General features: G+C 27.9%; 80 protein-coding genes, 9 tRNA genes and 1 pseudogene (2 of these 90 cut by a window edge). 37 read left to right on the top strand and 53 right to left on the bottom strand.

Annotated elements, in window-relative coordinates:
- Both GOY14_RS00650 and aspS read right to left on the bottom strand, forming a co-directional pair.
- A protein-coding gene (locus GOY14_RS00650; RefSeq protein WP_175809322.1) for an MFS transporter crosses the window boundary here: on the bottom strand, nt 1-905 show its 5' portion. Its footprint begins 352 nt before the window's first position; only the first 905 of its 1,257 coding nucleotides appear in the window; it begins with the start codon at nt 903-905; the stop codon falls past the left edge of the window.
- Nucleotides 906-930: 25 nt separating this feature from the next.
- Entirely contained in the window at nt 931-2,736 is a 1,806-nt protein-coding gene (aspS, locus tag GOY14_RS00645; RefSeq protein WP_175809320.1) for an aspartate--tRNA ligase, read from the bottom strand.
- A 332-nt stretch (nt 2,737-3,068) separates the two neighbouring features.
- On the opposite strand from aspS, the gene GOY14_RS00640 reads away from it, so the two are divergent.
- The 3 genes from GOY14_RS00640 (at nt 3,069) to GOY14_RS00630 (ending at nt 6,779) form a co-directional block, all read left to right on the top strand.
- A complete protein-coding gene (locus GOY14_RS00640; protein ID WP_255419695.1) occupies nt 3,069-3,398 on the top strand; it encodes a hypothetical protein in 330 nt (109 codons plus the stop codon).
- A gap of 4 nt (nt 3,399-3,402) precedes the next feature.
- A complete protein-coding gene (gene ccmA / locus GOY14_RS00635) occupies nt 3,403-4,014 on the top strand; it encodes a heme ABC exporter ATP-binding protein CcmA (protein ID WP_175809850.1) in 612 nt (203 codons plus the stop codon).
- A gap of 1,238 nt (nt 4,015-5,252) precedes the next feature.
- Nucleotides 5,253-6,779 (top strand): acyl-CoA carboxylase subunit beta, encoded by a 1,527-nt coding sequence (locus tag GOY14_RS00630; protein WP_175809317.1) that lies wholly within the window; start codon nt 5,253-5,255, stop codon nt 6,777-6,779.
- A gap of 50 nt (nt 6,780-6,829) precedes the next feature.
- On the opposite strand, the gene GOY14_RS00625 is transcribed toward GOY14_RS00630, so the two are convergent.
- Nucleotides 6,830-6,902 (bottom strand) — tRNA-Thr (locus GOY14_RS00625).
- Between the two features lie 14 nt (nt 6,903-6,916).
- Between GOY14_RS00625 and GOY14_RS03315 the strand changes: the two genes are divergently transcribed.
- From GOY14_RS03315 to pdxH, 3 genes are all read left to right on the top strand, one after another.
- Nucleotides 6,917-7,051 (top strand): hypothetical protein, encoded by a 135-nt coding sequence (locus GOY14_RS03315; protein WP_255419694.1) that lies wholly within the window; start codon nt 6,917-6,919, stop codon nt 7,049-7,051.
- Between the two features lie 92 nt (nt 7,052-7,143).
- A complete protein-coding gene (gene mutM / locus GOY14_RS00620) occupies nt 7,144-7,959 on the top strand; it encodes a bifunctional DNA-formamidopyrimidine glycosylase/DNA-(apurinic or apyrimidinic site) lyase (RefSeq protein WP_175809315.1) in 816 nt (271 codons plus the stop codon).
- A 23-nt stretch (nt 7,960-7,982) separates the two neighbouring features.
- Nucleotides 7,983-8,567 (top strand): pyridoxamine 5'-phosphate oxidase, encoded by a 585-nt coding sequence (gene pdxH / locus GOY14_RS00615; RefSeq protein WP_175809849.1) that lies wholly within the window; start codon nt 7,983-7,985, stop codon nt 8,565-8,567.
- A gap of 711 nt (nt 8,568-9,278) precedes the next feature.
- Here pdxH and GOY14_RS00610 read toward each other — a convergent pair.
- Nucleotides 9,279-9,352 (bottom strand) — tRNA-Met (locus tag GOY14_RS00610).
- A 2,141-nt stretch (nt 9,353-11,493) separates the two neighbouring features.
- Here GOY14_RS00610 and GOY14_RS00605 point away from each other — a divergent pair.
- A tRNA-Pro gene (locus tag GOY14_RS00605) sits at nt 11,494-11,567 on the top strand.
- A gap of 196 nt (nt 11,568-11,763) precedes the next feature.
- Nucleotides 11,764-12,741: a quinone oxidoreductase family protein gene (locus tag GOY14_RS00600; protein WP_175809313.1), complete on the top strand. Its 978-nt coding sequence runs from the start codon at nt 11,764-11,766 to the stop codon at nt 12,739-12,741.
- A 16-nt stretch (nt 12,742-12,757) separates the two neighbouring features.
- Here the strand turns inward: GOY14_RS00600 and GOY14_RS00595 are convergent, their stop codons facing one another.
- The 4 genes from GOY14_RS00595 to GOY14_RS00580 form a co-directional block, all read right to left on the bottom strand.
- Nucleotides 12,758-14,671 (bottom strand): ATP-dependent helicase, encoded by a 1,914-nt coding sequence (locus tag GOY14_RS00595; protein WP_175809311.1) that lies wholly within the window; start codon nt 14,669-14,671, stop codon nt 12,758-12,760.
- A 414-nt stretch (nt 14,672-15,085) separates the two neighbouring features.
- Nucleotides 15,086-15,159: transfer RNA gene (locus GOY14_RS00590), tRNA-Ile, on the bottom strand.
- Between the two features lie 40 nt (nt 15,160-15,199).
- Nucleotides 15,200-15,520 (bottom strand): thioredoxin, encoded by a 321-nt coding sequence (gene trxA / locus GOY14_RS00585; RefSeq protein ID WP_175809310.1) that lies wholly within the window; start codon nt 15,518-15,520, stop codon nt 15,200-15,202.
- A gap of 105 nt (nt 15,521-15,625) precedes the next feature.
- A complete protein-coding gene (locus GOY14_RS00580) occupies nt 15,626-16,246 on the bottom strand; it encodes a ribonuclease D (protein ID WP_175809308.1) in 621 nt (206 codons plus the stop codon).
- Between the two features lie 145 nt (nt 16,247-16,391).
- Between GOY14_RS00580 and GOY14_RS00575 the strand changes: the two genes are divergently transcribed.
- Nucleotides 16,392-16,464: transfer RNA gene (locus tag GOY14_RS00575), tRNA-Gly, on the top strand.
- Nucleotides 16,465-16,874: 410 nt separating this feature from the next.
- On the opposite strand, the gene GOY14_RS00570 is transcribed toward GOY14_RS00575, so the two are convergent.
- Nucleotides 16,875-17,213 (bottom strand): outer membrane protein assembly factor BamE, encoded by a 339-nt coding sequence (locus GOY14_RS00570; RefSeq protein WP_175809306.1) that lies wholly within the window; start codon nt 17,211-17,213, stop codon nt 16,875-16,877.
- 131 nt (nt 17,214-17,344) lie between these two features.
- Between GOY14_RS00570 and GOY14_RS00565 the strand changes: the two genes are divergently transcribed.
- Entirely contained in the window at nt 17,345-18,334 is a 990-nt protein-coding gene (locus tag GOY14_RS00565) for a ribonucleotide-diphosphate reductase subunit beta (RefSeq protein WP_175809848.1), read from the top strand.
- Nucleotides 18,335-19,024: 690 nt separating this feature from the next.
- Here GOY14_RS00565 and secA read toward each other — a convergent pair.
- The 3 genes from secA to tsaB all read right to left on the bottom strand — a co-directional run bounded on the left by secA (nt 19,025) and on the right by tsaB (nt 26,523).
- A complete protein-coding gene (gene secA, locus GOY14_RS00560; RefSeq protein WP_410543577.1) occupies nt 19,025-21,619 on the bottom strand; it encodes a preprotein translocase subunit SecA in 2,595 nt (864 codons plus the stop codon).
- 2,282 nt (nt 21,620-23,901) lie between these two features.
- Nucleotides 23,902-25,068, bottom strand: coding sequence for a 2-oxoglutarate dehydrogenase complex dihydrolipoyllysine-residue succinyltransferase (gene odhB, locus GOY14_RS00555; protein ID WP_175809302.1), 1,167 nt, complete (start codon nt 25,066-25,068; stop codon nt 23,902-23,904).
- Nucleotides 25,069-25,920: 852 nt separating this feature from the next.
- On the bottom strand, nt 25,921-26,523 hold the full coding sequence (tsaB, locus tag GOY14_RS00550; RefSeq protein ID WP_175809847.1) for a tRNA (adenosine(37)-N6)-threonylcarbamoyltransferase complex dimerization subunit type 1 TsaB: 603 nt from the start codon (nt 26,521-26,523) through the stop codon (nt 25,921-25,923).
- Nucleotides 26,524-28,086: 1,563 nt separating this feature from the next.
- Here tsaB and GOY14_RS00545 point away from each other — a divergent pair.
- The 7 genes from GOY14_RS00545 (at nt 28,087) to GOY14_RS00515 (ending at nt 36,019) form a co-directional block, all read left to right on the top strand.
- On the top strand, nt 28,087-28,689 hold the full coding sequence (locus tag GOY14_RS00545; RefSeq protein WP_175809300.1) for a superoxide dismutase: 603 nt from the start codon (nt 28,087-28,089) through the stop codon (nt 28,687-28,689).
- Complete coding sequence (locus GOY14_RS00540; RefSeq protein ID WP_175809298.1) at nt 28,690-29,964, top strand: M16 family metallopeptidase; 1,275 nt, start codon at nt 28,690-28,692, stop codon at nt 29,962-29,964.
- 236 nt (nt 29,965-30,200) lie between these two features.
- Nucleotides 30,201-30,674 (top strand): cytochrome b, encoded by a 474-nt coding sequence (locus tag GOY14_RS00535; RefSeq protein ID WP_175809296.1) that lies wholly within the window; start codon nt 30,201-30,203, stop codon nt 30,672-30,674.
- A 5-nt stretch (nt 30,675-30,679) separates the two neighbouring features.
- Nucleotides 30,680-31,666 carry an NAD(P)H-dependent flavin oxidoreductase gene (locus GOY14_RS00530; protein ID WP_175809294.1) on the top strand — a complete coding sequence of 329 codons (987 nt, stop codon included), beginning with the start codon at nt 30,680-30,682 and terminating at the stop codon, nt 31,664-31,666.
- Nucleotides 31,667-32,772: 1,106 nt separating this feature from the next.
- On the top strand, nt 32,773-33,144 hold the full coding sequence (locus GOY14_RS00525; RefSeq protein WP_175809292.1) for a hypothetical protein: 372 nt from the start codon (nt 32,773-32,775) through the stop codon (nt 33,142-33,144).
- 51 nt (nt 33,145-33,195) lie between these two features.
- A complete protein-coding gene (locus GOY14_RS00520) occupies nt 33,196-35,556 on the top strand; it encodes a VirB4 family type IV secretion/conjugal transfer ATPase (RefSeq protein ID WP_175809290.1) in 2,361 nt (786 codons plus the stop codon).
- Between the two features lie 190 nt (nt 35,557-35,746).
- Entirely contained in the window at nt 35,747-36,019 is a 273-nt protein-coding gene (locus GOY14_RS00515) for a hypothetical protein (protein ID WP_175809289.1), read from the top strand.
- A gap of 420 nt (nt 36,020-36,439) precedes the next feature.
- Here GOY14_RS00515 and GOY14_RS00510 read toward each other — a convergent pair whose 3' ends face one another.
- Nucleotides 36,440-36,697, bottom strand: a complete 258-nt coding sequence (locus GOY14_RS00510) for a hypothetical protein (protein ID WP_175809287.1) — start codon at nt 36,695-36,697, stop codon at nt 36,440-36,442.
- Between the two features lie 69 nt (nt 36,698-36,766).
- On the opposite strand from GOY14_RS00510, the gene GOY14_RS00505 reads away from it, so the two are divergent.
- On the top strand, nt 36,767-36,919 hold the full coding sequence (locus GOY14_RS00505; RefSeq protein WP_175809285.1) for a hypothetical protein: 153 nt from the start codon (nt 36,767-36,769) through the stop codon (nt 36,917-36,919).
- Between the two features lie 1,079 nt (nt 36,920-37,998).
- Complete coding sequence (locus tag GOY14_RS00500) at nt 37,999-39,252, top strand: pyruvate dehydrogenase complex dihydrolipoamide acetyltransferase (protein WP_175809283.1); 1,254 nt, start codon at nt 37,999-38,001, stop codon at nt 39,250-39,252.
- Nucleotides 39,253-40,425: 1,173 nt separating this feature from the next.
- On the opposite strand, the gene GOY14_RS03310 is transcribed toward GOY14_RS00500, so the two are convergent.
- From GOY14_RS03310 to ftsY, 7 genes are all read right to left on the bottom strand, one after another.
- Entirely contained in the window at nt 40,426-40,671 is a 246-nt protein-coding gene (locus GOY14_RS03310; RefSeq protein ID WP_255419693.1) for a hypothetical protein, read from the bottom strand.
- A gap of 34 nt (nt 40,672-40,705) precedes the next feature.
- Entirely contained in the window at nt 40,706-40,858 is a 153-nt protein-coding gene (locus GOY14_RS03305) for a hypothetical protein (protein WP_255419692.1), read from the bottom strand.
- A 1,474-nt stretch (nt 40,859-42,332) separates the two neighbouring features.
- On the bottom strand, nt 42,333-43,334 hold the full coding sequence (gene trpS, locus GOY14_RS00490; protein ID WP_410543576.1) for a tryptophan--tRNA ligase: 1,002 nt from the start codon (nt 43,332-43,334) through the stop codon (nt 42,333-42,335).
- A 7-nt stretch (nt 43,335-43,341) separates the two neighbouring features.
- A complete protein-coding gene (locus GOY14_RS00485) occupies nt 43,342-43,908 on the bottom strand; it encodes a nucleotide exchange factor GrpE (protein ID WP_175809281.1) in 567 nt (188 codons plus the stop codon).
- Nucleotides 43,909-43,958: 50 nt separating this feature from the next.
- The gene (locus GOY14_RS00480) at nt 43,959-44,948 is read right to left on the bottom strand and encodes a polyprenyl synthetase family protein (RefSeq protein ID WP_175809279.1); all 990 of its coding nucleotides are present in this window, start codon (nt 44,946-44,948) and stop codon (nt 43,959-43,961) included.
- Complete coding sequence (rpsP, locus tag GOY14_RS00475; RefSeq protein WP_175809277.1) at nt 44,949-45,290, bottom strand: 30S ribosomal protein S16; 342 nt, start codon at nt 45,288-45,290, stop codon at nt 44,949-44,951.
- A gap of 796 nt (nt 45,291-46,086) precedes the next feature.
- Entirely contained in the window at nt 46,087-46,998 is a 912-nt protein-coding gene (gene ftsY, locus GOY14_RS00470; protein WP_175809275.1) for a signal recognition particle-docking protein FtsY, read from the bottom strand.
- A 176-nt stretch (nt 46,999-47,174) separates the two neighbouring features.
- Between ftsY and iscU the strand changes: the two genes are divergently transcribed.
- From iscU to hscA, 4 genes are read left to right on the top strand one after another with little or no spacing between them, the layout of a single operon-like run.
- Entirely contained in the window at nt 47,175-47,567 is a 393-nt protein-coding gene (gene iscU, locus GOY14_RS00465) for a Fe-S cluster assembly scaffold IscU (RefSeq protein WP_175809274.1), read from the top strand.
- A 6-nt stretch (nt 47,568-47,573) separates the two neighbouring features.
- Complete coding sequence (locus GOY14_RS00460) at nt 47,574-47,981, top strand: HesB/IscA family protein (protein ID WP_175809272.1); 408 nt, start codon at nt 47,574-47,576, stop codon at nt 47,979-47,981.
- Complete coding sequence (locus GOY14_RS00455) at nt 47,974-48,432, top strand: iron-sulfur cluster co-chaperone HscB C-terminal domain-containing protein (RefSeq protein WP_175809845.1); 459 nt, start codon at nt 47,974-47,976, stop codon at nt 48,430-48,432. The genes GOY14_RS00460 and GOY14_RS00455 overlap by 8 nt, the downstream gene beginning before the upstream one ends.
- Nucleotides 48,410-50,167 carry a Fe-S protein assembly chaperone HscA gene (gene hscA, locus GOY14_RS00450; RefSeq protein ID WP_175809270.1) on the top strand — a complete coding sequence of 586 codons (1,758 nt, stop codon included), beginning with the start codon at nt 48,410-48,412 and terminating at the stop codon, nt 50,165-50,167. Before GOY14_RS00455 ends, hscA begins: the two co-directional genes overlap by 23 nt.
- 18 nt (nt 50,168-50,185) lie before the next feature.
- Here hscA and lepB read toward each other — a convergent pair whose 3' ends face one another.
- On the bottom strand, nt 50,186-50,977 hold the full coding sequence (gene lepB / locus GOY14_RS00445) for a signal peptidase I (RefSeq protein WP_175809268.1): 792 nt from the start codon (nt 50,975-50,977) through the stop codon (nt 50,186-50,188).
- 1,960 nt (nt 50,978-52,937) lie between these two features.
- On the opposite strand from lepB, the gene ispH reads away from it, so the two are divergent.
- Nucleotides 52,938-53,867 carry a 4-hydroxy-3-methylbut-2-enyl diphosphate reductase gene (gene ispH, locus GOY14_RS00440; RefSeq protein ID WP_175809266.1) on the top strand — a complete coding sequence of 310 codons (930 nt, stop codon included), beginning with the start codon at nt 52,938-52,940 and terminating at the stop codon, nt 53,865-53,867.
- A gap of 1,862 nt (nt 53,868-55,729) precedes the next feature.
- The gene (gene topA, locus GOY14_RS00435; RefSeq protein ID WP_175809264.1) at nt 55,730-58,180 is read left to right on the top strand and encodes a type I DNA topoisomerase; all 2,451 of its coding nucleotides are present in this window, start codon (nt 55,730-55,732) and stop codon (nt 58,178-58,180) included.
- Between the two features lie 1,044 nt (nt 58,181-59,224).
- Here the strand turns inward: topA and trhO are convergent.
- Together trhO and apaG are read right to left on the bottom strand one after the other, a co-directional pair.
- Nucleotides 59,225-60,040, bottom strand: coding sequence for an oxygen-dependent tRNA uridine(34) hydroxylase TrhO (trhO, locus tag GOY14_RS00430; protein WP_175809263.1), 816 nt, complete (start codon nt 60,038-60,040; stop codon nt 59,225-59,227).
- 1,611 nt (nt 60,041-61,651) lie between these two features.
- Complete coding sequence (gene apaG / locus GOY14_RS00425) at nt 61,652-62,056, bottom strand: Co2+/Mg2+ efflux protein ApaG (protein WP_175809261.1); 405 nt, start codon at nt 62,054-62,056, stop codon at nt 61,652-61,654.
- A 112-nt stretch (nt 62,057-62,168) separates the two neighbouring features.
- Here apaG and GOY14_RS00420 point away from each other — a divergent pair, with 112 nt between their 5' ends.
- Nucleotides 62,169-63,218 carry a 5-(carboxyamino)imidazole ribonucleotide synthase gene (locus GOY14_RS00420; RefSeq protein ID WP_175809260.1) on the top strand — a complete coding sequence of 350 codons (1,050 nt, stop codon included), beginning with the start codon at nt 62,169-62,171 and terminating at the stop codon, nt 63,216-63,218.
- Here GOY14_RS00420 and GOY14_RS00415 read toward each other — a convergent pair whose 3' ends face one another.
- Complete coding sequence (locus GOY14_RS00415) at nt 63,219-64,247, bottom strand: aspartate-semialdehyde dehydrogenase (RefSeq protein ID WP_175809258.1); 1,029 nt, start codon at nt 64,245-64,247, stop codon at nt 63,219-63,221.
- A gap of 148 nt (nt 64,248-64,395) precedes the next feature.
- On the opposite strand from GOY14_RS00415, the gene GOY14_RS00410 reads away from it, so the two are divergent.
- The gene (locus tag GOY14_RS00410; RefSeq protein ID WP_175809256.1) at nt 64,396-64,677 is read left to right on the top strand and encodes a hypothetical protein; all 282 of its coding nucleotides are present in this window, start codon (nt 64,396-64,398) and stop codon (nt 64,675-64,677) included.
- Between the two features lie 176 nt (nt 64,678-64,853).
- Here the strand turns inward: GOY14_RS00410 and GOY14_RS00405 are convergent, their stop codons facing one another.
- The 3 genes from GOY14_RS00405 to GOY14_RS00395 form a co-directional block, all read right to left on the bottom strand.
- Nucleotides 64,854-66,131, bottom strand: coding sequence for an APC family permease (locus GOY14_RS00405; protein ID WP_175809254.1), 1,278 nt, complete (start codon nt 66,129-66,131; stop codon nt 64,854-64,856).
- A 589-nt stretch (nt 66,132-66,720) separates the two neighbouring features.
- Nucleotides 66,721-68,439, bottom strand: a complete 1,719-nt coding sequence (locus GOY14_RS00400; protein ID WP_175809252.1) for a monovalent cation:proton antiporter-2 (CPA2) family protein — start codon at nt 68,437-68,439, stop codon at nt 66,721-66,723.
- A 12-nt stretch (nt 68,440-68,451) separates the two neighbouring features.
- A complete protein-coding gene (locus tag GOY14_RS00395; protein ID WP_175809250.1) occupies nt 68,452-69,018 on the bottom strand; it encodes a thioredoxin family protein in 567 nt (188 codons plus the stop codon).
- A gap of 113 nt (nt 69,019-69,131) precedes the next feature.
- On the opposite strand from GOY14_RS00395, the gene tmk reads away from it, so the two are divergent.
- On the top strand, nt 69,132-69,734 hold the full coding sequence (gene tmk, locus GOY14_RS00390) for a dTMP kinase (protein WP_175809249.1): 603 nt from the start codon (nt 69,132-69,134) through the stop codon (nt 69,732-69,734).
- 45 nt (nt 69,735-69,779) lie between these two features.
- Here the strand turns inward: tmk and GOY14_RS00385 are convergent.
- Both GOY14_RS00385 and mnmE read right to left on the bottom strand, forming a co-directional pair.
- Nucleotides 69,780-69,869, bottom strand: a tRNA-Ser gene (locus tag GOY14_RS00385).
- A 46-nt stretch (nt 69,870-69,915) separates the two neighbouring features.
- Nucleotides 69,916-71,283, bottom strand: a complete 1,368-nt coding sequence (gene mnmE, locus GOY14_RS00380) for a tRNA uridine-5-carboxymethylaminomethyl(34) synthesis GTPase MnmE (protein ID WP_175809247.1) — start codon at nt 71,281-71,283, stop codon at nt 69,916-69,918.
- Between the two features lie 221 nt (nt 71,284-71,504).
- On the opposite strand from mnmE, the gene GOY14_RS00375 reads away from it, so the two are divergent.
- Nucleotides 71,505-72,650 carry a SurA N-terminal domain-containing protein gene (locus tag GOY14_RS00375; protein ID WP_175809245.1) on the top strand — a complete coding sequence of 382 codons (1,146 nt, stop codon included), beginning with the start codon at nt 71,505-71,507 and terminating at the stop codon, nt 72,648-72,650.
- Between the two features lie 61 nt (nt 72,651-72,711).
- Here the strand turns inward: GOY14_RS00375 and petA are convergent, their stop codons facing one another.
- Nucleotides 72,712-73,314 (bottom strand): ubiquinol-cytochrome c reductase iron-sulfur subunit, encoded by a 603-nt coding sequence (petA, locus tag GOY14_RS00370; RefSeq protein WP_175809244.1) that lies wholly within the window; start codon nt 73,312-73,314, stop codon nt 72,712-72,714.
- Between the two features lie 101 nt (nt 73,315-73,415).
- Nucleotides 73,416-76,121, bottom strand: a complete 2,706-nt coding sequence (gene gyrA, locus GOY14_RS00365) for a DNA gyrase subunit A (protein WP_175809242.1) — start codon at nt 76,119-76,121, stop codon at nt 73,416-73,418.
- A gap of 153 nt (nt 76,122-76,274) precedes the next feature.
- On the opposite strand from gyrA, the gene GOY14_RS00360 reads away from it, so the two are divergent.
- Nucleotides 76,275-76,346: transfer RNA gene (locus GOY14_RS00360), tRNA-Val, on the top strand.
- A gap of 975 nt (nt 76,347-77,321) precedes the next feature.
- Here GOY14_RS00360 and thyX read toward each other — a convergent pair.
- The 18 genes from thyX to GOY14_RS00270 all read right to left on the bottom strand — a co-directional run bounded on the left by thyX (nt 77,322) and on the right by GOY14_RS00270 (nt 103,569).
- The gene (gene thyX / locus GOY14_RS00355) at nt 77,322-78,182 is read right to left on the bottom strand and encodes an FAD-dependent thymidylate synthase (RefSeq protein WP_175809240.1); all 861 of its coding nucleotides are present in this window, start codon (nt 78,180-78,182) and stop codon (nt 77,322-77,324) included.
- 13 nt (nt 78,183-78,195) lie between these two features.
- Nucleotides 78,196-79,476 carry a UDP-N-acetylglucosamine 1-carboxyvinyltransferase gene (gene murA, locus GOY14_RS00350; protein WP_175809238.1) on the bottom strand — a complete coding sequence of 427 codons (1,281 nt, stop codon included), beginning with the start codon at nt 79,474-79,476 and terminating at the stop codon, nt 78,196-78,198.
- Nucleotides 79,477-79,531: 55 nt separating this feature from the next.
- Nucleotides 79,532-79,909, bottom strand: coding sequence for a holo-[acyl-carrier-protein] synthase (locus GOY14_RS00345; protein ID WP_175809236.1), 378 nt, complete (start codon nt 79,907-79,909; stop codon nt 79,532-79,534).
- 2 nt (nt 79,910-79,911) lie between these two features.
- A complete protein-coding gene (gene proS, locus GOY14_RS00340; protein ID WP_175809234.1) occupies nt 79,912-81,186 on the bottom strand; it encodes a proline--tRNA ligase in 1,275 nt (424 codons plus the stop codon).
- Nucleotides 81,187-81,282: 96 nt separating this feature from the next.
- Entirely contained in the window at nt 81,283-82,473 is a 1,191-nt protein-coding gene (locus tag GOY14_RS00335; protein WP_175809232.1) for a hypothetical protein, read from the bottom strand.
- Between the two features lie 102 nt (nt 82,474-82,575).
- Nucleotides 82,576-84,159 carry a penicillin-binding transpeptidase domain-containing protein gene (locus GOY14_RS00330; RefSeq protein WP_175809231.1) on the bottom strand — a complete coding sequence of 528 codons (1,584 nt, stop codon included), beginning with the start codon at nt 84,157-84,159 and terminating at the stop codon, nt 82,576-82,578.
- Nucleotides 84,160-85,021: 862 nt separating this feature from the next.
- Nucleotides 85,022-85,945, bottom strand: coding sequence for a bifunctional methylenetetrahydrofolate dehydrogenase/methenyltetrahydrofolate cyclohydrolase FolD (folD, locus tag GOY14_RS00325; RefSeq protein WP_175809229.1), 924 nt, complete (start codon nt 85,943-85,945; stop codon nt 85,022-85,024).
- A gap of 3 nt (nt 85,946-85,948) precedes the next feature.
- On the bottom strand, nt 85,949-86,575 hold the full coding sequence (locus GOY14_RS00320; protein WP_175809227.1) for a UbiX family flavin prenyltransferase: 627 nt from the start codon (nt 86,573-86,575) through the stop codon (nt 85,949-85,951).
- Between the two features lie 1,622 nt (nt 86,576-88,197).
- On the bottom strand, nt 88,198-89,382 hold the full coding sequence (locus GOY14_RS00315) for an aspartate aminotransferase family protein (RefSeq protein ID WP_175809225.1): 1,185 nt from the start codon (nt 89,380-89,382) through the stop codon (nt 88,198-88,200).
- 900 nt (nt 89,383-90,282) lie between these two features.
- Nucleotides 90,283-90,630 carry a hypothetical protein gene (locus GOY14_RS00310; RefSeq protein ID WP_175809224.1) on the bottom strand — a complete coding sequence of 116 codons (348 nt, stop codon included), beginning with the start codon at nt 90,628-90,630 and terminating at the stop codon, nt 90,283-90,285.
- 113 nt (nt 90,631-90,743) lie between these two features.
- Nucleotides 90,744-91,436 carry an isoprenoid biosynthesis glyoxalase ElbB gene (elbB, locus tag GOY14_RS00305; protein WP_175809222.1) on the bottom strand — a complete coding sequence of 231 codons (693 nt, stop codon included), beginning with the start codon at nt 91,434-91,436 and terminating at the stop codon, nt 90,744-90,746.
- A 1,080-nt stretch (nt 91,437-92,516) separates the two neighbouring features.
- The gene (ffh, locus tag GOY14_RS00300; RefSeq protein WP_175809220.1) at nt 92,517-93,860 is read right to left on the bottom strand and encodes a signal recognition particle protein; all 1,344 of its coding nucleotides are present in this window, start codon (nt 93,858-93,860) and stop codon (nt 92,517-92,519) included.
- On the bottom strand, nt 93,845-95,395 hold the full coding sequence (locus tag GOY14_RS00295) for a proton-conducting transporter transmembrane domain-containing protein (RefSeq protein ID WP_175809218.1): 1,551 nt from the start codon (nt 95,393-95,395) through the stop codon (nt 93,845-93,847). The genes ffh and GOY14_RS00295 overlap by 16 nt, the downstream gene beginning before the upstream one ends.
- Nucleotides 95,396-96,111: 716 nt before the next feature.
- Entirely contained in the window at nt 96,112-99,024 is a 2,913-nt protein-coding gene (locus GOY14_RS00290; protein WP_175809844.1) for an FAD-dependent oxidoreductase, read from the bottom strand.
- A gap of 43 nt (nt 99,025-99,067) precedes the next feature.
- Nucleotides 99,068-99,511, bottom strand: coding sequence for a 3-hydroxyacyl-ACP dehydratase FabZ (gene fabZ / locus GOY14_RS00285; protein WP_175809217.1), 444 nt, complete (start codon nt 99,509-99,511; stop codon nt 99,068-99,070).
- A gap of 20 nt (nt 99,512-99,531) precedes the next feature.
- Nucleotides 99,532-100,092, bottom strand: coding sequence for an OmpH/Skp family outer membrane protein (locus tag GOY14_RS00280; protein ID WP_175809215.1), 561 nt, complete (start codon nt 100,090-100,092; stop codon nt 99,532-99,534).
- A complete protein-coding gene (gene bamA / locus GOY14_RS00275) occupies nt 100,093-102,438 on the bottom strand; it encodes an outer membrane protein assembly factor BamA (RefSeq protein ID WP_175809213.1) in 2,346 nt (781 codons plus the stop codon).
- A gap of 6 nt (nt 102,439-102,444) precedes the next feature.
- The gene (locus GOY14_RS00270) at nt 102,445-103,569 is read right to left on the bottom strand and encodes a M50 family metallopeptidase (protein WP_175809212.1); all 1,125 of its coding nucleotides are present in this window, start codon (nt 103,567-103,569) and stop codon (nt 102,445-102,447) included.
- 97 nt (nt 103,570-103,666) lie between these two features.
- Between GOY14_RS00270 and GOY14_RS00265 the strand changes: the two genes are divergently transcribed.
- Nucleotides 103,667-103,945, top strand: coding sequence for a succinate dehydrogenase assembly factor 2 (locus tag GOY14_RS00265; RefSeq protein ID WP_175809210.1), 279 nt, complete (start codon nt 103,667-103,669; stop codon nt 103,943-103,945).
- Nucleotides 103,946-104,404: 459 nt separating this feature from the next.
- Here the strand turns inward: GOY14_RS00265 and GOY14_RS00260 are convergent, their stop codons facing one another.
- Nucleotides 104,405-106,057: a 30S ribosomal protein S1 gene (locus GOY14_RS00260; protein ID WP_175809208.1), complete on the bottom strand. Its 1,653-nt coding sequence runs from the start codon at nt 106,055-106,057 to the stop codon at nt 104,405-104,407.
- Between the two features lie 178 nt (nt 106,058-106,235).
- Nucleotides 106,236-106,307, bottom strand: a tRNA-Ala gene (locus GOY14_RS00255).
- A gap of 164 nt (nt 106,308-106,471) precedes the next feature.
- On the opposite strand from GOY14_RS00255, the gene GOY14_RS00250 reads away from it, so the two are divergent.
- Together GOY14_RS00250 and truA are read left to right on the top strand one after the other, a co-directional pair.
- A tRNA-Lys gene (locus tag GOY14_RS00250) sits at nt 106,472-106,544 on the top strand.
- Between the two features lie 2,019 nt (nt 106,545-108,563).
- On the top strand, nt 108,564-109,301 hold the full coding sequence (gene truA, locus GOY14_RS00245) for a tRNA pseudouridine(38-40) synthase TruA (RefSeq protein WP_175809206.1): 738 nt from the start codon (nt 108,564-108,566) through the stop codon (nt 109,299-109,301).
- A gap of 3 nt (nt 109,302-109,304) precedes the next feature.
- Here the strand turns inward: truA and dnaN are convergent, their stop codons facing one another.
- The gene (gene dnaN, locus GOY14_RS00240) at nt 109,305-110,465 is read right to left on the bottom strand and encodes a DNA polymerase III subunit beta (protein ID WP_175809204.1); all 1,161 of its coding nucleotides are present in this window, start codon (nt 110,463-110,465) and stop codon (nt 109,305-109,307) included.
- A gap of 335 nt (nt 110,466-110,800) precedes the next feature.
- Between dnaN and GOY14_RS00235 the strand changes: the two genes are divergently transcribed.
- Genes GOY14_RS00235 through GOY14_RS00220 form a run of 4 tightly spaced genes read left to right on the top strand, consistent with a single transcriptional unit; the run spans nt 110,801 to nt 114,846 of the window.
- Nucleotides 110,801-111,076: a YggT family protein gene (locus GOY14_RS00235; RefSeq protein ID WP_175809202.1), complete on the top strand. Its 276-nt coding sequence runs from the start codon at nt 110,801-110,803 to the stop codon at nt 111,074-111,076.
- 4 nt (nt 111,077-111,080) lie between these two features.
- Nucleotides 111,081-113,210 (top strand): FtsK/SpoIIIE family DNA translocase, encoded by a 2,130-nt coding sequence (locus tag GOY14_RS00230; protein WP_175809200.1) that lies wholly within the window; start codon nt 111,081-111,083, stop codon nt 113,208-113,210.
- Nucleotides 113,211-113,269: 59 nt separating this feature from the next.
- Nucleotides 113,270-114,250 (top strand): phospho-N-acetylmuramoyl-pentapeptide-transferase, encoded by a 981-nt coding sequence (gene mraY, locus GOY14_RS00225; RefSeq protein WP_175809198.1) that lies wholly within the window; start codon nt 113,270-113,272, stop codon nt 114,248-114,250.
- A gap of 5 nt (nt 114,251-114,255) precedes the next feature.
- Nucleotides 114,256-114,846, top strand: coding sequence for a ribonuclease HII (locus tag GOY14_RS00220; RefSeq protein WP_175809196.1), 591 nt, complete (start codon nt 114,256-114,258; stop codon nt 114,844-114,846).
- Nucleotides 114,847-114,862: 16 nt separating this feature from the next.
- Here GOY14_RS00220 and GOY14_RS00215 read toward each other — a convergent pair.
- Nucleotides 114,863-115,343 (bottom strand): annotated as a pseudogene (locus GOY14_RS00215) (conjugal transfer protein TraJ) (it continues 187 nt past the right edge of the window).

The raw sequence follows: 115,343 nt of genomic DNA, 5'->3' as shown, positions 1-115,343 counted from the left end.
AATGTAGGAATCATAACATTCTTTCTTCCAATTTTATCAGATAATGCTGCAAGTAATACTGCAGATATTCCAAATGTAATTTCAACCATAATCCTTACTACATTTTTAATATCTATACCTGATAAAATCAGCCCTTTTACAGATATATTATAAAACATAATTGCTGAATAAACAATTGCATTCTGAGCAATACCAAGTCCAATTGCTATGATAAATACTCTTTTATATTTCTGGATCATTTCTAAAAATGGCGAACTAAACAAGCTTTGACTATGCATTTTATATGCTAAGCTTTCCTCCATTATATATCTTATCAAAAAGCCTATTACACCCATAACAGAACAAAAATAGAAAAGTAACCTCCAACCCCAAATTTCGTAATTTTCACCTGTAAATTTTTTGCAAATAGCTATCATTATAAAACATGTAATAGAACCAAGAGCGCCACTAAAAACTTTTATACTACCTAAAAAACCTAGATTTTTTTTATCACTTGAATGCTCTATCAAAAAAGCTGAATTAATGCTTGTTTCTCCACCTGTTGCCATTCCTTGTATTATTCTACAAACCAGAAGCAATATAGGAGAAAATACCCCTATTTCTTTGGCACTAGGTATCACTGCAATTGCAGTAGATGATATCGAAGCTAATATTACAGAAGCCAGCAAAATTTTTCTCCTGCCATATTTATCTCCTATATAGCCAAAGACAAATGCCCCAAGAGGCCTAAATCCAAACCCAATCGCAAAACTGCCAAGAAATTTGATTCTTTTTACATATTCACTTCCTGATAAAAAAAGAACATCACTTATTGTATGTGTTAAAGCTCCAAATAAGGTTAACTCATACCATATGATCATATTGCAAATTATACCTGATAGTATTGCTTTTTGAATATTATTCATGTTTTCTTAGTTTAATCTAGGTACTTCAATCAATAACTCGCAAAAATAATTCACGTAAATGTTTGCTTTGTATCTTAGAGGGAGCACTCATTAAAACATCCTCACCTTGTTGATTCATAGGAAAGCATATTACTTCACGAATACTTGGTTCATCAGCAAGTAACATAACCATCCTATCAATTCCTGGTGCTACCCCACCATGAGGTGGTACTCCAAATCTAAATGCACGCACAAGTGCACTAAACTTTATATCAACTTCTTCCTTACTATAGCCTAAAATAGCAAAAGCTTTATACATAATATCTAATTTGTTATTACGAATCGCTCCGCTTGATAATTCTATTCCATTACAAACAAGATCATATTGGTAAGCAAGAATATATAGTGGATTTTTCTCCTCCAAATCTTTTAAGCCACCATGTGGCATAGAAAATGGATTATGAAAAAAATCAATTTTTTTATTTTTAATGTCATACCCAAAATATGGAAAGTCAATAACCCAGCAGAACTCAAATACATTTTTATCTATAAGACCTAATTCTGATCCTAAAAGGGTGCGTACTTTCCCTGCAATTATTGCTGCTTCATCTTCTTTATCAGAAGCAAAGAAGATACTATCTCCAGGTTTTATATTTGTTATTTCTCTTATATAATTTAGCTTATCACTATCAAAAAATTTGGCAATTGATCCTTTTACGGCGCCATTTTTATTAAAAGTTATATATCCTAGACCTTTAGCACCGAATTCTTTTTTAGCATGCTCTATTATTTTTTTATCAAAAAAACTACGTGACTCTTCTGCCGTTTTAGGAGCAGGAATGGCTCTAACTACCATACCTTGCTCAATATTATTTTTAAAAATATTAAATCTTGAATTACGAAAAATTTCTGTAACATCGCTGATTAACAATGGGTTACGTAGATCTGGTTTATCAGAACCATATTTTAGCATTGCCTCTTTATATGTAATGCGTGGAAAGTTCTTGTTAACTGACTTATGAGAAAATTTGGTAAATACTTTGTATAAGACATTTTCGATCACTTGAAATATTTCTTCCTGAGTTACAAAAGACATTTCAAGATCTAGTTGATAAAATTCCCCAGGAGAACGATCTGACCTTGCATCTTCATCACGGAAACATGGTGCAATTTGAAAATATTTATCAAATCCTGATACCATAAGCAATTGCTTAAAAATCTGTGGAGCTTGCGGTAATGCATAAAACTTACCTGGATTTAATCTGCTAGGAACTAAATAATCACGTGCTCCTTCAGGAGATGAAGCAGTAAGTATAGGAGTTTGAATTTCTAAAAAACCTTGCTCTATCATGAGCTTACGAAGTTCTGTAATCACTTGTGAACGCAAGATTATGTTGTTACGAACTTTTTCTCGCCTTAAATCAAGAAACCGATATTTAAACCTCATATTTTCTGGATACTCTTGTTTTCCAGAAATACTTGCCAATATACCTTTTTCTTCTTTCGCTATTTTTTTATTACAGTGAAACTGAACTTCTGACTCAACACATAAGCTACTAACTATAACCTCTATTTCCCCTGTAGAAATAGAGCTGTTTACTGCACCTTCAATTCTAGCCTTGACTATTCCTGTAACAGTAATTACACTTTCTGATTTTAAATTTAAAATTTCATTAAAAAAATCTTTGTCATTATTAAATATTAGTTGGGTAATTCCATAAAAATCTCTTAAATCAACAAAGATAAGATTACCATGGTTACGTTTATGATGTAACCATCCAGAAAGAATAACCTCTTTTTCTACATCCTCCTTCCTTAGTTCATTGCACGTATGAGTTTTATAGCAATTCATATCTTTTAAAGCAATATTTTAAAAAGTATAGGAATAAACCATGTTACATACAAGTCTATTTACTTAAGTGTCATAATAATTTTTGAAATGAAAAACAACTTCATCTAATATGATTTCTATATTTTTTTCTCATATTATTTTTATATGACTCTTCTATACAAAAAATTGTAGGGTTTATACAGTTAAGGTATAATTATTGAAAACCCTTTAATAATTTAGTATAAAAAATGTCGTTCAAAAAATTTTTAACATATAGTATAATATTACTGTTTACTACAATTTTATTATTTCTTTTTTCTAGAAAAATATATAGAAATAAGGTTAGAAAAATCTTGTTCCCTAAGAAAGTTTTCAAAGAAGAACTTGAAAAAAATAAAAAATATAATGAGCTATATCAAAAAAATAAGCTAAAGGAATTAATAAGACGTCAAGAAATACTACATAAAAAGCAAAAAGATGTACAAGTTTACAAAGAGGCTTCAAAAATAATTGATATAGTAAAACCAGTAGGCAAATGGACAAAAATGATTATAATTGGTAGTGATCTAATACAGCATTTTACACAATTGATAAACAAAAATGGCAAGCAAAAAGGATTTTGGGAACTTTTCATAAAAACCCAGGTTTTAACTCGTGGAAAACACAAAGGAAAAGGTAGATAACCCTATGCTTGAATGTAAATATTTATCTTGTGCTCGCAATAATAAAATTTTATTTAAAAATCTTAGTTTTAAAGCTAAGCCAAAATTAAAAATCTTGATTATTGGCCCAAATGGTAGTGGTAAAACTAGCTTGATAAGAAGTTTATCTGGACTCTTACCGCCCCTATCAGGAAAGATAAAATATTGTGGAAAAGATATATATGATGATCCACAATCTTACATACCATCCATGGTCTATGTAGGACATAAAAACTCTTGTAAGGATAACTTAACTGTTGCTCAAAACATAGAATTTTGGGCAGCGATACGAAATACTAAGGAATTAATTATGGCAGCTATTCATTGTTTACAGTTACAACCTGTACTTAATATTAGATATGATAAGCTTTCTGTAGGTTGGAAAAAAAGAGTTGCCCTTGCTCGTCTTTTGACCGCTAACGCAAATATTTGGCTAATAGACGAGCCATTTTGTAATCTTGATGATACAGCATGTGAATTAGTACTGAGTATAATTTCAGCACGTTCAGAGCAAAATGGTATAATAATTATTACAGGACATAATGTCACAAAACAATTACATGATTTTGTAACAATCAATATATGTAACTATAAATAATTAATCTTGATAAGAAAATACAAAGACTTGAATATTTTATAAAAAGAATTAATGTTTAGGGATTAAAAATATCTACAACTTTATTTTATGCAATTGAAAAAATTAATTAAATCATTTTAAGCACCATTAATATAAACACTTTTTAATAAAATAAGCTCTTTACAGATTTATTTTAAGTTATGTATCCACTAGTATATACTAATTCAGTCAAATCTTATCCTTCACTCTCTACTACTAACTTTCACTCAGAAATATAACCAAAAGTATAAAAATTAGAATACATACTAATAACTTAACAAATGTAATAATTAACTATTAGTACATTTAATTTTATCGATTTTATTACTTTTCTTTTAAAGAAGATATACTTTTATTAGTATTTAACCATAGGAACATTTTTATAATTAATTGCTATAAAAACAGCAAATGCAAAATCTATATTTTTAATTTAAACTAAACAATTAATGTCAAATTACATCTAATAAATTAAAGACATATTATCCTATTCAATTTAATTGACTATTAACAAACATTATATATAAGCAAATTATATTTTTTCTATTAAATTAGAATTTAGTATCCTTACTCTACATCATCAAATCTATATTGTATGTTCTGAATTTTAGTATTCATATAATCATTATTTTTCTGTTTTCATAAAGCTTAATATCTTCTTAGAACAAACTATATTTGTTTCAACATAACACTTTTTATTAGTAGTAAGGCTAAACTAAATAAGATTAATGTTCCTTATTAAAACCTCATCAATAATCCAACTTTAAAAGTATGAGTTTTCAAACTTAACTCTTGTAATCACAATACTACTCAACACCACTAGCATCAATTTTAAAATTGACTAGATTAATACTAATTTTCAATTTTTCTTTTTATTAATAATTAAATTTTTTTATTACATTTTTACTCAATATTTCCTTTTTTCTTAGATCTTTTTAAGTACGTACACTTTAAGTAGTGAGCTCTAAAATAAAAAAAATTAAAGCTATATACTTTCTAGGTATCATAGATAAACAAACACTCACAAAAAAAACAAACAAAAACTGCAAAAATATGTGCACTCTAAACCTTCACTTATCATAAGTACAGCTTAGTATGCAAAATCATATTTATTTTTTAGGAGGTTATTTATATCAGCAAAAACCCATTTATACCAAGAACAATTTTTTTTTGTGCTTTAAAAAAGTAATATATACTTTATTACAAAAATTACTTTTATTAAAATGCAAGACTTTAAAATATTAAAAAACCTAAAAGCAAAAACACTGGAGGCTGAAAAAGGAGGAGGTTTTGATAGGATTAAAAAACAACATGCAAAAGGAAAATTAACTGCTAGAGAACGACTAAGTATATTGCTTGATGAAAATTCATTTGAGGAGTACGATAAATTTGTGAAACATCATGCAATTGATTTTGGCATGCAGAATGTCAATTTTTTAGGTGATGGTGTGATAGTTGGCCATGGCACTATTTATGGCAGGAAGGCTTTTGTCTACTCTCAAGATTTTACTGTCTTTGGCGGATCGTTAGGTGCATCTCATGCAAAAAAAATATGCAAAGTTATAGATATGGCAGTTAGCGCGAAAGTTCCTGTCATTGGGCTAAATGACTCTGGAGGAGCTAGAATTCAAGAAGGAGTGAATTCTCTTGCTGGCTATGGAGAAATTTTTCAAAGAAATGTAAATGCATCAGGAGTTATACCACAAATATCTTTAATCATGGGTCCATGTGCTGGCGGTGCAGTTTATTCTCCAGCATTAACTGATTTCACTTTCATGGTAAAAAATAGTTCATACATGTTTATTACTGGACCAGATATAGTAAAAAAAGTTACATATGAAGATATAAGTCATGAAAATCTTGGGGGAGCAAGAATTCATACAAGTAAAACAGGAGTGGCGGATTTTGCATTTAACAATGATATTGAAATGTTGCTAAAAATACGTGAATTTTTTACTTTTTTACCGGCAAATAATCAAGAGCCTCCCAAAGTGATGTCAACTTATAATGATGTTGATGACATTGATGAATCTTTAAATACTCTAATTCCTTGCAACTCTAATATTCCTTATGATATGTATGAGCTTATTGAGAAAGTATGTGATGAAAGGAAATTCTTTGAATTAAAGCCTGATTTCGCTCGTAACATTATAATTGGCTTTGGCAGAATCAAAGGTAGTACTGTTGGCATTGTTGCAAACCAGCCTATACACCTTGCAGGATGCTTAGATATTAATTCCTCAAGAAAAGCCGCAAGGTTTATAAGATTTTGTGATGCATTTAATATCCCTATTATCACACTCGTTGATGTTCCAGGATTTTTGCCAGGTATAAACCAAGAATATAACAATATAATACAGCATGGAGCAAAACTACTTTATGCCTATGCCGAAGCAACTGTACCAAAGATTAGTTTAGTCACTAGAAAAGCATACGGTGGCGCATACATTGTCATGAATTCTAAACATCTTAGAGGTGATATAAATTATGCTTGGCCAACTGCTGAAATAGCTGTAATGGGCCCTGAAAGTGCAGTTGAAATCATATTTCGACATGCAAAAGATCAACAATCCTTAATTAAGGAATATAAAAAAAAATTTGCTAATCCGTTTTTTGCTGCATTATATGGTTACATTGATAATATAATAATACCAAGCAAAACACGGCATTATCTTTATAAAGCATTAGAGCTACTCAAAAACAAAAAAGTAGAAGGAGTATGGAAAAAGCATGATAATTTACCTCTATAACCTTTTTCTTGATCCCTTTATAAATCACTATACTACCAAATATAGTCATGTGCCGTTACCAAGACTCGAACTTGGGACCTCGTCATTACCAATGGCGTGCTCTGCCACCTGAGCTATAACGGCAAGATTTATATATTATGAATAATATAAGAAAGAAAAAGAAAAAAGAAGAAGAAAAAAAAAGGTTAGCGAAAGCTTTAAAGCAAAATATCCTAAAAAGAAAAAAACAGAGATATATTAAACAAAATAAATCACCTTCAAGATTTATTTAATGAAAATTCTTATAAAGAAGTTCATAATAAATGTATTGAGAATTTTTTTAATGATAAAATTTTACTAAGAACTTAACTTTTAAGGAGGACTTTTGCCAGAACTACCAGAAATAGAGGTAATATCTAATTTTTTACTTAGTAAAATAAAAAATAAGCAGATAAGTAGTGTTATAGTCAATAATTGGAATATGCGTGTACCAGTAACAAAAAACATTGATGATGTACTAAAAAATAAATGCATATGTAATATCAAACGTAAAGGTAAATATATGATTTGGTGTACAAATAACGATGTAGCTGTGATTGTACACCTTGGTATGAGTGGAAAGCTTATATATACTAAAAATGATCAAGGGCAAAATAAACATGATCATGTAAGATTTTTATTTTCTGATAAAACTTCATTAATCTTTAATGATCCAAGAAGATTTGGATTAGTCATTATTTTAAACAAAGAACAAGAAACTAATTTTTTTAAAAATTTTGGAATAGAGCCGCTTACAAATGAATTTAATGGAGACTATTTACATAAGTTGTTGAAGAATAAAAAAGCAAGTATTAAATCAGTATTAATGAATAATAAACTGATAGTTGGTATAGGCAATATATATGCTTCTGAAAGCTTATTTAGAGCGCGTATATCTCCACTCAGAGAAGCATATAATTTGAAGTATGAAGAATGTAAAAAACTTTCTAATGAAATAAAAAATACTTTGAATGATGCAATTATTACAGGCGGCTCGACGTTAAAAAATTATGTACAACCATCAGGCTATATTGGATATTTTCAAAATAGTTTTTATGTATATGGTAAAGTTCAAAAGCCTTGCAAGATTTGTAGTAATATCATAACACTTACACGACAAAATGGTCGTAGCACTTATTTTTGTAAGATATGTCAGAACTAAGTCCTATTCTTAGATATGAATTTTTGTCTGAAAAAGATCCACTTAATTTATTTTCAAAGTGGTATAAAATAGTACTTAATTCTTCATGTAAAGAGCCAACTGCAATGACACTGGCAACTTGTAACAAGAGCTGTATTCCATCTGCAAGAGTAGTACTACTAAAAGAATATGGTGAGAAAGGCTTTGTATTTTTTACTAATGTAAATAGCAGAAAAGGAAAAGAATTGATCGAAAATCCTAAAGCTGCATTAGTATTTCATTGGATAGAATTTTCTAGACAAGTCAGAATTGAAGGAGATGTTAAGCTTTTAGATAATGAAAAAGCTAGCAAATACTTTTCTTCTCGAGAACGTAATAGTCAAATTAGTACATGGTGTTCCAAACAATCGAGTATTCTAGAAGATTGGCAGAATTTTAAGCAAGCCATTGAACTAAAAGAAAAAGAATTTAATAATGTACAAGTTTCCTGTCCTAGTTTTTGGGTAGGATTTTATGTAATCCCTAAAATAATTGAGTTTTGGCAAGAAGGTGAATATAGGAGACATATTAGATTTAGATATACTCTTATTGCAAAAAATAACTGGAAAAGAGAGCAATTATATCCTTAATAAAGTAATTTATTAAATATATAAATTTACTATAACGTAATAAGATAATATCTGGAAATCAAGCAAAGCTACTTTACCATGCTTCTTGCTGGAAATACAATGAGTATTATATGTTAAGATAGGCGCTATACTAAATAATAAAAATACCGGTTTAAGTTACCTTAATGCTTTTATCTTTAAAAAAAACTCAAATTATGGTAGTATGATATATTATTTATTTTTTTATTATAAGTTATGATATCTTTGTAGAAAATTTATAGCAGTGCTATGACTTAATCATTATGCCATAAAAACTATTATTCAGTAGAAATATATTTTTAAGGAAAATATAGCCAATTGGTCAATATAGCAAAATTTGCTCTCTAGCACAATGATATTCAAGGTATAATTAAATATATATAAAAAAGTTTTCTTATATATAAAAAGAATTTTTCTTTTCTCAATACTATTATATATAATGTACTAATAATATTACATATAGATAGTATAGTAACAATTTCACTTATAATTAGAAATAAAACTAATAATTTAGGCTGACACTATAACCTTCTGCTATTAGCATATAATAAAGATAAATATTAATTTTTTTATTCCTTCTATACAACTTTTCATCAATTAATGATAATAGCTTTTCTGCAAAATTTTAATTTTTCATTGTTATCAAAATAAAATTAATTAAATGAGTTAGATAGTTTTTGAACCTAGATAAGGTTGCGGAGGTAGGATTTGAACCTACGACCTTCAGGTTATGAGCCTGACGAGCTACCGAACTGCTCCACCCCGCGTCATCACCATTTATCCATTTAGTTATTATATATCCAATAATAAAAAATAAAAGAATAAAATCACCACACAGTATACTTTTATATCATTGACTTTTTTAAAAGTATAATCCAAGTTATACACTCAACAATTTTTCTAATAAAAAAACATAATTCGATATGAATTTCTATTTTCAAGTTGTTAAGCTTAACAAAATTTTTTTCTTTAAACCTTAAATATAGCCGTATTATTATAATATTTTCCTTCTATTACAACTTACATTAATTTCCCTTAGAAAAAGCAAATCTATTCTTTTAAGTTATTTCACTCAAGCCTCAATAAGTAGATCAAACAATTTTAAGTAGATACTTAAATTTTTGTAATAAATATGTAGATATCAATAATAAGGGCTTATATAGATAATTTTCCTTTGCTATTGACACAGCATTCATTAATTAATACCTTGTCACCAAAGTAAAATAATAAACATCGTCGCATACTGATAATAATTAGTCAGTATTAATAGTTTAGCATTATACATACACTATACTTTAATAGTTACTTAATTGTGCTATCTATAAACTTAACTACATTAATAATTATTCTAAGTAAAATAATTTATATTATATACTTTTTAAGTATCAAATAAATTTGATATTACTTGTAAAACATTTAATTAATAGTCTATGTATATAATAACTACGCTTTTAAATATTTAGTTATTTTTATTTGTATTCTTTAATATTACCACTTCTTATAGTTAAGTTATTATCATAGTTTTACTTGTGAAAAAGAATTAATATTTTCTTTAGTTTTTATCATAGTTCTAGATATTTTTAGCTAATATAAGGTTGAAGTATCCTAATTGATAATAAAAAATTACTTTTGAAAAAAGTTAATTTATATTATATCCCTATATAAAGAGCAAAATTTTATCCTAAAGCATAAGTAAACTAAAAATACCGAAGGGAAGTACACGTCTTTAATTATATTATAAACATAATACCCAAATAAAGGTTATTATTATAAAATATTACTATAGTATAAAAAAAAGTAAATGAATGCTACTAACTCATAAAGTAAAAGGACTGGTATACTTGAATAAACCCTTCTTCATGTTAAAAAGCCGATTTAATATTTATTGTTGATATAAAAACAGTAAAATATCAAAAAACTTATAAAATTAACTTTTAAGGAGATTTATCAGAATTAAAGAAATCACTTTGATATTAAAAGATGGGGTACATATTATTAATAACTTTTCTAAGATAAATACTAAAGTAAATTATATAGAGTTCATAGAAAAACACTTCACTTTCTAATATTCTCACCTAAATTACTTAATATATCCATTACATACTATTATAATAACAAAAACTCTTAAAAAATAAAATAACTAGTACAAAAAGATAACCTATACTTATATAGCAAACCAACATCATACTATTAATATAAATATTTCTCAAGAAAGCACTTGGATTAATTTTTCATTTTTTAATTTCTCTTTTTAGAAAACCATTTCCTATATCTTTTGACAAGCTAATTTCTTCAGTTACATCATTTAATTAATATAAATAAACACTCATAATAAACTCACAAATAATAGCCACAGTTCATAAATCTGACTAACTTCATGATTACAAAATACAAACTTTAATAAATAATACTTTTATCATTATATTAAATGGCAAAACTAATATCTATACTCATATTATTATGAGACAATACTTTAAAAATTAAAACTTACTATCATCTTAAATATACTTAAACTTTCTTAAGCTTATCTTTTATTATATGAAAAAACTTTACTCAGTTTTCTATTTCTAGAATGATAAAAATTCAAAAATACAAAAGCTATATTCTCCCCACCGAAAAAAAACTTGCCAATCTACATAAAATAAAAGAAGCTGATGAAAAGCAGTGAGTATATCATAACATAATTTCTCTCAACTGAAACAATATTTTTATCTCTATAAGAGAACTACCTCTAAATAATTTTTCAGATTTTAAAATGCTACAACACCTATTATGTAGGTAAATAAACATCTGTAAAATAAAGATCAAAAAAAATAAGATTACATACACATTTACAAAATAAATTATTTTTAGTAGATAAATGAACCTTGTATTTTATCCAATTATTGATATTCTTGTAAATATGAAGCGGGGCGTGGCGCAGTCTGGTAGCGCATTTGGTTTGGGACCAAAGGGTCGGGAGTTCAAATCTCTCTGCCCCGATTTTTTATATCAATCTTAATGTATTTAAAATTTTGTTAAAGCTCACTTTAACTGATATATACCCTTTTACATATTTATATCACATTTTAATTTATTTACCAACTATTAACATATATTTTGTAGTGCATACTCTTTAATAACTCTATAAAATAGACTCATAAGTAAGACAATTAAGCTTCTTTTACTAATATTTATTATGGTTAAAACTGTACAAATTAAAAGAACCGGAGAAATAAAAGTATTAGAATTTATTGATAAAAGTATAGGTGAGCCAAAAGCTGAAGAAGCTTTAGTACGTCATACAGCCATTGGTTTAAACCGTTATGATCTAGAACAGAGAATAGGTATTCGCAAAATTAAAAACTTACCGTTAGTACTTGGAGTGGAAGCAGTAGGAGTTATTGAAAAACTAGGTAAGAAAATAATTAACGGCTTACAAATTGGAGACAAAGTTGGATACTGTACAGCCCCACCAGGGGCATACTGTGAGAAACGTATCATACACCAAAAATACTTAATAAAAATCCCAGAAGAAATGCCAGATGAAATTGTAGCTGCAATACTATTTAAAGGCATGACAGCCCACTATTTAGTCAATCAATCTTATAAAATAAGACCTGGTGCTATTATACTTGTACATGGAGCTAGTGGAGGACTAGGGCAAATAGTATGTCAATGGGCAAATAATAAAAAAGGAATAGTAATAGGTTCTGTAAGCTCTAATGAAAAAATCAAGATAGCTTTACAAAATGGCTGCACATATGCAATAAATTATCATGACAAAGATTTTATTTCTAAAATTATGGAGATCACACAAAATAAAGGAGTTGGTGCAGTATATGATCCTATAGGCTACGCTACAAGCAAGCTTTCTTTTAAGTCTTTAGGAAAATTTGGCATATATATTTCTTATGGACAAATATCAGGGCATGCCCCAATTAGTTTCTCTTTACTTAGCTCACGCTCATTATTCGCTACAGGAACATCAATATATCATTATAAGAATGATAGGTTTACACTAGTGCTTACTGCAATGGAAATTTTTGAAATGATTAAAAAAAAACTTTTAACTGTAAATATTAATAAAAAGTATAAATTTGATGAAATAATAGAAGCTCATCTTGATATGGAAAATAGAAAAATAAGTGGATTAAACATTATAAAAATTTCTTAAGAAAATTCTACTTATTTTAACAATAGACAATACTACTTACCTTAACATTCTCTCTCGGTAACTCTTTGATGAATCGTGAAGCACACATTAATTGCCACTGGTTATTTATTTCCCTTTTACTTACACATGAAATAATTAACATCTCTTTTGCTCTAGTTATTCCAACATATGCAAGCCTTCTTTCTTCCTCTAAAGCCTTACCACTTTTATCCTCAAAAGATTTTTGATGTGGAAACAATCCCTCTTCCCAACCAGGTAAAAACACACATGGAAATTCAAGTCCCTTAGCTGCATGAAGGGTCATAACATATACAGTATTATTATTATCACCCATATTATCCACCTCCATAACTAAGCCTATATGCTCCAAGAAAGTTGTAACATCATCGAAACTTTTTAAAGATGAAATAAGCTCTTTAACATTTTCTATTCGTGTTAAACCTCTCATTTTTTCAATTTTAAGCATTTCCATATATCCTGATTGATCGATTAATACTTCAATAAATTTATATAAAGGTTTTATATTCACCATTTTTTTCCAAACTTTAATTTTATTCAAAAAATCATTTAATGAGAGTTTAATTTTTTCAGTTACTTGATTACCTTCAACTAATACTTTTGCTGCTTCAAAAAAAGAAATCTTACTATCTCGAGCAATCGTATATATCTTTTTTAAAGTTATAACTCCTATGCTCCGTTTTGGCCGATTTATAATTCTTTCAAAAGCCAAGTCGTCGTTGTGATTTATAATTAGTCTTAAATATGCAAGTATATCTCTAATTTCTTGACGTTCATAAAATCTTACACCACTTATTATTTTATAAGGAATTAAATATTTAATAAAATATTCCTCCAGAACTCTAGTTTGAAAAGTAGCCCTTACCAATACTGCAATGTCATTAAATCTATATTTATTGAGTTTTAATATCTGCTCACTTATAAACTTTGCTTCAGCCTGACTATCTCGTAATTTGACTAAATTTACTTTTTCTCCTCCAAAGTTTGTTGTCCATAACTTTTTTTCTAAACGAGTTTTATTATGATTGATAATATATGATGCAGTTGCAAGTATGTGAGACGTCGATCTATAGTTATATTCTAGTTTAAAAGTTTTTGTATTTTTAAAATCGTTAGAAAACTTTGAAATATTTTCAACTTCTGCACCACGCCAACTATATATTGATTGATCATCATCTCCTACACAACAAATATTTAAATGCCCTTCTGCTAAATATTTTAACCAAAGATATTGTATTGTATTTGTATCTTGATATTCATCCACCATAATATACTTAAACTTTTTTTGATAGTAGAATAAAATTTCAATCTTTTGATTAAAAAGCTGCATGTTATACAACAGCAAATCACCAAAATCAACAAAATTAAAATACCTTAACCTTTCTTGATATTGATGATAAATTTGAAGCGTAGTCATATATAAAGGTCCGAATGATTGAATATCTCTTACTTCAGACGGCAATAAGCACTTTTCTTTCCACTGTTGGATTATATTCATAACAGCATTATGCTTCTCCAATAAGTAGCCAGAATTCATTTCACTAATAATATCTTTTATTACCCGTAATTGCTCATCTACATCAATAATTATAAAATCTGAATTTAATCCTATGGTTTCAGCATGACGACGCAAAATTCTTGCTGCAATTGCATGAAAGGTACCAAGCCACGGCATGTTTACACCCGTAAGTTTAAACACTCTCGATACCATTTCATTTGCAGCTTTATTAGTAAACGTGACCGCTAATATTCCATCAGAACTAGCATAACCATTTCTAATTATATATGCTATTCTTGAAATAATAGTTCTAGTTTTCCCCGTTCCAGCTCCAGCCAATACTAAGATTGGTCCATTTACGTTAGTTACAGCCAACTGTTGCTCTGAATTTAATAACAAAAAATACTCATCCATTGTAGTTTCATAGACTATAACTTCATAAAACTAAACCTATGACCAAATATTAGAAAATTTCATTAAATAAAGTAATAAAAAATATATCATTCAATAGCATCAGATAAAATATCTAAACCAAGTTTTTTGTTCTATACCATGAAATATATAGAATCACAGTAGTTAATTAAACTAAAATTTCTGCTTATTAATGGATAAAATAGACATTAAATAACTTAAATACACGATTAACTCTTATTATTTCTATTTTTTTAATTTAAACACCACCTTCTAAACTCTAATCTTAAAAAAAACTAAATCACTAAAATAAATCAACTTATTACCTCACTATATTAAACTTTTCACCTTAAATTTCCTTAAAATAGAGAAATTATTTAGAATACTACCAACAACACTACTGTATACACATTTTAGTGGGATTGGTAGGACTCGAACCTACGACCAATTCGTTATGAGCGAACTGCTCTAACCAATTGAGCTACAATCCCTTTAATGAGTACTATAATACACACAAAAATAAACTTGTCATCAGCTTATTTTACTACTAACCCAACTTGATAAATCATTTATTGCACCAACCTTACGTGCAATTTCTTTACCATCTTGAAATATGATCAAAGTAGGTATAGACTGAACCCCATATTCACCTGGAACATCAACTCCTTCATCTACATTAAATTTACAAATTTTAATTTTACCTTCTTTATCTTGAGCCAATTGATCAATACGTGGCATTAAACTTTTACATGGCCTACACCACTCTGCCCAAAAATCTACTAACACAAATCCTTTATAGTTCCTAACTTCAGATTTAAAATTCTGATCATCCACTGATATAATATCACTCATAAAGTACCTAATTAACCTGTATAATATAACATTCCATCACAACTAATCAACTAATTATTACTAAAAAACTGAAAATTGTTATAAAGCCTGAATAACAAAATCCTTTTACATTTGATAATTAAAAATATCCATATCCCCCCATCCCATCAAATCTAATTGAACACGAGTAGGAAGGAATTCAAAACACTTTTGCGCTAATTCTTTCCTATTTTCACGTTCTAACATCAAATCTAGCTTTTCTTTTATTTTATGAAGATAAAAAATATCAGATGCAGCATATTTTTTTTGTTTGTCTGTCAAATTTTCACTTCCCCAATCAGAAGATTGGGGCTGCTTATTTAACTTAATATCAAGTAACTCTGAACACAATTCTTTTAAACTATGATTATCTGTATAAGTACGAACTAAACGTGAAGCTATTTTTGTACAATAGCATGGCAACGCCCAGATTCCTAAATAATGACGTATTATACTAACATCAAACCGTGCAAAGTGAAATATTTTAGTTATACTTTCATCACCCAATATTCTTTTTAAATTTGGAGCTGCGTAACAATTCTTAAATCGAATTAAGTGAGCACTTCCATCGTTAAAAGAAAGCTGTACAAGGCATAATCTATCTCTACTATGAAATAGTCCCATTGCTTCTGTATCAACAGCTATAAATTTAACGTTATCTGGTATCAAGCTAGCAGGTAAATCATTTTCGTATACAAATATCTTCATAAAGCTTTTAAAATATTAAAGACTAATAATAATTGAAAGTAAATTTTAAGTACATAAATATATATAGATACAGCTGACTAAATTTCAAATATATTAAAATTTACAAATTGTTGTGTATACTTATAATTTGAGAATGATCAGCAACGCGGAAGTAGTTCAGTTGGTAGAACACAACCTTGCCAAGGTTGAAGTCGAGGGTTCGAGTCCCTTCTCCCGCTCTTCCTTCGCCTTCACAAACTCATCAAATAAAGACTCCATTTCTTTACTTTATCCATAATATGGAGCCATTTACTTTCATAATCCACAAACCTATAACAAAAAAATAGAATACTTACTTTACATTTAAATTTTTACACCATCATATATATGATCTCACATTCTATTAATACTCTACTTTAATTATAAAAGCTAAAACTCATTTATTTAAAATCTAAAATAGTAAATATTAATAAATAAAAAAATTAGAACATTAATTACTTTAAATTTCTCCCTCTTGTTTGCTAATAAATCATTAAAATGATCTCAGTAAACAACTTAATTAATCAACAATTATCATTGTATTTTATACTTAGTAAAAATACCTCTTAAATATACTAGAATACATCAATCGACTCTACTAAAACCTCAATTAATAAATAATAGCTAAAGCTTTTTCTGAAATATTGATTTCTTCTACATTTATAATTTTATCATTTTGGTCAAATGAAATTTGTAGAGATTTACTGCTATATTTTTTTCTCCCTAAAAAATTAAACAACTTAATTTTATATGAAATATAATACCAAACATTTTCATTAAATTGAGATATTAATATTGGTAATCCCAAAATATGAATCACTTTTTCTTTATTATCACCTATTTTTATCTTGCTCCATAACTCAATATCAGTACCTGGAGCTCCATGATTATGAATAGTATGTGTGCAGGCTGCTAAAAATAATAAAATTAAGTATATTAATACTCGCACTTCTTTAAAAATTACTCAAAATTACAATACACTGATAAACTATCCATAGTCAAATCCCATAAAAGTAAATTGACTAATTTTAAGTATTGTTTAATATAATATTATTTCACAAAACAATGAGGTATACTTTAATGTCATTGCTAAAATCAGACCCAATATATAAACCTTTTAATTATCCTTGGGCGTATGATGCATGGCTACAGCAACAAAGAATACACTGGATACCTGAAGAAGTTTCACTTGCTGATGATATAAAAGATTGGAAAACTAAACTTTCAAACACAGAAAAAAACTTACTAACTCAAATTTTTAGATTCTTTACCCAAGCAGATATTGAAGTAAATAATTGCTACATGAAACATTACACAAATATATTTAAACCAACAGAAATATGTATGATGCTTGCAAGTTTTTCTAATATGGAAACCATACACATTGCAGCCTACTCATACCTTCTTGATACAATTGGTATGCCAGAAAGTGAATATCAAGCATTTTTAAAATATGATGCTACAAGAAAGAAGTATGAGTACATGCTAGAATTTGAGGAAAGCAAAAAACACGATAAAAAACATGTAGCTAAAACCCTAGCAGTATTTGGTGCATTCACTGAAGGGTTACAGTTATTCGCATCATTTGCAATTTTACTCAATTTTCAACGCTTTGGAAAAATGAAAGGTATGGGACAAATAATAGCCTGGTCAGCACGTGATGAAACTTTACACACCAACTCGATTATTAATTTATTTAATACTTTTATCAAAGAAAATTATGAAATCTGGAACGAAGAGTTTAAAAAAGAATTGTATTCTGCATGTCATACTATTGTTGAACTTGAAGACGAATTTATAAAGCTCGCTTTTAACTTAGGAGACGTTGAAGGACTGTCTGCAAAAAAGGTATACAATTATATACGCTATATAGCAAATAGACGATTAATACAATTAGGCCTAAAACCCATATATAACATTAATAATAATCCCCTCCCATGGCTTGATGAAATACTTAATGGAGTAGAACATACAAACTTCTTTGAAAATAGAGTAACAGAATACAGCCGAGCAGCAACCCAAGGTACATGGGAAGAAGCTTTTGCTGAAAATAACACTGACAATAAATAAAACTATTTACTTTTTAGACATCTACTATCACTCTAGATAGCTAATAAATCTCAAGTTATAAAATATTATTACCAAAATAAATAACTGCAAAATAAATTAATTACCATGCTAATTTAGCAGAAAAAATACCTATATAATTAAACTTTAAAACTAAGATAAATCTTTAAAAAAAAGGTGAAAGGAAAGCACAAATCTAAGAAACAAACAAACTTTATTATTCATTTATTTAAAAAAAACAAACATAATTAAGAAATACTACAATCCTTGTTTCGATAATAGCTAGAACTATTCAGCTGCATTTCTATGTATGTACACCACTATAATTTATAGTTTTACTACAATTCCCTTCAATATAAACAAAAACAATATAACATAAGCAGTCACTAAAAATATTTATGTATATTATTACAGATATTGTAATTATGTACATAAGTACTACTCTCTAATAACTAAAAATTAGATACTCGTTAAACTTAAAGTAAGTTTTTTTTAACTATAAGTTATAAAACTATTGTTTCTAATCATAACTTACATTCTCTTACATAAGAATAAAAAACACTATTTAAATAAATTGATAAAATGAATACAAAAAGAAAAAAATAAGCCTTATCAATAAATAAAAAACTAGATCTTACAAAGAGAAAATTAAGTACTGTAAAATACGATGCAAAAGTTAAGAAAAAGCAGTTACTAATTTACTAAAGTAATAGCCCCATGACAATGCTTATACTTTTTACCTGAGTTACAAGGACATTTATCGTTTCTTGATATTTTCGGAAAACTATTTTTTTTAATAAAATACAGTCTATTAGCTTTTTCTTGATTATCTGATAACTTAAAGTACGCTAGACGATGAACAGTTAGCTCTTTCCATTTTTCAAGCATCGACTCAAACATCAAAAAAGCTTCACGCTTAAACTCATTAAGTGGATCCCTCTGCCCTATAGCACGTAAATTTATACTTTGCCTTAAGCTCTCTAAAACTGAAAGATGTTCCCTCCATAAATAGTCAAGTGTCATAATCATCACTTGTTTTACTACCCTGTTCCATAAGTCTGTAGTATTCTGACTATTAAAATAGTTCTCCTTTTCAGCAAAAAACTCTTGTATTTTATTATTTACATAACTTAACGCTTCTTGTTTATCTAAAAATTCTGTTAGTACTTCTTTATCAAGATTTATACCATATCTTGTATAAAAGACTTCAATAATATCCTCAATACAATCTTCATAATAACCACTTTGCACTACACTTTCTATTATTCTTTCATTTACTTCACTATATATTTCAAATAAATCATTAATTTCATTACCTAAAATATGATTTCTCTGTTCAAAAATAACTTTACGTTGATCATTAATTACATTATCAAACTTAAGTAGAGATTTTCGCACATCATAGTTTTGAGCTTCAACTCTTTTTTGTGCCTTCTCAAGTGCCTTATTAAGCCATGGATGATGAACAGCTTCATCATTCTTTAGCCCCACCTTTTGCAAAAAACCTCTTATTCTATCAGAACCAAATATTCTCATTAAATCATCTTCAAGTGACAAAAAGAATTTAGAAAGCCCAGGATCACCTTGACGACCAGAGCGGCCACGCAACTGATCATCTATTCTTCTACTTTCATGTCTCTCAGTTCCAATAACACATAAACCACCGGCTTTTATAGCAATTTCCTTATCTTTTCTCACTCTTTCAACTATTTCCTGATATTTTTTTTCTCTCTCCTCAGCACTTTTTACCTTCTTTAGTTCCATTTTCATTAACATTTCAATATTTCTACCAAGCTGAATATCAGTTCCACGTCCTGCCATGTTAGTTGCTATAGTAATACTCCCCGGTACTCCAGCCTGTGATATTATGTACGCCTCTTGTTCATGATAACGAGCATTCAACACTGAATGCTTAAGAGAATGACTTCGTAAAAGTACAGAAAGCTTCTCAGAATTTTCAATACTGACCGTACCAACAAGAATTGGTTGAAGACGTTTATGACATTCTTTTATAAATTTCAATACAGCATTAAATTTCTCCTTCTCCGTACCATAAATTTCATCATCAACATCTATTCTCTTTACAGGAACATTAGTTGGAATTTTTACTACATTTAATCTGTATACATCACGAAACTCTTCCGCTTCTGTTGCTGCCGTTCCTGTCATACCAGAAAGCTTATTGTACATACGAAAATAATTCTGAAATGTAATTGATGCTAAAGTTTGGTTCTCACGATGAATCTCAAGATTCTCTTTCGCTTCAAGTGCTTGGTGAAGACCATCAGAATATCTCCTACCCTCTATAATACGCCCAGTGAACTCATCAATAACTACTACCTTACCATCCTTTATTATATAATCTTTATCAGCGGCAAATAACTTATGTGCACGTAATGCTTGATCTACATAATGAATTATAACCATATTATTAGCATCATATAGAGAAGAATTTTCAGGAATAAGATTATATAACCTAAGTAGTTTCTCTACTTGCGACATACCATCTTCAGTAAGAAATACTGCCCTACCCTTTCTATCTATCTCATAATCAGAATCAACTAATTTAGTAACTATTTTATTTATACACCTATATATTTGATTTTTTTCTTCAACTGGACCAGAAATAATAAGTGGAGTACGCGCTTCATCGATCAATATAGAATCTACTTCATCTACTATTGCATAATTAAAACCTCTCTGAACCATATCCTCTTGAGAAAATTTCATATTATCTCGCAAGTAATCAAAAGCAAGTTCATTATTTGTTGAATATACGATATCTGCACTATAAGCTTTTTTCCTCTCAAAATCTGTCAAACCACTTGTAATAGACGCAACAGAAACCCCAAGAAAATTATACAACTTACCCATCCATTCCGCATCACGTTTTGCAAGATAATCATTAACAGTTACAATATGCACACCTTTTCCCTCTAAAGAATTAAGATATGCAGCTAAAGTCGCAACAAGTGTCTTTCCCTCTCCTGTTTTCATTTCTGATATCATGCCATTATGAAGAACTATCCCCCCAATTAACTGAACATCAAAGTGCCTCATGTTAAGAAATCTGCGAGAGGCTTCACGTACAACTGCAAAAGCAGGTACAAGAAGGTTATTTAATGTTTTTCCATTTTTTAATTCTCGTTTAAACTCCTCAGTTTTACCAGCAAGCTCTTCATTAGATAAACTCTGCATTTCCAACTCTAATGCATTTATTTGTTGAACAATTTTTCTGAAAGACTTTATTATTTTTCTGTTTGCTACCTTTTTCACGAAAAAAAGCAATAATATAAAAATAAAAAATATAAAAGAAATTGTTAAAAGCACAATAAAATCTGACATAAATTTAAGTGTCTATTTTTATACAAAATTATATTACTAAACTTAGCTTATAACAATAATATACTAAATTTAATAAACATTTACTTATATTTACAAAGAGCAAACAAAAACACCTCATAATTTATCCTCAAAAGCTTTTTCACTAAAATACATTTACAAAGACTCCATTATATTATCTTAAGCGTTTAATCATTAAAAATTTCTTATAAAAACTCTAGTATAATATGAACAGAAAAACAGTATAAAAAAACTTAGTAGTTTTATATTTTAAAAAGAGCCTCTTTAGTTTTAAAAAAAAGTAATTAAAAAATTATTATAAGTACATAATAAAACCATTAATGCGCATCTTCTCTATTCTAGAGCTTAACAAAATGAATTTAATTAGTATTCAACATAAAAACTTTTGAAATTCAATAATTTTTTCCAAAACAAAAACAAAGATAATACAATTTAAAAAACTTACTTTAGCTCAGCTAAACATACAATACACATTTAATCATAAAAGAAATACTATTTTGAACTTTTAAAGGTTACTTATTATGAAAACATATAGAAGACTCAAAAAGAAAATCTTATGTTTTAATAAATACTTTTTTTAGATCTTAATTTTTAAGACTTATAAGACTCGAACATAGAATATAATATTTATATTCGTCATTCATATTTAATTTCAATAAAAAATCCCTAAAAAGCACAAAAAAGCAGGTCAACATATACATTAAAGAAACATAAAAGATATCAAATTAATTAATGATAAGCATTAAATAATTAAAAATTAGAAAATAATATATTACAAAACAAAAAAAATTATACCAACTGAAAACACTAAAGTTTATAGCATATAAAACATTACAATTATTTACTAGATTAAGAACCTTCAACTCAACCTAATTACAAAATATTATTATCAATAATACTGATTCAGTATAGACTGAATACTAGTTAAAAAAAAAAAGCATTGATATGGCTTTAAACTTTACATCTAATATTTTGAAAGATAAGAAAAATAAAAAAAAAAGATAAACAACAAGACTTCTAATTAACAAAAAAGAAAACTACTTATAAGGAAAATATAGAACATTTTATAGTCTTAGCATTAAAAAAATCTAGTTAATCTAGACAGCTTTCTATATCAAACTCAAACTTTTTTGACATTAAAAATACTAAAAAAAATAACTTGTACACTAGATAATAAACAACATTAACTTCTATAAATTAGAGCAGAATAGATAAAGTTAATATTTAGCATCAAAATTTTGTTTAGAATTGATTCTTAAGAAGAAAAAAATAATCTGGTGACATAAAAAAATATACTACTTCATAGTCTATATTAATTAAAAGATATAAACAAATATTTTTATGAACATTAAAAATATGCTTAAAATACATTTTAAGCATATTAATTAGAATAACTTAAAAAATGTAACTAGTAAGTTAATTACTAATATAAAACTTTAATTACAAAAACATAGTAAACTTATTTCCTACATAAATAAAATGATAAAAACCAAATCTTCACTATTTGTAAACACCCACTTGAAATGCTTTTACTTCTACTAATACATAAACTATAGCAAACAGTGACTATATTAAATAAAAACAAGGAACACTATCTTTAACTTATTAGCAATGAACTGATACTAATTTGTACATTATTTAAATAGTAGCTCTACTTTAGACTTTACTAAAAGCCTTGCAATAATAATCAAAGAGATTAAACTCTACTTTCAAAAATTTTCTATAAAATATAGAAATATACAAGTTATCTCCTATATATTACAAAAAAATAATAACATATTAGTATATAACCTACTTAAGAAAGAAAAAAACTCAAGTTAAAAGAGTAAAAAAATAAAAAAAACTTCAATTTTAAAGAAAAATTAAAAGATTATATAATAATAATTGCTACTATATTCTTGAACATTTGTATTTATATGGACAACTAGTTATCAAGGATAATTTGATAAAAAAACAAAAAAAAGAAAAAAACGAAGTACTATCATTCTTAAAAAGATATATTTTAATCATTTTAAATGGTTACTACACTAAAAAATTTTAATATTAAACTTAAGCAGATAATTCATTAAAAAATAAAAACACTGTTACGAACTCACCCTTTACATATTTTAAAAACAGCATAATCAAGTGCAAGAAATTACTCAATTATTAAAATAGTGAGTAGATGATTTCACATTTTTGCAATATTAAATAAACAACTAACTTAATTATACTTCTAAAAGTAATCTACTCGGATCCTCTATGCAATTTTTTATCTTAACAAGAAAAGTTATTGCTCCTTTACCATCAACTATCTTGTGATCATAAGAGAGGGCAATATACATTATTGGTCTAATTTCAATTGAATTTCCCACAACAACAGGTCTATTTTGTATTGAATGCATTCCAAGTATTCCAGATTGTGGAGGATTTATTATTGGAGTGGAAAGAAGTGAACCATATACTCCACCATTAGAGATAGTAAATGTTGCACCCTCCATTTCTGATACCTGTAACTTACTTTCACGTGCCTTTTTACTAAGAGTAGCCAAAGCTAACTCAATTTCCGCAAATGATATCTGATCAGCACTTCGGATAACAGGAACCACAAGACCCTTATCAGCACCAATAGCAACACCTATATCATAATAATACTTATATATAATTTCTTCACCTGAAATCTCAGCATTAATTTCAGGAACCTCTCTCAAAGCTTGCACCGCTGCTTTTATAAAAAAGGACATAAAACCCAATTTTATTCCATATTTCTTTTCAAAAGCTTCTTTATATTTTGCCCTCAAATTCATTACGTTTTGCATATCAATCTCATTAAACGTAGTTAATATTGCAGCAGTATTTTGTGAAGCCTTTAAACGCGCAGCAATCACTTGCCTTATTTTACTCATTTTTACTCGTTCTTCTCTTCGCTCTCTTATCACCCTTTTTGGCAGTTCTTCATATATTGAAGATTGCTCAATTTTATCTATATAGCTCAAATCTGCTTTCGTTATTCTACCTCCCATTCCAGTCCCCTTAATACTTTCTGCACTGATCGAATTTTCTTTCATAATTTTACGAGCTGATGGAGAGTTTTTTCTAACATGCACTTCACCTAATTCATCTTCACCTGATTCATCTTCTTTTATCTCCCTTATAGAAAGCCTAGCTAACAATTGACCTGGACTTATTACATCATTTTCCTTCACACAAAATTCAGTTATTTGTCCTGAAGCTTCTGCAGTTAACTCAAGTGCTGCCTTATCAGTTTCAATTTCAAAAATTAAATCATCTACTTTTATTGATTCGCCAATATTTCTCTTTATTTTAACTATACCTTCTGTAACCGATTCACCACCAAGAATTTCCGGTGCTCTAATCTCTATAACTTTACTCATAAAACAACCCCCTGCATGAATTTGTTATAATTTTACATATAAAAAATACATAATAAACTAATAAACTTATTCAAAATTAAAAAAGAAGCTTACTATAATCTTTCTCCTACCTCTAATCTAATCTTTACTCAAAATTATCTTCAAAAAATAAAAGTTATGTTTAACTTTCAAGCAAACTTTTCTATTCAAATTAATAACCTCTCACTAATATTCAATGAACTTTTACACATTCTGCCAAGTAACATACATAAAACACATTATTTGTATGCCCAATCAGAAACATAAATCTATAATCCTATAATTAATACTATAAAAAATTTTCCTCTCGATTATTATATTAACCTTCTCTTCAGGTACTAATATTTAAAAAGCCATAACTATAGTAAAATATCTTGCATTACAAAATACCCATCTAAAATTTTCTATTACAAAAAAATAGGCCCAATTGAGAGATGCATTTAGATAAAAAATCACTAAATATCTTTTACCTGTGATAAAATAACGTGAATATATAACAAGTTTTATTTATTAATATTTCTATTTTAAATTACACTGTCATTAACAAGACTTTACATTAAATTAACTTTTAGTATCTTACAAAAAGTATATAATATCTAATAAATAAATGTAAAAAGATCTTTACATCCTAAAAATACACCAACAGATTATTAATTCTTAATAAAAATCTTCTGTTATAAACCTACGAAACTATAAGAATTTATATTTCTAAACTACACAACATCTTAACTACAAAAATCTTCCATTGAAAATACATATAGACGTATAAACTTAACCAAGTATATGAGCTTATACAAAAATTTAACTTATTAATAAATGCACATACCAGACTTATTACAAATAGAGAGCCTTAACTTCACCTAATTTTTGTTTATTTTTTAGCTTATAATAAGTCAATAACCCTGCATGACTAGCATTTAATTCAGGTAAATTATTACAATCCATATACGTAGCAGCGTAGTTATTGCTCATTACCTCAGTATCTAAGTACTGAAATTCAGCAATGTTACATACTACAGTTGGATACGATAGTGGCAATAAATCAAAACTAAATAATTGCGTATAAAACCCTCGAGCATTTTTAATTATAGCCCTAATATTTTTTTTACTATTTACATGAAGAGATGATATCATATATGCTTGCATTTCTAGTACACTAACTCCATACAATGGTTTACCTATAGCAAGATTTATTCCTTTTGCAGCTGATATACCAACTCTAATCCCAGTAAAACTTCCAGGCCCAACTACTACTACCAAGTGGTCTATCTTATCATAGCTATAGTTATGCTTACTAAACAAAGTATCTAAATTTTGAAAAAATGATTCGATATAATTATTGTGAGTGGAATTATGTTCTACTAAACACTTACCAGCATGATCTATTATTGCTACTGAACTACCTAACCCCACAGTATCAATTGCCAAAATAGACATCATATTATAATTAACCATAAAACTTCATAACAGTAAAATTTCTCGATACTTAAATTTAATTGATATATAAAGACCTTCATATTTACTAACACAAACAATCAAAAAACACAATTAAAGTAATAATTTAAAGATAATAATATTTTTTTGATATAGTAACTTGCCAAGAATATACTTAAATTATCTTCAGACTTAATACATTAAACATAATAAAACTAAACCGTATTTTCTCTTCTCCAACTTTAATGATATATATCCCCTCAGAATTACTTTAGCACGGCACTTTTTAGTAAATAAATATAGCCAAGAATAATCAATTACACAAATAAATTCAAAACCTCAAAAAATTAAATTGAAACTTAAATTTAGACAAAAATAACCTTCCAATAAACCCTACTATTAACTAAATATCAGATTTACTATCAATTTCATATACAAAACAAAATCTAATATAAATATATAATCTCAAACACAGAAACCTATATCTACTACATCAAATAAATCATTAACTTTTCATTCATGTTAAAGACATTTATCTTTAAATTCAATATTTTAATCTACAAATTAAGCTGATATCACTTACCAATAGTATAATCAACCTTGTTGTAAACTAAGTTTTACAAAAATTATCATTTTAATTATTATATTAATAAATTTTATTTACTTTGATTAAATAACTCAAATAACCATCATATCAACCACTTTATATATCTAAAACACGACCAGTAAATTTCAAAAAAAGAGAGTCTGAATCTTACTTACATATTTTAGCAAATTACTTACAGCTTGATTAAAACGAAAATTGACAAAACCTTTTCTCATCATTTTAATAAATTAGATATTACAGCATCATCATTTTCATTTCTCAGTTATGAAAATCCTTAAATATAAGAAACATGAACTATAAACTTTTTCCCCATTACATCCTTACTATATATTTTATAGAAGCTTTCAAAGCTTCCATCTTACTTGATTACTTTATAACACTTCAAGAACCAAAGTAATTAACATAATACTTTAAAATAAAATAGTATAAACATAACATTCTTTAAAATAAATCTAACCTACTTTACAGCCATAGTCCTATCCTCTCTTTAACTCCAGAAGCACACTTTCAAGTAAATAATCAATAAATTTAAAAATAACGCTCAATATATGTTATGTATAACCTTCACTAATTACCTTATACCACTTTAAATATAATAAACATCTAGTATTAAAGATTATAAACTATAAGCTAATGTACCGCTAGCTCATTTTTAAAATAGATACATAATATGCTTATGCTATCCATGATCTTAAATAAAAGATAAAAACTAGAAAATAAATTCTTACAGCCTACAATACTGTCAAGATAGTGATAAATTTAGTAAGAAATATCTTCATAGAACATTGCATCATTAACTTTCCTAACAGTACCTAACAGTAAAATATTCTCTATTGTTTTAAGATAGGGTCAAAATTCTAATAGATCTTTAACTCTTTATTTCAAAACATAATTATTATTGCATAAAATTATATATTAGAATACTATTATGATAAATTAGAAACTTAAGAGGTTACAACATGAGCTTTACTTTACCTGAGCTGCCATATGATAAAACAGCTCTAGAGCCTTATATATCTGCAAAGACTTTAGATTTTCATTATAATAAGCATCATAGGGGATATTTAAACAAGCTCAACGAGCTAGTTGAAAATACAGACATAAAGATTGAGGAATTAATAATAAAAGTTCATGGTAACAATAACAAAATTTCTATATTTAACAACGCAGCACAAGTTTGGAATCACACTTTCTATTGGAACTCAATGAAAAAAAATGGTGGCAATAAACCTAAAAAGGATAGTCTTCTCTCAAAAAAAATTCAAGAGGACATTGGGAGCTTTGATAAATTTTATGAAAAATTTTCAAACTATGGAGTGAGCCAATTTGGTAGTGGATGGGTATGGTTAGTACTTGAAAAAGGAAAGCTAAAAATAACTAAAACTTCGAATTCTGATTTGCCATTAATTTATGGTCAAGTACCCCTACTCACTATGGACGTTTGGGAACATGCATACTATTTAGATCATCAAAATCGTAGAATTGACTACATAAAAGTTTTCCTTGACCATTTAGTTAATTGGGACTTTGCAGAAGATAATTTAAATAAAGAATATATATAAATGACAAATACACCCCAAATAACAGAACTAAATAATGGGTTACGCATAATCACTAAACAAGTACATGACACTGATATCATAGCTCTAAATATACATATTGGTGTAGGTAGTAGGGCTGAAAGTGCAAACCAAAATGGTATATCCCACTTTCTAGAACACATGGCTTTTAAAGGAACAAAAAGTAGGACTGCATTTGAGATTGCAAAAGCTTTTGATGACATAGGTGGTTTTTTTAACGCTAGTACTGGTAGAGAAAGCACTAACTACTATGCAAAAATTCTTAAGAAAGATATAAAAATTGGTATCAACATATTAATAGATATATTAATAAATTCTACATTCCCAGAAGATGAACTGGAGAGAGAAAAAGGTGTTGTAATACAAGAAATCTTTCAGATCAATGATTCACCAAGTGACATTATTTTTGATAAGTACTTTGAAACAGCTTATAAAAATCAATCATTCGGTAGATCAATCCTAGGTACACAACACACTGTAAAGTCTTTTAGTCGAGAAGATCTTAATAACTATATAAATGAGCATTACTTCGGCAAAAACATATTATTTACTGTTGCAGGAGATATAAAACATGAAGAAATTACTCAATCAACAAAAGACTTTCTCTCAAAAATTCACCTAAAGGAACTTCAAAAAACACAAAATGCAAGTTATACTGGTGGTGAGTATTTAGAATATCGCAAATTAGATCAGACATACTTATTACTAGGTTTCCCTAGCGTTTCCCATCATGATGATAAACATCACATATTTCAAGTACTTGATTCTATACTGGGAAGCGGAATGTCATCACGCTTATTTCAAGAAATAAGAGAAAAACAGGGATTAGCTTATTCAGTCTATTCCTTTAATTCTAGCTATACTGATACAGGAATGTTTTCCATTTTTGCTAGCACAGATAGTAGTAACTTAAATAAACTTTTAAAATCTATAACAACAGAACTAAAAAAGTTACCTACAAATGATCTGAAAGAAGAAGAAGTAAATAGAGCAAAGGAACGAGTAAAATCACAAATTTTAATGTCACGTGAATGTGTCAATTCTCGTGCCAAAGCATTAGGATACTACTACAGCAACTATAATAGATATATCAGTAAAAATGAACTAATTAAAAAAATCAGCACAGTTACTATCACTGACATAAAAAAAACAGTAAAAAAGTTATTATTTCATCGTGAAAAAACTACTTTAGCAGCAACTGGAGAAATTAAGTCACTACCAAACTATGATAAAATAATTTCTATGCTTCAAGTTTAGTCCTTAATATATAAGTTACAATTCTATATAAAAAACTTTTAATTCATAATATATATAGCCCTACTTTCTACTTAATTTAAAATTGAATATGTTTAATTTTAATTGAAATATCAAGTGAATATTTTGATTGAAAAATAGTTTTTTTACTATATAAATGCTACTTTGAGGTAATCAAGTTGAGAGTGAAAGGAAGGAATAGTAAATACAGTTTAAGCTTAAGAGTGATCCATTGGTTAATGGCTACTTTTATTACTAGCATGCTTTGCTTTGGTTTTTACATGAAAAGCCTACCGGCTAACAATAAAACAAAATCTAATATGTATACTGTTCACAAAACTTGCGGAATTACTGTTTTCGTGTTAGCTATAACACGAATATTTTTTCGTATATTTACTCATATTCCACCATTCCCAGAAAATTTTTCTAGGTTAGAAATCAATGTAAGTAAAGTAATACACTTTTTTTTATATTTTTTAATGGTGCTCATGCCACTATCAGGTTATATCATGTCTTCTGCTTCTGGTATAAAGATAAAATACCTTTTTCATATTCCTTTACTAATCGACAAAAATAAAGAGCTAAGCAATATAGCCAACAAGCTACATTCAATATTCGCATACTTCATGATATTCTCTATAACATTACATATACTTGGTACTTTAAAGCATACATTTATAAACAAACAAAATATTTTAAAACGTATAATATAGATTATATGTTAAATAATCTCTGGAAAAAGGGGGCAAATTTCCTTGGCAGCGATCTTGCAATCATGGGCGGTGCTATGAGCTGGGTTTCAGAAAGAAGCTTAGTTTCAGCAATCTCGAATGCTGGTGGTTTTGGTATAATTGCATGCGGTACAATGTCTCCTGATTTACTGAAAAAAGAAATTATAGAAACACAAAAACTAACTAACAAACCATTTGGTGTAAACCTCATTACCATGCATCCAAGTTTAAATGAATTAATAGATATATGTATCGAAACAAAAGTAACTCATATAGTTCTTGCTGGTGGACTGCCAATGAAAGCTAGCATAGAAAAAATTAAGAACATTGGCATAAAAGTAATATGCTTTGCCTCATCACTAAACTTAGCAAAAAGATTAGTCAAAATGGGGGTAGATGCATTAATAATAGAAGGGATGGAAGCAGGTGGACATATAGGTCCTGTTAGTACTTCCGTTCTTGCACAGGAAATATTACCTTATTTTAAAAATAAGCAAACACCAGTATTTGTTGCAGGTGGAATAGGAAGAGGTGAAATGATAGTAAATTACTTAAAAGTAGGAGCAAGTGGCTGCCAAATAGGTACATTATTTGTTTGTACAAATGAATCAATTGCTCACAAAAATTTTAAGGAAGTATTTATAAAATCAGCTGCACGTAATGCAGTATCTTCTGTACAAATAAGCTCTGATTTTCCTGTAATTCCAGTAAGAGCTATAGCTAACAAAGCAAGCGATGATTTTATACAACACCAAAAAGAGATTATTGATAAATACCAAAGAGGACAAATTTCAAAAGAAGATGGACAGCTTGAAATAGAAAAGTTCTGGGCTGGAGCCCTAAGAAGAGCAGTAATTGAAGGAGATGTTGAAACAGGATCTCTAATGGCTGGTCAAAGTGTTGGCATGGTCAATAAAGAAAAGCCTGTAAAAGAAGTAATGAACATGTTAATCCAACAAGCAGAGTTATATTAAAAAAATCTACAAAAACAGAAAAATAATAATCAAAATAAATAATTAATAAATCAAGATTTGAATTTTAAAAATAAAATTATCATATAACTAATATTTTATACTTAATTCTCTATAATATAACCTTAACACTACAAAATCTCTAATTTTTACCTAATACAAGTCAAAACACATCTATTTTAAAATTTAAAACAGCATAAAACACTATTTGCAAGATTTATTAAGAATAAACAAACAATTATACACAAAATCCCCTGTCTTCTTATTTAAAAACTTCTTAAAACATTAAAACAATTAATATATGGATATTGGCTTCTATAATAAATAATGTTATTTAAATATATAAAAAATCTCTATATTTTTTCCAAATTCACTACTAGATAATAATATTATAACACTAAGCCAAATATAATCCAAAAATAATTCCACTAAAATACTATATATTATCTCTTGTTCAGATCCATTTTATTGGACTTCAGTATCACTATCCAGATAGCATAAGTTTTACTATAATATATAGTACACAGAAACCTTATATAGTTATAAAAAATCACTATTCATAATTAATGGCTCATTTCAACGCATACAATTCACACTAAAAAGATTAATTTATATACTCATAATATAGAGAAATCACATTTTTTTTCAGAACTAAAAAAAAGAAAGAAGTTTACAAACAAAAAATGAAGATTTCAATATTAACACGAAATAATGTAGACCATGTAGTAAACCACTAATCAAAAAAAGTTCACTCCACTATGTGGAATCCCAATAAAAAAACAATAAGAATTTACTAAAAAAAACTAAATAATAAAAATCTTTGATATTAGACCTAATAATAGATTGTACTCTTTCAACAAAAAACACTCTGTTACTAAAAGCAGCAAATACCCAATTGAAAAAGCATCACTATAATATAGCTGCAATATTTACTAAGCAAAGTTGAATTACATTCAGATTTCCACAAGAAAATTAACATAATTAATACAAACATATAAAATCAGTAAGGCAAAATTAAATATATATTACTACAATAAACAGGTAAATACAGTTCTTGCTTGTTGGTGTGGAAGTTATTACAATCAAAAACTATTAGAGGTATTTAGTTAATGTATATTCAATTGAATAGGGTTTTTGTTTTCATAGCTTTACTAAGTTTTAACTTCGTACCATACTCTAGCAAAGCTAATTTAATGGATAACGAATTAAAAAATATACAAAAAATAGTGAAAAATTTTGCCTCATCATTTTTAGCTAAAGATACTATAAAAAACATGAGTCCTTCAACAATTATAGGATTATGTATAACTGTAGTGATCTTTGCAATAATGTTTAGAGGATTAATCTTTCTCATGATAATATTATTTGGTGTATTAATTATGCTGCTTGGCAGCACAGAAAAAGCAACGAGTTATTTGAAAGAAAAGTTTTATTCCTCAAAAAGCATAAACTTACAATCTGATAGTAAAAAAAAAAGATAAAGACTAAATCTATGTATTTCAATTACCTGATTTTAAAAGCACAATACTTACATGCAACTGAAAACACTAACAATTAATTCCAAAGTTGAGAAAAAAAACAAGTTAAATCTAGCATTACTGAAAAGTATTGATTTAGATTTCATTCCTTACTCCTGTCATTATGATGAAGAAACCATACTAACAAAACAAGGAGAACTATTAAAAATTATCAAATTAGAAGATTACTTCTCTGCTGACAACTATAGTGATCTTAGAACTGAAATTAGAAAAAGTATATCAAAAAATATTAAGAGCTTACATTTTACTATTTGGATTCATACTGTTAGAAAACGTAATAAATTCCACTTAAAATGGAACAATACTAGAGACTTTTCTGATAAGTTACATTCTATTTGGTTTAACAAACTCACCAATAGTAAATTACAATATATAAATGAGCTATACATTGTATTAATTTTTAATCATTCTAATAAGTTTATTAAAAGTTCATTTTCCCTCAGTAAAATAAAGAATGAGTGTAAATCATCCTTAAGAGAAAATCACTATGAGTTAAAAAAAGTAACCAATCTCATTCAAAATGATTTAGAGCCTTTTGGAGCTAAGAAACTTGGTCTTAGATTTAATAAAGGAGAAGTATATTCTGAAATGGCAAAATTTCTCCATTATATCATTACACTAACACACAAAGATTACCCAATACGTGAGATAGATTTATCACAACGCATTAAAGATTTGAAAATAGCCTTTGGTTTTAATACATATCAAATAATATTTGAAAACCAACAAAAATTTGGCTCTATTTTTTGTATAAAGGAATATCGAGAAATCCCATTAGAAAATATAAATAAATGTTTACAACTTGACTCTGAATTTATTATCACAGAAATAATAACATTCACTAGCAACAATAAAGCAGTCAAAGAATTTAAAAACCAAATTAACATGCTGCAAATCAGCAAAGATAATACTCTACTTCAAAATTCAGGAATAAAAGAAATAATAGAACTTAAACAAACTTCTGCCATTGACTTTTGTCAACAAAAAATCATTTTTACAATCTTTGCAGACAATAGAAATAAATTAGCTAAAAACATCAATAATTTATCTTTCATAATGTCATCAATTGGCTTAATGATGTTCAGAACTGACTTACATATGGAAAATCATTTTTGGGCACAACTACCTGGTAATTTTACTTTTATTACACAACCAAAAAATATATTAATAAAATACGCTTGCAGCTTTGCTATGCTACATGATTTTACATCAGGTACATTAAAAGGAGGAAGATGGAAAGAAGCAATAACAATCTTTCTTTCAAAAAAAGGAAGCCCTTATTTTTTTAACTTTCATGGAAAAAAAAATAGTGGCCATACTACAATACTTGGAGCCCCAAATTCGGGTAGGACCTCACTAATTAATTTCTTGTTATCAGAATCAAGAAAATTTAATCCAAGAATTATTATATTAGATAACACTGGAAAATCAATAATCTTTACCAAAGCAATAAATGGTAAATACTACATTATTGATCCAAAACATAAAGATAAAAGTTTAAAATTCAACCCATTAAATATCGAAGATAACACTTCAAATCGAAATATGCTAATTGAGTTAATTAAAAGAATGGTAAATGATGCAACCCTAATAAATATAGAAAAAAAAATAAAAAAAATTATAGATTTTATATTTACTATGCCAAAAGAATCACGCTCTATTTCACAAATCTCCGAAATGCTTCTACTTCTTGGAGGCAAAATAAATAAATGGTGTGGTGATGGTGAATTTGCTTACTTGCTGCAAAATAGTGATGAATCTTCCATTGATTGGAAAATAAAAACTATATCTCTTAACACCACAAACCTCACAAAACAAAAAGAATGCATGTCCGTAATACTTTACTATTTTTTATATTCTTTTGAAACACAATGTAATGGCTCACCTGTAATACTTGTTTTAGATGAAGCATGGGAAATAAGCAATATTTTCTCTACAGAGGAAGAATTTGACAACTGGATGCAAAGAATGACAAAACTAAATGTTGTAATAATTCTAAGTACTGAAAATCTAAATTTAGCATTCACTAGTAAATTCACTCAATACTTGAATAAACACGTAGATACAAGAATTTTGATGCCAAACATTAATGCAAATAGATTATACATGAAAGCATTTTCTCTATCAAAAGAGGAACTGAATACAATTCTACAAACCCCCACACAAGAAGGCTTATTCTTAATAAAACAACATAAAGGGCTAATAACCTTAAATTTAGATTTGAAGAACATGCAAGAAATGCATGTACTCTCGGCTAATAAAAAGACTATAAAATATATGTACGAAGCAATAAAAGAAAAAGGAGACGAAATTAATAAGTGGTTACCAGCATTTTATGAAAAATGTAAAATTTAAATTTTATTATTTTTTTATTAATACTTAGTTTATCACATCAAGGATATGCTGATTGCCCACCCTTTATAAAAAGCAACACTTAAGTTTGAAGCAATGCTTGCTGGCAAATGAGTGAAAAAAATTAAGGTAATGGTAATAAAAAATCAAGGAGTGAACGACTATTTCAATCCTAAAATTAGAGTATGTGCTTATGGAAAAAGTTACTGTTACGCTTTACAAAGCGAGAATCTTACCATCAAATATATGGAACACAAAGCACAGGGCTAGAATATCAGCAGCAGCCTTTATCGATTGGGAAGGAGATAAAACATTTATTGGAGCAGAAATAGGGGAAGGTCTTGAATGGGAATGGCAGGAAGGTGTAATTGACAATAATATATCTGCAAAGAAAAAGAAAAACTTGCTAAACTTCCTAAAATATATGCTTGCAGTCAAAAAGGTGCTTGTAGATCTGGATTTATAAAATTTTGGGACTTTAGTATTAAGGATTATAGCAATTTTTGAACACTTATTATCAAACAAAAATAAAATGTGCTCCTGTTCCAAGCACCTAATCCTTCTCCATTTTGTGAACAACTCACAATATCACTCCAAAAGTTAAAATTGTTCCTATAACAATGAAGATAATGATTACTCGACCCTCAAGTTAAAGTAATCATTAGTAATTTAATAAAAAAAAATGAAAAAATCAAAAAAAGTTAGATTTTCCCAAAAAGCATAAAGAAGATAAGGATGAAGAATTTTCTACTATAGATGTAATTAAAAAGCACTCTATTTTAGCAAAAGATGGTACCACATACTACTTTATAACATATAGAAAAAAAAGGCCAACTCTGCACTGAATACTATGGAACTCAAAATATAAATGAAAAAAATTTACAATTTATTCGTTGTTTTCCAACACCACCAGCATAGAATTTGAAGTAGTAAAAATAATACAAAATAACATACCAGAAAAACAAAATAACACATTAAAAATAAGAATGAAGATGAGCAAAAAAAATTGTATGGAGTAAGCAAATAAAAAGTATAAAGATGACTTTTGTACTTTTAATATTAGTACTAATTCTACTACAAATATTGGTCCTCTATCTTTAACAGTAGTAAAGCCAGCAATAGTAACAAAAACAATTAATAGCAATAACAGTCAAAACAATATCTATAATATTAGAAAAAATATATTAGCAAGTAACCAAAACAATTCAAAATTTTGAAAAAATATGGCTATATTCCTAACACTAAAGAAAAATGTGAAAAGTATAATGCAGAAGGTAAATGTACATTAGATAATTTAGGATATCCTAAAATAAAAGTAGAGTATGAAAAAAATACAAAAAGCAAAATGCTCTATCTTTCTGGCTGAAAGCCAAAACCAAAAGAGTATATAATTCAAAGTGAAAATGAGATAATACCACTAAAGCTAATAAAGATAAAATACATTAAGTACGATGCTGTATATTCAAAAGAATCAAACCAGTTCCATTATCTTCCAAGCAATAAAAATGAAGCAGTTAATCTCCTACAAAAACCTCAAGAAAAATTAGATAAGATGATATTTAATAAGCAAGGGTATGTCTTCTTTTCTGATGAAAATGAGCAAAAGAAAAGGATCATAAGCTAAATTTTTACTATTGTATCATAACAACTAAAACTTAGGCTTTTTTTTTTCTTATTTTTAAAATTTATTAAATAAATTATATTTACTTATAATTTAAGTTCGACTGTTATTTCTATAAATATTATCCATACAAATAAAATTATTTTATCACTAAAAAAATAAAAACCTAAATTAATAAAGCACATGGCTTAATATTAATATGGCTCTCTACATAAATATATTCTGAAGTTAAAATCTAATATTAAACATATAAATTTATTTAACATAAAAAAAAGAGATCAATTAAGATAATATTATTACAAGTATAAAAAAAAATCTCTAAATCTTAAGAAATCTAATACTCTTACTACACCTACTCAAAAAAAACTTGTGATAACTATCAAACTTAAATCACTCACAATCTTAAATCCAATTAAGTGGTTCTTTATACCTGTGCCTTTATTTTTATACCTATAAGTATTTTAATCATTAACACTATAACTAAATCACTTTTTTTCTATTACATTCGGACTGTTGTCAATTTTAAACTCCTTCAACTTTAAAGACAAATTTTAGGTATAAAAAATCTATCTACAAAACAATAAAATTTAAGTATAGTTTCAATATTGATTCCATTTTAGTAAAATAATAGTAAAATAAAGTTATCATAAACAAATCTAAAATCTAACAATAAGATATGAGTAGGTTTATTTATAAACAAGATTCTTAGTATTATATATTAAAATGATTTAAATATACAATAGACTTATTATAAATAGGTTACGATTAGATTGACATAAAATAAAGAGTAAATAAAAATTAAACAGATTTTAAAATATAAAGCAATGCCTATAGAAGTATTAATGCCTGTTCTCTCGCCAACAATGAACAAAAGTGGAGGAAAAATTGTAAAATGGCATAAAAAAGAACAAGACAAAGTTGAAGTAGGTGAAGTAATTGCTGAAATAGAAACTGATAAAGCTATAATGGAGCTTGAATCTATAAACAAAGGAATCTTAGCAAAAATTTTAATACCAGAAGGAGCAAGTAACATACCTATAAACCAACCAATAGCTATAATTTTGGAAGAAGGAGAAGATTGGAAAATACTCAATAACTATGTTTCAACTTCTACTAACAATATTAAAGATAGAAAAGAAATTAAAATCAGTCTTCCAATATCACCATCACCACAAAATTTTACACCAAAATCTCAAAAAGAAGAAGATACCGATGTAATAGTAGAAGGTAAAATAAAAATAAGTCCACTAGCTAAAAAAATAGCTCAAAGTAAAGGTGTTGATATAACCCACCTAAAAGGTACAGGTCCATATGGCCGAATTATTAAAGATGATATATTAAAATATTTAAATAGCAGTACACAAACTGAAACATCTAAGGGGTTAAATAAAGACATTATAATTGAAGTAAGTAATATGCGTAAAGTAATAGCACAACGCCTGATTGAGGCTAAACAGAATATTCCACATTTTTATTTAACTATAGATTGCCAAGTTGATAATCTCATATCATTAAAAAATGAAATTAACTTAGCAAATGAAAACAATAAGGTGACAATCAATGACTTAATCATTAAAGCTGTAGCTCTTAGCATAAAAAAATTTCCCTATATAAATTCCTCATGGATAAATAATAAAATAATAAAATACCTAAATATAGATATCTCAATCGCTGTAGCACTTGAAGATGGACTTATTACCCCTATAGTAAAAAATGCCGATAAAAAAAGTATTCTCTCTATATCAAAAGAAGTAAAAAATTTAATAAATAGAGCAAAATCTAGGGAATTAAGGCTTGAAGAATTTCAAGGAAAAGGATTCACTATTTCTAATCTAGGAATGTTTGGTATAAAAACCTTTAGTGCTATTATTAATCCACCACAGTCTTGCATTATGGCTGTTGGTACAGCTAAAAAGCAACCAGTCATTATAAATGAAAAAGTAGAAATTGCAGAAATAATGACAGTAACACTATCAGCTGATCATAGAACAGTTGATGGAGCAACGGGAGCAAAATTCTTAAATGCCTTCAAGTATTATATAGAAAATCCTTTAGCAATGCTCATTGAAGCTACATAATATTTTTTTCTAACATATCTCACTTATAAAATGATTACCAACTCACATCATACCAATTAATAGCTTAAGATAAAAAATGACTGGTACAAAAAAATGCAACAATACATAATATTATATGTTTTACCTTCTCTGAAAAGAGACGACAACAAAAAAAATAAAAAACAAAAAATAAATTTAATAATATTAGTGTGCAAGCAACTAATATATCTCACAATACATTTAACAAGATAATAATATTAAAAAAAAGTTTTAATTGTATCTAGTGTAAATGATTGCCTACTATATATTTCTTAAAAACTTACCAATCCCTAAAACTACAAAAAAGTGAAGTATTAGTAAAAAGATGAATTAAGACTATAAAATTCTTAAAATACAACCCCACCCTCTTACCATATAAAAAAAATCTAAACTCCTTCCTCTTGTAGCAGACAAATGATCAATAATTAGCAATATTTATCTAAATCTAATTTATCAAAGTAAAAAGAAAGCTTTATATCCAAACTAACTAAAGTCTAACTATTTCCTATCTATATAACGATTATAGATATACTTTAATAAAGATACTTCCAGACCAAAAATATGTCATATTAATGATGATAAAGAAAAATAGCTTTTTTCCTCCCCCCTTTCTAGAAAGAAAAAATAATAACCTTTACTACAATTAGGTATAAGTCTAAGTACATCAAAGCTAATGCCTATTTATTAGTAAAATAATAAAAAAATTTTTCAACTGACATTCAACATGATAAAACCCTATCAAAAATTTTTAAGTAAAAATAAATATGCTAATCAATCAATTTAATAAGTAACTATATCACTAAATATTTTTCCTACTTCATAGATATATAAAAAAATAACACATCTTTAAACTTAAAATAGTATGTTTTTTATCTGTTTTACAGCCTGATTTTCATTGATTCATTCTCTGTAAAAGCAGCCTTGAGAGAAACTTTAGTCTTACCAATTCTTCTTGCCCATTTATACGACTCAAAACTACAGGTTTATATTCATTCTTAATTTTTTCCAATGCTTTCTGATATGAATAACCTAATTCTTCAAGGCACTAATATCACCGATTGTAATATCATCAAAAATGAAAACAAATTTGGTGCAAGTAATTCCTCCTTTGTATAGTTAAAAAGACATAGTTCTATACGCAGTACTCTATCATTTCTAATGATAACTTTTTGCATAAAATATAAAGCTGTTCATGATCAGCTCTTTTAATTTTGCAAATAATTTTATATTTTTAAATAGTTCTTGTATAAATTCTTTTATCGATTGTTTTGATAAATGCAAAGAAAGATTAGCAAAATACCTAAAATCAAAATTTTGGCCAAGTATTGTGCTAATAGCCTTATATACATTACTTATCTCTACTAACAGAAATAATAAAAACAATCCCCCTATATCAAGCATATATTTTATAGACTTTTAAAAATTAACGATAAACTTAGGACGACATATCAAGATCATCCACCATTATATAAATGCTTTTACCTTTTCTAATCCTATTCACTACCTTCATTAATTGTGTTTTAAAACCTTTAGTATCTTCCTTACTTTTTTGTAAAATATTCAATTCCCTAATACAGCCCAATATCATTTTTATCAGCCTCCTTTGTCACATCAAGTAATACAGAAAAAATAGCAAGTGGAGATTTCTTAATTAACTTTTCCAGTGTATTCAAAGAAAATAACTCATAATTTATATTCTTTAACTGTTATATAACACTCCTTTTAACTTTAAAAGATGCAAATAAATCCTTAAATAAAAAATTTAAAAAAGAAGGCAATAGCCGATCTAATGCATTAACATCCATGCACTATAATAAGGTGCTATTTCATTTTGATGCTTAACTCCTTTACCACTCTTTCAAAAAAAATGTCTTACTCCATCCATTATATCCTTCTAAAGATATTATTGTAAAAGACTGATTCATTGTCTTAATCACAGTATTAAACCTACTTGAAACTGCTTCTAATTTAAAAGATTACTTTCCAAGCCATCATCTCTCTCAAGTGATGGTATTATTTTTCCTTTTTAAAAGTTAATCAAGTAATATAAGTTTTTTAATACATATCTAATCTTAGTTAAACTCATATTTTTTATCTTAGATAAGCTTATTTTAAGATAACATCATTTAGTAATCAATTTCTCTAGCTATTAATAATAGTAGTAAGATACTATACTCTCAATCTAAATTTTTTAACAAGATAACCATATATCTAAAACTATTAATCTTACCACTCAACAGAAGATCACATATTACTTCTTTATCCCAACGTTAGCAACTCCCTAAAAAAAGTATTATAAGCTATTTTTTTAACCTACACTTTACTACAAACAATCTTATTACTCACAAACTAATGCATATTATACACTTTACTTCCTATTAAATCTCAACTTCCTACTATACATAATATCAATACCACATTCTAGACGACTAAAAATAGACAAATAATTTACTTATTCCTAGATTTTGCCGCAGATTTCATACTTTATTATAAAACTCGCTAGAAATTCTTTAATCAAAACATAAATAATAAATAACCCCTTCTATATAAATAATAACTGACCTACATCACAACAACAGCATAAACTCAGCTCAGTAACTAGAAAAAACATAAACTAAACTTTTTATACACTATTTACCCTCAAACTTTAAATAGACCATAAAATAGTAATGAAAAACACACCCTTAATAAAAGCATAGTAGTTTAGCTGAACCAACCCTTATTTTAATAAACTAAACAAATATTTACTCTACAAAAAATCACTCTTTTGCACACTGAAATCTTATTATAGTAAAAATGAATGAACTGAGAAAATTTAAAATTTATTCTGTTATAAGCTTATCATAAAAAAGAACTAAACCTAATAAAATATAACTATTTTCCTTAACATACTAGATATTATCTCTGTTAAGAGATGCATTTTTAAAATCTTCACTTATTAAAAGTAATCAATATATCAACTCAAACTTTATTCATAATCAGCTTAGCTCTAGATAAAATTAAATACCATACATAAAAAAACAACAAAAATACTTATTTTTTTCTGCATTTAACCGCTAATACTAGCCTATTGAAAAAATCCCAATAATATTTTCAATCTCTTTCATACTATGATTTGCAATCTCTGTTGCTTTTTCTGCACCCTTTTTTAATACTTCATATAAATAGAACTTATCTTTTAGGAGATCATTAATTCTCTTACGTATAGGCGATATAACACTAATAATCAAATCAGCCAATTCTTTCTTAAAGAACTTCATATCATGTTTGTTCATTTCCTCACATACCTCACTTATATTAAAAGTGCCAAGTGCTGAATAAATATTTAACAAATTATTTACCTCTGGACGATATCTCAAGGTAGTAAAATCGAATCCTAGTATTGAATCTGTTTTCGCTTTTTTTATTTTTTTTATAATTAAACCATCTGTGTCATCAAGATTAATACATGAATATTTTGAAGGGTCAGATTTACTCATCTTACTTATACCATCTCTTAAACTCATTATCCTTGATACATGATCCAAAACTAAGATCTCAGGTAAGATAAAATAATCGCATTTATAATAATTATTAAAAGCTAATGCAATATCACGCGCAAGCTCTAAATGCTGCTTTTGATCATCACCAACAGGAACGTATTTAGTCCTATACAACAATATATCTGCAGCCATAAGCACTGGATAACCATATAATCCCAAAGAAGACCTCTGTTTATCACCACCAGTTTTCTTTTTAAATTGAGTCATACGATTAAGCCAATTAATTGGTGTATAACACCCAAGTAGCCAACCTAATTTAGCATGAGCACTAACTGCAGACTGACTAAAAATAACGGATCTTTCTGGATTTATTCCGCACGCAATATAAACTGCTACCGTTTTTAAAATATTACTTCTTAATTCATCTGCAGAAAACTTATTAGCTGTTATTGCATGCAGATCAACAATACAAAAAAGAGACTTATATTTATCCTGTAAATCTATCCACTGTTTAATTACACCAAGATAGTTACCTAAGTGCAGAACTCCACTAGGTTGAATTCCTGAAAAAACAATACACATTATCTCATTAACTATCTTCACAATCAATAGACCTCTTAGAAATAACAACCATTGCAGGACGAAGCAACCTACTTTTAATAGTATAACCACTTTGCAAAACTTCCACGATAGTACCAATCTCTTTTTCATTATCTTCTCTTTCTATAACAGCTTGATGCAAATTACTATCGAAAAGTTCTCCAATAGGATTCATCTCTTTTATTCCATATTTTTTAAGATCACTCACAAGCTTTTGATGAGCTACCTTAATTCCTTCATGAACAGGATCACCATCTTCCAAATTTTCCATTACCCTTTTAAAATTGTCACATGAATCTATTACATCACGTGCAAATTCTGTAACTGCATAATCACTCGCATCACTAATTTGCTTTTGCATTATACGTTTAACATTCTCATTATCTGCAACAGCACGGCGTAAATGATCTTCAAGTTGAGCTGCACGTTCTTTCAATATACTAAGATTTTCATTTAAATCATCAGTTTGGATGCTAGCATCTTGCTGCCCTTCACCTTTTTGCTCATTCACCATATTAATAAACTTCTTTCTTTTTTCCTTACTACTACTTGACATACCATTACCCTTAAGAACCTAATAAATATATAGCAATTAATCTAAAAATATCAAGAACCAGCCAAGTTTGGCTTTCTAATACTAGCATTCAAAAAGTCAATTAAAGCAGTTTTATATGAGGAATCAGAAAAAGTACTGATATTATTTTGTGCCATGCTAATATAATGCATTGCTTTCTCTATAGAAAATTTAACAGCATTATGATAGTTAATATAGTACAATGCTTGATCAAAATCACGTTCAGCTGAAGAAAAACATTTCTCCCAAAATTTTTGTTCTTTTGGGCTGCTTTTTTCATATGCTATAATAGCAGGTAAAGTAACTTTACCCTCAAGAAAGTCTTTTCCAATTTGTTTACCAGAAGCACTTTGACTAGCAGTATAATCAAGCATATCATCAATTATTTGAAATGCCATACCAAAATTAAATCCAAAATTTCTCAGTTTCTCTATATCATCACTTGCAGCACCAGATATTACAGATGCTGCTTCACAACATGCAGAAAATAAAGAAGCTGTTTTTTCTCCAATAATAGAGAAATAATTTTCTCGAATAGTGCAGGGATTAAAACATGTTGTCATCTGCTTTATTTCACCCTTCACAAGCAAATGTGACGCCCTAGAAAGAATAGAAAGGATATTTAAATTTTCACACTCTATAAGCCATCTAAATGCCAAAGTCAATAACAAATCACCAACTAAAATACTTGATTTATTTCCCCAAACTTTATTTGCTGTTTTAACTCCATGTCGTACTTCACTTTCATCAAGTACATCATCATGAAGCAAGGTAGCATTATGTATAAATTCTACCGATGCAGCAATCTTAATCCTATTTTCTCCAGAATAATTTAATATTTTACATATAACAAAAACAAGCTTAGGCCTGATTTTTTTTCCACCAGACTTAATAAGATGAGATATAATGTTAGCAGCAAGCTTGATATCTTCATTATTAATACTATTGAAAATAAAATCTTTCATAGCCGATAAATCAGAAGATACAATATTATCTAATATATCATTATTCACTAACAACATTTAAAGAGACTTACAATCTTGCTCTTCTTTTACTTTTTTCTTTTTTATTTCACCCGCTTTGCCTCCATCTTTCTTATTTTTTTCTTCTAAAACTAAAAAACCCTTTCTTCTTATAAACCATAACACCCGCTTAGTTGCCTGTGCACCTACACTTAGCCAATATTTCAATCTATCAACTTTAACTATAACACGATTTTGATTATCTTTTGTTAGCATTGGATCATACTGTCCTATTCTTTCAATAAAACGCCCATCTCTTGGCGCACGTGAGTCAGCTACAACTATTCTGTAAAAAGGACGTTTTTTTGCACCAAACCTTGCTAACCTTACTCTAACTACCATTTTAATCTTTACTTTTATAATGTTATTTATAAATTTATATCATAAACAATTCAAGTCAAATAAATTATATAATTTTCACATCTAATATATAACATTTAAACTACATGAGTTTAACTTATAAAAATTATCTTAATATATAAAACTTTATAAGCCTGAATACCTAAACTGATTCACTGATTTAGCTAACCTTCACTGCATTATAAAAACAACTTTAGAGCTTTTATGAAATTAGTATATATATGCAATTTCATAAAATTTTGAAATATACAGATAAATAGTATCTTATTTTAAGGTAAAAATTAATACTGTACTTAAATAGCCTAATAATACTAATATGAAAAGTTATTCTATATTATTACAAAATGTAGAGAAGACTTTAAAGCTATTTAAATGAATAGCTTAAATATTAAATAGTAAAATAAATATAAAACCTTAAGAAAAATAATCACTAAATAATAGTCTAATGATTAATCTAATTTAAATATATTAAATATTCATTACACAACATATTGCATAAATTAAAGTGCAATTTTTTATCCTACCAAGAAACTCAAAGATATAAAACTAATCACAATTTACCATTTACTACTCATTCTCTCTTTAATTAAGTAAAAATCTATATTACTCCAACTTTTTAAGAAGCTATGATATAAAGATGCATTTTGAAACAAAGTGATAAATTACATATAATAATTAAAATAAAAAGTAAAAAAAGCTATTAAAAAACAGTAATTCCTTTTTTTCAAAAACTAAATGATCATCAAGTTTAGCACATAAAAAAAGCCAAAAACAATCCCTAATTACAACTAAACAAGACTTTAGTAAATTCTTTACTAGTAAATTCTCTAAGATCCTCTATATTTTCACCAATCCCTATAGCATATAACTTTACTTTATAAATTCCTGCAAGCCCAATCACTACCCCCCCCTTAGCAGTACCATCCAACTTTGTTACAATCAGCCCAGTCACATTTACCATCCTATTAAATGCATCTAACTGACTATAAGCGTTTTGGCCAGTAGTTGCATCAAGAACTAAAATTACATCATGAGGGGCAGTATTATCTAATTTCTTTATTGTTCTATGTATTTTTGATAATTCTTCCATAAGATTTACATTATTTTGTAGCCTACCCGCTGTATCAATCAGAACAACATCAATATCGTTTTCTACCGCTTGATTTACAGCTCTATATGCTACACTTGCAGAATCACTTCCGTATTCTCCAGTAATAATTGAACAACTAGAACGTTCTGCCCAAACATTTAATTGCTCACTAGCAGCAGCTCTAAATGTATCACATGCAACTAGCATAACAGATTTTCCCATTTTTTTATATTTATATGCAAGCTTACCTATAGTTGTAGTCTTACCATTACCATTTACTCCGCATATCATTATTATATGTGGTTTTTTTCTTAAGATTAATGGTTGTGCAACAGGAGTCAATATAGCTTCTATCTCATTCATCAACTTCCGTGTGACAATATCATACCCAATTTTTTCATCAAACTTAATATTTATAAGCTTATCAATAATCAACTTAGAAGTTTTATAACCAATATCCATACTAATTAGTAGCTCTTCCAACTCACTCAAAAGTGAGTGATCTATCTTTTTTTTACCAGAAAAAATAATTTTCATTCCATCGCTAAAACGAGAAGAAGTTTTTAACAATCCTTTATAAAGGTTATTAAATAAACTCAAGCAAATACTCCCTTTAAAATTAAAAATACAAAAATTATATATATTATATATATTTATAAAGCAAATATATTTGTATAACACATTATTAAATTAAAATGTTCTTAGTAAGTAGATGTTTTTCTTCAATTTTAAAATTAAATGTGTTATAATACAAGTTAGCAATTTATAAGAATTTTATGAGTTACAATAAGAAAATCCTAGATCATTATGAAAATCCAAGAAATGTTGGGTCTTTAGATAAAAACGATCCAAATGTTGGTACTGGTTTAGTAGGCGCACCATCATGTGGCGATGTTATGAAACTACAAATAAAAGTCAACGATAAAGGCATTATTGAAGATGCAAAATTTAAAACTTTTGGTTGTGGCTCTGCTATCGCTTCAAGCTCTTTGCTCACAGAAATGATTAAAGGAAAAACTATTAAAGATGTAACACAGATAAAAAACACTCAAATAGTAGAAGAATTATCTTTACCACCAGTAAAAATACACTGTTCAGTACTTGCTGAAGATGCCATAAAAGCTGCTATTCACGATTACCAAAGCAAACAAAGCAAAAGTAACAACTAAGAAATTATGAATAAACTTCAAGAAGTAAGTTCTATAAAAAAAGATAAAAAACCTATCACTATCACTGCAAATGCAGTAGCAAGAATAAGATATTTATTAAATCAAAAACAATATGATAACAACCTTAAAAAATCAGAAAAAGCAATAGGAATAAGAGTGCTAATTAAACAAAGAGGATGCTCTGGTTTAAAGTATTATATTGAATATGCATATGATATTCGCCCTTTAGAATCAATAATTGAAGAAAACTGCAATAACGGTCAAAAAGTAAAAATATTAATTGATCCAAAATCTATTATGTTTATAATTGGTTCCGAAATAGATTATGTAGAAGAAAAATTTTCATCAGGTTTCATTTTTAGAAATCCTAATGAAAAAGGAAAATGTGGTTGTGGAGAAAGTTTTCATGTTTAGCAACTATTTTACATTATTTAAAATTAAGCCAGCCTTCAATATCAACTTTGATGAATTAGAGAAAAGGTATATTGAGCTAAGCAAGACTAACATAAATGAAGAAGAGTCTAAAGATATGAAAAATATAAACAAAGCCTACCAAGTATTAAAATCACCACTAAAACGAGCAGAGCATTTACTGAATCTTTTTGGTACAAAAAACCAAGAAAATTATACAAACCCTGAAATATTAAATGAATCAATAAAAATAAGAGAGTATTTGCTAAATTGCGATAATTTGCAACTTATAACTCAAGTAATTAACGAAAAAATAAATGATTGCACTCAGAACCTAATAAATGCCTTTGCTATAAAAAACTTTAAAGAAGCTGCAATGCAAGTTTCAAGGTTGAAGTATTTATATAAGTCACTTGAAGAGGTAAAACAAAGTGCGGCCTATTCAAATTTCTGAACCAAATTTAAATGAAGTAGTTTTTGGTATAGACCTTGGCACTACCAATTCTTTAATTGCTGCAGTCAATAAAGCTGGCGACGTTGAAATATTTAAAGATGAGCAAGGAAGAGAACTACTACCTTCTGTTATTTCATATGAAAATAATACATTAAAAATAGGCTATGATGTTGATCCAAGTGCAATATATTCCATAAAACGTTTAATGGGCAAAAGTGTTAAAGATTTAAATAAAAAAAGTACCAATTTTGAAATCGATAATGAAAGTGAAAAAGTTATCAGAGTAAAATGTGCAGAAGATAAATATCTTACTCCTGTTGAAATTTCTGCTGAAATATTAAAAGCTCTATGTGAAAGAACAAAAAAATCTATAGGAATAAAAGTAAAAAAAGCAGTAATTACCGTACCAGCTTACTTTGATGATTCAGCACGTAATGCAACTAAATATGCAGCAAAATTAGCTGGTATAGAAGTTATTCGCCTTATCAATGAACCAACTGCTGCTGCACTTTCTCACTCAATCAAAAAGAACAACAATAGTGGAATATATGTAGTTTATGATCTTGGTGGCGGAACATTTGATATTTCAATATTGAAAGTACATCAAGGAGCATTTCAAGTCCTTGCGGTTGGTGGTGATACTGAACTTGGTGGAGATGATTTTGACCATTTGCTAAGTTCAATCGTACTCTCTAAATATAGAAAAAAAGCAGGTTCAAGCAAAAAATATTCTAATATTACTTCAACATATAATATTGATATTCATAACGCGCGCATTGCAAAAGAATACCTAAGTAAAAATACATCAGGCATTTTTAGTTTTAACATCAATGGTGAATTATTTAAATGCAAAATTATCAAAGAAGAATTTGAACAAGCAATTGCTCCCTTAGTTAATAAAACTATCAGTATAGTTACTCGTACTATACGTGACATAGATCTCAAAATTGATAATATAAAAGGAGTAATTTTAGTTGGAGGTGCAACTAAAGTACCATTAGTACAAAATTCACTAGTCACACTTTTTGGAAACAAAGTACTAAGTAACGTAGATCCAGAAAAAGCAGTTGTTATTGGAGCAGCTTTACAAGCTCATGTTCTCACTTCAAACTCAAAAGATAGAAATGTTCTTCTCGATGTCCTACCCTTATCACTTGGCATAGAAACTATGGGAGGGATAGTCGAAAAAATTATACCAAGAAATACACCACTACCAGTTTCAGAAACAAAAGAATTTACAACTTATGCTCATGGGCAAACGACAATAAAAATCCACGTCTGTCAAGGAGAACGTGAAATGATACAAGATAACAAGTCCTTAGCACAGTTTGAGTTAAAAGGCATACCACCATTGCCTGCAGGTTTTGCAAAGGTTGAAATAGAATTTACAGTCAACGTTGATGGAATACTCACTGTCACTGCAAGAGAAAAAAGCACTGGCATTGAACAAACAGTTGAAATAAATTCAAGTTTTGGCTTAAGTGAAATTAACATTCAAGACATGGTCAAACAATCAATAAATAACTTTGATAAAGATATGAAAGCTCGTTCCCTTGCAGAAGCAAAAGTTAACGGAAGTAAATTTATACACCTGATTGAAAGTAACAAAAATCTTATTTTTGATAAAAAGTTAAAAAATCTACTACAAAACGCAAAAAATGCTTTACAAGAAAATGACTTAAATAAAATCAATAATGCCATCGCTAAATTAGAAAGTCTTTTTAAAGTTATATAAATTAATAAATAGTGAAACCTACATAACACTATGTAATATCCTATTAAATCGCAAGGCAACTGGTATTCTAAAATTAAATGGTAACCAATCGACCTTTCTTAATCTAAATGATAAACCAACTATATCTACACGTCCAATTATATTTTCCATCGGTACAAAACCAACTTCAGAAAACCTACTATCAAAAGAATTATTTCTATTATCTCCCATAACAAAAAATTGATTATCAGGCACATAATAAGCCTGGCTATTATATGATAATTGATTAAGAACATTATCTATTAAAATCTCATATTCCCTTTTATTTGGAAGAGTTTCTATATATCTTGGTATACTACGATTTGATTCATAATCAAAAAAATCTCCAATTCGCTTTCGTTCTACCTTCTGGTTATTAAGATACAATTGCCCCTCTATTATTTGCACTTTGTCACCTGGTATTCCTATTACTCTCTTAACAAATCTAATGCTATCATTTCTTACTGGTTTAAAAACTATTATATCACCACGTTTTGGAGGAGTATAAAAGATTCTACCACTAAATATATTTGGAGAAAACGGAAAGGAATATTTACTATAACCATATAAATATTTATTGGTAAAAATATAATCTCCTTCAAGAAGAGTACTTTTCATTGAGCTAGAAGGAATATGAAACGGTTCAAATAGAAAACTACGTATTGATAATGCAATCAGCATTAAAAAGAATAATGAAGATAAAAAACCTCTAACTTTTATTATCCAATTTTTTCTTAATTCTTCCAATTTTCTAACTTGAATTTTCTTATAAATTAAATTTATTATACACATAAAAGCGATAACGCAAAATTTTATCACAGATACTATTTTCTATTGCAAATTTAAATTCGCATAAATTAGCTACCATTCACTTATCTTCTATAAGATCCCTTGTACTTACTTGAAGTAGCAAACATTTAAATAACAAAAAAATAAATTATCTTAATAAAAAAAGTTAATAGACTTTTGCTTAAATATTATACTCTAAAACATCGTTCACTTAATTATAAATCTTAAAGAGGATGAGTTTAACCTCTAAAAAAATAAATATGTTTTAAAGTACTTATTTATAGAATACAAACAAAATTAACAATAGAAATCACAAGAATTAGCTAAGTTAAAATAACCACCTCCATAAATCTACCTACCATAAAATGGTGTCATCTCTTAACTTAAGTAACCCTAGTTTATATTATTTCAACTAATTAAACTTTTTCATCACTACATCCCTAAATCTAATTTCTTTAATGTAATGAAATTAATCTACATTTAAACTGAGTAAATCAATTTAAAATTAAATTATACTTTACTGTATAATAAAGTTAAAATTAGTATATCATAAAACAAGCTTTATAGAAAATATTTATAATTTTTGAAACTCCTTCCCTCTTATTCTTGATAATCTCATACATAGTTTCATAGTACACCTTACACATTAAGTTATAATATATAAAAAGCTATCCCCAAATCATTTATTAAACTTAAATATACTCCACTATTAATAGTGGCTATCTTCCTATATACATAAAATCACATTCATTCTTATCATCAATAAGAATCAATAATTATAATATTAGTTCCTAATTGGAATTAATTTGAGACAAAGTAAATAAATTAACAACTCTTCCCTCTTTTCCCTACCTTAATCATAAAACTACACTTATAATCGCTCTATTCCTCTTTAGTTACTAGAAGGTATTTTTATCCTACTCAACTAAATTATACTTTAACTATTATAAAAATTAATCAAAATTTTGATTTACTATTTCCTATCACTACAAAAAATTCAACTATTATCCATGAACTACTATTTCTACTCTATTTAAGATAAAGCCACATCTTTAAAAAGATTGATCAATATACTATAAAACCAACTTCTCTGCAAAAACTTTTTATAAAATATTTTTTGAAAAAAAATATTTAACTAAAATTTAACAAAATTAAATTCTTTTTTTGTCTATATCAAAGATACTACGCTACTGTATCGCTAGATCAACCATCCTACTATAGGCTATAAAAAAAATAAATCTTTACAATCTATAAAATTTTAAAGGCAATAATTTATACTAAAACTTAATTTACTACAATCTTCTTTACAAGAAGAAACAATAATCAAACTTTTATGTATTTTTATTTTGCTCTAAGCCAGAATTATATTGAGTAAACTACCATCAATATCTTGTTATTCTCAATATCTTAAATAATTTCAGTTTTCTTGTACCTAATAGAAATTAGCTGACAATCCTTACTAGTGTTTTCAATACAATTTTATGTCTATTTAGAGTAGTTGAATATGCTCATAAATACTTTTAAATACAGTAATTAAAATTTTAATACACACATTTTAGCTTTGCAATGTTTTTTGTCTACTAAAGTAAAAAAGCATATATGCTTAATATCACAAAACCTATCTGGACATATCAACATTTTTTATTGTTAAATAGTTCTTTTAAAATAAACTTTCTTTATAGCTAAAAAAATTCCTTTGTAAAGGAAAATATTTTATATAAATTTTTATATTCAAAAATGATTTAATTTAAGATCAGCACATTATATTTCTGTACTCTTTCAATTTTCTCACTTCAATTCAATCTATACATAATATTTTTTTGAATTTATTACTATCATCACTTTCTTTTTATCTAAAATACTATCTACTATCTGTATGTTTGAGTATATAAATAATATACTCTAGAATAGATAATGTAATTTATTTAAAATAATCTTTATATAGAAGAATTTAATTGAACAAATGGAAATTATTTTAACTGAGCCACGTGGATTTTGTGCAGGAGTCAAAAGAGCTATAGCTATACTCACCACTATTCTCGAGAAATACAAAAATAAACGTCAAGTTTATGTGCTAAATGAAATTGTTCATAATAAATACATAGTAGAAAATTTTAAAAAACAAGGAGTGATTTTTATAAACAGTATTGAAGATGTTAAAGATAATACTGGAATATTAATTTTTAGTGCACATGGAGTGCCAAAAAACACAGAAGAGGAAGCAAAAAAAAAAGGTATTCAAGTAGTGGATGCAACATGTCCTCTAGTTAGTAAAGTGCATAAAGAAGCAAAAAGTTATGAAGATAATGGTAAAGAACTAATTCTAATTGGACATGAAACCCATCCAGAGGTTAAAGGGATTAAAGGAAGAGTAAATAATCCTATTGCTCTAGTACAAACTGTAGAAGATGTATACACCTTAAAAGTTAAAAATCCAAATAATTTATCTTATGTTACACAAACTACTCTCAGTGTCGATGACACCAGCAAAATTATTACTACTTTGAAGCTCAAATTCCCAAACATTATAGGTCCTAATTTAAAAGATATATGTTATGCAACCCAAAATAGGCAAAGTGCTGTTAAAAAATTAGCTGAGTTTGTAGACGTAGTATTAATTGTAGGAAGCAAAAACAGTTCAAATTCAAATCGCTTATTAGATCTATGTATTGCAAAAGGAAGAAGAGCCTACTTAATTGATAACTACAGCTATGTAAATAAAAGTTGGTTACAAAACGTAGAAAAAGTAGGAATTACTGCAGGTGCATCAGCTCCCACTATATTAGTTGATGAACTAATAAACTACTTGAAAACAAGCACAAATGCAAAGGTTTCAGTTATGCCTACTAGTATTATCGAAAATGTTCAATTCAAAATAACAAAGTTAGTGTAAGGCATCTTATTTACTAAACTTCAATTACTGGAAAAAAATATAAAAATTATTAACAATAATGCGCCTGCTAAACAAAATAAAAGTTCAGAAGTAGTAAATTTAAAAAATTATTTAAGACAATTTTAATTTAAAATAGATATAAGTTAAATTTTTATCCACTTATTAGCAACTTTTTGAATATAAAAAATCATAAACTGAATAGTAAAAAAACATCAGAATTGATTTGATGAAGCAGTATTAGAATTTCTAATCACTAGAAAACACTAAGTAGAATTAAACATAAAAAAAGTAGCTGTATGATAAAATCACATAAAATAATAATCTTTTGATAAACTTATATAAAATCTAAAATCTCATTAGTAATTATCAAATTAAAAAAATAAAAAAAAACAACTAAGATACTAGAATAGTATACAAAAAAATAATATCCGTCATATATCATGAAATTACAATATTTTCCTATAAATTTTCATATAATTGATATTATAGATATAAAGCTCACCTATTTATAAACATTAAATAGGTAAAGAGGATGAGACTTAAGAAGAATATTAATAACTACAAGCTTTTGTATGACTTATACATATCTACCACAAGTAAGTAAGTTTTTTAATTTAAAAGTTCATACTAAAGCTTTTTTAAAAATATAATAACGATATGCAAAATAAAAAAAGGAAGTTGATGAAGGAAGAGCAAAATTTACTAATTTTGCTCATCAAACAATAAAATATAATGAAAGAACAACATTTTGCTCATAAAACTTTATATCACAGAATTTGCTTACTTTTTCTCCACTTATAAAATCATTAGTAAAGCTATAGAAAATTTTGCTAATTTAGACTAGTAAATCTCTACAGACTAATTTACTTAATGGCATATTTTCTATAAACACAAATTAATTTTATAAAATCTAAAAAAAATTAAAAAATCTAACTAAATAAAAAAAATATTCATGAACAAAAGAATCGTCTCTATAAGAAAAAAATAATTATATTATAGCTTTTAGAAAGTAAAATGCATTATAAAAATGAGAACTTTATTTATAATACTGAGTAAAATGAGAAAAAGCATAAAATATATTATAATACTCATCTTTATAAAAATCATAACTATTTACTAACATTATTAGTTATATTAAAATTGTAATTTTCATAACTTTTTCTAAGTTAGATAAATTAATTTCACTTAAATCACTATAAATTTTTTCCAGATAAAAAAGTGATGTAATTTTTAACATTAGAAGAAAAGTCAGTTAACTGATTTAAGATTTCATTAACATATACAATAAATAAAATCACCTTAAAATGTCTAAAATTTATTACAGAACATAGAAAATTATTGCAGATAGTATTAACGCAATTGATAAAATTGAAAAGATCTTATAGCTTAGTTAAAATGATCTAAAATAAAAAAAAAAGCATATGATTGGTATCAAAACAGTACCGTAATCATTATAATCGTAAAAGTTACTGAACTTGAACTTAGTCTCAAAAAGATGATAAATAACCTAAAAAATTCCTTATCATAGGATGAAAAGATTTATTTACAAAAAAAACAACACAAAAAATAACCCGCCTTTTATTACAGGTATCTTTTATATTAACAGGGGCTGAATATATTTCTTCCATTTTATGAAGAACTAACTCAATTTGCTTAAAAATGTTAGCAGCGTAATAAAAAGTTAAATTAATTGTTTTGCTTACATTTCAGTATATTATAAAAATCTTTAAAAGCATTTAAAATACTAAGCTCAAGATTTTATAATGATCATAGTTTATTGAATAAAATTCAAATAGCAATTAAAATGTTTTTTACTTTTCACCATATATTCCCCAAGATATTATCTCTAAGTATTTAATAATATGGCATTATTAATAGTTGAGTCGCCTACAAAAGCAAAAACAATAGGTAAGTTTTTAAATAAAAAATTTAAAGTAGCTGCATCTTTTGGACATATAAGAGATCTTCCAGTAAAAAATGGATCTGTTGATCCAGATAATAATTTTGCTATAAAATACGAAATCATCGAAAAAGCAGAAAAATATGTGAAAAAATTAGCTAAGGAAGCAAGCAAGACATCTGATATATACCTTGCAACAGATCCAGATAGAGAAGGAGAAGCAATAGCTTGGAATATAATAGAAGCATTAAAAGAAAGAAAAGCAATTAATAATAAAAGCAATATTTATAGAGTAGTTTTTAATGAAATAACAAAAAGAGCAGTACAAGAGGCTATTAAAAATCCACGTAAAATAAATATGGATTTAGTACGTGCACAGCAGGCACGTAGAGCTTTAGATTATCTAGTAGGATTTAATTTATCACCACTATTATGGACTAAGCTGTCAGGAAGCAAATCTGCAGGGAGGGTGCAATCTGTTGTACTTAAGCTTATATGTGAACGGGAAGATGAAATTAGTAAGTTTATATCACAAGAATACTGGAGCATAAAAGTAAAAATGCAAAATAGTAAAAGCGAAACATTTTTTGCTGTACTAAGCCACTATAACAATAAAAAACTAGAAAAGTTTAGTATCAAGAATCAAGAAGAAGCAAAGAACTTAGCAAATGAGATTAAATCACGACAATATATCATAAATATAATAGATCACAAACAAGTTAAAAGGAATCCGTTGCCTCCATTTATTACTTCAAGTCTTCAGCAAGATGCAGTAAGCAAGCTACATTTAAGCGTGAAAGATGTTATGTATATAGCACAAAATTTATATGAAGGTATCAATATCGGTGGTGAGACTGTAGGACTGATAACTTATATGCGTACAGATGGATTCCATATTGCAAGCGAGGCTATAACTTCAATCAGAAAGTTGATTAAATTACTATATGGCGATAGATATTTACCAAAGTTTCCCCATCAATATGTAAAAAAGATTAAAAATGCTCAGGAAGCCCATGAAGCAATTCGCCCAACTGACATAAATAGAACACCAGATAGTATTAAAGACTATTTAACACCAGAGCAATTCAAATTATATGATTTAATTTGGAAAAGGACTATTACAAGTCAAATGGAATCAGTGATCCTTAATCAGATGACAGTTGAAATTAGTTCTACTGATCAAAAAGTAATTTTACAAACGAGTGAATCAAGCATATTTTTTGATGGTTTCTATAAAATCTATAAGTATAATATAGACAATAAGAATGAAAGCTTTCTATCTATTATGAAAATAGGTGAAACTTGTAAGCTAATTTCTGTTGATTCAAAACAACATTTTACCCAACCACCATTACGTTACAGTGAAGCAAGTATCGTAAAAAAAATGGAGGAAATTGGTATAGGACGTCCATCAACTTATACGATTATTATTTCAGTATTACAAGACCGTGGATACGTTATACTAGATAACAAAAGATTTATTCCAAGCAGTCGTGGTAAGATTGTTACCATATTTTTAGAAACTTTTTTTCGGAAGTGTATAGAATATAACTTTACAGCACAAATAGAAGAAAAACTTGATTTAATTTCAAATGGATGTGCAGATTGGAAAAAAGAACTTAGCCATTTTTGGGTACCGTTTTTTAATCTTGTAAATTCTGTGAAGCAAATGACGCATGATGAAATTTTTAATGGAATTCATGATTTAATAGTTGATTGGTTTTATCTAAAGGAAGAAAAAAAAGAAATAGGCAAAAAATGTTCTAGCTGTTCTGATGGCACATTGAAATTAAACTTTGGAAAAGCTGGGATATTTCTTGGATGTTCTAATTATCCTACATGCAATTATACAAAAGAAATTATTGCCAGTAATGATAACTCTGAATACCCAAGAAGTTTGGGTATAGATGAGATAACTGGACAAGAAATAATGATTAAAAAAGGTCCTTTCGGAGTTTATTTAGAATCTAATAATAAGTCAAAAAGGAAAAAGACAGGATTTATCCCTAAAGATATGAACATTAATGATATTAATTTAATTACTGCTATACAGTTACTTTCTTTACCAAAAATAATCGGAAAACATCCTAACACTGAAAAAAAAGTAAAAATTGGTCTTGGAAGGTTTGGGTACTATATTTTTTATGATGATAAATATTTTCCTCTGAAAAAAAGTTCCAAAGAAGCATTAAAAATACAGTTGAATGAAGCTATACAAATTATTGCAAACAATTCACAAAAATGGCAAAAATCTCTCGGACTTAATAAAAATGGAAAAGAAGTTTTCATTCTCAGTGGTAGGTATGGGTTCTATATAAAGATTGGTAGAACAAAAGTTGCTTTGAGTAAGAACATAGATATTGAAAGTATAAATCTAAAAAAGGCCTTAGATTTAATTAAGAATAAAAAGTAAAACTAAAAAGTATATGTTTATAGCTTTTCCTTTAAAAACATTAAGATACAAAATCTTATAAGTAGAAAATAATTACACATTATTACTGTATATAAAAATAAGTTATGTTTAATGATATTAAAAATTATAGCTTATATTTAATTTAAAAATTATCCCAATAATAAGAGTAAAATATAGTAATATTATAAAAATTTATCTAAATAGTTAAAAATGTAGTAATTCATGAAGAAAACTTTTTATATGATAAAAATTAGAATTAAATTAGTAGAAACTTATTTAGAAATGGTATAGGCGATAACCTTAATAATTTATTAAAAATATTTATAAATCCTATAGATTTTGCAATAGGTATAAAAGAAAAGAAATAATCAATATTTTATGCCAAAAATCTACAAAAAATCTTCTCTGCAAAAAAGTGATTTAAATATCTAATAAATAGATTTAAAGATATTTCAATCAATGTTGGCCAATTACTAGATAATAAAAAATTGATAAAGTATGCATTCTTTAAAGTTAGTCAAGCATTAAATGAAAACTTTAATTCTAAACACTTTACTTTAGTATAAAACTAATCTAAAGATAGCCAGAAATACTATTGTAGGTTTAGTTTATTTTCTTTAAGGACATTGAGTAAAGAATTTACTAAAGATTCAAAAAATAAAGAGAAACTGTATTGTACTACTTATCTATTTAATAATATAATAAATTTTTCTCCTTAAAGAAAATAAGTTAAAACTAGCATGTAAAACTAATAAAAAAGCTTGTTTTTCTTTCTAAAAGAAGGAACTAATTAGTTAACTTGAAAAAAAAAAGTTTAACAAAAGAAAAATACATCTTCACTGTCACGGTCACAGAGTAAAACTCCTTGTCCTTATATTTTTCTCAGTTGTGATGCAGAAAGAAAATTCAACATCTAAACTCTGCGAGTAGACTTAAAGAAGGTACTAAAAAAATAAAAAATTCTACTTTTTAAGTATACTTAACTCACCTGAGAACGTTATCAAGGAGACAAAGGTAATAGAATACAAATACTTGCGAAATTTTTTAAATTTTAAATTTACAATTATAGCAAATTACTTGGCCACGTGAGGATGATTTTAACTTATTTGTTGAAACTTGATTGAAACAAAATATACATTTTATTTTATCACTTGGAACAAGCGAACTATTAATAGCAACTCTATTATCAAAAACAAAACATTCACCTTCCCAATTATTATTTTTATTATGAGTTTTTTCAAGATAAGAAAGAATACCACCTTTAAGATGGTACACATTGTTAAATCCAATACTCTTCATATACGCTGAAGATTTTTCACACCTCACTCCACCCGTACAGTACATAGCTATTTTCAGATTTTTACTTTTAGAGAAAAAAGATTTTACCCACTGAGGGAATTCACGAAAATGTCGAATATTTGGATTAATTGCACCTTTAAACCTACCTAATCTTATTTCATATTCATTTCGTGAATCTATTACTAAAACATCAGATTGAGAAGTAAAATTATCCCAATGCTCTGGATCGATATACTTACCTCTAAAAGAAATATCAAGATTTCTTATACCTAAATTTACAATTTCTTTTTTTAACTTTACTTTCATTTTACTAAACGGCTGAAATTCTGCTATACTTTCTTTCCACATAAGATTTTTCAGTCTGTAATCAGAACGTAAAAAATCAAATATTTTATCAATTGCATTTTTTCCACCAGATAGAGTCGCATTAATACCTTCTTCTGCAAGGATAATAGTACCCTTCAACTTAACATCATCACATATAGCTCTTATCGTATCTTTCATGTCATAATAATTAGAGAGTTCTACAAAGTGGTAAAAAGTTGTAATGATAAAACTCATAACTATTAATCTATCAACTTAAAGTATAATATATGAAATTGTGAAACTATTCAATAGATCAATCTGCTCCAGATATCTTTATCTTGTCTATGCGCAACATTTTCATACTAAAAGCAGTATTGACTAAAAAAATTTCTTAGAGCATTTAAAAATATCTCTTATTTCTTACATCAAAATATTATTTTTACTTTATATATTACTGATACCAATTTTACTTATAGAAGCAACAAACTTTGACAGATTCATCGGCACATTTTTTTCTATATATACATTAAATATCATTGAATGATAACTAAATATATCTTCATCTTGAATAACGCCATTTAATTAATCACGTTTTTTCCTGATAAAACTTAAGATTACCTATTTTTTTCTTACATCAGTTTTAGAACTGAGTACAGTTTATTTATGTCAATGCACTGAAAATTACATGTCTAAAATATAAAGCAGAAAACCCACATTTAAAAATAAAAAGATAATTATTGTTCTACCTAAATCAAGTCTTTAATATGTACAATAATATTGTATAAAATTCACAATTCATATTCCTAACTTACATATTAGTTCATCCAAAGTTTTAAAAATACTATGGTAATCAATATCTGTTACATTAATATTTAAAAGTTTTGTATATAAAAAACTATTTTTCATACAATATTATTTCATGGCTATATTATAACTAAGTCATCCTGAGTATTGTTTGATAAAAGTCAATTATAAACTTAGTACACATTCTCTTCAATTAATACTTTCATCATAAAAATATTTTATACCACAGCTTTTACGACATAACAAATATCCAGTAACTACTCCACAATACAGAATTAATCCTTTCTATAATTAGTAATAATTAAAAAAATACTATAAAAAGAATGAATATCCTATTTTCAACCAATGTCAATACAAACTACCAAAATAGCGAAAAGTATAAGGGTTTACCGTAGTTTCATTTATATCATTAAAGAAAGTGTAGTAAACGTTTTCCCCTGTAATATATAATAATGGCTTTACTTTATCATTTATTACTATACTAATCTTCTTTATTAATACTTGTATAACCATCAGTACATATGTATAAAAGATAATACTATTTACTCATGCTTTTTATCCTTTAGGTTATATAACTTTAAATTACTAATTAATTATAATAATAAACAATCATTTTAAATGAAATACCCTCTTCTACCCAATATATCAAAGAAATTAGTTTAATAGAAACTTAGTGCTTTCATTACTTAACTATTTTTTTAAATTAATTAATCAAAACTTAAAAAAAATGTCAGATTAAATAAACCATATATACATAAATTGTGCTATTTTTATTTGCTAAACATTTATTTTTTATCAAAAGTCCCATAATATCAAATTTTTTTTCCTACATTTATTCATGATCTTTAAAATAGCTCATAACAATACTCATAAGCAAAATATAATATCAATTTCAAAACTCCTTATTAACTAAAATATTCTAGCTTATAAACTATGAGAAAAACCTAAAGAAGATACATCTTTCTCTTATAGAAAAAAATAGCTACCACTAGTTTAATATCCTATACAAATTTGTTTAACTTAACAATAAAATACTACCACTTTTGCAAAATTAGAACAAATTTAATGCGACCTAATATTTGTATATGGACTGTCTAAAGAGAAAGGTGGTATCATAACCTCAAAAGTTTTTGTGCTTTCTTCATTTAAGAATTCATATTTACCTTGCATTATTCCAGACGGTGCATTTAAATATGTTCCACTTGTATATTTAAATATTTCTCCAGGTTTAATAACAGGTTGTTCTCCAATAACTCCAACACCCGCAATTTCATTTACCTTTCCCTTATAGTCTATTATTTGCCAATGACGACTTAACAATTGAATACTTGATGAACCCTTATTCTTTATTTTAACATTATATACCCATACATAACAATTTTCATAAGGAATAGATTGTTCTTCAATATAAACTGGCAAAACTGTCACTTCAACAGAATTAGTAGTAAGTGTGTATTCTAAAGTCATTATTATAATAAAAAAATAACATTAAAATTATACCTATTCCCATAGACTTTTCAAGTATATTATTATACTCTAATTGCAGAAATTATATAAATAAATAGTTAATTATATAATAATGATAGGAATAATAGGTGGTGGACAATTAGGCAAAATGATTGCTATCGCTGCAACAAAACTCGGGCAAAAAGTACATATTTTTACTAACAATAAAGATGATCCAGCCTGTTCTATTACTGATAATTTAACAATAGCAGATTTATCTGATAAAAGAGCGCTTGAATCTTTTGCACAAAATGTAGATTTAGTAACTGTTGAATCTGAAAATGTTCCATGTGATGCAGTTGACATCATATTACAACATGTAAACTTTTATCCTAGTAAAGAAGCATTATATATTTCACAAAATAGACTTAGAGAAAAAGATTTTATTAAGAATTTAAACATAAAGATTGCTAGTTATAAACATATACAAAATTATGATGAATTATTAAAAAGCAGCAAAACTTTTGACTACCCAATAAGACTAAAAACAACAGAAATGGGATATGATGGAAAAGGACAGTATATAATTAAAAAAGATTCCGAAGTAAAGCAATTTGCCTTTCTTAATTGGAATACACAACAATATATTTTAGAAGAGAATATTGATTTAATAAAAGAAGTTTCAATAGTTGTTGCAAGAGATAAAAGCGGTAAAGTGGCTTTTTTCCCTATAGCAGAAAATCATCATGTCGATGGGATACTTGATACCTCAATTGTGCCAGCTAAAATAGATAGCAAAGTAATTTGGGAAATACAACAAGTAGCAAGAAAAATAGTAGATACATTGAACATAATAGGAATTTTAGCTATTGAATTTTTCATTACTAAAAATAATGAGTTGCTAGTTAATGAACTTGCTCCAAGACCTCACAATTCTTGTCACTGGAGCTTAGATGCATGTAACGTCAGTCAGTTTGAGCAGCTAGTCAGAATAATATGTGGGTTTCCTATGCAAGAAATAGCATTACGTTTTCCTTGCATGACAAAAAATATAATAGGTAATAACATATACTATTTTAATAAATATTTGAAAGATAAAAAAGCTAGTTTAACCATATATGGAAAAAAAGAAGTAAGAGACAAACGTAAAATGGGACATGTTAATATAGATTTAAGTTGTTAATTACAAATACTCCCTAGTTAAGATTTCTAGAATCTGCACTACATTTAATGCTGCACCTTTACGTAGGTTATCAGCTACTATCCACATATTTAATCCATGTTTAATGGTTTTATCCTGCCTAATGCGCGATATGTACACTGCGTCTTCTTGCACAACATCAATTTGAGTTGCATATTTTCCATCTTCATGCTTATCATACACTAAAATTCCATTATTTTCAGCCTTACTTAGTATTTCACGAGCTTGCTTCTCAGTTATATGTTGATCAAACTCAACATTTGCCGCTATAGCATGGCCAATAAAAACCGGTACCCTGACACAAGTTGCAGTTACTTTTATATCTGTTCCTAAAATTTTTTTTGTTTCTTCCTGCATCTTCCATTCCTCTTTTGTAGAACCATCTATCATAAATTCTCCTATATGAGGAATACAATTAAATGCTATTTGCTTAGAAAATACTTCAGGTTTTTTAGCCTCATTCATGAAAATTTTTTTTGTTTGCTCATATAATTCATCCATTGCTGCCTTTCCTGCACCAGAAGTTGATTGATAAGTTGAAGCAATAATCCTTTTGATTTGTGCTTTTTGGTGCAATAGATGCAGTACTAGTAGCATTTGTATTACAGCACAATTTGGATTGGATATTATATTATGATTTTTATATTCTGTGATTTTTTCTTTATTAATCTCTGGAATAATCAGTGGCACACCTTCTTTCATTCTAAAATAAGAGCCGTTATCTATTACAATACATCCTGCTTTTGTTGCAATTGGCACATATTTTTTAGAAACGTGATGTCCAGCACAAAAAATGGCTATATTAACCCCAACAAAGTCATAGCCTTTAAGGCACGAAATAGTTAATTCTTCATTACAAAAACTTATTTTTTTCCCCTCTGATCTTTGAGATGCAAATGCAATAACAAAATCTATCGAAATTTTTTTTTCGTCTCGAAACTCGGCTAGTATACTTAACACTTCACGCCCTACTCTTCCAGTTGCTCCAATAACAGCAATCTTATGTCCCATATAAACAAATTTATCACTTTGAATATTGTATATATTATTATATTTTTCCTGATGAAATTTACAATTATTTTAATATTCTTACCTTGAAATTAATTGTAATTCAGTTATCATTACACAATACTAATAATACTACTCAATAAGGCGAGAGATGAGTAAAGAATATAATGAAACCAAGATAAAAACTACATTATCTATGCCTCGAGAAAATAAAAAAACTAATGAATTAAAAGTTCAAAATATTCTTTCACAAAAAAAATACAAAATAAATTTTGATGATAGAAAATACGCTGTAAAAATCATTAAAACACAGTTTGCAAAAACAGAACAAAAGCCTTCAAAAACAAAAAAAAGCTTTTTAAAATCAATCCCTATTATAGGGGAACTTTTAGCAAAAATTTTCACATCTGAAAGAGAAAGATTAAAAGACTAAGATTAAAAATGAGTACTCTAGCAAAGCAAAATGAGATCTAAGTAAATAATAAACAATATAAGAAAAAGTAGGTAACAAACTTAAGAAAAAAGAACAATATTGAGCAGTAGATAAAGGAAATAAAAATCTCTCAGCTGTACTGTAAGTATTAATCACTTGGAGTTCCAGTTATTAAATCATGTAGAAGCTTTGCGATACCAAAATAAGTAAAGAGGTATGCCACTTACAGTAAATAAGCTTGAAATTAGCAAGGTACTTATAGAAGTCTCATATATTACCCAGAAACAAAAAATTGTTGCCACAATGCCAATTAAAAATTGGCAATAATTTTTTCTCTCCTTTATGACAACCTTTAAAAAGGCAAGACTACATGAAAGATAAACAAGTAAAAAAGAAACTGTAGAAAAATTAATCACTGATGTAATTTGCTTGGAAAAATTATTGCTTGAAATAAGAATTAGTAAAATTGCAGTTCCAATTGAACTAATTATTATTCCCCAAAAAGGAGAACCATATCTATTCTTTTTGGCAAAAAACTGAGGCACAAGTTTATCTTGTGCAAGACCAAAAATAATTTGTCCACTAGATAAAACCCATACATTTAAACTCCCGATACAAAAAATAAAAGCAGTAATAGAAACAATAATATGCCAATTACCTGGAAATATAATTTTTACTGCATCAACATATGGTGCCCTTGAATTTACTAAATCATTGCCATTGATTAATCCCATAATTGCAAAATTGTTAATAAAATATATACCAACAACACAAATCGTACCGAATACTATAGCTTTTGGTATAGTTTTAATTGGATTATCTACTGACCCTGCTGGTACTGTTGCCAATTCAACTCCAATAAAACACCATAAAGTCAAAAGCGTGGAGCGTGCAAGAATTTGTGATATTGTAAGATTTGAGATTTCTTTACTCACAATAAAATTATTTTTATCAAAAAAAAATAATGCTGCTATAGGAATTACAAACAACACAAAAATTTTTATAAGTGTAAGAAAAAGTTCAACATGTCCAACAGTAGCTACCCCCCTTAAATTTATTAACGTAATGATTATGAGTAATAACAACTCTAAAAGCAGATACACACTTTGAATATCTTCATAAAAAAATGGTGTAAGATATCCGACACCCATAACTATTAAAGCTGTTGTGCTAACCCAAGAGATCACCCAATAAGTCCAACCAATAAAAAGTGCTACCGTAGAACCAAAAACATGCTTTACATAAACGTGAGGACCTCCAGTTTTTGGAAATTTTGTACATAGTGTAGCAAAAACTAAAGCAAGAGATATAGCACCAACTCCTGACATTGCTAAACTCATAAGGCTATAAATACCGTATGGTGCAATACTGATTGGGAGGATAAAAATTCCAGAACCAATCTGACTGCTGATAACTAAAGCAAAAACAGTTAAAAAATCCATTCTATTTGGCATACTTATTTATTAATTTAATATAGAGTTGCGTATAACTTAACTACAAGAACCTTAATAAAGAAAATAAAGATTATATTTTAAAGTAAATGTTTTGAGAAGACATCTCATTTACAAGAGCATAGTAGATAAATAAAGAAATATGTCTCAATCAGAAAAAACATACTTAACATTATAATATTTTAATAGTCATTCTATATGCCAGCAACAAAAGTTGTTGCTATAATGCAACTAAAAATTGGCAATAATTTTTTCTCCCTCTATAACAACCTTTAACTTTATCAGTGAATAAAATCCTCTAAATCTTTAAATCCATATTAGAAAAGTAAACTGTTCAGCCTAAGGTAAAATAAAAGTCTGGAATTTTAATGAAGATATAAACAACCATCAAGCTAGATATACTTTTATTATTTTTACTGCTCAAATTGAAATCGACTAAATATTCTAATTATATTACCAAAGAAACTAGCAAATTCATCAAGTAGTTTTTATACTTTTAATATAATTATTTTTACTATTAAAGTACTTTATACTAATAGCCAAGGGTTTAATCTATACAAACTTAAATAATAAAAAAACAGTTAAAATTTTTTTACTCATCTATATCACTACTAATATCTTTTATCATGCTATAATTACCTTTTCTAAACTTATTTTTTAAAGACGCAACTCCACTCTCACTAATTCCACTTAGACTTAATGCTGCTCCACCCAATTGGAGCCCCATTTCAGATGTTTCAGGAATAATTTTACTAGCTCCTAAATTTTTATAAGCCTCTACATTACTTAGATCTGGCAAACGTATTATGATACTTACATGCGGAAAGTTTAACGCAACTAAGGAAACTATTTTCCTTATAGTTACCTCATTTTTTATTGAGATCACAAGAGCTTGGGCTCTTTCTATTCCCACTGATTTTAAAATTTCATATCTTGTAGCATCTCCAAGATATATAGGAAAACTGTCACTTTTCCCTTCTTTAACTATTTTTGATTGAATATCTACAACAACATAACTTAAATGCTCTGCAGTAAGCATTTTTGTTACCATATATCCTACCCTACCAAATCCAGCAACTATTACATGATTATAAAGGTCTTGTGTGTCTATCTCAACTATTTCATCATCCAATATTAATTTTTCAGTGCTAAATGAATTTGCTATCCACTCCCCAAGTCCAGATAAGAGAGGAGTAAAAGCCATAGTTACTGTAGTTACCATCATAAGCACCTGAGCAATTTCACTTGGCAATACGCCTAGCTCATTCGCCAAACGAAATAGAATAAATGCAAACTCGCCTCCTTGTGCAAGTAGTAATCCAGCTTGTATAGAAGGTGTACTTCTAAATCCAAAAAATCTACACAATACATATATTATAAATGTTTTTGAAACAATCAAAATAACTGACAATAAAGTAATTAGTGGTAATTTATTGAGTAAAAGATCGATATCAATAGACATACCTACAGTCATAAAAAACAAACCAAGAAACAGGTCTTTAAATGGTAACACTGCATGTTCTACTGAATGTCTATGCTCTGTTTCTGCAACTAATAACCCAGCAACAAATGCACCCAATGCCATTGATAAATGAAACTGCTCAGTGATAAATGCCGCTCCTAATATTATTAAGAGTATTGTTGATATGAAAACCTCATTGCTTTCCATTTTAGCAATAACCGAAAATAAGGGTCTAAGCAACAGTCTTCCAGTTATAAATATCAGTATTAACGCAATAGATGCTTGTATTAATGAACCTATCAGTGAGCTTATCAGAGTATTTCCAGAACTGCTGGTAAGCAAAGGTAGCAGTACTATTAGCGGTACTACTGCAAAATCCTGCATTAGTAATACTGCTATTGACAATCTACCAACTTGACTGGCTTGGGAACCTTTTTCTTGTAGAACCTGCAATACTATTGCTGTTGAAGACAATGCAAGTCCACCACCAATAACTGATGCCATATTTGTATTCACCCCAAAAGCAATAGCAATACACCATATAGTTATCATGGTAACTACAACTTGAAGAGAACCAAATCCAAATACATGAATACGCATAGCAATAAGGCGTTCAAATGTCAATTCAAGACCTATAATAAATAATAAAAAAACTACACCAAACTCTGCAAAATTATCCATTGCTTTAGCTGAGTGTATTAAATTAAATCCGTGAGAACCAATCAGTGCGCCTGCAACAAAATAACCTAGCACTGGGCTAATATTCATTTTCCAGAACGCTATGACTATAAATACAGCAGCAGAAAGTAAAATTATAATATCGAACAGATACTGAGAGTTACCGTGCATAAGACATCGAACCTATGAATCAAACCATTTAATTGAGCAACCAATACTTGGCTTTTGGTTAATTGGAGAACTACCAGTTTCTGCAATAAATTTCATAGCTTGAAACAAATCACTGCTTCCTACTTTATAATTTTGAACTTTTTCTTTTTTTGCGTCATTAAAACGTCCACGGTAGCAAAGGTTTAAATTAGCATTAAAGCCAAAAAAGTCAGGAGTACAAACTGCACCATATTTCTTAGCTATTTTTTGTGTGCTGTCAATAAGATATGGAAATGTAAATTTATTTATCTGAGCAAAATTTATCATATTTTTAAAGGAGTCTTCCAGACATTTATTTACATCATTTGGCATAATTGCAACTGCATTAACCTGATAACTTTTTTTTAATAAATTAATATCACTTACTAAATTAGTAATAATTGACTGAACATAAGGACAATGGTTGCATATAAACATTACAACAAGACCATTTTTGCCATAACAGTCATTTAATGTATAGTATTTATTATCTACTCCTAAAAGGTTAAAACCTTTCGCAATGAAGCCTAAATCCATCTTAGGAGTATTCAATGTAACCATAATCTAACTTAAGAGTTATGTATTGTGTATAATATTATAATCTTTCGACTTAAATGTCAAATGATTGCATATATACTAGTTATATACTTTTTAGTATTTCAATTGTAGAATTTATGTTTATAACTTTTGAAGGAATAGACGGATCTGGCAAAACAACACAGTCTGAGTTACTTGCAAATCATCTCAAGCAAATTCATGGTGAAAATTATGTAATACTAACTCAAGAGCCAGGTGGAACTAGCCTTGCAAAAAAGGTAAGAGAGATTATTCTAAAAGATAACATTGACCCCATCTCTGAACTTCTATTATTTATTTCAATGAGGCATGAACATATGAAAGAATTAATATTACCAGCTTTAAAAGAAGAAAAAATAGTGATTTGTGACCGATTTATTGATTCAACGATTGCTTATCAAGGATATGGATTAGGCATTGATTTAAAACTTATAAAAAATCTTCATGAGTTAGTAAAAATAAAATGTCCGGATATCACTTTTATTTTAGATATTGATGTCAAAGTTGGATTAAGTAGAAAAAAAGATAAAAATAAATACGAAAGGATGAACATATGTTTTTACGACAAGGTCAGAAAAGGGTTTCAGGAAATAGCACTTAAAAATTCTAATAGATGTCACATTATTGCTCAGATTGAAACTAAAGATAATAATCAAATATATAGTGAAATTTGGAGTAAGATTATTCTTTTAGAGAAATAAATTTCTTTTAAAACAAATCCTACTTGATGAAGTAAAACAACAAACCGGACGGAATGGGATTCGAACCCATGGTATGCTTATTTAACATACATCAGTTTTCAAGACTGGTGCCTTAAGCCACTCGGCCATCCGTCCATTTTTTTTTTACCACAACATTCAATATCACGCAATTTATAAAATTTCACTTACCTACGCAAAAATTATTAAATATATTAGTTAATATTTCTTCAATATTAATATCTCCTGTTATCGTGCTAAGTTCAGATGCAGCAAGTCTTAAATCTTCAGACATTAGCTCAACTGGATTATCTATATTAAAATGTCGTAAATATTCTATGGCCTTTTGCATACAATTCCTATGTCTTTGTCGAGTAATCACAGGTATATCTTTGTTATCATAACCAAATTTTTTCTCTACTTTCTCTTTAATCACAGAAATCAATCTTTCCGTACCTATTCCTTTTAAAATAGAAATAGGTAAAAAATCAATACCATCAATCTTGATATCATAATCATTAATAATATCATCAGCTTTGCTTAGCACATAAATAGTATTGTCTTGGCTTGATTCTATAAAGGCAGTTGACATTGAGATATTTTTGATTCCAGTTTGAATAGTAGTAAAACTACTATAGGAAAATAGCTCTATTTTAATATCAGCCTCATAAAATTTCTTTCTTGCCCGATTTATACCTTCTAATTCTATTGGATCTGAACTTTCACAAATTCCAGCAGTATCAGAAAGAATAATTGGATATCCACCAATATCAATATGAGCTTCAAGCACATCTCTTGTCGTACCTGCATATTCAGAAACAATGGCAATATCACGTTTTACAAGAAAATTAAATAACGTTGATTTACCAACATTTGGTTTACCAACTATTACAATATGTAAGCCTTCACGTAATCTTTCACCACACCTATTATCATTCAGATGCCTTTGTATTGACCGTACAAGGTTTTGTACTTCATTATTAATTTTTTCTAATTCACCTTTTTCTATCAAAATATCTTCTGGAAAATCTATATATGCTTCAATTTTAGATTGAATCATTATTAATCTTTGCTTCCAACCATCAAACAGCTTTTCCAGTTCTCCCGACATTTGCTTAGCTGCTTGTCTAGCTTGTATTTTTGTCTCAGCATTAATTAAATCTACAATCCCTTCTGCTTGTGTTAAATCAAACTTAGAATTTAGAAAAGCTCTCAACGAAAATTCTCCAGGTCTGGCCATAACAAAAATTTTTGACAATTCTTCCAAAATAATTTTTATGACTGCCTTACTTCCGTGTACTTGCAGCTCTATAATATTCTCACCGGTAAAACTATTTGGAGCAGGAAAATACACGATTATTCCATTATCAATTAATTGACCTAAGTTATCATATAGATTAACCAAAGTAGCAATTCTTGGCTTAATATCTTTTTTAACATGAAAATGACTTAAAGTTTTAAGCGCGTGACTACCTGAAATTCTAATTACTGCAATACCTGATTTACCAAATACAGTTGATAAAGCAAAAATAGTTTCATTTCTATTTATCATAATATGAGCTAGTTTATTTTAGAAAATTAAACATAAAAAATTGAAATACTAAATTTCAGAATACCCTCAATTTCCTTATTTACCAATTTATCAAAACAACGTTGTATATAACAAGCTACAATGTCATAAATATATTATAGAAGAAATTTTAAAATTATTTATTAACTAGTATCAACTTTATATTCATTATAAAATTAGTTATTAATTAAGTAATCTTACTTATGCATAAAACATTAATCTTATTAATAATGACGCTGTCAATCAAGCTATTTGCAGCTGAGATTGCAATTATTGCAGATGTAAATGGTGAACCAATCTCAAATTTAGATATTGAAAAACGTATGCACTTGATAAGCTCATTGTTTGGTGAGCAAGATAAAAAAGAACTAAAATTTCAAACTCTCAAGCAGTTAATAGATGAAATTATTATTCTTAATGAGGCACAGAGGTTAAATATAAAATTGAGTAGTGAAGAGCTAAACAATGCTACTATATCATTTTTCACCCGAAACTTTAAAATTCAAAATGATAAAATCAATCAATATATAAAAAAATATAACATAGACCTTATTCTTTTAAAAAGACAGATAAAATGTCAATTATTATGGAATAAAATTATCGAAACAAAAATAATACCATTTATCAATATCAGTAATAAAGAAGTAAGTGATATGCAGGAGCAAATAAAAAAACCTGATTATCTTATTACATTTCAAGAATTTATAGTTCTTAGCCATAGAAATGAAAATGTTTATAATACAGCTAAAGACTTAGTGAAAAAATTACGCAATAGTAATGATAGTTTTATCCCAAGATTGCCAATAAAAATACGTGAGATGACAGTTAATTTAAATCATTTAAAAGATGACATTAAGAATCTTCTAAGAGAATTTAAAATTGGTGATATAGTAGGCCCAGTTAGTCTCAGAGAAGGCTATTATTCTATTATAAAAATAATAGATAAAGTGCAACTTAATTATACACTCTTAGAAAGTACTTTAAAAATAAAACAGATTGTAATTAAAGACTCAGAAAGTTTGTTGGAGAATTTTAAGAAACAACAGCTAAATTGTCTAAATTTTAATAAGGTAGCAAATAATCTTAAGTTACCAGATTTAAAGGAATTTGAAATAAAAGTACGAAGCTTAAATCCTACTTTACAAGTTTTATTTAGCAAAATCGGTATAGACGAAATAATAGAATTAAGAGAAAATGATACTATAAAATTGATGATGCTATGTGGTATTAAAAATAATGCAGTAGATATCGAAACAGTTAAATGGCAAATTTACCAACAAAAAATCATGACACAAAGCAATCTATTACTAGAAAGTATGCGCAAAAACGTGGCTGTTAGTTATCAATAATATAGTTAAAGTATCAAATTAATTATAGAATTGAAATTTTGAATACAGTCAGCCCTGCATATTAATTACGCTTTTTGCCAATTACCACAACATTTTCACTTAAAAAGAAATAATTAGGTATAGCCATGTTTTTTGGTGCAGGTCCTTCAATTACTCGGCCCGATGTATCATAGTACGAGCCATGACAAGGACAGAACCAACCATTACCATCTTTTGTAGCATGATTAACTGGTACACATCCAAGATGGGTACATATTCCTACCATAATTAACCATTCATTTTTTCCCTTATATACTCTCTGCTCGTCTGACTCAGGATCTCTAAGGCTTTTTACGTTCACAGCCCTTGCAGCTTTAATTTCTTGCTCTGTACGTTTACGAATAAATACTGGTTTACCTTGCCATTTTACTTTTTTTTCTTGTCCTTCTTGAATATCAGTTAGATCAACTTCAATTGTGGACATTGCTAAAGCCTCAGAGGAAGGGCTCATAGACTTGATGAGTGGCCAAAACCCACTTACAACTCCTATACTTGCCATAGTACACGTAGTTAATATTATAAAATCTCTCCTACTCTTATCTTTAGTAAAATCTTTCACAGGGAATATTTTTTCATTTTCCTTATTTATTAAGAATTTTTTATTTTTAGTTAATTTTTTATTCATTAGTTTCTACTTAGCTGTAGGCTTATATTTTAATCTAAACTATAGATTAATCAACAAAAACTTGTAATTTTACTTTTAGCTATACACTAGCACTACTTTTACTAAGAAAAAACAGAATTCCTGATTTCAGAAATGCCATCTTCAGTAGAACTATGATCCTCAATTTTTGCTACTGATACCACCTTTTCTTTATTTTCTGTTTTAAATAAAGTGACTCCTTGAGTACTACGCCCTGCAATTCTAATTTCATTAACTAAAATACGAATTAACTTTCCTTTATCTGTAATAAGCATTATATTATCACCCTGCTCAACTGGAAAGCTAGCAATAACGTTACCGTTTCTGTTAGTAGTAAGCATATTAGTAATACCAACACCTCCTCTATTAGTTACTCTATATTCGTATGCAGAAGTTCTTTTACCAAAGCCATTTTCGGTTATAGTTAATATAAACTCTTCATTGGTTGCAAGCTTCAGAAAAAATTCACTATCTATTCCTAAATCGTTCAAAGTCTTTTCTAATTTAGAATTAATAAACTTACTAAATGCAGCCTCCAATCTCCTTACAAGTGGAATTTTTAAGTAAAGTTCTTTTATTTCTGTTGCAACATCTATGCCATTCAGTATAGTCATAGATATTACACTATCATGCTTTGCAAGTTTTATACCTCTTACACCATCTGAGTTACGACCTTTAAATTTACGTACATCACTTACGATAAATCTAATACCTTTTCCAAACATTGTTGAAAGTAAAACATGATCAATTTCATTACATACCTTAACCGATATTAATTTATCTTTCTTATCAAGTTTTATTGCTATTTTACCATTACTAGGAATATAATGAAAGTCTGCCAAAGAATTACGTCTTATATTTCCATGAGCAGTAGCAAAAACTATATTTTGACTCTCATCACTTTCACTTGGAAGCGGCATTATATTAGTGATCGTTTCACTATCAGTAAGAGGAAATATATTAACAAGAGCCCTTCCGCGTGCAGTTGGTTCTGCAAGAGGTAATTTATAGACTTTTAGTCTATAAACTCGACCAATATTAGAAAAGAATAAAAGAGTGGTATGGGTATTTCCAACAAATAATTTTGTAGTTACATCTTCTTCTTTTAATCCTTGTCCTAGTTTACCCTTTCCACCACGACGCTGAGTTTTATAGTGAGAGAGCTTAACACGTTTAATATAGCCATTCATAGTCACGGTTACCACCATCTCTTCTTGGGGAATAAGATCCTCAGCTTCAATATCTGTATCTGATTCCTCTATTACAGTTTTTCGTGATACAGCAAATCTATTCTTTATTTCCTGTAAATTATTTTTTATTTCTTTCATTAATTTTTCTTCTGAAGCAAGAAAAGCGATATATTCTTTTATTAAATTAACCATCAAATTCAGCTCAGTCTCTAGTTTATTTTTTTCAAGGCCTGTTAAATATTGTAATTTCATATTAAGAATAGCCTCTGTCTGTAACCAAGTTAATTTATATACTTCATTTTTAAAAAAGCTCATGCTGTCTAAAACGAGCTCAATAATTAAATTTATTTCAGCTGAAGTTTTCCATTCTTTATTCAAAAGCTCTTTATTTGCTTCTTTAGAATCTTTTGCACTACGAATAATTTTTATCACTTCATCTATGTTTAAAACTGCAATATAGAGTCCTATATATATATGAGCTTTTTCCCTTATCTTTTTTAGACGAAATTCTGTTCTCCTGGTTAATGCTTCTTTTCTAAAATTAATAAAAGCAGCTATCACCTCTTTCAACGACATTAAAGTAGGTTTATTCTTATTAAGAACTAAAGTGTTTACACTAAAGCTACTTCTTAAAGGAGTAAGTCCTAATATCTGATTTAATACAAAATCTGCTACAGCATTTTTTCTCAGATCAATTACTATCCTAATGCCAGTCTTATCGGATTCATCCCTAATTCCTGTTATGCCATTAATTTTTTTTTCTTTCACAAGTTCACTTATTTTCTCAATTAATTTTACTTTATTTACTTGGTAAGGTATCTCATCAATAACTATTGCTTGTCTATCTTGTTGCAGTATATTTTCTATATGAGTCTTACCCTGCAGGACGATCAAGCCTCTACCTGTAGCAAATGCTGACCTTATTCCAGATCTACCAAGAATTATTCCACCAGTTGGAAAATCTGGCCCTGGTATCACTTCAAGCAGTTCATCTAGAGTAACTTTTGGATTATCTATATATAACATACAAGCATCAATTACCTCACCAAGATTATGAGAAGGGATATTAGTTGCCATGCCAACTGCAACTCCACTTGCACCATTTACTAACAGATTTGGGAACTCTGCAGGCAATACAACAGGTTCTGTTTCATTTCCATCATAATTTGGTCTAAAATCAACCGTATCTTCATCGATATCATTCAGTAAAAAGTGTGACATCCTGTGAAGCCTTGCTTCTGTATATCTCATTGAAGCCGGTGGATCTCCATCTATTGACCCAAAATTACCTTGTCCATCAATAAGCGGTAAAAGTAAAGAGAAATCTTGAGCCATTCTAACCAAAGAATCATAAATAGCCATATCACCATGTGGATGATATTTCCCCATTACATCGCCAACTATACGAGCAGCCTTTTTATATGGCTTACCTGCATCGTATCCAGCTCTTGACATTGCATACAATATACGCCTATGAACCGGTTTAAATCCATCTCGTACATCAGGTATAGCCCGGCTTATAATTACACTCATTGCATAGGAAAGATAAGAATCTTCTAGTTCTTTTACTATTGAAACTGGTACTATGTTATTTTGCATTTTAATATTTTTATCAAGTAATACAATATTACCATTTAGTTAAACAAGTGGTCAACTAAAAGACTAGACTGTATTTAATTCTATTTTTTATTTACACTAACAGTATTGAGCTATAAAATAAAAAATATTTTATGTTGCTTAATACTATTAAAAGGGCAATTAGCTCAGTGGTAGAGCATCTCGTTTACACCGAGGAGGTCGATAGTTCAAGTCTGTCATTGCCCATAAATACTACTTTAGTAACTATAAAGTTTTAAGTAGTAATTTAGGTAGATAAGACTATAAACTTAATAATAATAGGTAATTTTTTATCTCTTTCCCCTCAATATTATGTTCTTAACAAAGATATTTTTCTTGATAAAAATGATATAAATTATAATTTATCTTTTGGCATACAATTTATAATTCCAATCTTTAACAATAAAATATCAAGAAAAAGTATCCCACGATAAAGGTAAATTATTACTCATTAATCACATATTAAATATTTTCTAAGTAAATAAAAAATAATTTAACTATACAGATATATATCTTCTTACAGTACAAAATCAAATTACTGAAAAAGGCAATATTTAAAAAAAGAGAAAAAGCATAGGAAAAATTAGATTAAAAGAATGAAAGATTGAAAAAAAATTATAGAAATAGGTAAAAATTACCTCACTTTAAATACTATAAAGATAATATAATAGTAACAATTAAGATATTAACAATAGTAAAACCCTACAGATAAAATAGTTTCAATAGAAAATAAAATCTAAGAAAAACAGAAAGTAGAGATGGAATAAACAACAAAAGTAAATATCATAGTAAAAGTGTTATAGATAATGCAAAAAAAACTTAATTTATGTCATAAAATAAATATGAAAATCCATTAAAATAGAAAAATATGAAGCAATGCACAAGACTAAGATCAAGATAGAAGTTTTTATTAAAGCTTAAGTAGTTAGTATGTCATTTGAGACACATTAATGATAGTGATTCTTTCTATATTTATGCTCAAAATTTATAATTGATGTAATGAAAAGGTGATACTCTTCTTTCTAAAAGCTTATTTGCAAGTAATTATTTATTTGTAAGAGCCAAAATTTTAAATTATAAGTTATTTTTTAATCAGATACTCTAATAAGAAAAATAAGCCATTATAATGATAATGTAAAATATAAATATAAAGTTAATATGAGTAGAAAAGTTAAGCAATACTTAAGATTGATAAAGTATAGACATTAGCTCCTCCCACTCTCTTTCACTAATTCCACTTTTTTCTCTAGTGACATTTTCTCCTTTAATTAGCTTACGAATTATTTCTATGCCAGTTCTTGGAATATAGACTGAATCTAAGCAATATTCAATGAAAGCACTATGAGCTAGCGGAACCCATTCCTTTATTATATTCAATATAATTTTTGCGTAAACCCTTATTTCATATTGAGCACGTTTGTCAACCCTAAGCTTTAAAAAGCGAAAAAGATTGTGTAAATTTACCTTCCAATAAAACTGCGTATAGTAATTAAGTGTCAAATTAGTTCGAGCAATTTCCCTTGCAAGTCCTTGTTTAATAAACTTCTCATAATTAAAATATACTAAATTAGAATCATTTATTAGAGAATTTATTATCTCTTTTGAGGTATTTGAGTCAAGCGCTTCACCACTGCCTTGTTTATTTCTATTTGATTGTTTTGCAATCTGTTCTGGTTTTGGTATATAAAATTCATGATCTAGTATTGAATACCTTCCAGAATATTCATTCACATTTGCAGTTCTATGCCTTATCCATTGCCTTGCAATAAAAATCGGAAGTTTCACGTGAAATTTAATTTCACACATTTCAAATGGAGTTGTATGATGGTGCTTCATTAAATACTTTATAAGTGCTTCATCTTGACTGATCTGTTTTGTTCCTTTTCCATAAGAAACACGAGCAGCTTGTAGTATAGCACTATCAGAACCCATATAATCTATTACTCGAATAAATCCATGATCAAGTACCTTATATTTCTTATATAGAATTTCATCCATTTTTTTTACTGTAGTTCGCTTAGTTAAATAACGTTCTTCATTCATAAAATATTATCCTTTAAGATAAAATGCAGATATCAGCACCACATGAATTGAGTTTTTCGTGCATTACTTCATATCCTCTCCATAAATGACGTGAATTACTTATCGTAGTCTCTCCACTAGCTACTAATGAAGCAAGTATTAAAGCTGCTGTTGACCTCAAGTCAGTAGCATATAGATCACTCCTCCCGCATAAGCTCTTTATTCCATTTACAGTAGCTTTATTTTTCTTGACGTTTATATTAGCACCTAATTTTTTTAACTCACTTGTATGTGTAAACCTATTTTCAAAAATATTTTCTTCAATAACTGATACTCCATCAGCAATGCATAATGCAGACATAAGTTGTGGTTGCATATCGCTGGGAAAGTTAGGATATGAATCTGTTACAACATTGATAGATTTAATAGAGCAATTTTTTCTAGAAACAATAACACCTTGATCAAATAATTCTACCTTAGCTCCTATATTTTTTAACTCATTTACAATACATCTTATATCAAACAAGTTTATTCCCTCTAATGTCAATTCACCGTCAGTCACTACAGCGGCAAGTGCATATGTACCGGCTTCTATACGATCTGATATGATTTTATGTACACATCCATTTAGTGTCTCAACCCCCGTTATTATAACCTTTTTATTGCTAATTCTAATATCAGCCCCCATTTTTCTTAGAAATCTAATTAAATCCAAAACTTCTGGTTCTGTTGCAGCATTATTTATTATCGTTACCCCTTCTGCAAGAGTTGCTGCCATTATTATATTTTCTGTTGCACCAACGCTTATTTTTTTAAATGTAATCTCTTTTCCTTGTAGTTTTCCTTTTACTGTTACAAGTATATTGTAGCCATTAATTTCAACTTTAGCTCCCATTGCTTTTAATGCTTTAATATGCATATCAATTGGACGTTTTCCAATATTACATCCACCAGGAAAAACTGTTACAATTTTACCAAATCTACTAAGAATCGGACCCAGCATTAAAGAAGATGCTCGTAATTTACTTGCAGTTTTACATGAAACTATATAATTAGTAACACTACTGCAATCGATTTCAAAAATATGATTTGCTCTGTAATCTTTATTGTACACAAAATTCACCTTTGCTCCCAGCTTTTTTAGCAGTTCAGACATGAGACGGACATCAATAAGATCTGGTACATTATGCAAAGTTACTGAAGAACTGCTTAATAAACTTGCAGCCATTGCCGGTAAAATAGCATTTTTTGAACCATTAATCTTAATTTTCCCAATCAAAGGCTTTCGGTTACTCTTTATTAATATTTTATGCATTTAAAGAAATTAAATTTACTGAACAAGTATAATGAATCACTAGGCAAAGGTAAATTTAGCTATAATCACAAATTATAACAAATGCAATAGCATAATCTCCATCATCACTTAAAGAAAGATGCAATATACAACCTTTAAAGATAAAATTCTTGTTGATAGAAAGACATGGTTTTCCCCTTATATCATTATATACTTCTATATCTTTCATTATAATGCCTTGATTAAATCCGCTACCTAGAGCCTTAATAAAGGCCTCTTTTGCTGCAAAGCGTTTAGCAAAATATTTTGCTCGTATTTGTTGACTGTTATATTTTTTACTTATCTCTATCTCTTGCTTAGTATAGACTTTATTGAGAAACTTCTCCCCATACTTTCGCAACATTTTCAATACTCTTGATATATATACTATATCAATACCGATGCCATATACCATTATTATATACTAAAGCGATTAATTACCTCTTCAAGATGAATTTCTTCTATATGTCTAGTTGATCTATTTTTTATCTCAACCACATTTTTATTTATTGCTTTCTTTCCAACAATTATCTGCCATGGCAAACCTATTAGATCCATTCTAGAAAATTTTACCCCTGAACTTCCTTCCGTATCATCATAAAGTACTTTATTACTTTTTAAAGCTCTATATATTTTGTTTGCAATTTCTACACATCTATTATTTTTTATTTCTAAATTAATTAAACCAGTCCTAAAAGGAGCTACTACTTCTGGCCAAATAATCCCTTTATCGTCATGAAACACTTCTATTATTGCGCCAACAAGTCTTGAAACTCCAATACCATATGAACCCATACACATATGAACATTTTTTCCATTTTGGGCAGTAATTTTTGCATTCATTGGTTTTGAATACCTATCTCCAAAATAAAAAATGTGCCCTATCTCAATACCCTTACTAATATTTAACTTTTCTTTTGGTATAGGGCAAGTTTTGGAATAGTACATATCATCCGTAACTGCATATATCTCCTTTAAATTTTCAATATCTTCGCTTTCCAGTAGTTCAAGAAATTTATTGTCATAATATAAAGTGCTCTCACCTGTACTTGCTAATATATGAAATTCGTGGCTTAGATTTCCTCCAATTAGACCAGTATCTGCTTTAACTACAATTGGAGTAAATCCTATGCGCCTAAAAATTTTTATGTAAGTTTTATACATTGAATTATATGAATTTAACGCATTTTTATAATCCACATCAAAACTATAAGCATCCTTCATTAAAAATTCTCTACCTCTCATAACACCATAACGTGGTCTTATTTCATCACGAAATTTCCATTGAATCTGATATAAACAAAGTGGTAAATTCTTATAACTCTTTACCATACCTCTAATTAAATCAGTTGCTACTTCTTCATGAGTTGGACCAAAAAGCATATCACTCCCATACCTATCTTTGATATGTAGCATCTCTTTGCCATAATCATCATAACGTCCTGACTCTTGCCAAAGGCTTGCTGGCTGTACATAAGGCATTAACACTTCAATAGCACCTGACTTATTCATTTCCTCTCTAATGATACCTTCAATATTTTTAAGCACTAAAAGGCCAAGTGGTAACCAAGAATAAATGCCAGATGCTATTTGTTTTATTAAACCTGCACGTAATGAATACTGGTGAGAAATAATTTCAGCATTAGTAGGAATTTCTTTCAAAGTGGGTAAATAATATTTAGATAAGCGCACTCTTAATAAATCTTATTATATTAAATAATTTTATTATAATCAAATTCATAAGTAAACTTGTTAAAAATAAAAATATATTATATTGTTCTCTTTTTTCTAGTTTCCGAATCGGTTTATACGTTCCTTAAAAGAAAGAACAGATGGATCTTTTATATTACTACCTACTAGATCTGCATTATTCTCTTCCTTTACAAAGAAAATTTTAGATCTCGCTTGTAAATTAGCTGGTTTTGGTAATATGGATGGCTTTTTTACCTCCTGTGTCGGTGCAGAATGTAATAACGATGTAAGTTCACTACTACCATCATCAGATCTATAACCACTTTTAAGAGTGTTATTCCTTTGTTCACTACTTGGTGAAAGAGCTTGAGATACAGATTTTTCCTTATGTTTTATTAATCTCTTTTTCTTGATTCGTTCTTCATCTGTACTCCAATATGAACTACTATTAGAACTAGAACAATTACTCTCACTATCTGAAGATTTTATTGCTGTTCTTCTCTGTGCAAGTGCAATATTAAGAATTAAAACCATATCTTGATTTTGATTAGTAGTACCAAATTGTTTTTGCTGCACATTTGTATTTTTAGCATTTCTTAACTTAACCCCTTTTTTTATTTGTTCAAGCAAAATATCTTTACTATTTCTTTGATTAACATCATCACTAACTTTACCTTCAGATATATTAGAAGAACTATTAACTCTTTTTGGAAAAGAGACCATACTTGAGCTTGGAGCAAGAGAAGATAATAAAGCACTACTACTACTATGTACTAATCTTTCAGCGTTAGCCTGTGGGATAGATTTATCAGGTATTAATGAAAGTTGCGTAGAAGCACATGTATTTAATTCATCTTCTAGATTGATATCACCATTTATCTCTATCTCTGTTTCATTATCTTGTTTATCAATAGTCTTATTAAAACTTATTTCCATTGATCCATTGTCAAGCACTGATTTTTTTATTACTTTTTCTATTCGCTGTTCCTTATTAAGTACTTCTTCATTGAAACTTACTTCCTGTTTATCACCAATTTTTAAAATACAAAGTCTAGTAAAATATGTCATTAAAATTAGCACAGTAGCCACAGAAGAAATAAAAATCATTAAAGGCGCTACAGTAGTAGTGATACCAGAACCAGAAATTGCTGCAGCAGTAATATAAGGAAAATATTGACCAGCTGTAAAACTTAACACAGACGATGCTAAAATAATAATTAAAGGTTGAAATATAATTATCTTAGTTTTAATAAGCCTCCAATTATTTAAACTACCTTTTGGTAACATAACAGTAAATATTATTTATACATTCTTCTTAACTATCAAGAATACTAATAATAGTAAGGTTATAAATGTTGTCAATAATTTATGATAACTTAGTGTTTATAATTAAGAGTGATTTTTAAACATATATTGTAGTACCCTATTAGCTATAATAATATCTTGGCGTGGAGTTTTTCCATGTTCTATAAATACAGAAATCGCATAGCGTGGGTTATGATAAGGTCCGTAACCAATAAATAATTTGTGACTTTCACCCTTAGAATTTATTTCTGGCGTACCAGTTTTGCCAGCGATACGTATATCATTTATAAATATACGATCTTTTTTATAGACCCCAGTTTTAGAATTTACCACGTCAAACATAGCTTTTCTAACTATATTAAGATGTTGATAATTTATATCAATGTCAGAAAAATCTTGTATTGTTTCACTGATTTTAATGTAAGGAATGACCTTCTTACCCGTTGCAATCCTTGCTGCAAGAACTGTAAGTTGTAATGGTGTTGTGAGCAAATACCCTTGTCCTATGACTAAGTTTATAGTATCACCTAAATACCATTTTAAATATAATTTTTGTTCACGCCAATTTCTATCAGGCAATAACCCTGTAGCTTCCTCCTTAAACATCTTCATTAGCGAACCACTACCAATACCAAATTCTTTAGCCATTTCTACTAAAGAATCTACACTTATTTTTTTTCCTACATTATAAAAGTAAGTATTGCATGAGAGAACCATTGCCTCATTTAAAGAAACATATCCATGAACTCTACTCTGAAAGCAACGAAATTTCCTCTCTCCTATTTTCATATAGCCTTTACATGAAAATTTTTCTTCCGGGGTAATTATCCCGTCTTTTAAACCTGCAAGTGCAACTATTATTTTAAATATTGAACCAGGTGGAATTTGGTATGATAATGCACGATTTATAAGTGGTAACGAAGCAGTATTTAAACTTTCTAAAGTCTTATTTGATAATCTACCAGCAAAAAGATTATTATCATAAGAAGGTGAATTATATAATGCTAAAATCTCTCCATTATTTACATCAATTACAACTACAGAACCCTTGTGATCCTTAAATATCTCTGCAATTTTCTTTTGTAAATTAATATCAATTGTCAATTGTACATCTTGACCGTCTTGTTGTGGTATAATTAATAATTCTCTTATAATATGTTTTTTAGAATTAACTTCATGTTCAGCCTTTCCTGGCTTGCCTTTTAACATATTATCATATATATATTCAATACCACTTACTCCTATTTCACTCATCATATTTTGCTGTTTTTTTGTATACCCCAATGTATGAGAACATATTGAACCAAATGGGTAGTAACGTTTATAAAGAGCGGTTATTCTTATTCTCGATAACTCTCCTATCTCAGACTCAATTTTTGATAGCATTTGCAAATCAATTTCTTTACTAGAAGTTTTTTCTCCATTGAATGAAACAACGTAAGAAATTTCATTTAATGCAAGTTCGATGCCATTCCTATCTAAAATTCTTCCACGCCTAGGTGTGATAGTAGTGATTCGTATCCTATTATTCTCAGATAATGCTTCATATTTTTGTCTATTCCATATTTGTAAATTATATAATCTACAACTAAAAATTATAGAAATAGTAAGTTGAATACCACCTAATATAAATGCTCTACGGTTAAAGATTTTATTTTTTGTCTGCATATACATCTTTAAAAGATGGTTTTATAATACATATACAAGACAGAAAAGCTTCTGTAATAACTATTAAAATAGCAAAGGTAATACATAATATTATATCAATTAAATAAAAAACGTCATTAAAATACATAGTATAATCAGGAAGCGATTATAAAAAATGTAAAATTACCTACAAACCAGTAATCTTCTTAAAGAAGGATTATAAAATTTAGTTATCTCTAATTTAAAATATCAAATAATATAAATATTATATATTTTACTTTTTAATTAACTTCTATATTATATGTGTTGATTCCTTATACATTCATAAATTTTATTTTGTAAGTTAAAACAAAGTTAAAATTTAAAAAAAAAGTAATATTAAGGTAGAAATAAAAACTATTTACTATAGAATTCTTTCTACTGTTTTTAATGAATAAGCTTATTAAATATTATATTAAGAGTTACTTATATTAGAAATGTACTAAACTATAAATTAATATAAAAATGCAATGTCTGAATAGATATTAACCCAATCTTTATTACTTCTTTTTTATTAAAATGAAAATATTTTATATTTTATTCTATTAATTTCTTTTACTTTTATCTTTTTCAACTTAAAGCTCCCCCCTCGGATAACATTAATTTAGTATATAACAAAAATCAATACCTAACTTATAATTTACTTTGTAATTTCTTTCTATTACTTTAAAATATCCTTATGTATTCTCATTCAGAATGAATAAATATTATTTTCTTTAATGATCTTTAAAGCATGATATTACCTATTTAATCTAAACGACCGATTTATCATCAAATATAGATACGAATAGTTTCTATACTACTTAGCAATTTTTATATCTTAAACTTTGCTATTCAGTGTCCTTCATCTAGATAACCATATCACTATCACAACTATAAAATTCTGCATTAAATCGGAAATATTAATTCCTTTTTGCAAACAGGCAGCAATAACAGTATTTACCATTAAAAATGTAATAGTCATTGGGCCAACACCTCCTGGCACTGGAGTAATAGCTTTAGCTTTTTCTTTTATTCCATCAAAATCAACGTCGCCTATGAGTTTTGCTCGTTCACCTATATTTATACTATTTATACCAATATCAATTACTATTGAATTTTTTTTTATCCAACCTTTCTTAATGAAGTTTGGTTTTCCAACTGCCACAACTACTATATCTGCTTTAGAGCAATACTCAGCTAAATTTCTACTCTGCGAATGCAAGATAGTAACAGTACAGTCTTCTTGCAATAATAAGTGAAACATTGGCTTACCTACAATATTTGATCTTCCAATCACAACTGCATTTTTACTACAAAGATTTTCTTCAATTGATTTAATCAAATATAAAGAACCTTTAGGAGTGCAAGGTATGAGACAATTTCTTTCTCCTTTAACTAATTTACCTACATTTTCATCATGAAAACCATCTACGTCTTTTTCAACATTTATTATATTAATTATTTTACTTGCATTAATATGATTTGGTAAAGGTAACTGCACTAAAATGCCATGAACAGATGGATCTATATTGAATTCATTAATTTTTGCAATTAATTTATCTTCTGAGATATTATCAGGTAAAACAATAGTTTCAGAATCTATACCTATTGATTCTGCTTTTTTTTGTTTATTATGAACATATATCCTACTAGCCGGATTATGCCCTACAAGAATTACTTTAAGGCTAGGAAAAATATTATATTTTCTTTTTAAAAGATTAATTTTTTGCAACAATTCCTCATGCAGATTACTTGCTATTTTTTTACCGTCAATAATAATCGCCATTTGTCATACCCCTTGCCATTCCTTGAGAAGAGGTAATTTAATATCAAATAAACTCAATACCTTAGCAATAGAGTGGTTGATAATATTTTCTAAAGATTTTGGCTTAATATAAAAAGCTGGCACTGGGGGAGCAATAATTGCTCCCATTTTCGTTAGTCTTAACATACTCTGTAAATGACCAAGATGCAATGGTGATTCTCGCACCATAAGAATTAATTTTCTTCTTTCTTTTAATGTTACATCCGCAGCTCTTGTTAATAGATTAGAAGTTACACCTGATGCAATCTCAGACATTGTTTTTATAGAACACGGAGCAATAATCATTCCTAAAGTTTGAAACGAGCTACTTGCTATCTTTTCTCCTATTCTCTCTTCAGAATAGTAAAAATCTGCAAGTGATATAATATCTTCAAGTTTCTCTGTAACTTCATAAGCTATAGTTATTTTTCCAGCACGACTTATTACCAAATGAGTTTCATAATCTATCTTAGTATCATTCCAACGTAGAGTATTAGGATCTATCGTGGCAAGTTCAATAGACCTATTAACTTCTTTTAATATCTCTAAGAGACGTATACCATAAATAGAACCAGATGCTCCACTTATTCCAATTACAATTCTATTATTCACTTAGTTTTTTTTAACAAACCCTTATTTCTATACATATTTATAGTATCGAGCAATATTTCTTTTATTCTTTTTTTTAAACATCTTTCTTAATCTCTAATACTTGTTTCATACTTCTGTATTCAACATTATCTAAAATTTCTAGACATGTCATAAATGCAATTTGCATATTTTTTTTCCTTTTCTTATTCAAACTTTCATTCTTTTCTACGTATCTCTTTCAATTTACACTATTATTCTTACCATAACTTTTATAAACTCTAACTACTGACCACTGTTACAGTATTATCAATTTTTACCTGCACTTCAATAACAGTAATAGCATTTTTATTTTTTTTTAATATTAAAATTTTACAATACGTAAAAAATTCTTACCTTAAATTAAAAATTATATTCTATCTCATTTTAATAAATATATCCTACCAAAAAGAGAAAAAAAGGTCATTTTCTTCTGAAAGGCTACGTGTAATTATCATAACATCACAATATCAAACTTTTCATGTGATACATATATAAATATTTTTTTATAAAATTCCCTGTGAGAAAATACACCATAAATTTTTTTAACTATTCCTTTAGAATATCATCTTAAAAAACTACAATTCCCTATACATCAATTCATTTAATAATGAACGCAAAAATATTTTCTATTTTACGAAAATAATGCAGCGTATAGCAAGTATTGCTTTTTTAATAAAAAAACATAAGACTTACACACAATTTAAGCAACTTAATTTTTTTCTATTATCTTTTCAAATAAATATCTTATTAGATTTCTTACGAGATATAATATTTTCTGTTCTTTCGCAAAGCCCACCCATGGCAATTAATAGTAAAAATTTCTTTTATTAATTTCTCTTTATTTTAATCTATGTTAAAAAGAAAATAGGTTCCTCTGTGAGTCACAACATTAATATTTTTATCTCGACTAAATCGAATATCTGACTTAGCATATCTAAATTCTATTGTAATATGGTTCTCTTAATAAGAAAAAAACATACTACACCATTACATCTACTTCAAATATTACTTCTACTTCCCTATCATTGATTCTAATCTCATTTAAAAATAAAATCAACAACAAACTTAATACCTTAATATTAATGAAGAAAAAATATTGATAAAAAAGTATAAAATAAGCAAAAAATAATATAACATTATTCAAAATTTACAAAACATAAAACAAATTTCTGATAATACCTCACAGACAACAATACAAAAGTCATTATAACTATCACCAACATCTTTATTTTTACCCAAAATGCTTAAAAAATTCTATCACTATAAATAAAAACATAACATGTATATTAATCATCGTATTAACCAATAATATTATACCTATTGTCAATTCTTTTTACTTAACATAAGCAATGATTTTAGCTTTGCTTTTGTGCTATCCCCCAGCTTTAATTTATCAATTCAAGAATGATTTATTGAAGTAACCTTATCTTTACTCTAAAATCAGAACGATAGAATCAGTAAATACAAACTTTTATAATACTTTGAAAAAGATAATTATACATTAAAAACAATATAACTATGATAAAAATAGAGTTAATTTATATTTAATAAGAAACATTTATCGAGCTTGAATCCTGTATGTTAATTTTTATATACTTTAGCATTTACATGCTTTGAGCCTCAAAAAATAAACTATAAAGTATATTACATGCTATATCCACATGTTTATTTTCAATAATAAGTGGAGGAGTTATTCTTATCACCCTATTATTTAAAACTTTAGTCATTATTAAACCTTTAGCAAGAGATCGACTAACAATCTTATCAGCAAAAGGCACTTTAAGCTCTATTCCTATCAATAAACCTTCTCCACGAATTTCTGAGATTATTTTTGGAAATTCATTAGCCAAAGGCAATAATTTTGCTTTTAAATATTTACTAATTTCGTTAACATGATTAAAAAAGTTTCTCTTCAGCATTATATCAAGTACTGCATTGCCAACAGTCATGGCAAGAGGATTACCACCATAAGTTGATCCATGAGTTCCTGGAATCATTGCTTCTGCTATGTAATCTTTTACTAAACATGCAGCTACAGGAAATCCGTTTCCCATAGCCTTCGCACAAGTTAATATGTCAGGCTCAATTTTTATATTTTGATAATGAAATAATGAACCTATACGTCCATATCCACATTGCACTTCGTCAAAGCATAAAATTATTCCTTGATCTTTTGTTATTTCCCTTACTCTTTGAAGATACTTTGCATCTAGTATATATACTCCTCCTTCGCTCTGTATAGGTTCTAAAAATATAGCAGCTGTTTCACTAGTAATCTTTTCTTCTAGTGCTTTAATGTTATTTCTTGGCACTTTATCGAAACCAGAAAGAAGTGGAGCAAAGCCTTCGTATAATCTTTTATTTCTTCCTCCTCCAGCAGAAATTGCAGCAATACTGCGTCCATGAAATCCTCCCTCAATTGAAATTATACGGTAACGCTTTTTCTGACCTTTTGAATAAAAATAACGACGAATAAATTTAATCATAGCCTCTGTTGCCTCAACTCCACTTGAACAAAAAAAAACTCTATCTGCAAAAGTCAGTGATATTAAACGCTCAGCAAGCCTTTCTTGTTGTGGGATAGTAACAATATTAGAGCAATGCCACAACAAATCTAGTTGCTCCCTTAATTTATTTATAACATATGGATGACAGTGCCCTAAAGAAGTTGTAGAAATACCCGCAGCAAAATCTAAATATTTTTTACCATCTTTATCAAAAAGATATACTCCTTTTCCTTTTACTATAGGTATATCAAATCTATTATATACATTAACAATGTAGTTCATTTTACCACGAATAACATTATCTATAACTTTAATAATTATATTTAAATATTATTACCAACAATAATTAATATTTATAATTCAGCTATATCCTAGTTATATTCATAGAAAAGATATTTTGTTTAAAGTAAAAAAATATTGCTGTAAATATAAAAAATATATAATAAGGAGCCATAACCAATATTCCTCTCACTTATCTTTAATCTTTCAATATAACTTACTTGTTATTTAAAAAAATAAAACTATTGAAATAAACTTTAGATGGTGTTTAATATTAAAATAAATAATCAAAACTGCTCTATAGAAGTAATTAAACTTCTTAAGTCATAAAATTTATATAATAAAAACACATCCATTAAAACAACTATTATTAAATAATACATCAAATTTAAAATCCCTATAAAGGTAAAATTTCCAAAACACTGTACCAAACATATTTAATCACACAACATTAGTATAAAAAACACTGTAAATCCAGTTTTAATAAATAAGTAAATACTTTAAAATAAAATTAGCTTATCCTTTTTCTTTAAGAACGAAATATCAAAAAAAAATCCATAATAACTTCAAATAGACAAGCACAAATACTTTAATAAAATAATGCTTAATGAAAAATCAAACTTTAAAGATGAATTTAAAATATTTAACAAAGACAGATTAAAAAACACACTGTACAGAACCAGAAATATAAAGTAAATTTTAACATGTAATAGTAACAGTGAACCAAAAGAAAACAAACATAAAAACATATCTAACAAAAAGCAAAACTAAATTAAAAAAATAATAAGAAATAAATATAGACAAAAGATTACACTTAAGAAGTATATACTTTAATTTGATTAAATATATCATACTATTACTATTAAATAAGATCTAAAAAAGGATGATCATACTGAAATAAAATTATATTTTCTTTATTAAGAATTTAAGTTTATAATCTTGTTTATTCTTATTGATACAAAGAAATCCATCTTCTGTAACCTTACAATTTTCAGGAGCAATATCTAGATTAATTTTTTTACCATTTTCATCTATATTAAAACGAACCCTTGGTTCAAAAAAGTCAACTATATCAACTCCAACTTTTTTTACCACCTTTCCATCTAGAGACATCAAATTAAACTCCCAAATATTATTTGGATCAATGTTTCCCGTATAATAACTACACTCACTAGTTGTACAGTATAAGCTTTCAATCATATAACCTTCACTAGGCACTTCTACAAGAAAACCCCATAAATCATCTGACATATAGAATACCTTAACGTTTACTATTATAAAAATTATGCATATTGCACATCAACTATAATATATTTCTAAACACAAAATTCAATAATTAGTTATATAATAGCCTAAATAGCTACCTAACTCTTCCTATTAATCTTCTTTACCATACTATCAATCATATGTTTTATTCCTTGATATACAGAGTATATACTTTCATCACTACGTATATAAGCAGAACAAGAAAATATATTATGTTCCTCATCTTCTATTGACAACTTTGTATCACACTTAATATGCTCACCACCAAGCTTTTCTATCAATTTTTCTTTATCATCTCCTATTGTTACTTTAATCCTATTCTTTTCTTTATTAATCCTACTACTCAAAATCAAAGTAACTATTGCTGGAGATATACATATTGCCCCTATTGGTTTTCTTGCTATAAAAAATTCAGAAACTAATCTTTCAAATTCAGGTAGTACTGTGACTATATCTCTCTTTTCAGCTAAATCAGACAAATTTTTTATAATCCCATATCCACCAGGTATAACTAACATATCAAAATCTTCAGCTTTTGCTTCTTTAAGATCATATACCTCACCTCTTGCAATTCTTGCCGCTTCTACAAGTACATCTCTTTTTTCTTGCGTTGCCTCCTTTGTTTTATGGTCTATAACTTGTGTAATACCTATATCTGGTGCAAAACATTGAACTTTAACCTCTTGCTGATCTAAAGCTAGTAAACTTAAGACCCCCTCTCTTACCTCAGTACCATCAAGATAACCACACCCTGATAAAACCACAATAGCTCTTAATTTTTTCTCACCCATAAAATACCTTATTTTCATATAATTTAGGTATTGTAATACAAATTCTATATTTGAGAAGAGGTAATTATTCTATATTAATTATATTATAATTAATAATTATTATTAAATGAATATATTTTAAATTAACAAAACTAAATATAACATAAAATAACACAATAAATACTAGCAATAATTACCATCTTACTTAAAAAGTTTATCTATTTTATTAGAAATAATAACAATCTTAAAAAACAACTACAAGCTATTAAATAATAACACATTCTAAAAGCTTTACCAAAACAAAAAATAAAATTAATTCATAAACTTATATAAAACTCAAACAATTCTTTAAGAGGATGTAAAAATTTAAAGAAAAGACTACCTAAATAAGTAGATAAAAATTACATAATGAAAAGCAATTCAGATAATCAACTCAAAACTATAAACTGAAACAGTATTTATAACACTGACAAATATAAAAAATTTACCACAATAATCAATATAAAAAATAATTATGTTGTAATTAAATAAGGGAAAATACTTTCTAGGCAGAATCATAGCATAGTAGCTAAATGACATTGAGAATAAACAAAAATAAAGCATAAAAAAGTAATTAATACGAGAAAAGAAATTAAATATTTTATTAAGAACTACAAAATTTCCAAAGTTTAATTTAAATTCAAGAGAAAACAGTCTTTATAAATTATATCAAGCATTACATAATCTTATTAAAGAGAATTATTTTTACTATAAATAAAAAATGTCAGGTGGCAAGAATAATAAAATAGAAGATTAAAAAAACAAAGCAACAGTGGTGATAAATAAGTTAACAAAGAACAAAACTATTAAACTTTAAAAAAAAATATAAAAGACCATGAAAAATAGCACCTAATACGTACTAAATATAGAAAATCTCCAGAAAGCCTAAAGTAAATTTTAACTCAAAACTATAGCATTACAAAACCAAATAAAAAAAATTAATATATCAGCTTTCTTAAGTAAATGATTAAAGTTTTTAAAATTATGATATAAGAATAATCATAAGCTTTAATAAGCTTATTACATACCATTAATATAACCTTTTTTTAAAAAAAAGCTTCTTTACTTCCTATTTAGAATGTCTACTAAATCAGATTCTTTAAGTTTACTATAATCAACTTTACCAAATTTACTAACCACTGCACTCATTTGATCATATTGTTTAATCAGAAGATTGATATCTGGTACTCTTGTTCCAGAGCCTTTGGCAATTCTGAGCCTTCTCTTGCCATTTAAAATACCTGGATTTTGCTTTTCTTTTTCAGTCATTGAATTTATGATAGCTATGTATTTTTTCACTTTACTATCATCTGGTATGCTACTGCTTAGCTTTTTTGTAAATGAGCTTGGAATAAATTTTATTATATTGCTAATACCATCCATTTTTTTTAAGGTTTTCAACATTCCTACCAAATCATTTAAGTCAAATCTACCTTTTTTTATCTTTTCTTGTAGTTTATCAATTTTTTCCTGACCAACTATCTCAGCAGCTTTTTCAACCAATGAGACAACATCACCCATATCAAGTATTCTTTTTGCTATTCTATCTGGATAAAAATCATCAATGTCACTTAATTTTTCACCACAAGTAATAAACTTGATTGGACAATCAGTTGCCATTTTCATAGAAAGAGCAGCACCGCCTCGTGTATCACCATCAACACGAGTAAGAATAATACCAGTTACACCTATTATTTCACTGAATGACTTGGCAATATTTACTGCATCTTGACCAACCATTGCATCAACTACTAAAATCACTTCACTTGCAGAAGTTATTTCTTTTATAGCTCTTAGCTCATTCATCATATTGTTGTCGATATGAAGTCTACCTGCAGTATCTAGTATCAATATATCATAATCATCACTTTTCGCTACCGCCAGTGCTCTTTTTGTAATTGCAATAGGCTCTTCACACGACACTATAGGTAAAGTTTGCACCTCTATTTGTTTTCCAAGCACTGCAAGCTGCTTCTGAGCAGCAGGTCTATAAATATCTAAAGATGCAAGTATCACTTTTTTCTTTTGCTTTTTTAACTTTAAAGCAAGTTTTCCTGAAGCAGTTGTCTTACCTACACCTTGCAAACCTACCATCATAATTATAGCAGGAGGTTTAACTGTTAAATTTAACTCACTTCTCTCTGATCCAAGAATCTCAACTAAATTGTCCTGCACAATTTTAATTATCATTTGTGTTGGAGAAACACTTTTTATAATCTGCTCCCCTATTACTTTATTTTTAACACCATTAATAAATTTTTTTATAACTTCAAGAGAAACGTCAGCCTCAATAAGAGCAATGCGTATTTCACGCATAGCAAGGTCAAAATCGCCCTCAGAAATGATTGACTTCCCCTTAATTTTATCAAATATAAAATTTAAACTTTCAGTTAATGATTTAAACATAATAGCACTAGTAAAACACCCATCAAAAAAAGAGAAGAAGCTGAAACAAAACTCACTGAGTTATAATTTAGTGCTTTTCCAAGTTTAATAGCACTACTGAAATATAAATCAATAAGTAAATTACTCAAGTTTTGTAATACACCAACAAATACTTTCCTTACTTTACAAAGTAATTTACCAAGCAATAAAGCAATATTAGGTACGAAAACTCTAAAAGTCCAATCTACATCCATTTTAAAATTTATTCTTGGTAAAAAGAATTTACGTAAAGGAATAAACAGTAAAGTAGTAAACAATAGTAAAATAAACTGCGACCAAACATTTTTTATACTATATACAAAACTAAAAATCAAAGACTTATTATAAATAGGTAAGTAAGGATTACCAGCAACCACGCACACAAGTGCTAAAATAGCCATTATTACTTGACTATCCTTTTTTTCCAAAAATCTACTACTTTTACCTTTAACAATAAACATGTAATAAAGAAATTTGAAACCTATACTTAAATAAAGTAATAAATTGAGAAATTTATATAAATTCTTATATAATTCTAAATTATGATTATTCATCTCAATTTCAGCTATAATACATGACTTACTAATAAATCCAGCAGTTCCAGGAAATCCAACCATCGTAAGCACTGCAATTAAAGCATATATACCTTCAGCTGACATGAGTTTGCTCACTCTACTAAAATTAATTACTTTTGTTTGTGAGCTAATTGAATTAGCAACCATAAACAGTAATGATTGACAACTAAGAGAGAAAACTATGTGCAGTAGCAAAACTGGTACGGTTTTTTCTGAAAAGTTAAGTAAACCCCTTGCAAAGATAAGCAAACCCATTTGTCCCACAATATTGTAGCACAAAAATCTACGGATACTTTGTTCAAGAGCAGCAAATATAATACTATAAATTACGGTAATAGATCCTAAAAATACTAGAATTTCAGCAGATATACTATAAACATGTAAAAGCATAATTAAAAAAGACACTTTAGTAGTAAATAAAGAAAGATATGCAGTACTATGTAATGATACAGCAGGGTATGCATCAACAACCCAAAATGAAAAAGGAAAACAAGCACAATTTATTAGCAAGCCTATGCTTATTAAATTAATGTTTTGAGCTGCTAATCCTACCATTAATATAATTCCAGCAAAAAAGTGTATACAAGAATATCTTATTGCAGAGTTAATATTTTGACTACTAGCAATAATAAAAGACGCACTAATAGCCATTAATTCACAAAATATTACAAGCAATATTGTTTTCTTAGATAAGACCGCACACAATGAACTAACAGTATAAATAAAAAGAAATAACATTTCTGAAAAGCTCAAAATTTTTGCTGATAAAATAATTAGGAATGCAGTGAACAAAAAAACTACCAATATAACACGTAAAGATAAATTAAAACTTAAAACTGGATAAGACCAACTTACTATTGTACCTAACTCTTCAGGCAGTATTGATACTATAATTATCAATATAATTAATAAAAGTAACAGTAAAAATTTATAGAACTGCACAATAACTCAAATCAATACAGTTCATTATACTTAATAAATAGATATAAAATCAACTTTTACACCATTTCTTTTTAAGCATTAATTATAAATCACCTCCCTGAATTATACTTAGGTTATAAGAAAATCATTAGATTCAATTCAATCTAACCAAGAGCTTTAACAATAAGTAGGTTCACTTAATATATTCACTATATGATATACTATATAATTTATCTTAAGTTTATATATAGGTATAAATAAATTATATACTTTTTATAATAAAATTATCATGATAATTTTATTATAAAAAGTATATAACATTTCTCAAATTTAACATTACTTATTCAAAATATAAATAATGACACAAGACATTAATAATAGTATATACTATAATATATAAAAAGTACTGAAACAATATAAACACAGCGTAATTCAGCTCTGCTAAAAAAAAAAGAAAAATTAAATAACACAAAAATTAAAAACTGTAAACCTTATAAAAACTTACAAAACATTACATTCTATAACATATCACCAACTGAGAACTACTTAACAAATTTCCATTTTTACATAAACATAATTAAATAATCAATACATATATTAATATACATTTATGCATAATATATTTAAAGTTTTCCATACTACTCTTAACTTATTAATACTATTTCCTAAAAAAGGGTACTAAGTAACATATCATAATACTCTAACTAAAAATCACATAACATAATAATAAAATAGATTTAATAAATTTCAGTAGGACATCCAGTTGGGCCCATAAGAACTATTTCTTCGCCTTCTTTAAGGTATCTACATAAATTAGTAGAACCACCAGTTTCAAGAACAATTGTGGAAATAATTCCCTTTTTCTTATTAACTTCACTGCCAGTTACAGCTATACCCTCCATAGCAAGATTAATTTTTCTGCTATTAGTTTCAAAATTTTGTAACCTAAAAAACTGTCCAGGTTTAAAATTTTTTGCAGCAAGAGGTGCTTTAACTATTATCTCCACAACTTTATCAGTCAAATATTGAACTTTTATGACCCTTGCAGTAAATTGCTCTTTGATCTTGTTAAAAAATTTTTCATTAACCTGACTTTTACATTTTTTCTGAATTTCAACGTCATCAGCCACCTGAATAATATCCTCTCTAACAGGATTTACTTTTATACCACAATACTTATACAAATGTGTGTGTGATGATACTGAAACCTGAAATGAAGAAGTAGTGCCAACTCTACTCAAAAGCTGAGAAATGATAGGATAACCGTTTTTAACACTTGCCATAGCTTTTACGACACTTCCCCTATATGAAGGATGAAGATCACCAAAAAAACTAATCGTTTTACCACCTCGATTATATACTAATATTCTATCTTTATTCTGCATTTTAGGAGAAAATACTTGATCTACTTCTTCCCCTAATGAACTTAAATGAGTAAAATATCCATTACTCAATTTAAAACTCTCTTCATCTTCTAATGCAACAACTGTATTTGGTTCAGTACCTACTGCTATAAAGATAGAGCGAGCTTTTATATATTTTATTTTTCCAAATTTTGTATCTTTTAACTTTATCGATTCAGCATGATGATATTTATCTGTTATTATTTCAATCGGCTCTAGATTCTCAACAAAATAAACCCCTTCTAATAAAGCATTTTGTAGCTCTTTATTATTAAGTCGATAACTCGAAGAATCTTTTAGACACCCCCTATATATAACTTTTACCCCCCCAAAACTTTGTACTAATTCCAATACCTTCGCTTCTCTATTCTCTTTTTTTGCTAATTCTCGTTCTTTTCTAATTAGTTGTGCATGTAATATAAACTCAGCTGCAATTTCATATTCTTCCCCAGTCCAACCTCTTTCAATATAGCTTTTTCCATATTTACTAACTAATGTTTCATAACGAAAAAGAAATTTCTCTATTTGAATAGGGTAATATGCCAAAGCTTCAGTAGCGGTATCAATTGCAGTAAGTCCTGCACCTATAACAATTATAGGTACACGAACTTGTAAATTTGCTATAGAATCAAATTTAAGGGCACCAGTAAGTTGTAATGACATCAAAAAATCTGATGCCATACGCACTCCACGAGCTAGTACATTCTTTACTTTGATCATTCGTGGCTTGCCAGAACCAAGCGCTAAAGCAATATGATCAAACCCCAAATTAAATGCATCATCAACAGTTATTGTACCACCAAAACGAATACCTCCATAAAGAGCAAAATTCTTATGTCTTTCTAACAACAATCTAATAATTTTTAAATAATTTTTATTCCACCTAGAAGTAATGCCATATTCTGCCACTCCACCAAATCCACCAACTAAACGTCTACTCAACCTTTCATGTTTAAAACTTTTAATTGGCTGAAAATTATCAACTAAAGGTTCAATCTTTAATCCATCAATAGCAACAACATTATGCCCATCATTCAATAAATGATAAGCTAAATTAAACCCAGCAGGACCAAGACCTACAATTAAAATATTTTTACCAGTATTTTCTTTTGGCAATGGCCGTTGAAAATTTAAGGGGTTCCAACGACTAAGTAAAGAATATATTTCAAACCCATACGTCAAACCAAGCACATCATCCAAAATTCTTGTTTCAACCATCGGCACATTTACAGGTTCTTGTTTTTGATATATACACGAATTTATACAATCGTTACATATTCTGTATCCAGTAGCCGCACACAATGGATTATCTATCATTATAATTGCAAGGCTGGCTATGCTATAGCCTTTACTTTTCACCAAATTCATTTCTGATATTTTTTGCTCTAACGGACAACCGTGCAGTTCAACCTTGAGTGGAGAAACCTTAAAGGTCTTGTTGTCATTGATTAATCCTTTTGAGCAACTATCTTTCTGCTGCTTATGACAAAATATACAATAGTGAACATTATCCAATTCTTGACTCAAGCTAACCTTTTGACTTGTTAAATCAAAACCATACCTTCTTTTTATTTCTTTTGAATATAAAATCTCAACTCCATCTACTTCTTTTTTAAAAAACGCTACAAGATTTTCATGATCAAGCTTTCTATGAATATTAAAAAGTATGCTCTGTTCATTCTTTACCCTCCATACTGCATATTGTGCCGCAAGCCCTATCTCTTTTCTATAATTCTCTCTATCTTCCAACCAATGCATCACTTGCTCAGCAAATCTTTTTTCTACCACTGGTAAAGTAAAAAAATGACTTAATTCACTAACAACATAATCAATATCAATATTTGCCACATCAGGATACATCTTTAATGCATAACGCTGAACAAATAATCTTTTGCACTTATATATCAAAGCAAAATCATCATGCTTTCTTTTTAGTTCTTCTATTTCCTTCTCAAGCCTGAAAAGCTCTGAAATAAATTTATCAAGTAAATATGAAAGATCGATAATTAGCTGACTATCAGACGTAACTCGAATCGCTGATACTAATTGTTTACTAGATTTATCAGACTCCAATGCCAAGCATTGAGATGACACTAAAGAAGAAGTTGCTTTTTTTCTAGCCTCAATCAACAAACATAATAAATCCCTATTATATAATTCGACATAATCCAAAAATATCTTATCTAGTTTTACTAGTCCATCACGCGTATACAAATCTAAAAATGAGATGTTAAAATTTAACTGTATCACCATACATACAAAATGCATACTGTCTTGATAGACAAAATTCCTACATATTTTGCAACATAGCTAAAATTATCGTCTCTGCAACCTTTTTCTCATTAACATATGCAACACACTCAAACTTATATGCGCTCAAACGCGCATCTTTAACATTAGCCTGAAGAATTAACGTATCTCCTGGAACAACTGGCTTCCTAAATTTTGCATTTTTAATAGACATAAAATAAATAATTGTATTTTTAATCATATTTTGACTTCTTCTACTACCTAAAATGCATATTGCGGATGCCTGAGCTAAAGACTCAACTATCAAAACCCCTGGCATTATTGGATAATGAGAAAAGTGACCAACAAAAAATGGCTCATTAAAAGTTACATTCTTAATTGCTTTTATATTTTTGCCAGGGTCACACTCTATTACCCTATCTACCAAAAGAAATGGATAAGAATGTGGTAGTATTTTCATAATATCACCAATATCAAACTGCATAATTCTGAAAATTAACCTAGTTAGTTAATATCTTTTAAAGTAAACTCACGCATTTCTTTATTTATATCTTTTAATAAAACATCCGACAAATCAATTCTATCCATAGAATATAAAATTTGATTTTTCTTTGGAAGAAATAGTACCAAATCTATACTATTCTTCTCTGCAGTTTTTTTAGCAACTTCTTTTATCTTATTAAAAATATCCTCTACTGCATCTCTATAACCCTCTTCTAAATGTGACATTTTTTTAGCGTAATTATCTCTAGCACTTACAGCATGCTTGTTAAATTGTTCTGTCTTCTCTTTTTTTGCTTCTTCCGATAAAAGTTCAAATTCTTCTTTTGAGGATTTAAACTTTTCTAATTCACTCTCAAACTCCTGCTGTAGTTTAAAGCTTTGATTTTTTATTTGCTGCTGTATATCTTGTAAAGCAAAGGATTCATTAATAACCTTATCACTATCTATAATCACAACCTTTGCACCGAATGCACCTTGAGATTGCTGTCTCATAGACTTATAACTTGCAAACAACGAAATAACTAAAGCAATAACTGATATAAATAATTGTGTATATTTCATTTAAACCCCCGCTTCAACGGAAAACTTAATATTTGATGACGGTATTATATCATAAGGTTCTTTAACTATAGGAAAGCCAAAATCTAATCTAAATCTACCACCAAAAGGAGAAGGCATTGAAAAGCCAAAGCCAGGTGACACTCTTACAAGCTTACTATCATAATAGTCTTTTTCATATCTAAATCTTTCATCTTTATCATCCAAACCAAAAAGCGTCGCGTAATCAATAAATAATGACCCTTTAATAACAATAAAATCATATAACTTTGGCAGTGGAAAATCCACTTGCTGTGTTAAATTAAAATAAGTTTTTCCTCCCAAACTTTCACTTTTATTTTTTGTTCTTGGTCCAATACCAGAGAGATCAAATCCTCTAATCTCATTACTACCTTTAAAAAAATGCTGACCAACATTTAAATTTCCATCAGAATAAGAAAAAATATGACCTGCAGCTATTTTAAAACGTAGTATTATATCATTATTAATATTCTTTAATATAGGATGTGCATAAAAAGACACAAATTCAGACTTTAAAAAATTCACGTTTCCTCCTAGCCCCGAAATATCTTGACTTAAGCTCAACAAATATCCCTCCCTTGGAGTATAAAAATTATCCAGTTTATTATATGCTAATGTGTACCCCAATGATGAAATACGATACTCACCTTCTCGACCACGCATTATTCTAAAAATATTGCTGTCCCCATTTTCACTTTTATTACCCACCCACACATAATTATATTTATAGTAATAACGAAGAAAATTAGTTAAGTTTTCTGTAATTTTATGTGACAATTTTATAAAAAAACCCATGTCACAATTATTAAAAGTAGTATTTGGTTTATCCTGCTTTTCATAAAATACACCTACACCTAGTGACGCATCGGAATCATTAAAATTACTTTCAACAACTTCCAAATCAGTTGAAAAAATATATTGATTTCTCTCAAAAGCAAAAGAAAGTTCCTTTCCACTACCAAATAAATTACGATCCTTAAAATCAGTTTTTAAAAATGCCCCCCCTGGAAAAGATGCCCCTCCTCCCAAATATAACGAAGTAGTGTTTTTCTCTTTAACATCTAAATCAAGATTCACTGCACTATCATTAACCACATAGCTATTTATCTTGACTTCTTCAAAAAAATCACTATTAATTAGCTTCTTATATGACTTTTGAATTTCAAACGCATTATACGCATCACCTTCTACTACACTTAATTTACTTCTGATTACCCTATCTAAAGTACGATTATTACCATCAATTATAATCTGATTTATATACATTTTCTTACCAGGAAGCACTTTATAAGTTATATCTACAATACTACCACGCTGGGTATATTCCGGACTAACCTTTGCAAATAGGTATCCCCTCTCATTTAAATACTTACTTATCTTTTCTATCACACTATTAACTTTAACTTTATCAAAAATCCTACTATTCTCTTTAGTTATCAAGCTCAATATTTCCTCCCTTAAAGTTGGGTCTTCAATTTTAGCTTCAATATCAATTTTATTATTTCCAAATAAAGACTGCTCTCCTTCATCGATTAAAAAGGTTAAAACAACTTGATCATTGTTATCGATCTCAGCAACTGGCTGAATATTACTTTTAATATAACCCTTAGAAGAATAAAAATGATCAAGTAATTCTTTATTAATTAATAAATATTGTGGTGAATAATAATTTCCAATTTTAAAAAAGGCTCTAAATAACTTATTAAACACATCATTACTTTGCATTTTAATAGCTTGTTCCAATTCATCCTCAGAAAAATTTTTATTACCTATAAACCTTACATCCTTAATTCTGGACGTCTTACCTTCCTTTATTTTAAAAATTAAACTCACTCTATTACCATCAAGCTTGTTTATTTTATATTCAATTTTAGCACCAACTTTACCATTATTCCTATAAATTGTAGCCAAGTTCAACAGATCATTTTGCAACTTCGTTTCAGCAAAAATGGTCAAAGGCTTTAACTGAATTACATTCCTCAGTAATTCTTTACTTTTAAATAGCTTATTACCTTTTAACATTATCTTACTAACTAATGGATTTTCTTGAACTTTTATTACTAAATTCTTTTCATCATCAATATAAGCATTAATACTAGCAAATAGCTTTGTTTTATATAAACCCTTTATAATTAAATCTATGTCATCATTGTCTAAATAACTACCAACTTCTAATTTTGTATAAAACTCTATTGTTTGATTACTAATACGTTCATTACCAATACATTTAATATTATTTATTCGAGTCTTAGCTTGGCTTTCTAAAGCAACAAGTAAAATAGAAAAAAGAACAGAAACTATTATTAATAAATAAAAAGCCCCCTTCATACTTATCTAAAAAAGATGCCTTATATCATTTAAAACTGCAATTGCCATCAGTAAAAATAATACAGTAGCCCCAAAAGTAGCCGCATATTTATGATATTTCGGACTTAAATCCCTACGTATAATTGTCTCTATAATATAATTAAATAAATGTCCACCATCTAGCAATGGAATTGGTAACAAATTAACTGCAGCTAAAGTAGCTGAAAGCACAGCTATAAAATATAGAACCATAACAAATCCCTTCTTAGTTGATTGTCTTGAATATTTTGCAATTTTTATTGGCCCACCTATTTCACTTATACTTCTCTTACCAAGAAGAATCTGAAAAAGAGCCTTGACTGTCAAACACATAACATGATAAGTTTCACCTATAGATAGATCTACAGCTCCAAGAAAAGATGACTGCTTCAGTCCAGCTATATTAATTGAAGTAATTCCTATGGTCTTTCTTCTTATTTCATCACCAAAAATATCTTTATCCTCAGTTATCACAGGAGTCAGTATAGTCTTATATCCTTCATTATTTCTAGTATATCTAACCTCTATTTTAGTCTCAGGGCTTAACATCATAATACGTGAAATATCTTCAAAATATTTTACTTCATATCCATTAATTCGTGTGATAATATCACCTGGCAATAAACCAGCTTTATCTGCTACGCCACCTTCAATTACACTTCCAATCACTGCTGGAGAGCGATAATACCCTGTTATACTAAAAAATACTGTAAAAGCTATAATAGCTAGTAGTATATTTGCAAACGGTCCTGCAAAAACTATCGCTGTTTTCTTACATCGAGATTTTGTATGAAGCGAATATAATTTTTCTTCCTCAGTTAGCTTTTGTCGATTAGCTGGTATACTTACTATATTACTATCTCCTAGCATCTTAACATAACCGCCCAATGGGACAACACTTAACTTCCATCTAGTTCCAGATTTATCATAGAAACCAAAAATTTCAGGACCAAAACCTATAGAAAAAGACTCAACCTTAACTTTACAAACTTTAGCAATAATATAGTGCCCATATTCATGGACGAATATTATTATAGAAATAATTAAGGAAAATGATATAAAATAATATACTCCACTACTAAACTGATAAATAAAATTTAAAATTAATTCCACTTGTATTTAAATCTTGAATAAAATATTTAGTATACTAAAATACTCCTTGCTTGACAAGCGTCTAATTTAATCTTTAAATCAAGAAAAGTGTAATAAAATGACAAATATCTCTTTATTGAAAAAAAAACTAATGTATAGAAGCTGGTATAGAGGATGCAAAGAAATTGATATCCTTTTAGGACATTTTGCACTAGAGTATCTTAATAAATTCTCTTTAAATGAACTAATTGAATATGAAAAAATAATTAATCTTGATGACTATGAATTATATCATCATTTATTATATAAAGCAAACCTTTCCCCTAATATAGACAGCAGAATTATTAACCTGATTATTTATTTTATTGAATCCAATTTATATACGTATATTCAATAATATTATTACCTAATTCTTAATGTATCCTAAACCTTTTTTTACTTCTATACTTTTTACATTTCTAATGTACTTTATTTAATCCTACATAAGTTCTAAAACTTTTCCAAAAGTAGAAAGAAGGTGCATAAAAACGAAAAAATTAATTCACCACTTTTCTATTTTTTAAAAGATATCTTACTTCAATAAAACTTATATATAACTACTCCTAACTATATACATATGCATTACACTAAAAACCTTTAGCCACTACTTTAACCATCTCTTTTATATAAATTAAGAGCATATTCCAACTTCAATGTTATTAATACGCTTGAAAGCATAACCTCAATATAAAAAAAATCTATACTAAAGTCTATAAATTAGAATCCCTCTTATCTCATAAATCTCCCCTCATGTATGTAAGCTCTACTTGTTATTCTAAATGATTTTGCTTTATATTATACAAATTAAAACCCCAAATCATCTAGCAGATAACACTATATTATATGCTTCAACTCCCAACACTTTTACTTCTATTTTTTCTGATATAGAAAACCTTCTATCTTCCGGCAAATGCTCTTGATTAATCAAAAGAGTTACACCATTTTCAACTTCAACAATTAACCCGTTATCTTCTCTCTTACTTATAAGAGCATGCATTTTATCACCTACTCTTACCTTCTTTATCAATTCTATAAGAGGGTCATACTTTATTTGCTTTATACCAAGATAAATCCTTGCCCGATTTACGTTGGCCCTTATTACTTTCGCTTCTATTGTATCATTAATATTATATTTTTTTATTTGATCTAAACTATTCCTAGACCAACTTATATCTTGTGCATAAATTGTCCCCTCAACATTCTCATCTATCTCACAATCATCAAAAACAATAGACATATATAAACCAGTATTACTCTTAATTTTACCAGAAATAATAGAACCAGGAGGATATTTATCAATAAACACTTGCCAAGGATTATTTACACATCTCTTCATACTTAAACTCATTCTATTCTTAATAGTATCAATACTAAGAATCTTGACAAGCACTTCTTTTCCTCTAGTCACGAGACTACTAATTGGCAAATTGTTCTTAATCCAAGTTATCTCTGATGAGTGTACTAAGCCTTCAATTCCAGGCTTAAGTTCAACAAACACTCCATAGTCTTCTATGCTAGTTACATGACCTCTATGTACACTATCAACTGGATATTTTAACTCTATATCATGCCAAGGATTATCCTCTAGCTGCTTTATACCTAAAGAAATTTTAGCATTTTCTTTATCTATTTTTATAACTTTAACTTTTATAGTCTGACCACAAGCAAAAACCGCAGAAGGATGACTTATTCTACTCCAAGAGATATCTGTAATGTGTAATAATCCATCCACAATCCCTACTAGATCTGATTCATGAATACCAACAAATACACCGTAATGAGTAATGCTCTTTATTTTACCTTCTATTATATCACCCTCATTAAGAGATTCTAAAAACTTAATTTTTTCACCAGCATGCAATTTTTCTAATACCAATTTTCTTGATACTACAATGTTACCTTGTTTTTTATCCACTTTAAGTACGATAAATTTTTGCTCAGTTTCAATAAGATGTTTAGCATCTTTTGCTTGTTTTAAATCTACATGGCTCAAAGGCAAAAAGGCACTTATTCCATCACCAAGGTCAACAATAAAACCACATTTAATTGACCGTTTAATAATTCCACTTATTTCAGTTTGAGTATCTGCATCTTCTTCTAGTTTATGCCATCTTTCATCTCTAATTGCTTTTTCACGACTCAAAATTACATTACCATGATAATCTTCAATTTTTTCTACATATACCATAATCTTAGAACCAACAGCTATCTTATCGTCACAACCAAGTTCTTTAATTGGAATCCTCCCATCAGATTTTAAGCCAACGTCAACTACAATATCGCTAAGATTCACTCGTATAATTACACCTTCTACTACATCTCCTTCCTTAATTTTTTTGATAAAAGAATCTTCAAATAAAACATTACTTTGATTTTCAAACTGACCTTGATATACTTCGTCTACAAACCTATTCGACGACAGTTTTTTAATACTAATCGGTAAACTCACAACTAGATCATTATTATTCATATTTTTTAGTCTAAATTTAATTAAAAGTAATATACTATACAATATTAACAATTAGTTACAAGTAGTTTTTTTATTAACTTACTAATTATTTTATTTAAAGATTACTCAATTACATTGAATTTACTATTTAAAATTAAATTACTCTTATTTTATAAGATTAAATAACCATAATGTGGTGTGGAGGCAAGCGGGATTGAACCGCTGACCCTCTGCGTGCAAAACAGATGCTCTACCGCTGAGCTATGCCCCCCAGTATTATTATTAGGACAAACTAACTTAAGCTAAAAGCTTAAGAAGTACTAAATTTTTGTCAAGAAGCTATTATAATATATGCATTAATATATTATAAAATTTCAGTTTGATTAAAAATAAATATAAAGATATATTCATGTTTATATAACTAAAAAATGAAATGATCCCGTAGCTCAGTTGGTAGAGCAACTGACTTTTAATCAGTAGGTCGCGCGTTCGACTCGCGCCGGGATCATCGATATATTATTATAATAATATTTTTTCATAAAATTTTAATAAAATAAAAATCTATAACATAACCTTCTTCCTTCTAACTACTAACTTTAAAAGTTTCACTTTTCCCAAAGTAAAAATTTTTTACTGTCTTTACACTTTATTTTCTCAAAAAGTGAGCATTTTTTTTCATTAAATAAAGAATAAATGAATCAACAAACAAATCTTATATACCCCAAAAAATTTTTTCTTTGTATTACACAAATTATTAAACTAGTAAAAACAATTTTTCATTAAATGAATATTTTTTACTTAAAATACGATAAAATAGCTACATAAAATAAAAATAATAAAATACAAATTTTATCAAAAAAAGGATCACATTAATATAAGCACCAAAATATTTCAATAATCTAATTAAAAATTAGAAATAAAAATTAATTATTAACTAACATTACATATTGAACATATTGATTAACTGTTAATAATAATAAAAAAAATTCAAAAGAAAAGCGCTGCTAAAATAAAAGCACTTTATTTTAAAAACTAATAATATTAAAATTTATATTTAGTTAATTCATTTAAAACAGTAACTTAAAACAAATATAATTAAAAATAAATTAATATTAATTAAACATACTCATTACTATTATTTTGCAGTAATTTTCTTTCATTAACGCAATCAAAAAAGAATATTTATAAATTACTTTATAAAATCTTTAATACATTAGATTTTAAAAAGGATTTTAAAGAAGCTAAATCAAAAAATACCAATATTTTTAGAAATCTCAAGATCTAATAATTGAAGTACAATAAAGTTCACAAATATATTATCATAATATATTATTAAAAATTAGTCTCAATGGACAAAACAAAAAATATAAATTTAACAGATTTGAGTTAACTAATAAAAAAGCCATTAAAATAAGAAAAAAAAGACTTTTCAAAAAAAGGATAAATATAATTTTACCTTATTCCATTCATAAACTTTTTACCATTACTTACAGCACTTTACCTTTACAGAAGTTAAAATTAGAATAATAAACCTTCCAAAAATCTACTTTTTTCTTTCATTCTAAAAGAAATATTACTAAATTTCTGAATAAACCCCTATTTCTATTTTATTTGTAACCTAAGATAGTCTTTTAACTTCCTTACTATGTTTGTATAATAATTTAAGTACCAGCTCTTTTACATACACTTTTACTTATATTATTACTTCTCCAAGTTTTATATATATTTATAGTACTTACTTCTTCAAAAAGAAACAACCTTATTGTATATAGCTTTACTTATACTTTAAGTATCATAATCTTTCACTCTATACAACCTACCCTTCTTAAATCAATTCTTAGTGTGAGAGGAAAAAACTTTCATATATTCATTATATAAGCAATTTCAAGATTATATATATATTACCTCTATTTTTACATTAATTCAATCAATAAACGTAACATATAACCTACTTTAAACTATATATTAAACTTTCATACTGTATAATTTAAAAATCTTACTTAGTAACTTACAACTATCATCAATATTTCCTTTAATTTCAACTTTGGATTTAATTTTGTAAAAGAATCAATAATTACATAACTGCACTTAAACATTAGTACTAACAATATGCAAACTATTTTCAGTACTTGACCTTTAAACTATTAATCAGTACTATTTTAACTTCACAAACATATTATAACAACACAATTTTACATCAATATACGACAAATGCATATATTATCCTTTTTATGCTTTGAGTAATTTAAGTATACATAAAAAGTTTCCCCAATTCTTAGAACTAAATATTTAAAATTTCTACAACTCTCTACAATAAAAATCTTTCAGTTTGAATTGCATTGCACACCACTTTGCTATTATTTTTTTTAATTCTTAAAGATTGCTTACAATAACTATTTATTAACCTATATAACTTAAATACCAATTAAACATGTATACCACCCTACAAAGTTTTTTTTAATATGAATATTATCATAGCTAAATTAGCTATCTTAAAATATATTCAAATAGAAAATTTAAATTTGCAATGCGATATAAAATAACAACAGAATATAATGGTAGCAGTTTCTCTGGTTGGCAAAAACAGCAGCATTCTAACAATTCAATTCAGGAAACTATAGAAAATGCGATATTTAACTTTAGTGGCGAAAAGATTACTTTATACTGTGGTGGAAGAACTGACGCAGGAGTTCATGCTTTAGGGCAAGTTGCTCATTTCGACATGAAAAAAGAATTCGAGCTACATAAAATAAAAACCGCAATAAATTATTACCTAAAACCAACTCCAGTAGCTATACTTAATGTAGAAATTGTAGATAATACATTTCATTCACGATTTTCAGCAAAAAAAAGACATTATGAATACAGAATAATCAACCGTTATGCTCCTACAGCTTTGGAAGTTGGTTATGTATGGCAAGTATTTAGCCCACTTGATGTAGATATTATGCGCAAGGCAGCTAAACACCTACTTGGGAAACACAATTTTTCAAGTTTTTGCCCAAAAAATTGTCAAGCTAAAAATTTGATAAGATCAATTGATGATATTAAAATAATTAAAAATGAAAATCATATATATATTCAAATATCTGCTATTTCCTTTTTACATAACCAAGTGAGAATCATTGTCGGCACTTTAGTCGAATTTGGAAAAAATAAAACTAATCCACAAGAAATGCTAAATATATTAAAACAACACAAAAGAAAAGCTGCCGGAGTTACTGCACCACCCTATGGCCTATACTTAATGAAAATAGATTATTAATGCTCAAGTTCTCATTGGCATCACTATATATAACACATTAAGATCATCTTCATCAGTGATAATTATAGCATTGTTACTACCAGCCAAACTAAATTTACATTTACCTTTTATACAAGATAAAACATCAATCAAATAACGCGAATTGAATCCTATCTCTACAGAAGGTCCATTATAATCCACCTCTATAAACTCAGTTGCATCACTACATTCTTGAGAATTTGAATGTAAAGTCAACAATTTTTTCTGTAATAAAAACCTAACAAACTTTATCTTATCAGATACAACAACAGAAACTCGATCTATAACACTAGCTAGTTTACTGCTTTCAACAACCATTTGTTTATCTTGAAATACCGGAATAACAGCTTTATAATCCGGAAAAGTCCCATCTATTAATTTTGATATTAAAATATACTCACCACATGTGAATTTAATTCTTCTACTTGAAAATTTTATGTTAACTTCACTACAATCATCTAATATCTTTAATAACTCCATAATAGTTTTGCGTGGAATAATTATACCAAATTCACTATTAAAATTCTCAGGCCTTGGTCTTTTTATACATGCCAATCGATGACCATCAGTTGCAACACAACATAAAAATTGTTTATCTATATGCAGATAAATCCCATTTAAATTATATCTTGTATCATCTAAAGACACTGCAAATTTTGTTTTAGTTAATAGATTAATCAAATCTGTACTTAGTAAAGTGAAATCATACTTATAATCGTCCTCTTCAAAAATAGGAAAATTATCTGAAATCACATTCGGTAAAGAAAAATTTGCATTTCCACAAGATATTAATAACTTTTCCCGATCATTCATTTCAAAATAAACATCTAAATCGGCTGGTAACTTTTTTACTATATTATGTAAAGTATATGCTGAAATCTTTACCTCCCCTTCTATTGATACACTTGCAATAAGCGAAGCAAATATTGAAATATCAAGATCAGTAACCATTAATTTTATACTACTATACTGTGCTTTAATATTTACACACGCCAAAACATTTATGGAATGGTGCCTTTCAACCACTCCAGTTATTTTAGACAATGTATTAAAAAGGTTTGTACGATTCACATTAAAACGTATTTGTCTACATACAGAACGTGGTTCTTTGATTTCTACCTCCTTTATACCTACAACTTCTGACATACTACCCAGTCTCAAAAATATATTCCAAATAATATTCATATTCCATTTAAAGTAAAGTGGTATTTACCTAAACTTATACGAATAGGAAAAATTAAAAAAAAGAAAACCTTACTTTCCTACTCTAGGATAAAACTCATTTTAATACTATATAAACATTTTAGCATAGCACTTTCTTACTCTAAGATAGAAGAGAATAATATATTTTCTACAATAGATAGTTAAACTAAAAAAATAAAATTAAAGAGCAAAATAAAACTTTTAATTAAAAAAGGGATTGATTCAAAATTTATAAATATTTATGTTTATATTTAGTAACTTTACATGTAATGGCGTGTATGCATCCAATCATATACTTATTTAATTTACTACTTGATCTTTACAGCTTAATTCTAATATGTTGGGTTATTTTGGACTGGCTGATTAAGCTTAACGTAGTTAACATGTATAACGAGACCGTCAGTAGCACAATGCAAACTTTGAACCGATTAACTTACTCACCACTTAAAATTATCAGAAAATATATACGACCATTCAATGGATTAGATCTATCCGTAATGATATTGTTAATAACAATTCACCTTATAAAATATACAATGAATTACTACTTTTAAGTAGATGCTAAAAAAATACCTAAAGTTAGTAGTATACTTATTATTACTAATATATATATATATATCAATTTTTAGCTATAGCTATAAAGATTCATCCTTAAACACAGTTATAGATAAAAGGGCAACAAATCTAGCTGGAATAGTGGGTTCATACTTAGCTGATATATTAATCCAATTTTTTGGGTTAACTAGTATTACAATAGTTACAACTATAGTTTACTTTTTAAGTTTCAAATCATCAAGAAGATTACTAAAAATTTTCTATTTCACATTAATTAATCTCGGAATATGCGTTATACTACCACAACTCTCACTTAGCATCACTGAAAAATATATGCATAGCGGAATAATAGGAAACGTTTTAATCAGCTACTGTCCAACTTACATATTTATTATAGCAGCGTCAATAGGTACAATAGGATTGATTGGCTGGAAAAAAATTACCTACTATTTATTCTTCACATATAAAAAAATAGCTTACCTCTCTATAAAAGTCCTGTTTCTCAAGTTATATAAAATCACCAAATATTTAATTACGCAATTAATAACGAAAGAAAAGCATAAAGTTCAAATTATTACTAAACAAAAAATAAAAACAAGAGAAAAAAAAGATATTGAAAAAATTTTTACACCCTTTAATAAATTCAAATTTCCAAGCATTAATTTACTTTCCAAAGTAAAAAAGTCTTTGCAGAAAAATTATCTAAATAAAATAAAGAGCAATAAAAATTTATCTTTACTAAAACAAGTTCTTAACGATTTTGGCGTACAAGGAAAAATTATTAATGTGTGTCATGGACCAGTTGTAACTTTATACAAACTTGAACCACAAGCTGGCACAAAATCTGCAAAAATAATTTCTCTTGCAGACGATATTGCACGTTCAATGAGTGCAATTTCTGCACGAATTTCAATAATTCGTGGACAAAATGCTATAGGAATAGAACTACCAAATAAGGAGCGAGAAATTGTAATGCTACGTGATTTATTAGAATCTCCAGATTATCAAAATACAAACTTAAATCTTCCAATTGCACTTGGTAAAGAAATAAACGGAAGACCAGTTATTGTCGACTTAGCTAAAATGCCACACTTACTTATTGCTGGAACTACAGGATCAGGAAAATCAGTTGCGATTAATACTATGATTCTTTCACTTGTTTACCGATTAAGCCCTAATAAATGTAAAATGATAATGATTGATCCTAAAATGCTTGAGCTTTCAATATATAATCAAATACCGTATTTAATAACACCAGTAGTAACAGAACCTAAAAAAGCTTTAATTACTCTCCAATGGACAGTAAAAGAGATGGAAAATCGTTATCGCATAATGTCATATTTAAATGTCCGCAATATAATAAGTTATAATCAAAGAATTAAAGAAGCAATAAGTAACAAAACAGAACTCAAGCACACTGTGCAAATTGGCTTCGATTCAATAAAAGGTAAGCCACTATTTGAAAAAATTCCAATCAAAATGGAAACATTGCCATACATTGTAGTGGTTGTAGATGAAATAGCAGACTTAATGCTCGTTGCTGATAAAGATATAGAACGTTCTATTCAACGCTTAGCTCAGATGGCTCGTGCTGCAGGAATACACATTATAATGGCAACACAACGTCCATCTGTAGATATAATAACAGGTGTCATAAAAGCAAATTTTCCAACGAGAATAAGTTTTGCTGTTACCTCTAAAATAGACAGCCGTACAATACTCGGTGAACAAGGAGCTGAACAATTACTTGGCATGGGTGACATGCTCTATATGGCTTCTGGTGGCAAGATTATTCGAGTTCATGGTCCATTTGTAAGCGATAATGAGGTACAAAATATAGTTCATCATCTCAAAGCACAAGGTAAACCAAATTACATAGAGGAAATCATAAAAGAAAACGATAATTCTTTTATATCATTGAATAATGAAGCAGACAATAAGGAAAATAATTTATATAAACAAGCTGTAACTATTATTCAAAGAGATAAAAAAGTCTCAACTAGTTACATCCAGAGACAGCTGAAAATAGGCTATAACAGAGCTGCAAACCTTATTGAAAGGATGGAAAAAGAAGGTATTATCAGTGCTCCAAATTACTTAGGAAAAAGAGAAATATTGGCAAAAAATAAATAAATTATCCCATCATAAGTTATAATAGCTTGATATAAGCTTAATTAAATTAATCAAGACAAATGAACTTACCTATAAAAATATTTTTTAACTCTCTCATTTTGGGATTTATTTTTCACCCTTGCTTTATAAAATTTCTAAAGAAAATTGGCAAGGACAAACAACCAGTCAGGTTATTTAGACCAAAAAACCATCTAATCACAAAGAAAAATACTCCTACTACAGGTGGAATCACAATACTGATTTCTGCTTCACTGCCAATTTTACTTTGGGGAAAATTAACACTAGAAACTATATTATTGATATTCACAACTCTATCTTTTGCTTTAGTAGGATTTATTGATGACTATCTAAAATTAAAAGTATATAACCCCCAAGGTCTAAATGCAAAAATTAAAATACTTACTCAATTTATAGTTGCAATTACTGTCATGCTTACATCTAAGCAATACTTTTCTGAAGGTTTCACAAAAACTTTTTTAGTTAGAGGAATAATAATTGATTTTGGCTATCTATATATTCCATTTACCACATTTATAATTGTTGGCTCTGCCAATGCTGTAAATCTTACAGATGGACTTGATGGTCTTGCTGTAACTCAAGCTATTACTTCTTTTGCTTTTTTAGGATTAATTTCATATTTAACTCAATCAAATATAAATATTACTTTATTCTGTATTGCTTTTATAGGAGCACTTTTGAGTTTTTTATGGTTCAATACCTATCCTGCGAAAATATTTATGGGTGACGTTGGCAGCTTATCAATCGGTGCAGCTTTAGGATTAACCAGTGTTTTAATAAAGAAAGAAGTACTTTTTGCTGTCATCGGAGTAATCTTTATAATAGAAACTTTGTCCGTCATCATTCAAGTATCATACTTTAAATATACAAAATTTAAGCATGGAAAAGGAAAAAAGATTTTTCTCATTACACCAATACATCACCATTTTGAAAAAAAAGGACAGTCAGAAAATGAAATAGTTATAAAATTTTTAATAATTTCTATTATTTGTTCAACATTTACTATAGCTTTCTTGTTATAAAATTCATGATATATCCAGATTTCACATTAGAAAATAAGTTAGCAGGAGTAGTAGCAGGAGTAGACGAAGTTGGAAAAGGAGCATTGGCTGGTCCAGTAATATCTGCAGCAGTAGTATTTACTGATAAAAACATAATTATTAAAGGAATTAATGATTCAAAAAAATTATCTGCTAAAAATAGACAAGTCTTGTACAAAAAGATAACGTCCATTGCAAAATGGAGCATAGGAATAGCAAGTGTAAAAGAAATAAATTCATATAATATTTTACAAGCAACAAAACTCTCAATGCAACGTGCATTAATAAACTTAGAGTTAGAGTTAGATTACGTACTAGTTGACGGTAATCAACTACCTAAAGTAAAATGGCAAGCAGTATCTATAATAAATGGCGATAATTTAAGTATATCAATTGCAGCAGCTTCAATCATTGCAAAAGTTACAAGAGATCAACTAATGCAAGAATTACATAATCAACATCCAGAATATAATTGGTATAAAAATAAAGGATATGGAACAAAAGAACAAATAAAAGCTATAAAAACCCATGGCATCACAACACACCATAGAAAAAATTTCAACCTATTTTTAAAATAGGTTGAATAATAATATATCACTTATATTTATAACCATCAATAATAAATTTAAATGGTACTATACCATCTAAAGCTGCTCTTATATTAGACAAAGTAAAATTAATATAAACAGTATGATTTTTTATTTCTTTATTCTGCTCAATTATAAAAATAACAACAGCCTTTCCTGAAAAGGAAACTAAACTTTTTACTGATCTGTCAATAAACAATTTTGTTATATTTATATCAGTAATTTTTTTTTTAGAAAAAGGTAAATCAATAGCTTCATTATTCACTTTTTCTTGAAAATCTCGATATATCCTATATGTAGAATTATTTTTTATAAAATTTTTTTGGTATTCTGGTTCAATAACATTATGAGACTCATATATTTTAATATACTTACTTATTAAATACCTAGCTATGGAAATATATTCATTTTTCTTTTCATTAGAGTTTAACTTACGCATTACAGAAAATTCATCTTCTGCATGATTTACATATCTAATAAAATTTATT

It is taken from the genome of Wolbachia endosymbiont of Dipetalonema caudispina (assembly GCF_013365495.1).
GTDB lineage: Bacteria > Pseudomonadota > Alphaproteobacteria > Rickettsiales > Anaplasmataceae > Wolbachia.
The sequence above is the reverse complement of the archived record's forward strand: the minus strand, read 5'-3'. Positions and strand labels throughout refer to the sequence as shown.

Excerpts from the sequence above, each read along its gene's own strand:
- aspS (WP_175809320.1), bottom strand. The coding sequence starts at position 2,736 with ATGAATTGCTATAAAACTCATACGTGCAATGAACTAAGGAAGGAGGAT.
- ccmA (WP_175809850.1), top strand. The coding sequence starts at position 3,403 with ATGCTTGAATGTAAATATTTATCTTGTGCTCGCAATAATAAAATTTTA.
- GOY14_RS00630 (WP_175809317.1), top strand. The coding sequence starts at position 5,253 with ATGCAAGACTTTAAAATATTAAAAAACCTAAAAGCAAAAACACTGGAG.
- GOY14_RS03315 (WP_255419694.1), top strand. The coding sequence starts at position 6,917 with ATGAATAATATAAGAAAGAAAAAGAAAAAAGAAGAAGAAAAAAAAAGG.
- GOY14_RS00600 (WP_175809313.1), top strand. The coding sequence starts at position 11,764 with ATGGTTAAAACTGTACAAATTAAAAGAACCGGAGAAATAAAAGTATTA.
- GOY14_RS00595 (WP_175809311.1), bottom strand. The coding sequence starts at position 14,671 with ATGGATGAGTATTTTTTGTTATTAAATTCAGAGCAACAGTTGGCTGTA.
- trxA (WP_175809310.1), bottom strand. The coding sequence starts at position 15,520 with ATGAGTGATATTATATCAGTGGATGATCAGAATTTTAAATCTGAAGTT.
- GOY14_RS00580 (WP_175809308.1), bottom strand. The coding sequence starts at position 16,246 with ATGAAGATATTTGTATACGAAAATGATTTACCTGCTAGCTTGATACCA.
- GOY14_RS00565 (WP_175809848.1), top strand. The coding sequence starts at position 17,345 with ATGTCATTGCTAAAATCAGACCCAATATATAAACCTTTTAATTATCCT.
- odhB (WP_175809302.1), bottom strand. The coding sequence starts at position 25,068 with ATGAGTAAAGTTATAGAGATTAGAGCACCGGAAATTCTTGGTGGTGAA.
- tsaB (WP_175809847.1), bottom strand. The coding sequence starts at position 26,523 with ATGTCTATTTTGGCAATTGATACTGTGGGGTTAGGTAGTTCAGTAGCA.
- GOY14_RS00545 (WP_175809300.1), top strand. The coding sequence starts at position 28,087 with ATGAGCTTTACTTTACCTGAGCTGCCATATGATAAAACAGCTCTAGAG.
- GOY14_RS00540 (WP_175809298.1), top strand. The coding sequence starts at position 28,690 with ATGACAAATACACCCCAAATAACAGAACTAAATAATGGGTTACGCATA.
- GOY14_RS00535 (WP_175809296.1), top strand. The coding sequence starts at position 30,201 with ATGGCTACTTTTATTACTAGCATGCTTTGCTTTGGTTTTTACATGAAA.
- GOY14_RS00530 (WP_175809294.1), top strand. The coding sequence starts at position 30,680 with ATGTTAAATAATCTCTGGAAAAAGGGGGCAAATTTCCTTGGCAGCGAT.
- GOY14_RS00525 (WP_175809292.1), top strand. The coding sequence starts at position 32,773 with ATGTATATTCAATTGAATAGGGTTTTTGTTTTCATAGCTTTACTAAGT.
- GOY14_RS00520 (WP_175809290.1), top strand. The coding sequence starts at position 33,196 with ATGCAACTGAAAACACTAACAATTAATTCCAAAGTTGAGAAAAAAAAC.
- GOY14_RS00515 (WP_175809289.1), top strand. The coding sequence starts at position 35,747 with ATGGAAAAAGTTACTGTTACGCTTTACAAAGCGAGAATCTTACCATCA.
- GOY14_RS00500 (WP_175809283.1), top strand. The coding sequence starts at position 37,999 with ATGCCTATAGAAGTATTAATGCCTGTTCTCTCGCCAACAATGAACAAA.
- GOY14_RS03310 (WP_255419693.1), bottom strand. The coding sequence starts at position 40,671 with ATGCTTGATATAGGGGGATTGTTTTTATTATTTCTGTTAGTAGAGATA.
- GOY14_RS03305 (WP_255419692.1), bottom strand. The coding sequence starts at position 40,858 with ATGATATTGGGCTGTATTAGGGAATTGAATATTTTACAAAAAAGTAAG.
- trpS (WP_410543576.1), bottom strand. The coding sequence starts at position 43,334 with ATGTGTATTGTTTTTTCAGGAATTCAACCTAGTGGAGTTCTGCACTTA.
- GOY14_RS00485 (WP_175809281.1), bottom strand. The coding sequence starts at position 43,908 with ATGTCAAGTAGTAGTAAGGAAAAAAGAAAGAAGTTTATTAATATGGTG.
- GOY14_RS00480 (WP_175809279.1), bottom strand. The coding sequence starts at position 44,948 with ATGTTGTTAGTGAATAATGATATATTAGATAATATTGTATCTTCTGAT.
- rpsP (WP_175809277.1), bottom strand. The coding sequence starts at position 45,290 with ATGGTAGTTAGAGTAAGGTTAGCAAGGTTTGGTGCAAAAAAACGTCCT.
- iscU (WP_175809274.1), top strand. The coding sequence starts at position 47,175 with ATGAGTTACAATAAGAAAATCCTAGATCATTATGAAAATCCAAGAAAT.
- GOY14_RS00460 (WP_175809272.1), top strand. The coding sequence starts at position 47,574 with ATGAATAAACTTCAAGAAGTAAGTTCTATAAAAAAAGATAAAAAACCT.
- GOY14_RS00455 (WP_175809845.1), top strand. The coding sequence starts at position 47,974 with ATGTTTAGCAACTATTTTACATTATTTAAAATTAAGCCAGCCTTCAAT.
- lepB (WP_175809268.1), bottom strand. The coding sequence starts at position 50,977 with ATGTGTATAATAAATTTAATTTATAAGAAAATTCAAGTTAGAAAATTG.
- ispH (WP_175809266.1), top strand. The coding sequence starts at position 52,938 with ATGGAAATTATTTTAACTGAGCCACGTGGATTTTGTGCAGGAGTCAAA.
- topA (WP_175809264.1), top strand. The coding sequence starts at position 55,730 with ATGGCATTATTAATAGTTGAGTCGCCTACAAAAGCAAAAACAATAGGT.
- trhO (WP_175809263.1), bottom strand. The coding sequence starts at position 60,040 with ATGAGTTTTATCATTACAACTTTTTACCACTTTGTAGAACTCTCTAAT.
- apaG (WP_175809261.1), bottom strand. The coding sequence starts at position 62,056 with ATGACTTTAGAATACACACTTACTACTAATTCTGTTGAAGTGACAGTT.
- GOY14_RS00420 (WP_175809260.1), top strand. The coding sequence starts at position 62,169 with ATGATAGGAATAATAGGTGGTGGACAATTAGGCAAAATGATTGCTATC.
- GOY14_RS00415 (WP_175809258.1), bottom strand. The coding sequence starts at position 64,247 with ATGGGACATAAGATTGCTGTTATTGGAGCAACTGGAAGAGTAGGGCGT.
- GOY14_RS00410 (WP_175809256.1), top strand. The coding sequence starts at position 64,396 with ATGAGTAAAGAATATAATGAAACCAAGATAAAAACTACATTATCTATG.
- GOY14_RS00405 (WP_175809254.1), bottom strand. The coding sequence starts at position 66,131 with ATGCCAAATAGAATGGATTTTTTAACTGTTTTTGCTTTAGTTATCAGC.
- GOY14_RS00400 (WP_175809252.1), bottom strand. The coding sequence starts at position 68,439 with ATGCACGGTAACTCTCAGTATCTGTTCGATATTATAATTTTACTTTCT.
- GOY14_RS00395 (WP_175809250.1), bottom strand. The coding sequence starts at position 69,018 with ATGGTTACATTGAATACTCCTAAGATGGATTTAGGCTTCATTGCGAAA.
- tmk (WP_175809249.1), top strand. The coding sequence starts at position 69,132 with ATGTTTATAACTTTTGAAGGAATAGACGGATCTGGCAAAACAACACAG.
- mnmE (WP_175809247.1), bottom strand. The coding sequence starts at position 71,283 with ATGATAAATAGAAATGAAACTATTTTTGCTTTATCAACTGTATTTGGT.
- GOY14_RS00375 (WP_175809245.1), top strand. The coding sequence starts at position 71,505 with ATGCATAAAACATTAATCTTATTAATAATGACGCTGTCAATCAAGCTA.
- petA (WP_175809244.1), bottom strand. The coding sequence starts at position 73,314 with ATGAATAAAAAATTAACTAAAAATAAAAAATTCTTAATAAATAAGGAA.
- gyrA (WP_175809242.1), bottom strand. The coding sequence starts at position 76,121 with ATGCAAAATAACATAGTACCAGTTTCAATAGTAAAAGAACTAGAAGAT.
- thyX (WP_175809240.1), bottom strand. The coding sequence starts at position 78,182 with ATGAATGAAGAACGTTATTTAACTAAGCGAACTACAGTAAAAAAAATG.
- murA (WP_175809238.1), bottom strand. The coding sequence starts at position 79,476 with ATGCATAAAATATTAATAAAGAGTAACCGAAAGCCTTTGATTGGGAAA.
- GOY14_RS00345 (WP_175809236.1), bottom strand. The coding sequence starts at position 79,909 with ATGGTATATGGCATCGGTATTGATATAGTATATATATCAAGAGTATTG.
- GOY14_RS00335 (WP_175809232.1), bottom strand. The coding sequence starts at position 82,473 with ATGTTACCAAAAGGTAGTTTAAATAATTGGAGGCTTATTAAAACTAAG.
- GOY14_RS00330 (WP_175809231.1), bottom strand. The coding sequence starts at position 84,159 with ATGCAGACAAAAAATAAAATCTTTAACCGTAGAGCATTTATATTAGGT.
- folD (WP_175809229.1), bottom strand. The coding sequence starts at position 85,945 with ATGGCGATTATTATTGACGGTAAAAAAATAGCAAGTAATCTGCATGAG.
- GOY14_RS00315 (WP_175809225.1), bottom strand. The coding sequence starts at position 89,382 with ATGAACTACATTGTTAATGTATATAATAGATTTGATATACCTATAGTA.
- GOY14_RS00310 (WP_175809224.1), bottom strand. The coding sequence starts at position 90,630 with ATGTCAGATGATTTATGGGGTTTTCTTGTAGAAGTGCCTAGTGAAGGT.
- elbB (WP_175809222.1), bottom strand. The coding sequence starts at position 91,436 with ATGGGTGAGAAAAAATTAAGAGCTATTGTGGTTTTATCAGGGTGTGGT.
- ffh (WP_175809220.1), bottom strand. The coding sequence starts at position 93,860 with ATGTTTAAATCATTAACTGAAAGTTTAAATTTTATATTTGATAAAATT.
- fabZ (WP_175809217.1), bottom strand. The coding sequence starts at position 99,511 with ATGCAGTTTGATATTGGTGATATTATGAAAATACTACCACATTCTTAT.
- GOY14_RS00280 (WP_175809215.1), bottom strand. The coding sequence starts at position 100,092 with ATGAAATATACACAATTATTTATATCAGTTATTGCTTTAGTTATTTCG.
- bamA (WP_175809213.1), bottom strand. The coding sequence starts at position 102,438 with ATGAAGGGGGCTTTTTATTTATTAATAATAGTTTCTGTTCTTTTTTCT.
- GOY14_RS00265 (WP_175809210.1), top strand. The coding sequence starts at position 103,667 with ATGACAAATATCTCTTTATTGAAAAAAAAACTAATGTATAGAAGCTGG.
- GOY14_RS00260 (WP_175809208.1), bottom strand. The coding sequence starts at position 106,057 with ATGAATAATAATGATCTAGTTGTGAGTTTACCGATTAGTATTAAAAAA.
- truA (WP_175809206.1), top strand. The coding sequence starts at position 108,564 with ATGCGATATAAAATAACAACAGAATATAATGGTAGCAGTTTCTCTGGT.
- dnaN (WP_175809204.1), bottom strand. The coding sequence starts at position 110,465 with ATGTCAGAAGTTGTAGGTATAAAGGAGGTAGAAATCAAAGAACCACGT.
- GOY14_RS00235 (WP_175809202.1), top strand. The coding sequence starts at position 110,801 with ATGCATCCAATCATATACTTATTTAATTTACTACTTGATCTTTACAGC.
- GOY14_RS00230 (WP_175809200.1), top strand. The coding sequence starts at position 111,081 with ATGCTAAAAAAATACCTAAAGTTAGTAGTATACTTATTATTACTAATA.
- mraY (WP_175809198.1), top strand. The coding sequence starts at position 113,270 with ATGAACTTACCTATAAAAATATTTTTTAACTCTCTCATTTTGGGATTT.
- GOY14_RS00220 (WP_175809196.1), top strand. The coding sequence starts at position 114,256 with ATGATATATCCAGATTTCACATTAGAAAATAAGTTAGCAGGAGTAGTA.